The sequence below is a fragment of the Shewanella sp. LC6 genome, from assembly GCF_006385735.2.
Classification (GTDB): Bacteria; Pseudomonadota; Gammaproteobacteria; order Enterobacterales; family Shewanellaceae; genus Shewanella; species Shewanella xiamenensis.
In genome coordinates this window covers 3,184,535-3,299,877 of sequence record NZ_CP043902.1, presented here as the reverse complement: position 1 = coordinate 3,299,877, position 115,343 = coordinate 3,184,535, and the positions used below count along the sequence as shown (strand labels likewise).

Below are 115,343 nucleotides of genomic sequence, written 5' to 3'. Positions count from 1 at the left end.
GCTCTGATTCACCAGGCTGTAAATCGTGGCCGTTCACATCGGCAATACCATATTGATTGACTAAATGATGTGGTACGCCTTCAACCATGATTTGACCCACTTGGGTTTCATCAAACAGGCTTACCATTGCGGCAAGGTTATCGGTTTTTAAGTCGCAACTGGCGTCATCGATAATCACATCCGGCAGCAATACGGCAAAAGGCGCATCACCTACTACGGATTTAGCGCATAAAATAGCGTGACCTAAGCCTTTAGCTTGGGATTGACGTACGCTGATCACCGTCACGTCTTTCGGGCAAATGGATTGCACCGCTTCGAGTAATTGACGTTTTACGCGGCGCTCTAATTGCGCTTCTAATTCAAAACTGGTGTCGAAATGGTTTTCGATAGAGTTTTTACTGGCGTGGGTTACGAGCACAATTTCTTTGATACCCGCAGCAATAGCTTCACTAACGACATATTGGATCAGTGGCTTATCAACAACAGGGAGCATTTCCTTAGGGATAGCTTTGGTCGCAGGAAGCATACGAGTGCCAAGTCCGGCGACAGGAATAACGGCTTTACGAATTTGATGTTGTTTCATTGCGAACCTTCAGATTAAGGAGAGGCGATTATTGGGCAATATTGTAAATGACCTACGCAGAAAAGCCATTTGCAAACACCGAAATTTGTCGGTTTTTCTGCATATTATCAGCCTATCGTCGTCATTTTTGAGCGGCAGTGTCAAGGTTTGCTAGCAGTCAGGCTCAGATCCGATTTGGATCCACCAAGGGTTTTAAATGCTTTGTAATATTTGCTTTACGTTTGCGTCACATTATCGCGTAAACAATAAACTGTGAGGGAGTTAACAAAAATCGAGGCTTAGATCACTATGGAGGCATTAGCGTCAGCCATGAAGTGAATTTTATGACTAAAGAGATAGCGCACACCGCGCCCTATGTTGCGCGAAGTGCAGATGATTCAGGGTATATCCATTACCCGCAGGAAGAACATGATATTTGGAGCCAATTATATGCTCGCCAAGCGGTGAACCTACCGGGGCGTGCGTGTCAGGAATATCTCCAAGGGCTCGATGCCTTGGCGATGCCGAAGGACCGCATTCCACAATTGGCAGAGATAGACAAAGTATTGCAAGCAACCACGGGCTGGAAAACCGCTGCCGTGCCGGCCTTGATTTCCTTTGGCCGCTTCTTTGAGCTTTTGGCCAACAAGGAATTTCCGGTTGCGACCTTTATCCGCCGTAAGGAAGAGTTTGATTACCTGCAAGAGCCGGATATTTTCCATGAGATCTTTGGTCATTGCCCCTTGCTGACCAATCCTTCTTTCGCCCATTTTTCCCATATCTATGGTCAATTGGGCTTAAATGCCAGCAAGGAAGACCGTGTCTTTTTAGCGCGCCTGTATTGGTTTACCGTCGAGTTTGGCTTACTCAAGCCCCAAGATGGCGAATTGTGTATCTACGGCGGCGGTATTTTAAGTTCTCCCGGCGAAACCTTGTATGCCATGGAAAGCCAAGTGCCGGAGCGTAAGCCCTTCGATCTCTTAGATGTGCTGCGCACGCCTTATCGTATCGATATTATGCAGCCGATTTATTATGTGATTGAACATATTGATATGCTGGATGAAATTGCCAAGATGGACATCATGGCCTACGTGGCTAAGGCGCGTCAGCTAGGCTTGTTTGCCCCTAAGTATCCGCCTAAGGCCAAGAAAGCAAGCTAACTGATGACTGTTAAAAACGAATTAAATAAAGCGTAATAAGGGCAACGGATTGATCCCCTAATGTTGCCAAGAGGAGTATGTATGACAGCGTTAACCCAAATGAAATGTGAAGCTTGCCAAGCCGATGCACCGAAAGTGACCGATGCAGAATTGGCCGAACTTATCCGCATTATCCCCGATTGGGGCGTGCAAGTGCGTGATGGCATCATGCAATTGGAACGGGTTTACAAGTTTAAAAACTTTAAGTTAGCGATGGCGTTTACCAATAAGTTAGCGGATCTGGCCGAAGAAGAATTCCACCACCCAGGCATTTTAACCGAGTGGGGCAAGGTGACTGTGACTTGGTGGTCACACTCAATCAAGGGCCTGCATAAAAATGACTTCATTATGGCAGCCAAGACCGACCAGTTGTTAGATTAAAAAATTCAATTTTAAAATCAGCGCTTTAATTATATTTAGGCGCTGATTTTTTCTTCCTGTTACAAATACGCTGTAAACTAGACTTGCCACTTTGAGCGTAACCTTCTAACGTATACACGCCCAGCTATTTATCCTGCCTTTTACGTTTGCGTAAACTATGAAGGCTTAATCAAACGAATGTCTTACGAGGCCAAGCCTAAGGACTCGAACTCGAGATAATAGCTCTGCACGGTTTATCCCAAAATTCGAATCAAAATAGGGAATATCAGTCATTATGCGCTTGGAAGTTAGCTGTCAAGATCGCGTGGGTTTAGCGAAAGACATCTTAGTCGTGTTAGAACGTTATGGCATTAATCTCATTGCCATTGATGCCAGTAACCAAGGTTTTCTTTACCTGCAATTTGCTGAAGTCAGTTTTGAAACCTTAAGCGCCTTGATGCCGCAGATCCGCAAAGTGGAGAGCGTCCACGATGTACGAACGGTGTCATTTATGCCGTCGGAGCAAGAACACTACGCCTTAAAAACCCTACTTAAAACTCTCCCAGACTCTGTGTTTTCCATCGATGTGAAGGCACGTATTCGCATTGTGAACGAATCGGCGCTGCTCAATATGGGCATGGGTGAACACGAAGTGCTTGATGAATCCTTAAACCATTGGGTACAAGGGTTTAACTTCAGCCGCTGGCTGAGTGAGGGCCAAGTGCTGCCGCAGGCAGCGCGGGTTAATATCGGCCAAAACGAATATCTGGCTGAAATGTTACCGATTTATTTACCTGATGAGGACGAGAAAACTATCCTCGTCGGTGCGGTGGTGTCGCTTAAATCGCCTGCGCGGGTGGGTAAACAATTTAATGCGCTGCAAAATCAAACCACAGGCTTTGAAAATGTATTGGCCAGCAGTGACAAGATGAAAGAAGTGCTTAAACAAGCCCGCCGCATGGCGCAGCTCGATGCGCCATTACTGATCACGGGCGAAACTGGCACCGGTAAAGAATTAATGGCTAGAGCCAGCCATGATGCCAGCATGCGCCGCGAAAAGCCGTTTATTGCCATTAACTGTGCGGCATTGCCCGATAGCGCCGCCGAAGAAGAACTGTTTGGCTACGTTAGCCAAGGTAAAGTCATTAAACGTGGTTTTTTTGAAGAGGCGAAGGGCGGCACTGTATTTCTTGATGAAGTGGCTGAAATGTCCAAGGCGGCACAGGTTAAATTGCTGCGGTTATTACAGGATGGCACCTTTAGACGTATCGGCGGCGACGAAGAAGTCCGCGCCGATGTACGGATTATCTGCTCGACCCAGAAAAACTTAGCCGAGTTGTGCCAAACCGGTGAGTTTAGAGAAGATTTGTACTATCGCATCCATGTGCTTAGCTACCATATTCCGTCACTGCGCGAGCGCAAGGTCGATATCATTCCGCTGACGGAGATGTTCCTCGAGCACTACAGCCAGCAACTTTCTAGCCCTGTGAGACGGATTTCGGCTCAATGTCGCGATCATCTCTTAACCTATGCCTGGCCGGGTAACGTGCGTCAGCTTAAAAATGCAGTTTTTAGAGCCGTATCCATGTGGGATGGTTCAGGCGAGCTGACCGTTGAGCAACTTAAGTTACCATCCTACGCCGAAGGTTTTGGTTATTTCGATAATGCCTTCGAAGGTAATCTCGATGATGCGATGAAGCAATTTGAGGCTAGCTTACTGCGCCGCTTATATCCGGCTTACCCCAGTACTCGCCAATTGGCGAAGAAATTGGGCGTGTCTCATACGGCTATCGCCAATAAACTTAGGGAATATAAGATCGCCAAGCCAAAGTAATCTTGCTTTAAGCTTAGGATGTAACAGTATCGTTCCACTTTGTTGTCGACTTTTTCACCATATCGTTCAGCGAAATAGTGACAAGCGGCAACAGGGTAGGAAACGTAATGATTAGTTTACAAAATGTGAAAAAATAAGCTGAAATGTGATTTTGCTCACGCTATAGGAATCCGTCGTCGCTTCGGGTATTTCTACGCGCAGCAAACCCTAATACCGAGTCAATATAGGTTTTTATTCACCTATGTTCTCGTCAGCAAAAAATTCGCGTTAGCTGATATTGTCGGTTAACTATAACGAGATAAAAAGCGCAGTACGCCGAGCCGTAGAAGCACAGGAGCAGATATGAAACTTGCCAGTTATAACAATGGTCGCCGCGATGGTCAGTTAATGTTAGTGAGCCGCGATCTTACTCAAACGGTGGCTGTGCCAGCGATTGCCCATACGATGCAACAATTACTCGATGGTTGGGAATTGCTCAAACCGCAATTACAAGAATTGTATGATGCGCTCAACGAAGGCAAATTACCGAACGCGCAAGCCTTCGATGAAACCAAATGTTTATCACCCTTACCACGCGCTTATCAGTGGGCCGATGGTAGTGCCTATGTAAACCATGTGGAATTAGTGCGTAAGGCGCGCGGCGCTGAAATGCCAGAAACCTTCTGGACCGATCCGCTGTTTTACCAAGGCGGCTCTGACAGCTTTATCGCGCCCAAGGCGGATATCCCGCTGGCGAGCGAAGACTGGGGCATCGATTTCGAATCCGAAATCGCTGTGATCACTGATGATGTGCCCATGGGCGTGAGTGTTGAAAATGCAGCGAAACACATCAAACTGCTGATGTTAGTTAATGATGTGTCACTGCGTAATTTGATCCCTGCTGAACTCGCCAAAGGTTTTGGTTTCTTCCAATCTAAACCTTCGAGCAGCTTCTCGCCGGTAGCCATTACGCCAGATGAATTAGGCGCACGTTGGGAAGATTCAAAGGTGCACCTACCGCTTATCACATACCTAAACGGTGAGTTATTTGGCCGCCCGAATGCGGGTGTGGATATGACCTTTAACTTCAGTCAGTTAGTTTCTCATGTTGCTAAAACCCGTCCATTGGGTGCGGGCGCAATTATCGGTTCTGGTACGATTTCTAACTATGACCGCAGTGCCGGCTCAAGCTGCTTAGCTGAAAAACGTATGCTCGAAGTCATTGCCGATGGTAAAGCTAGCACACCGTTTATGCGTTTTGGCGACACAGTGCGTATTGAAATGCTTGATGACAAGGGAATGTCAATTTTTGGCTCTATCGATCAAAAAGTGGTTGAGTACAAGGCGTAAGGCTTTTTTATTTGAAAAGTGATAGATAATATCGACGGGGCTATTTAGCCCCGTTTTTCAGCATGACAAAAGGACAGCGTGAGATGAAACTATACGGTTATTGGCGCTCTAGCGCCGCCTATCGTGTGCGTATTGCCCTCAATCTTAAAGGTGTGAGCGCCGAGCAGTTATCGGTGCATTTAGTGCGTGATGGTGGTGAGCAGCACAAGGCGGACTATATCGCGCTAAACCCGCAGGAGCTAGTCCCCACTTTGGTGGTGGATGATGAGCAGGATGGGGATGCGTTATCCCAATCTTTAGCCATTATTGAGTATCTAGATGAACTCTATCCAAAGACACCGCTATTACCCGCATCAGCCCTTGAGCGTGCCCATGTTCGCGCCATGGCATTAACCATCGCCTGTGAAATTCATCCACTCAATAACCTGCGGGTATTGCAGTATTTAACTCAGAAGCTGAACGTTGACGAAGAAGCTAAAACCGCTTGGTATCACCATTGGGTGGCAACGGGATTTGCGGCACTTGAGACCCAACTGGCGCGCCATAGTGGCCGATATTGCTTTGGGGATAAGGTGACTATCGCAGATTTGTGTTTAGTGCCGCAGGTGTACAACGCGCAGCGTTTTAATGTGGATTTAACGCCGTACCCCAATATTATGCGAGTATGGGCTGAATGTAATTTATTGCCAGCCTTTGCGGATGCGGCGCCAGAGCGCCAAGCCGATGCAGTTTAACCTATCATTAACTGCTTATTAAGTGCGATGAAATCGATGATGAAGTGGCGTGAGTCGATGTCACTTCTGTGTTTCTAACTTATTAAAGCGGATATTGGCCATGACTGAAGCCGAATTAAATGCATTGTTATGCGCATGGCTAAGCCAAGATAAACAGCGGTTAAGGGCACTTGAATTAGCGCAGCAATGTGCCCAAGTGTATGATATTCCGCAGTGGTGCTTGGCGGCGGGGTTTGTCCGTAATCTGGTGTGGGACAAATTGCACGATATTAAGCCGCGTCCGTTAAACGATATCGATCTGATTTACTATTGTCCCTTGGATACTCTTCCTGAGCGAGATAGGGCGATAGAAGCCTACCTACAAACACTGGCGCCAGACTTACCTTGGTCAGTAAAAAATCAGGCGCGAATGCACCTTAAGCATCTCGACAATCCCTATCAATCGACACTGGATGCAATGTGTTATTGGCCCGAAATCGAAACTGCTGTCGGTGTGTCGCTTGAACAGACGCTTAAGTTTTCTGCTCCAGCCAATAAAGGCTTACATATTATCGCCCCCTTTGGCTTAGCCTCATTATTTGCCTTACAACTAACGCCCAATCCTCGGCGTCCTTTAGCGTTATTTCATCAACGGTTAGCCGCAAAGTCTTGGCTTAAACAATATCCGCGACTAGCTATAGCCTATTGAGCCATTTGGTTAAGATGAGTTTAGAGGCTTATTCTTTTATTCGCAGATGAGTGAGTGTAAACCGAAATAAGCACCTTCTAGGTCGATTCTTAATTCCTGTCTTTGCCTGCTTTTGGATTCTTTCGCGTTTTTTCTACTGAATATCGTCGAATTTCATCGGATTTTAATTTCAATTTATGTTGATTAAATGTAAATGGCGAAATTGGCAATTTTCCTCCTATTACCTCTTCGGGAGGTGATTAGTGATGGCTAATTAATGCGGTTGGTCACAAAAAATGAACCGGTATTGTCAATAAATGTTTAGATAACGTGACTTGTATCTCATGATTTATACCTCGAAATAAGTATCGCCGCCTAATCTTGATTTAGATCAATAAGGTGAATAATTTTATCTGGCAGTGTAGGCGTCAATTGTTAAGGATGTAATGTAAAACAAAAACCTATGTTGTACATATGGAGTATGATGATGAATAAAACTACTGTTTCTACACTGATCGCTGCCACCCTGTTAGCCGCTGGTTTCTCTGCTTCTGTTTCTGCCCATCAAGCGGGCGATATCATTGTTCGTGCCGGTGCTGTGGTTGTTGCGCCAAATGAATCGAGTGATGATGTTGCGGGCAATGGTGAATTCCAAATCAGCAATAACACTCAACTAGGCTTGAACTTTGGTTATATGCTGACCGATAACTTCGGGGTAGAGTTATTAGCTGCGACTCCATTTAGCCATGATGTCTCTTTAGGTGGTAATAAGATTGCTGAAACCAAACATTTGCCACCAACTCTAGTGGCACAGTACTATTTTGGTAATGCTCAATCTGCATTACGTCCATATGTAGGCGTGGGTGTGAACTACACTAACTTCTTCGACAATGAATTCACCAACGATTTAAATGGTGCCTTAACTGACTTAAGCATGAGCACCTCCTGGGGCCTAGCGGCGCAAGCGGGTATCGATTATCAAGTCAATAAAAACTGGTTAGTTAACGCCTCTGTGTGGTATGCGCAAATTAGCACCGATGTGAAGTTTAAGTTAGCGGGTGATACTAAAGTAATTGATACTGACATTAACCCATGGGTTTATATGGTCAGCGTGGGTTACACTTTCTAATCATCTGATTTTAAAGTAACAAAAAAAGGAGCCAGCGGCTCCTTTTTTGTTTTCGCAGTGTAATAAAGCTAAACGCGGAACAACACTACTTTTTAGCCTTTTTCGGCTTCCAGTGGCGAGTGTTATAGATAAACTCAGGCAGTAATTTAGTCAGCCAAGCCACTAAGCGCCAACGCTTGGTCACATAGACACGACGTTTACCCTGCTGCATGGCCTTAATGATCTGCGCCGCCACTTGCGGGAGCGGGGCAAGCCATAGGGTGCTTTGCTGCATGGCGGCCTTATCCAGTAAACCAAGTTGAATATCGGTAATAGTAATAGGCAACTTAAGCCGCTGGGCATGCATGCTTAAGCCTTCCAAATAGTTTTGCGCAAAGGCTTTAGAGGCATGATAAGCCACACTCGGGCCGCCGCGCAGACCAGCAATCGAGTTAATGGTGGCAAGCTGGCCGTAACCCTGTTCGCGAAATAATCTAAAAGCGGTATTACAGATAGCGGCAAAGCCCCGCACATTGACGTCGATAATGTCTTGCTCAGGTAACCATGGCAGCTCAGGGTCGTAGCTATTGAGTCCGGTATTCACCAAGACTAAATGAGCACCGCCGAGACTTTGCCAGACGTTTTCGAGTTGCTTGATGATGGCACTTGGCTGTTCAATTTGCAGTGAAAATACTTGTACTTTGGTAGGTAAGGTCGAGGCGAACTCGCGCAGCGATTCAACATCCTGTGCAAAAAGTGCTAATTCAACTTGCTGTTCGGCCAATTGTTTGGCAAGTTCGCGGCTTAAATGTGAGCTAGCGCCCACAATTATCGCAGTTGCTTGGGTCATAAATTTTTCGGCAACGAAATGGTGGCTTATCATAGGAAGATATGCCCAGCATGACAAGATTTATAGCTTGGGCGTATAGACATCCAGAAGTCTTTATGTATGATTAGGAGAAATGAAATGACACATGGGTTAAGGATTAGCGGACTGACATCTGCATGGCAAAAATGGGCGGCAATGGTATTACTCACTGTGACGACGATGATGACAGGTTGTGCCACACCAAATGCGGTTGTTGAGATTAAAGGTGAGGCCATGTATCGCGAACGTATCGCACTGCCTGCCGATGCCAAGTTGATTGTGCAGTTGCTTGATGTCTCTAAGATGGATGTACCTGCTGTGGTGATGGCAGAGCGTGAGAGTCAAGGCGCTAAAACCCCTACGCCATTTAGTTTTACTATAGGGCGCGATCAGTTTGAAGCAGGGCATACCTATGCCATTGGTGCAAGGATTATGCTCGGTGATAAGTTATTGTTTATTAATACTCAAGCCTATCATGTCGATCTCAATTCGACTGAGCCTATGACGATACTGCTTGAGAAAGTCGGCCGCTAATTTGTTTGCTCTTTGCTGAGTGGCATACGCGCGCCGGAACCCTTGATTGTTTGAACAGAAGAGGCGCGGTATGCCAGTTAAAATTCCAGATCATCTGCCAGCAGCAGGGATTTTAGAATCTGAAAATATTTTCGTAATGTCCGAAACTCGGGCCGCCAATCAGGATATCAGACCGATGAAGGTACTGATCCTGAACTTGATGCCCAATAAAATTGAGACCGAAACCCAGCTTCTACGCCTTTTAGGCAACACGCCCTTGCAGGTGGATGTGGATTTACTGCGTATTCACGATAAAGAGTCGAAGCACACTTCTATCGATCATATGAACACCTTCTACCGTGATTTTGAGGATGTGCGCCATAAAAACTACGACGGCCTAATCATCACTGGCGCGCCGTTAGGGCAAATTGATTTTGAAGATGTGACTTATTGGGACCATATCCGTGAAATTATCGATTGGTCACAGCAGCATGTTACCTCGGTGCTCTTCCTCTGCTGGGCGGCGCACGCTGGGCTTTACCATCTCTATGGATTAAATCGTAAAATCCTTGAGCAAAAGCGCTCAGGGGTGTTTGTCCATCGCCGCACCTGCCTGCATTTCCCGCTGCTGCGCGGATTTGATGATGAGTTCTTTGCACCGCATTCCCGCTTTGCCGAGATGGATATTGAGGAGCTTAAGCGACATCCTGAACTACAAGTGCTGGCAGAGTCCGAGGAAGCAGGAGCCTATTTGGTCCTCAGTCGCAATAATCGCAACCTGTTTGTCATGGGTCACCCTGAGTATCAAAAATCCACCCTAAACGATGAATATCATCGGGATTTGGCGCAGGGCTTAAACCCAAATGTGCCACAAAACTATTACCGTAACGATGATCCTAAGGCCGATGCCATTGCCCGTTGGCACAGCCATGGTAGCCTGCTAGTTAGCAACTGGCTTAACTATTACGTTTACCAATTAACGCCTTACGACCTGAGTGATATGACAGCGATGACACCATGGGAATCGCAGTAGGGACGTTGTTTTAGTTTGTCAGGCATTGACGGTTTCTTAAGCTCAATGCCTGTTGAATCACCTCGCTATGCTGTTTCTGTTTGCTTGAATTTTTTGAACTGACTAGGGCGTGTTGACGTTTCAGGGTTATTTTTGCAGCAATTAGGCTGGCTTTTATGCAAGGCAAAGTCCGTGCAGTGTAGTTATTCTACATAAACGGACGATAACGCAGCAGAAAAGCCAGCCAAATGCTGCCCGAAGGGTTCGTCTGGCAAGCCCTTGCTCTTTGTCGCTCGTCATTTGAGTAGAATAACTACACATCATTCCTCGTTTCGCGAGCACGAACTTGCCAGAACGAACAAAATCTAATCTCGAAACGTCAACACGCCCTAATAAATTTACCATTCGCTTAGCCACTGTTTGCTCGCCTGTTAACCTCATTTGTCTTTAGCGCTGTTCATCATCTGCTGGTAAGGTTTTGTTCCTGCTGCAAGGCAAGCGCTTTTATTGAGTCACTTCCTCCTTGTTACCATTTCAAATGCCGTTAAGGCCTCTCGACTGTAAATTCTGACTGACAATCTGACGTGGATAAAATCGATACATTAGACCAAGGAATACTTGCTTTACGTTCGCGTAAACGTCAGAGTGGTTTCATTGTTACTATTTATCCGCCGCTGGCGTGTGTTACCGCCAAGGCACATTTAGCTTGGAGTCCCCATGAGTACTGAACAATTTAACCAAGAGATCGTTATTGTTGCCGCTAAACGCACCCCAATGGGTGGCTTTCAAGGCAGTTTGTCTGGCGTAACGTCTCCGAGCTTAGCGGCCACCGCCATCAAAGCCCTGTTAGCTGATACCCAAGTTGCGGGTGATAAGGTTGATGAAGTGTTAATGGGCTGCGTATTGCCAGCGGGTCTGGGTCAAGCACCTGCGCGTCAGGCAACCTTAGGTGCAGGTTTACCCCTGTCTGTTGGCGCTACGACCGTAAACAAAGTCTGTGGCTCTGGGATGAAAACCGTGATGCTTGCCCACGATTTACTCAAAGCGGGCAGTGCTAAGTTGGTGGTTGCTGGTGGTATGGAAAGCATGAGCCAAGCTCCTTACTTGCTAGATAAAGCGCGCGCTGGCATGCGTATGGGCCATGGCAAGGTCTTAGATCATATGTTCCTCGACGGTTTAGAAGATGCCTACACTGGCGGCGCTATGGGCACATTCGCCCAGAAAACTGCCGATGAATACGGCTTAACCCGCGAGCAAATGGATGCCTTTGCCCTAAGCTCACTGGAAAAAGCCAATGCGGCTATTACTTCTGGCGCCTTCAAGGCGGAAATTGTACCTGTGACTGTGAGCGATCGCCGTGGTGATGTGACTATCGATACCGATGAGCAGCCTGGTAACGCTCGCCCTGAAAAAATCCCTGCACTGCGCCCAGCATTTGCCAAAGACGGCACTATTACGGCGGCAAACTCAAGCTCTATTTCCGATGGCGCGGCAGCGCTGATGCTAACCACCCGCGCCAATGCCGAGCAGTTAGGCTTAACTGTGCTGGCCACCATCAAGGGCCACACCACCCATGCCCAGGAGCCATCACTCTTTACCACTGCGCCCGTTGGCGCGATGGCAAAACTGTTGAGCAATGTCGGCTGGTCTAAGGACGAGGTTGACCTGTTCGAAATCAACGAAGCCTTTGCCATGGTGACTATGCTGGCCGTTTCTGAATTAGGTTTAGATATGGCCAAAGTGAACGTGAATGGCGGTGCCTGTGCCTTAGGTCATCCTATCGGTTGCTCGGGCGCACGTTTGCTGGTGACCTTAATTCATGCACTTAAAGCCCGTGGGCTTAAGCGCGGCGTAGCCTCACTCTGTATCGGTGGCGGTGAAGCGACCGCTATGGCAATCGAAGTCTAATCAAAGGCTTAATCGGGAATAACTGCTAAATCAACAAGACCAAGACTGAGCTGGCAAGGGCAAACATCCCACTGAGGATAAACATAATATCGCACCGCCAGCTCGACCCTAAACAAGGAAAAGGATTGCAACATGACCACACAAGTTAAGCATTACATCGATGGCGAATTCACCACAGGCACAGGAACATCACACGTGGTGACTAATCCTGCCAATAACGCGCCGATTGCCGTTATCAATAGCGCCACGACCGATGAAGTCCATGCGGCCATTGCTAGTGCTAAGGCGGCTTTTAAGACGTGGAAAGAAGTACCTGTGTCTGAGCGTGCCCGTGTCATGTTGCGCTACCAACACTTACTTAAAGAACACCACGACGAACTGGCGACTATCCTTGCCAAAGAAACCGGCAAAACCTTTGAAGATGCCAAGGGCGATGTGTGGCGTGGAATTGAAGTGGCCGAACATGCCTGCAACATTGCTTCATTACTGATGGGCGAAACCGTTGAGAATGTCGCGCGTTCAATCGATACCTACAGCTACACTCAGCCTCTGGGTGTGTGTGCGGGCATCACGCCGTTTAACTTCCCAGCAATGATCCCCCTGTGGATGTTCCCTCTGGCGATTGCCTGTGGTAACACTTTTATCCTTAAGCCATCAGAGCAAGACCCAATGACGCCGCAGCGCTTAGTTGAGCTGTTTGTCGAAGCGGGCGCGCCAAAGGGCGTATTGCAACTGATCCATGGTGATAAAACGGCGGTGGATATCCTGCTGGCCGATCCTGCGGTTAAGGCTATTTCCTTCGTCGGCTCTGTGGCTGTAGGTCAATACATCTACAAAACTGGTACCGATAACTTAAAACGCGTGCAAGCCTTTGCTGGGGCGAAAAACCACTGTGTGATTATGCCTGATGCGAATAAGCAGCAAGTGATCAACAACCTAGTGGGCGCATCGGTCGGCGCGGCGGGGCAGCGTTGTATGGCGATTTCTGTCGCGGTATTTGTCGGCGCGGCTAAAGAGTGGATCCCTGAACTCAAAGAAGCACTGGCGAAGGTTCGCCCAGGTTTATGGGACGATAAAGAAGCCGGCTACGGCCCGCTGATCAGCCCTGCCGCTAAAGCGCGCGTGCTCAAACTTATCGCCCAAGGTAAGCAAGAGGGCGCAGAGTGTTTACTCGATGGCAGCGATTTTACTGTGGCGGGCTATGAGTCAGGTAACTGGGTCGGGCCAACCATGTTCACTAAGGTCACGACCGATATGAGCATCTATAAAGAAGAAATCTTTGGCCCTGTACTGTGTTGCATGGAATCAGACTCCTTAGAAGCGGCCATCGAACTGGTTAACGCCAGCCCATACGGCAATGGTACCTCTATCTTTACCGCAAGTGGCGCCGCAGCCCGTAAATATCAACACGAAATCGAAGTTGGCCAAGTCGGTATTAACGTGCCTATCCCAGTGCCATTACCTTTCTTCTCGTTCACGGGTTGGAAGGGCAGTTTCTATGGTGACCAACACGCCTACGGTAAGCAAGCGGTACGTTTCTACACTGAAACTAAAACCATTACTTCCCGCTGGTTCGAGTCGGACATTGCGGTGGCAGCTGGCCCTAATATGAGCATTAACTTGCGCTAAGCGGTTTAAAAAACAGTTTAAACGCATTGTGAAACAGCAGGTGATTCAGTCTAAACGTGGCGCAGTTGGCGTCCATTGATGAAAGCCTGCTGATAAATTCACTGTGTATTACACAAAAGATATTGACGAAAGAAATGGCCAAAGAGTCATAGGAGAGCCAAATGGATTTTAATTTCAACGAAGACCAACGCCAATTTGCCGATCTAGCCCGCCAGTTCGCGGCGGATGAACTCGCCCCCTTTGCCGCCAAATGGGACGAAGAACATCATTTCCCGAAGGATGTGATCCAAAAAGCCGGTGAGCTGGGTTTCTGCTCCTTGTATTCCCCCGAGTCGGAAGGTGGCATGGGCTTATCACGCTTAGATGCCTCGATTATTTTTGAGGAGCTGGCAAAGGGCTGTACAGCCACAACGGCCATGCTGACGATTCACAATATGGCCACTTGGATGGTCACCACTTGGGGTACTGATACTCTGCGTCAAACTTGGTCTGAGCCTTTGACCACGGGTCAAATGCTCGCCTCTTACTGCTTAACAGAACCCGGCGCAGGCTCGGATGCGGCTTCACTGCAAACCAAAGCGGTGCGTGAGGGTGATGAATACGTGGTATCTGGCTCTAAGATGTTTATCTCGGGTGCAGGTTCAACTGAATTGCTGGTGGTGATGTGCCGCACGGGTCAAGCCGGGCCAAAGGGGATTTCGGCTATTGCCATTCCTGCTGACAGTGAAGGCATTATCTACGGTAAAGCTGAAGATAAAATGGGCTGGAACGCGCAGCCGACGCGCTTAGTCACCTTTGATAACGTGCGCGTGCCGGTTGCAAACCTACTCGGTGAAGAAGGCCAAGGTTTTACCTTTGCGATGAAAGGCTTAGACGGTGGCCGTATCAATATCGCTACTTGCTCTGTCGGTACGGCGCAGGCGGCTCTAGAGCGTGCAACCCAGTATATGAACGAGCGTCAGCAATTCGGTAAGCCGCTGGCAGCCTTCCAAGCGCTGCAATTTAAGCTTGCCGATATGGCGACCGAATTAGTGGCCGCGCGTCAAATGGTGCGTCTGGCCGCCTTTAAACTCGACAGTGGCGATCCAGAAGCGACCGCCTATTGTGCGATGGCGAAGCGCTTTGCTACTGATGTGGGTTTTCAAGTTTGCGATGCGGCGCTGCAAATTCATGGCGGATATGGTTATATCAGGGAGTATCCGTTAGAGCGTCACTTCCGTGATGTTCGTGTACACCAGATTTTAGAGGGCACTAACGAGATTATGCGCCTCATTATCGCCCGTCGTTTACTCGACGAAAATGCCGGACAAATCCTTTAAGCTGCCCTAATTGGACTGTAGGATTTGGCGATAACAGATTGGAAATATAAGGGAGCCGAAACAGATGGACTATTTAGTTGAGCGTATTGAAGGCCACACGGCCATTCTGACCATGAACAATCCGCCGGCCAATACTTGGACCGCCCAGAGTTTACAGGCGCTCAAGGCCAAAGTGCTGGAGCTTAATGCTAACAAGGACATTTACGCGCTGGTGTTAACTGGCGAGGGCAACAAGTTTTTCTCCGCGGGTGCCGATTTAAAACTGTTTAGCGACGGTGATAAGGGCAATGCGGCGAGCATGGCAAAACACTTTGGCGAAGCATTTGAAACCTTAAGCCAGTTCCGCGGCGTGTCGATTGCCGCCATTAACGGTTATGCCATGGGCGGCGGCTTAGAAGTCGCGCTGGCCTGTGATATTCGTATCGCCGAAACCCAAGCCGTGATGGCATTGCCTGAAGCGACCGTTGGCCTGCTGCCCTGTGCGGGCGGTACCCAAAACCTCACTGCTTTAGTGGGCGAAGGTTGGGCAAAACGCATGATCCTCTGCGGTGAGCGGGTGAATGCCGCCCAAGCGCTGAATTTGCGTTTAGTCGAGGAAGTGGTTGAAACGGGTGAGGCCTTAAATGCGGCGATTGCACTGGCCGCCAAAGTGGCGAATCAGAGCCCAAGCAGCGTCACCGCCTGTAAGACACTCATCCAAGCGGGGCGCCAAATGCCGCGTAGCCAAGCCTTACCGATAGAGCGTGAACTGTTTGTCGGTTTGTTCGATACTGAAGATCAGGCCGAAGGCGTGAACGCGTTTTTGGAAAAACGTAAAGCTGATTGGAAGAACCGCTAATGACAAATTTAGTAGATAAGGCTGCACACACGTCCACCACACAAAATGTGGTTTTTCAAACCTTAGCCACCGCCTCAGGTAAATTAGTTGGGGTGGTGACGCTCAATGTTGAAAAAGCCCTCAACGCCTTGGATCTCGATATGGTTCGAGCCATGACGGTGCAGCTCAATTTGTGGAAAAAAGATCCGTTAATCGCCTGTGTGGTACTCGATGGCAGCGGAGAAAAGGCGTTCTGTGCGGGTGGCGATGTGCGGGCGTTATATCACGCCTCAGTTGCTGCTAAGGGACAGGTGACTGAGGTCGCAAAAGTATTCTTTGAAGAAGAATATCGTCTCGATTATCTACTACATACCTTTGGCAAACCTGTGCTGGTATGGGGTGATGGCATAGTGATGGGCGGTGGTCTCGGCCTGATGGCGGGCGCGAGTCATAGAGTGGTGACAGAAACCTCTCGTATCGCTATGCCTGAAGTCACCATCGGGCTTTATCCCGATGTGGGCGGCAGTTATTTCCTCAACCGCATGCCGGGCAAAATGGGGCTGTTTTTAGGCTTAACGGCCTATCAAATGAACGCCGCCGATGCCTGTTACGTTGGCCTTGCCGATCATTATCTAAATCGTGACGACAAAGAGCTGATGTTCGATGCCATGGCGACTCTAGATTGGAGCGACACGCCAGCGCTGAACCATCAACGACTCGACTCGATGATCAACGAACTGTCGAACCAAGTTGATATTCCTAAAGGCGATAGTTTACTGGCCGAGAGCCAAGAGATTATCGATAGGCTGATGGCGGGCAGTTTAACCGATATCGTCAGCCGTATGTCGACCTTAAGCACCGATGAAGCATGGTTAAATAAAGCCTGCGCGACTATGTTGGCGGGCAGCCCTATCAGTTGGCATTTGGCGTATATTCAAACCCAACTCGGCACCAAACTGAGCCTAGCACAATGTTTTAAATGGGAATTAACCGTCAGCGTTAACACTTGTGCTAAGGGTGATTTCTGTGAAGGCGTGCGGGCACTGCTGATTGATAAAGACAGACAGCCCAAATGGCAATTTGCCGATGTGCAATCTGTGCCAAACAGCGTTATCGAGGACATTTTGACCTCACCTTGGGGAGAGGAACATCCCTTAAGCCAATTAAGCTAAGCCAATCGATGGCAGGTAAAGCTAGCACTTTGCCTGCCATTTTTATCTGGAATAACAACTATCTGGAATAATAAACACACCAGAACACAGGAGTGATGGCATGAGTACAGTAGCATTTATCGGTTTAGGTAATATGGGCGGCCCAATGGCGGCCAATTTATTAAAAGCGGGCATGACGGTACGTGTCTTCGACCTAGTGCCTGCCGCCATGCAAGCCTTGGCCGACCAAGGCGCTTTAGTATCGAGCACGGCATGCGGCGCCGCGGCGGGAGCTAATGTGGTGATCACTATGTTGCCCGCGGGCAAGCATGTCAGAAACTTATACTTAGGCAATGGTAGTGAGAAGGGGCTACTCGACGTAGTCGCTGGCGATACCTTGCTGATTGATTGCTCGACCATTGATGCCCAAAGCGCTCAATTGGTGGCAGCCGAAGCGGCTAAGAGTGGTATCGAATTTATCGATGCGCCAGTATCGGGCGGCACGGCGGGGGCTGCGGCGGGAACCTTAACCTTTATTTGTGGCGGTTCGGATATCGCCTTTGAGCGCGCGCAACCCGTACTCAATGCCATGGGCAAGAATATTTTCCATGCGGGCGGCGCAGGAGCCGGTCAGGTCGCTAAAATCTGCAACAACATGCTGTTATCTGTGTTGATGGTCGGTACTTCTGAGGCGTTGCAAATGGGGATTGACCATGGTCTCGACCCTAAAGTGCTGTCTGACATTATGAAGGTCAGCAGCGGTGGTAACTGGGCGCTTGAAAAGTACAATCCTTGTCCGGGCGTGATGGAGAATGTGCCTTCTTCTAAGGGCTATCAGGGCGGCTTTATGGTAGATTTGATGGTTAAAGATCTCGGCCTCTCCCAAGAAGCCGCATTATTGAGCAATTCGAGTACACCCATGGGCTCACTCGCGCGCAGCTTGTATGTGAATCATGCACGACAAGGTAATGGTCGCCGAGACTTCTCCAGTATTTTTGAACAATTTGCACCACTTAAAAAATAGATAAACAAGGGATAACCAGATGGATTTAAAAGATAAGGTTGTCGTCATCACTGGCGGCGCGGGTGGTTTAGGCTTAGCGATGGCGCACAATTTTGCGCAGGCGGGTGCTAAGTTGGCACTTATCGATGTGGATCAAGAAAAGTTAGAACGCGCCTGTGCCGATTTAGGCTCATCCACAGAAGTCCAAGGTTATGCGCTAGATATTACCGACGAAGAAGATGTGGTCGCAGGCTTTGCTTACATATTGGAAGATTTTGGCAAAATCAACGTATTAGTGAATAATGCCGGCATCCTGCGTGATGGTATGTTAGTCAAAGCCAAAGACGGCAAAGTGACTGACCGTATGTCATTCGATCAATTCCAATCGGTGATCAATGTTAACCTCACTGGCACCTTCCTTTGTGGCCGTGAGGCGGCTGCGGCGATGATCGAGTCGGGTCAAGCAGGGGTGATTGTGAACATTTCTAGCCTAGCTAAAGCGGGTAACGTAGGACAATCTAACTACGCGGCCTCTAAAGCGGGTGTCGCGGCGATGTCTGTGGGCTGGGCAAAAGAGCTGGCGCGTTACAATATTCGTAGCGCGGCGGTAGCACCCGGGGTGATTGCCACCGAAATGACAGCGGCAATGAAACCTGAAGCCTTAGAGCGTTTAGAGAAGCTTGTGCCCGTTGGCCGTTTAGGCCAAGCGGAGGAGATAGCCTCTACCGTACGCTTTATCATCGAAAACGATTATGTAAATGGTCGTGTCTTTGAAGTGGATGGCGGTATCCGTCTGTAACATGGTATCTTATTGATATTAAACAAAACCGAGCGTTTGCTCGGTTTTTTGTTGGCTAAAGTTAGCTCTCTTTTTTTAGTCTGTTCGCTTGGGTAAGAGTTGTTCGGAGGTTGACATTTACTGGCTATCCTTCAACAATCGCACGCTACTTTTTTACATAACTTTACAAATAGAGTTGACATTATCGTATTGGAGTTGATTATCTGAATGTCATGGCAGGATAAAGCCCTTTGGCTGGAAAAAATTACCAAGCGGATGATGCTGATTGTCGGTGCCTTAGGAGTCATAGTGATTTACGGAGGCTTCTTTTTTCTTCTCTTCAGTGGTCGTTCGTTCGCCGTGATCCCGTGGTTTTTTCTGTTATCACCTTGGATTTGTATTTACTTTGGTCTGACGCAAGTACAACAAGCTAGCGTACTGAAATGGTTTGTTAAAAAAGTCAAAAAATAAGCCCTTAAGGGGATTTGCATATTTACGGTTTGTTTTAGTTTGCAAACTTGGGGAACACAATGGGGTTAGGACGCTATTTTCCATTCTTGCTAAGTGCAGTGTTACTGCTACTCGGCGGGTGTGAGCGTACGGATACAAAAGATCAATCTGCCAAGGAAAGCGGCGACATTAAAGTTGCACCCTATGGCAGCTGGCAATCACCTTTGTCTGCTGCTGAGGTTTTTCAACGAACCGATGATATTGCTGAACTACAAAGTGTAGGTAATGCGATTTATTTTGCAGAATCGAGCGGACGTGCCCAAGGCAAAGTTGGTATCAAGCGTCTCGATGATCTTGGCAAGGTCACTGAAGTGGTTCCTCCTGATTTTAATGTTAAATCTACTGTGCATGAGTATGGCGGTGCGGCGTTTTTGGGCATAGGTCAGAGCCTATTTGCCACTAAATTGCAGGATCAGCTGTTTTACCGTTTTGCGCCTAATCAGCCACCATTGCCGTTAACTCCCAATGGTACCCGTCATGCCGTTTGTGTGGCATATCCTAAGGGCTCACGGATTATTTGCGTGCGTGAAGATCACCGTCAGGGCGGCGAACCGAAAGCGAGCCTGGTGACTATCAATCTTAACTTTGCCGGTGAAGGCGATACCTTTGTTACGGGTCATGATTTTATTTCTTCCCCGACTATTTCACCCGATAACACCCAACTGGCTTGGATTACTTGGGAACATCCCTATATGCCTTGGGATAAGAGTGTGCTCTGGCTTGTGGATCTTGACCGCAAAGGTCAATTAAAAAATATTCGCAAGGTGAGTACGCCAGAGGACTCTTCGGTGACTCAGCCGTTATTTGGCCCAGACGGTAAATTATATGTGGTGTCCGATCTCAGTAACTGGTGGAACATTTACCGCGTCACCCCTAGGGAAACCCTAGAGCCTGTTTTGAGTAAAAATGCCGAGTTTGCGGTGCCGGATTGGCGTTTAGGTAACCATAATTATGCCTTTGAAAATGCTTCGACTCTCATCGCGAGCTACGTTGAAGGTAATCGAGCCGCATTGCTGCGTATGCACTTAGATTCCGGATTGACCGAATCTCTTGCCGTTGATTTTGCTGAGATCACTCAGGTGGTAAAGGGCGAAGATGGTGTTTATTTTGTTGGCGCTAAGGCAACACCAGAGAAAGGTATTTATCGCGTTGTTGGGCGTGGCACTGAGCTTGTGTACGCCCCAGCGCTCGCGAATCTTGATCCCAACTATGTCTCGCGGGCGAAAAATATTGCCTTCGCTACCGGTAAAAATCAGCAGGCCTATGGTTATTTTTACAGCCCTGTGAACCCTAATTACGTGGCGCCCCACGACACAAGGCCGCCGCTTATCGTGATGCTACATGGCGGGCCGACGGCGCGGGCTTCCCTGGCCTATCGCAGTGAAATCCAGTTTTGGACCAGCCGCGGGTTTGCGGTGCTGGATTTAAACTTTCGCGGCAGCAGTGGTTTTGGCCGCGCCTATCGCCAAAGCCTTTATGGCAAATGGGGTGAAAGCGATGTAGAGGATGCGGTTAATGCTGCAAAGTATTTAGTGGCTAAGGGCTGGGTAGACGCCAATAAGTTAGCGATTCGCGGCATCAGCGCCGGTGGCTTAACTGTGATGTCTTCGCTAGCGTTTTATGATGTGTTTCAAGCGGGTGTGAGCTATGAGGGGATCAGCGATTTTGAGCAGCTCGCTAAGGGAACCCATAAGTTTGAGTCGGGTTATTTAGACCAACTTATCGGCCCCTATCCAGAGAAGAAGGAACGCTACCGCGAGTTATCGCCACTCAATCACTTAGATGGTTTGAATGAACCTTTGCTGATTTTCCAAGGCTTGAGAAACAAGATTGTACCGACGGCGCAGTCGCGACAAATCTATGATGCCCTTAAAGCCAAAGGTGTGCCGACGGCCTATATCGATTATGGCGATGACGCAAGTGATGGACGCACGCCAGAACATAAAGCGGCGGGATTGGAAACCGAGTTAGCCTTTTATGGGCAAGTGTTTTCATTTACACCAGCGGGTAAATTGCCAGCGTTGCAGCTAGATAATGTGGCTGCGCTAAAGCGCTAACACCTTGGTATGAGTGACAACCCCATAAACAAGCCTGCATCCAAGCAGGCTTTTTTATGGCTGGGTTAATGCTGGTGGTTAAGGCTATCAATAATGGCGCAGTGGGGCTGTTCGCCGCCTTGGCACTCGCTGACCATTTGCTGTAACTGGCTACGAAGATTCTGCAATTTACCAATTTGATCCTCAACATAGGCCAAATGGTTGCGGGTGAGTTGCTTCACATCTTCGGCATTGCGGCTATCGTTATTACGCAAACCAAGCAGGAGTTTGCAATCCTCAAGGCTAAAACCTAAGTCGCGGCACTGGTGGACAAATTTCAGCGATTCGATATCCCGATGGCGATACACCCTGTATCCCGCCTCGTTACGCTCGCCACAGACAAGACCGATATCGTGGTAATAGCGTATGCTTTTGACGCTTAACCCTGTGTGCTTCGCGACTTCACCAATTTTCATACTGACCTCGGTTCTTATCTGTTCTAAAGACTCGTGCAGACAAGTGTGATACTTGCCACAAAAACACCCTTGACTCTCCCGTGATGGGAGACTTTATCTTAATCCTATAGCGGTTAAGTTCAAGTGAGGGATCTTCCATGTCGCAGATAAAACTCTATGTCGCCACCATGAATTGTGCAGGGTGTGTGGCCAAAATTGAAAAGGCCTTTGCGGCCGAGCCGAATGTGAGTGCCCGTATCAATCTCGCCGATAAGCAAGTGACTGTCGATGGCAAGATGAGCAGTGATGCGGCGCTGGCTGTTATGGATAAGGCGGGTTATCCCGCTCAATTGATCGTGGACGCAAAGGCGGCCGCAGAGGAAAAGCGGGTCGAAGATGCGGTGGAGTATCGCCTGCGGATGCGTCAGGCTATCGCTGCGCTCGCGGTTGGTATCCCTATGATGTTATGGGGATTACTGGGCGGTGAAATGATGATTAATCGCCCTAGCATGCAGCTTGGCTGGGGCATTATGGGCTTACTCACTTTAGCACTTTTAGTCGGTACCGGGCGCCATTTCTATCAGGGAATGTGGCGCGCGCTTAAAGCCAAAACCACCAATATGGATACCTTAATCGTGTTAGGCACCAGCACGGCATGGATCTATTCCATGCTGGTGGTGCTTATCCCGAGTGCGTTTCCAATGGACACTCGCCACGTGTACTTTGAGGCTAGCGTGATGATCTTAGGCTTGATTAACTTAGGCCATGCCCTCGAACTCAAAGCTCGGGGCAAAACCAGCGAAGCGGTGCAGCGCTTGCTCGGCCTGCAATCCTCCACTGCGATTCGTATTGGCGACAATGGCGATGAAGAGGTGGAAATCGACCAGCTTAAACTGGGGGATAAACTCAGACTTCGCCCCGGCGACAGGGTCGCACTCGATGGCGTGGTGGAGTCCGGCCAGTCATTACTCGATGAGGCCATGCTAACGGGCGAACCTATTCCGGTGCCAAAGCATGTTGGGGATAATCTGAGCGCGGGAACTGTCAATGGTAACGGCAGTTTAGTCTACCGAGTGACCGCTGGGCAGCAGGATACGCGCCTTGCCAAAATCATCGCACTGGTGCAGGAGGCGCAAACCTCTAAGATGCCGATTGGTCGTCTGGCCGATAAAATTTCGGCGGTGTTTGTACCAACAGTTGTGGTTATCGCCTTACTCGCAGCGGCGATTTGGTATTTTGTTGGGCCAGAACCCGCGCTCAGTCATGCGCTTGTGGTGCTCACCAGCGTGCTGATCATCGCCTGTCCCTGTGCCTTAGGCTTAGCCACACCTATGTCTATCATGGTGTCCGTTGGCCGCGCCGCTCAAATGGGCGTATTGGTAAAAAATGGTGAAGCACTGCAAAGCGCCAGCAAGGTCGATTGTGTGGTGCTTGATAAAACTGGCACAGTGACTCAGGGTAAACCCCAAGTGACTGATATCCATTGGATTGAAGGTAATGACCAAGCTCCTAATGACCAAAAATTCAGTGATGAAGACAAGCGCGCACTGCTTGGCGCTATCGCCAGTCTTGAGCAGCATTCAGAGCATCCGCTGGCCAGCGCAATGGTCAGCTATGTTAAGCAAGCCTCGATTCCATTGCCCGCAACCGAGATTTTTACTAATCATCAAGGTAAGGGCATCGAAGGGCGAGTCGATGGCGCCGACTTTTTAGTGGGGAATCAAGCCTTAATGGCGGCATTTGATGTGCCTTCAGGGGAGGGGGTGGCAGGCCGCAGCTCAGGTATTACGGTAGAAGCCGCCGCGCAATTTGCCAAACAGGGTAAAACACCGATTTATGTCGCCAAGGCGGGTAAGTTAGTGGCCACTATCGCGATTGCCGACCCGATAAAAGCCGATGCGAAAGAAGCGATTAGTGCAATACGCTCACAGGGCATTCGAGTAGTGCTGCTGACTGGAGATAATCCACAAACGGCGCAGGCGGTGGCAGCTCAAGTAGGCATAGAGGAAGTGATTGCGGGTGTGTTACCCGAACAAAAGCAGCAGCATATTAAAGCCTTACAGCAGCAAGGCCATGTGGTTGCCATGGTAGGGGACGGTATCAACGATGCGCCCGCCTTGATGAGCGCCGATGTGGGGATCGCTATGGGATCGGGTACAGAGGTGGCGATCGAAAGCGCGGATATGACACTGTTGTCACATCAGCTGATAGTGATTGCTAACTTATTGGCACTTTCCCGCGCGACCATTAGCAACATTAAACAGAACCTGTTTGGGGCCTTTATCTACAACAGTTTAGGTATCCCAGTGGCGGCGGGCGTGCTTTATCCGCTCACAGGGATGCTGTTAAGCCCTGTGATTGCCGGGGCAGCGATGGCGCTGTCTTCTTTAACTGTGGTCACCAATGCGAACCGTTTAAGACAGCAAAAACTGTAACGTATTGGTATTGTTTATCGGCCCGCGAGTGAGCGGGGGCTTACAAATACCGCCCAGTTCAGTGGGCGGTATTTGGATTGTCTGGCTAAAAATGCAATGTTAATTCAGTTGTCATCCAATAGGATTATCTTGGGTTGTATTTGTAAAAATTCAGGTTAAATAAACAGTTATCTTTGGGTTACATGGCTCAGAATCGCTTAAGCATTCGCGGCTAACGGGGCCTTTTTAGTTGATAATTTAACCCAAACTGCTATAGTGCCACGTTTATTTTTACCCCCTCAGGCTGGTGGAAATTGGTTTATGCTTATATGCACTGCCAATAGTCTGGCCAATATTACTCGATTTGGAAGTTCATTTTGATCACAACAGCGAATATCACCATGCAGTTTGGCGCTAAGCCACTGTTTGAAAACATCTCAGTTAAATTCGGCGGCGGTAACCGTTACGGTCTTATCGGTGCGAACGGCTGCGGTAAATCAACCTTCATGAAGATCCTTTGCGGTGATCTAGAGCCGAGCAGCGGTAACGTATCTTTAGACGTCAATGAGCGTCTGGGTAAACTCAGCCAGAACCAATTCGGTTACGAGGAATACACGCTGATTGACACCGTTATCATGGGCCACCGTGAACTGTGGAAGGTCAAGCAAGAGCGTGACCGTATCTATTCTTTACCTGAAATGAGCGAAGAAGACGGCATTGCCGTGGCAAACCTTGAGATGGAATTTGCCGAAATGGACGGTTACACCGCCGAATCTCGCGCTGGTGAACTGCTACTTGGCGTAGGTATCGGTATCGAAAGCCATTTCGGTCTAATGTCTGAAATCGCCCCAGGTTTAAAACTGCGGGTATTATTGGCGCAGGCGCTGTTCTCCGATCCTGATGTACTGCTACTCGACGAACCTACCAACAACTTGGACATCGACACTATTCGCTGGTTACAGGACGTCTTGAACCAACGCGATAGCACCATGATCATCATTTCGCACGACCGTTACTTCTTAAACTCAGTCTGTACCCATATGGCAGACTTAGACTACGGTGAACTGCGTGTTTACCCAGGTAACTACGACGAATATATGCAAGCAGCGACTCAGGCCCGTGAGCGTTTGCTGGCTGACAACGCCAAGAAGAAAGCGCAAATTTCTGAGCTACAAACCTTCGTTGCGCGCTTCTCTGCTAACGCTTCTAAGGCAAAACAAGCGACTTCTCGTGCCCGTCAAATCGATAAGATCAAGCTGGATGAAGTTAAAGCCTCTAGCCGTGTTAACCCATTCATTCGTTTCGAGCAGGAAAAGAAACTGTTCCGTAATGCGTTAGTGGTTGAGAATTTGGCGAAAGGTTATGACACGCCACTGTTTAAAGACTTAAACCTGATTGTCGAAGTGGGTGAGCGTATCGCTATCCTCGGTGAGAACGGTGTGGGTAAAACTACCCTGCTGCGTACTTTAATCCATGATATTCCACAGGATGAAGGCCATATCCAATGGTCTGAAAACAGCAATATCGGTTATTACGCGCAGGATCATGAGTCTGATTTTGCTAACGACATGACGCTTTTTGAGTGGATGAGCCAGTGGCGTAAACCTGAAGATGACGACCAAGCGGTACGCGGTATTTTAGGTCGTATGCTGTTTAGCGCCGACGACATTAAAAAGTCTGTCAAAGTGCTCTCGGGTGGTGAAAAGGGCCGTATGTTATTTGGTAAGCTCATCATGCAAAAACCAAATATCCTGATGCTCGACGAACCGACCAACCACATGGATATGGAATCGATCGAATCCTTAAACAACGCCTTAGAGAAATACGAAGGCACCTTGTTATTTGTGAGTCACGACCGTGCATTCGTATCGTCACTGGCCAACCGTATCCTTGAAATTACTCCTAACGGCGTGAATGACTTCAAGGGCACCTATGATGAGTTCCTCGCGAGCAAGGGCATCGAAGGCTAATTACTTGTTTTAAATAGCCTTAAGTGATCAGATAAAAAACGCCGCTTATTGAGCGGCGTTTTTGTTTATGGTGTTTACCTTGAGTGTTAGCCTCGGCTTAGCGGTTATTGTTTTGCCTCGGCTTGTTGTTCGACATAAATCAAGCTGTCAGTGTCAAAGCCGCGGGCGCTCGCCATGTCGACAAATTGCTTAATCACCTCAGGGGACACGGTTGGAGTTCGGGCTAGTAGCCATAAATAATCCGTATCTGGCCCCGAGATAAAGGCGTATTGATAATTTTGTTGGTCGAGCCCAAAGACTACATACGAACCATAAAACGGCCCGAAAAAGGAGACTTTTAAGTAGGCTTCGTTCTCTCCATTCACAAAATAGGCTTTACCTTCGGCTTCTTTCCATTCCTGTTTGGCGGCAGAATAGCCCCGATTAATGACTTTAACGCCGCCATCGGGCTTAAGGCTGTATTCGGCAGAAACTTGGGTTAATCCGCGCTCGAAGGAGTGGTCAAGCCTCGCAATCTCGTACCATTTGCCTAAATAGCGGTCGAGTTTAAAATCTTTAACGGGTTCGACGTAGTTAACCTGAGCTTCGGATAAGAATTTAGCTCCCAAAAGGAACTAAATGCTCGTTCCCTGATCCGATCATTCGACCAAGAGTGATTAGAAAAAGGAACGAGCATGAACAAACTAGTTGAAACTTACTGTGATGTCGATGATTTCTGTCAGTTATTTATCCCACATTGGCAACGCTTATTGCTTGATAATGGTGAAATGAAGCGTAATAGACCTTGTCGCCTTTCTCCCGCAGAAGTGATGACCATTATCATTCATTTCCATCAATCACATTACCGAGATTTCAAAAATTATTATCTGCACTATGTTTGTCGCCAGCTAAAACCCTATTTTCCAGAGTTGTTGAGCTACACTCGTTTCCTTGCATTAATGCCTAGCGTCGTTGTCCCTATGTGTAGCTATCTGACTTCAAAGCTTGGAAAGCCAACGGGAATTCAGTTTGTCGACTCCACTAAAATTGAAGTCTGTCATATTATTCGAGCGAAGCGAAATAAGGTTTTTGAAGGCATTGCCGAACATGGAAAGGGAACTATGGGCTGGTCGTTTGGATTTAAACTGCATCTTATTATCAATCACTTGGGTGAAATTGTAGCGTTAAAACTGACGAAAGGTAATGTCGATGACAGGCAACCTGTCAGTGAAATGGCTGAGTCTCTTTTTGGTAAGCTTTATGGTGATAAAGGCTATATTAGCCAAGCCCTAACAGGTGAGCTTTTGGAAAAGGGCGTTGAGTTAATCACCACAGTTCGTAAGAACATGAAGAAAAAGTTTATTTCTCTATGGGATAGAGCAATCTTAAAAAAGCGATTCATCATTGAAACAGTGAATGACCAATTGAAGAACATTTCCTATATTGAACACTCAAGACACCGCAGCGAGCATGGGTTCATGCTCAATCTACTTGGTGGATTGATTGCATATTGTTTAAAAGAAGAAAAGCCATCGTTAAATCTAACAGCTCAGGAGCTTGAACTGTTAGATAGCTCTAATTTAGTGCTGGCTTAACCAGATCTGAGGTTAGTTAGGCATTCCTAGACAGCCTGTCAGGACCAAAGCACTGATCATTAAGAGTAGTTTTTTCAAGTGATGCTCCTATCAAAAAGATTTAGTTTATATTTTACTCATTTATTCATGGTGGCAAACAGAGGGATTTTCAGGGCTTTTTAGGGCTTTGTATTGGCTTAACCAACCTTGTGCTATACCCGCCAGCATTATCAGTGCCACACCTATCAATTGCTGTGCGGTTAATGTTTCATTAAATAACCACCACGCCAGAGTGACCACCACCACAGGCTCCACATAGGAGAGTGTGCCGTAGGTGATTGATGGCAATTGATTTAGAGCTTTTACTGCAAACAGAATAGCTAAAAATCCCGGAAAGAACCCAATTGCCAGCAGCCAAGCAAATTGATTCAGGCTGGGTACTAAGGGTGTGGTTAACACTAAGGGAAGTAGGCATAAAGCGCCAACACCTAACTGTACCAGCGTACTTTGATAGGGCGAGGCGACACTCGGTTTGCGGTTGATTAGGATAAAGCCACTATAGGTCAGTAACGACAGTAATGCATAAAAATATCCCAATATTTCAGAATCATATAGCGATTGGCTCGATGTCACGGGGAGCATTAATATAAAGCCTGCTAAGGCGAGTACCACACTTGCCATACTGAATCGGTTGAGTCTTTCATTAAACACAAAGTGCGCAAAGAGTGACGCTACCACAGGTGCGAGGTAGATGATCATAATCACGGTTGCCATTTGAGTGTATTGAATAGCCTCGATATAAAAAGCCATAAATCCGGCGAGCATAGCGCCATTTATCAAGGTGCGTTTGCTCGGTTTATGGCGAATTTGCTGTCTTTTTCCCGTTAACAACATATAGACCATTAAAAACAGCGCGCCGAGTAGCAGGCGGTAAAAGGTAATATGTTCGGCTGGCAGAGCTGCAAAGCGTGCGAATACGCCAATCGTGCCCATTAAGGTGGCAGCCAATAGGGCAAAGAGCAAGGCCAAAGTAGGAGGTGGATTCATGTGTCACCTTTAGCGTACAGTCCAGTACTGTAGAAACAGTCCAACGGGTAAGGACGCTGAGTTTGCCCTAAAATATCTAACTAGGCTAGCGAGGTATTCGACTGTACTTTGGGTATCGTGCAAACTAGCTGTTTCGAAGGGGGCTTTTCATGACCCAGGCTATAACGGGGATAGCTTCAGTCTTTAAGTGCTCATCCGCTTGTCGGAGCGAGCAACGATCAATCCTAGGATTTTAATAATCCTTAATAAAGCGCAGAGCGTGTTTGGCTAGCGTAAAATCGGTATTTTCACTGATACGAATTTCGGCGATTAATCGACTAGAAGTAGATTGACTGATAAAGCAATCAAATGTCAGTTCGTTGGTAAGCTGCAAATGAACACGGGAACGATTAGGTGTGAGAGATTTTAATATATCAAAATTTAACGCAATATCGGGATCCTCTTCGTAAAAATAATTAGCATGATAAATAAAGTGTGGCCAATTTTGATTATTTGATTCAATTATATAAGCACAACGATCATTGGCTGGAATAATATTAGATAGCTGTTTTTTGAAATTATTTGTGGTTAGATTGTTTTTAATGAATTTATATTTAGTATCATTAAAAATAACTAGCATCACATCTTGCCTTGTTGAGTTAAGTGGGTTTGAATGAATGTTTTTTAGGGAATGTTTATCTTGTGCAGTATAAATATTGTTTTCGGTGATAGATGACTGACTATCAGGTTGCAGATAATAATTTAGGATTTGATAGTCTGTTAAGTAGTGTTCAATTAAACTGATGTTAGTCATTTCTCCTTCAAAAGATAATGCGTTATTGGACATAGCCTTTAATACACGGTTATCTGTTAAAGGGATAATTTGCTGTTGAACTTCGATTTCATCGCCATCGATATAACATTTTAGCTTATGATATTGGTAGCTGATGGATAATAAATGCCAATAATCATCATTTAAACCACCTGACATCGAAGCCATTTCAATCGATAATAATCGGCTATTAACAACCGATTCAATATTGCCAAGTGCATTTATCTTCACAATAAAGCCCGTATGATTAAATTCACAACAATATTGAAATACTAGTCCTCCATGTTGGTTTTTTATCCAAGCTTGCCAAGTGAAAATATCGAGTGTTTTCGTGCCTAATAAAACGACTTTAGCCGTATTTTCTGATGTTTCTTGAGCGAGGTCTTGAACTAAGTTATTCGAGCTTAAACAAATGTTTTTTGAGGTTTTCATGGGTGACATCCTTGTGGTTATGTCATGCATAAACCTTTGGTTTTATTTCAGACAAATATCATCACAGCGAGGTATTAATTCTATCGCGACCATCGGCCTTGGCGCGGTAAAGCGCGGTATCGGCGGCGCATACCATGGCGAGTGAGGTACGGAACTGGCCATTGACTTCACTGGCAATCCCTTGGCTGGCACTTACCGAGACATAATCCCTGAGCCCTTGGTCAGTAAAACGAATATTATTAATCCCTTGCTGAATTTTTTGCGCTATGGTCAGCGCCATTTTGGCATTGTGATTAGGTAGGATCAGCGCAAACTCTTCGCCGCCGTAACGGGCCGCAAGACCGATGTCGATAGGCACAATAGTGGCGATCACTTTGGCAATTTTTCTAAGGCATTCATCACCTTGGATATGACCAAACTGATCATTAAACACCTTAAAATAATCCACATCGATAATGACTACGCTGATAGGACGCAGTTTGGCGGTGCATTCTTCCCAGTGTTGTTGCAGCATTTCATCAAAATAGCGACGGTTCGCCAGTTGGGTGAGGGAGTCGGTTGCGGCCAACTTGCGCAGCTTTTGGTTTTCCGCCTTATGCTGAGTTAAATCGTGCATCACCATCACAAACACAGGTTCATGGCTGGGAATATAAGAGATAGACAACTCCACATCTTTGGCCTTGCCAGAGGCGCAGATCAGTGTGGTTTCCTGCGCTGGGTGCTGCACGGGGTGACCACAGTTGGTGCCTAATTGCACATCGTGGCTCAGGAGATTGTCATAGCGCGCTTGATGATGTTCGGTCAAAAAATTGCGCCAGTCTTGGCCCTTTAAAGTCGCCTGCGGGCAATCGAGCAGCTCAGCACTGCGCTGATTGCACGAACGGATAAAGCCATTGGCATTCACTAAGATCACGGCTTCGGTTAAATGTTGAATAAAGAGCTCAATTGTCTCGAGGGAAGAATGCTCGAAAAAGTTCAGCGGTAGCTCGGCACTCTTTGCAGGTTGAGTTGCGGGCAATGCAGCATCATCGACAATAGATAAGGCGGGTTGTTGGCGAGCCAGTTTCGGTGAGTTTGTCATTGTTATCTTTCTCCGTGAACTTTAATCATCTGCGCTAGGCGCTTTTCTGAGGATGACTTTATTCTGGTGGAAGAAAAGATACCTTCTGCTTACCTTCTGGTGTAATTATTTGATTTTAAATGTTTTAAATTTTGCCTTCTGAGTCGTTTTGTCTGCAATTAGGATCATGGTTAGCTAGGCGCTTGTTTACATCTCGCAAAATTGAGACTAGATAGCCCCCAATCTTAAGCATTAAGATTGAGTCGAATATTTGTTATTGGGGCAATTTAACGCAGTGTAAGTCCATTAATTTGCTCGGGATGTAGTGCTTGGCTATGGGATTTTCCTCGGCACCATTTGCCACCTTGCTTGTGTTTAAATGCACACATTGCATCCCATCGACCGCTTACACCACTGTACTGGCGACGAAACTCCTTGGCTGAAAGTAACCAGGCATCGGATGCAATCCCTAACTCATTAAGCAACTTAGGTCGTAGGTTATCGATAAAGCCTTTTTTATCATGGCGGATGGCGCGGCCAGTCCAATCGATAAGCTCAAGATAATCGGCAAAATGAAAGGGGATGCCCGTTTGCTGATGGAGATGCGTTGCACCCTCAAATTTTGCAAGGGATTTGCGTGGTAATGGTTGAGTGTTATCTACAGGGGGTTGGGTTATCAGTGGTGTGACGCTGTTAGGGGAAAGTGCATTTAGACGTTCTTGAATCGATGTAAAATCAGAGGATTGCAAAGAATCGGCAATCCCTGCTCGAATGGGGTTTAAATCTACGTACATCATACACGCCAGTAAAGCTTGCTCATCTAGTAACGCTTGGGATTTGAAACGACCTTCCCAAAAGGCGCCTTTACACTCATCTTCTCGATTGGCTTTACGGGCGATCTCTTCATTTAAGCATCGCATAAACCAAGAGATACTACTTAATCGCTCTTGCCACTCGGCAATTAAGGCATCGAGTAACATGCGTTCGCCGTCGATTAATGCATCACCATTCATATACTTAGTGGCAATGGCATGGCCTTTAGTGATTTGGCACCAGCGGCTGATAATATCTTTTTGCGTTAACGATTTGGCCTTCTCGACATCAATTTTAAGCACTAAATGGTAATGGTTGTTCATCACTGCATAGGCGCAAATGTCGATACAAAAGATGGTGGATAATGCTTTGATTTTATAGACAATCCAGCCACGTCTATGCTCATAACTGCGGCCAGTGAGTTTATCCTCACCGCACAGAAAAGCCCTTCTGACACAGCGATTAATCACATGATAGAAGGGTGTTGTATTGGCATCGATAAGCATTCTTCTGGCCGAGGTCATTATCCGCTCCAAACAGACAAGGTGAAGATAATTTAAAGACTAGTAGAAGAGGGGACAAAGCACAAAAAGACATGGCTGTCCCCGCTTTTAAGGCTGTAGACCTCAGTTTTTAGGATGATTGATAACTTGCGGATCTGGGCTTAACACAAGTAAGGTATTTGTTGTATTACTCAACACAAATTGGAATTTAGTGGTGCCTGGGGTTCTATCTAGGTCAACAAGTTGCACTAACATACCATCGCTGCTGATGGTGACTGCATCAACAATTTCATCAAACGGGGTCACAAAACCTACACCGACAAATTTTAGCCCTTTACCGGTTTGGTCATTGAGCAGGTAAGTTACAGTACCCGCTTGAGTAATGGTCACATCACCTGGGCACTGCTGCCCGTTTGCATCGGTATAGATAAATACAGGTTCTCCATTTTCTAGGGTGACATTCACTTTAATAAATTGTGCAAAGCCTTGTGGTGCCGTCATGTTTATTTTCCTTCTGTGGTTAGAATCGAATATTTTTAATATCTTTTTTTTCTAAAAAAAGAATAAGTTCTTTATGTGTATCAAGTTCCCCTAAACAATCTAGCGATTTTGCATAGGAAATCATAAATATTGGGTCTTTGTTTTTTTCAGTAAAAGGCTTTATTTGTTGTTTTACCTTTTTACATAACTCGATGCTGTAAGGTGATTGGCCAAGTTTTTTATAGATGCTAGCTTGTAGTAACTCACTTATAGCAAGGTTTGCTATGTAGGTGATTTCTTGATTAAAATCGTTTACTAATTCTCTATATGATTCGGTTGCTAATTTTGCATGTCGCAAACTCTCATTTAAGTTCCCAATATTTAGCATGAGTTTTGCTTCGGATAAGAAGATTTTTGCAGAGATATCTTTGTATGTTGAGGACTTGACCAATAAAGATTTGTCATCAAAATTGATGTTAGTTGATTTTTCAATTTCCAAATATTGGCTTTTACTTGTGCTTAATTCAAGAAGTTGTGAATAAGAATAATATTTTAATCTTTTCCAACGCTCATTTTCAGGGTCTTGTTTAAATGCAAACTCAATAGTAGCAAGTCCCAAAGAGGCTTTATTCAACGCTTCTGTTAGGCGACCTTGATAACTTAAAAGTGTGGCGATGTTTTGATAACTTCCTGTGAGCCTATCGAGCAAATAAGGTTGTTTTTCAAGATTTTTGGTTGCCAAGGTTTTTTGTATTTCCTCATGGATTTGGATAGCCGTATTTATATCTCCTTGTGATACAGCTGCGCTGGCTAACCAAGAACGAGTATCGGCCACATCGGCAATCAGTTGGCTATCTTCGGGGGCTTTGGCCAGTGCCAATAGCTTTAATCGTAATGACTCCTCAAAATCTTGCTGCGCGTTAGCAAATTCCTGTTGGTTTATGGAAACAGAACCCAGCGAGTTATGGGCATAGGACAGCTCCATCAGCGCATCTTTATCCTCTGGCGCTAGGGCATACATGGTTTGGCTATAGGCTAAGTACTGCTCGAAGAACGGGCGCGATGCGGCCCAATCACTCACATCATATTTAAGCTGTCCCAACCAAAAGGCATTGGCACCTAAGGTTTTTAGTAGGGCTAAGTTGTCTGGCTGCAATTCGAGCAGCGGCAGCATTTTTTCCTGCGCGGCGAGTAGGGCGCTGCGGGCTTCATCGATTTTATTGCGTGAATAGGCGACTTCGCCCATGGCCTCTAAGGTCTGCCCATGTTGGAAGCGGGCATCGAAGCTTAAGTACTTCTCATCGTCTTGGCTGGAGAAATCCGTGAAATATTCCAATGCCTTATTACTGATGCCATCGAGTAAGTCCATCCGGCCGATGCCGCGCATCTTATCGGCGAAGTCACCCACCATAAACCCGAGTAGATCTTCGGCGGCGAGGCGTTTTTGCTGGGCCAGCTTTTCGGCTTCGATACTGCGAACACTCATAATGACCGAGGTTAAGGTGAGTACGCACAGCAGGGCGACTGTGATGCGTCTCGTCCAGCGCAGCATAGTGGCGCGTTTGCTGGAGGCGGCAATAAAGTCGGTTTCTCGCTCGTCTAAGTCAAATAAGGGATTTTGCCTAAGGCTTTGGGCCTCTTTTAAGGGTTTACCCTCGGCCAGCAAATAGGCGCTGTGTTTGGCTTCGCTTAGCCAGCGCTGGGATAAATGCTGTAGTCGGCTCTTAATACTGAGGCTGTCGTTATGTTCGCTGATCCACGCCGTCGCCCTTGGCCAGCGGCGCAGCAGGGCTTCGTGGGCGATGCTAAAACAGGGTTCACCATTTTGCAGATGGGACACAAATAAGCGGCTATCGACCATGGCTTGCACTAGGGCGGTTTCGGCCGCGCTTTGCAACTGCGACCAGCGGGCGGTGCGGCTGGTGATGGATTTTTCATCCTCACGCAGGGTGACTAACAGGGACAAAATCCGCGGCAGACTGGCTTTTTCGGCCTCAGTTAAATGGGAGATGGCCTGCTCGGCATTTTTACCGATAGCGCCTTCGATGCCGCCCAAGGTGCGATACACAGAGACCAATAGTTTGTCATCGTCACTGCGTTGTAAATACAGCGCCTGTAAGGTGTATTGCAGCATGGGCAGCGCATCTGGATTGCTGGCGGCATCGCTACAGAGCATTTCATCGAGCGGCATGGCGGTGTCGCTGTCAATGTCCCAAGTTAAATTGGCGGCAATCGCCGGCAGGCGGATCATTTGCAACAGCTCGGTGCGCGTGGGCGGCGCTAAGTCGAAATGGGCACCGCGGGCTTTGCCCGCCATCAGGCTGGGGTAATTGACCAGCAACGGATAAAAATCGTTGCGACAGGCACTTAGAATCAACACCGCATGGGAAGTGGCAAGACGCTCTAACAACTCGATAAAGGCACTGCGCTCGGCGTCGCTAAACAGCGGCGATGATAATAGCACCTCTAATCGATCGATAAATAAGCTAAAGCGTGGCGTCGCATAAGCATGATTTTTAAGGCTTTGTTTGCATATCTCGACAATGCTCTGCGGATCTTGCTCAAGCTTGGCTGCAAGCGTATCTGCGCTCATGCCCTCAAATACTGGGGTGTCGTTTAGTTCCCAGTCGAGCATGGCGCTAGCCAAATCGGTGAGCAGTTGTCCCTTGCTGACATCGGCAAAATCGAGGCTGCTATAGGCCACAACCCCAACGCCATTAAAGCCATTGGCGGCCATGAGGTTAGGCAATACGCCGGCATTAATTAAGGAGGATTTACCGCTACCACTGGGGCCTAAAATTAAGCAGAAGGCGCGGCCAAAATGGATTTGCTGGCTAATGCGATTCAGCAACGTGCTAATTTGTTCGCTACGGCCGAAGAACACGTCGGCATAGTTGGCGCTGTAGGCTTGCAGGCCTGGAAACGGCGAACCACCTTGCCAAGTTTGTGGCGTGGCGCTGGCCTCGTGGCCGACGGGAAAGCGCACCTCGGCTAAGGTGCGATAACCACGTTTGCGAATGGTCTCAATGTAACGGGATTCGGTGGCACTATCGCCTAAGGCGCGACGTAACTGGTTGATAATCTTATGCAGTGGATTGTCGCCCGTGTCGACCCCAGGCCAGCAATGGCTGACAATTTCGTCACTGCTGACCACTTCACCGGCGTTTTGGCAGAGAAATAACAACACATCCATTGCCTTAGGTTCAAGTTGTTTAACTTGTTTACCAAGGAGTAGGCTGTTGGCGCTGGGATTGACTTGCCATTCACCAAAAAAAAATGTGCTGTCACTCATAGGATTTCCATTGCTTGAGCATCGACTAAGGCGGAGGAATCGCGGTGCCGTTAGCCATTGTTATTTTTATATTCCATTTGCATATGTTGCTATGGGGTTTTGCGTCAAAACATTGGCATTATGCCTAGACTCCTTGTTATTTAAAAGAAGTAAGCTTTTATAATCAATGTAAATTTTATCTTGAAATTGTGACAGCATGTTGTGCTGATACCCATGTGTTGTCACAGGGTTGGGGGATTGCGCGATAATTGCACTTTCGCTTGGGTAAACGCTTGGCTTGGCAGCACAAACTCGGATGACGGGTAAAAAAAGAGTGCCCAAGGTGGGCACTCAAAGCGGTTGGGAAGGGAGAAATAGGTTAGGCTAAATTGAGTTAGCGCGTAAGCACCAGTGCGTTGGCCTGAAAACTTAACCGTGCCATTTGCCCTTGGTCTTGCAGCTCTAGCTCGTTGAGTTCAAAGGGCGGTTGTAGACCGGAGGCTTGGATAAGTTTGGGGTCAAACATCAGCTTGAGTTTGGGGGATTCGGGCGTTAACCAAGTCGCCGCTTGGGTGCGCATGATCGCGACCTTTTGGCCCTCGGCATTGGTGCCCGTGAGCACGCCACTCAAACCAAAGCGTCCCGCCTCGGCGACAGTTAGCTCAAAGTTGACTTGATTTGGCACGCCTTTATCCCAGATGGTCAATACTTCTGGTTTGATGCTGGCGGAATTGACATAGGACTTAAAGGCGGTTTTCACCGTGCGCAGCACTGGGCGGCCATCGACTTGAGTCTGGACTGTAACTTCGATTTCACTCAGCCCCGCATTGCTGCTGGCGAGGGGCAAGTCTGCGGGCACTAAAGCCTGCCATTCATCCCCCTGTTTCACCATGGCCAGCGCTTGCTCTGTACCATCGGCTTGTTTGAGTTTGGCCTTAGGCGCAAATTGATTATCGCTTTGGCTTAATACCAATTATATTAATTATGTGATCTAATTGGTCATCAGTTTTTAATCATACAAAATATGAATAATCCCCACATCGCAGCCTTAGTAAAATCGGAGAAAAGTGCACGCAAACGTATGCGCTATCTTGCCTTACTCCATTTCACTGAAGGTCATTCTCGTACCGCCATCGCAAGCATGCTTAAGGTCAGTAGAACCAGTGTCAATCGCTGGGTCACCGCCTATTTAACCCATGGGCTGACTGGCCTTGACGATGCGCCCAATCCGGGCCGTCCTGCGACACTGTCCATCGCACAACAAGCTAAGCTTAAAGCGTTCGTACAGCACAGAAGTCTATCTGAACAAGGTGGCAGGTTGATGGCCAAGGATGTCGGCCTATTTATTCAGTCTGAATTTGGTGTGACGTTCAAGCAAGCAAATATCTACCGCTTGCTGCATCAACTTGGCTTCTCATGGATTACCACTCGCTCTCGCCACCCGAAACAATCTGAGGCTATACAAGAGGCTTTTAAAAAACTTCCGGATGGCAACGATCCTTAACACACCTGGGCACGTTGCACTCGATCGCATTGACGTTTGGTTTCAAGATGAAGCCCGCTTTGGCCAACAGAATACCACCACCCGTATTTGGGCTGAGAAAGGGACCCGTCCACGGGCCGTCAAGCAGCAACAATTTGAATCAGCGTATCTATATGGCGCCGTGTGTCCGGCAACGGGGGCGACACAAGCGATTATTGCCCCGCATGCCAATAGCGAATATATGAACGAGCATTTAAAACTGATTTCAGCCGCCACCGCATTTGGGCGCCATGCGCTGGTCATCATGGACGGCGCAGGCTGGCATCAACAGGATTTGGCCGATGACTTTGATAATCTGACGCTTCTCAAGTTGCCACCTTATTCACCGGAGTTGAATCCAATAGAGCAGGTATGGCAATGGCTGCGTCAAAATGTGTTGGCCAATCGTTGTTTTAGTGGTTATGACGATATTGTCGAACAGTGCTCTATCGCATGGAATACCTTCATTGAGAAGAAAGCAAGAGTGATAGAATTGTGTACTAGACCATGGACAATTTTGACCAGTTAGTTAATGGAATTGGTATAAGGCGAGTTTTACCCCAACCGTTTGGGCATCGGCCGCAATTGCGCTGGGCGCCTTGATGCTTAGTTGATAGGGCGAGCCTTTTTCCTTCACGTTGACCAAATAGTTCGCCTTAGCGACCAAGGGCTGGCTGACTTGTAGGCGATATTCTCCGGCCGTGGCTTTTTCAGACATTTGCAGGGCGCTGGAGTCATCGGCTAAGCCTGCGCTTGCTAGGGCGTCGGCGCTCACCAGCGATTTAACCAAGGATTCCGTGGCTTGCGGACTGGCGTTTTTCCCCTGCGGCGTTTGGCCTATCCGCTGAATTTGCACCCGCTCGGGGGCAACGGCATCGGCATGCATTAAGGCGCCTGTGCTGACATCGCCACGGGGCGCAATCCGCACTAAGCTGCCCGCTTGGCTTAAGTTGAGCTGCACGCCAGCATTTAGCTCGGCGCCGGTGACATTTAGCCAATACTCATCACTTTGGCTTGCCTGCTCAAGCACGGGTTGACTGGCTTGGTATTCACCATAGAGCGGAGTGATAAAGCTGACGTAATCGGTACTGGTATTAATTGGCGCGAGAGTTGGCGAGGCGATATTAGTATCGACAAGGTCGCTCTGCGTCGGCGCGGCTAAGGTTAAGCCCTTGGCATACATTGGGCTGGCTTCTTTTTGTGGCTCAGGCGTGGGTGAATCATCCTGACAGGCACCGAGCAGGCTAGCAAAGATGACCAAGCTGACCGCTTTGCTTAAGGTGCGGAGTGTAAAAGGTGGCATAGTGAGCTCCTTAAATATGATTGCGGATCAGCGTGTCTAAGTTAAAGCAGGCACGGCGACTCTGCTGATGGCTTAACGGTTCTTGGCCTCGGGTCTTTTGTTTATCGGTGAACCAGACTGTGCCTGCGGCTTTTTGGGAGCTGCAATTTAAGAAGCCGTCGGAGCAGCTATCGAGCCAGTTTTGGGTGGTTTCGAGGGCGACCTGATATTGATAGCCAGCGCAGTAGCTGTCGCTGTCCCAAATGGCGGAATCCACATCCGAGCCGACAACCACCTCGAAGGGCTTACCTAAACTCGGGCGACCCGAGGTGCCATAGAGCCAAGTGTTGTTGTAGTTTGCCATCCAGCCGACTTGCTGCTGTTTGACTGCATTGCTGCCATAGCCTAAGAGCCAACCTAGAGTCGTTTCGAACACATTGCCTTGATTGACTGCATCGGCCAGCGGCGTGCCGCCACTCGATGGCGCGAGGGCGATGACTCTGGAGGTGGCTTTGATCACCGCAGGATAACGGCTGTCCCAGGTGGGGTTTGATAAAATCCAGCGCACCACATTACCGCCATTAGAGTGGGTGAGCAGGATTAAATCATCAATATTCTTCGCTTGAATAAAGCTATTGAGCTGAGTGGCGAGGCAACCCGCGGCGGCTTCTTCCCACATATATTGGTCGAAGTCACAGTTGATGACAGTGTAATTATTGGGGACGGGTATCCCTTGGCGCACTGAGTTAACAAATTCCGAAGTCCAATAGTCGGCTAACGCATTGGTTTGTTTTCCGGTTCCGTGAACAAAGGCGATACCTGTTGCGGCAAAAACCGCGGGGCTGACAGCTAACAGACCCAAGAGCATTAAGGTGTTTTTTATCTTCATGGGTGTTTCTCATCTCTAGTGATTGAGCGCGGCCTTACAGTGCATTGCAATCGTGAACATTAATCAGGTGTCTGTGTCGATTGACATCGCTGCACTCTGGTGCAAGGCAATCTTAGGCTGGTTTTAAGGAATGCTGCGCAGTAAAACCACTGGGAGTAAAAGTTTACAAGCTGAGTGACCTTGCTATGGTGGACAGGGTAGACTCTTACTCTGGCTTATTAACCTAGTCGCAACATTTGGGGCTGGCAAGCAAAAATTCGCTATACAATTTAATGACATAGCGACAATCTTTTGACTTTGTTTTAATATGACCTAACCGACAGCTAATTGCTTGATCAGTAAACGCTAATAAAACGTATAGCGTATTTAGCCGTTTGAATTGGCTGGGATGGCTCAAAAATTATTTTTACTTTAACGTTTTGGATCGTTATTGGTTCTATAGCGTTTTCACACTTATTGGGAGGCACCTTTGGCCATCACACAACAGGAAATGAGCCGCTGTTTAACCGAACTCAATTGCCGTAGCAATTTTTCGGTGAAGAGCATTACCGAATATATGTTGCCAGGTACTAAGGAAGCCTTTTACCTGCATATGGATGGCAAAACACCGCAACTGATTATTCGCCCCGCGTTTGAGATATTTTCGGGTGAATTTACCACCTTAGCAGGCGTGCATGCTAAATATGACTATTACCACAGCGCGGAAATGACGCGATTTCCCAAACGTTTACATAAAAGTCTGACTGAAACCCACTATGGATTGGCCTTTAGTTTTGATTCCATTGAGGCGGTGCAGCAATTTATTGAGCGTTTAAGCGCTATCGTCAAAGGGGCTTAGGATTTCATCAAAGATAAATACAAGCCTTAAGAGTGGTTTTAAACCTCTGATATTTTAGGCTTAAGCTTTTAGGTTAAATTCCTCAATTTTAACCAAAATGAGGAATTTAACTGCTGCCTTTTCCAGCAGCTTTTCAGTATATTCATCAATAGATGAATTCTGCCGGAGAGGCTTATGTCGCTTATCCCTCGTCGCCCAAGAGGTGTGGTTCCCTTTGCCGCCCAATCTGGGCTGTCTATGGCTGCGGGTCGTCCGAAGGGCAACTCTGATGCACGTCAACGGCTGATCACCGCCGCGGTGACGCTCTTTAGTGAACGCAGTTATCCCACTGTTTCTACCCGTGAAATAGCCCGTGAGGCCGAGGTGGATGCGGCGCTTATTCGTTATTACTTTGGCTCTAAGGCTGGGCTATTCGAGCAGATGGTGCGTGAAACCCTCGAGCCTGTGATTGCGCGTTTGCGTGAAATCTCCTGCGCTCAAGCACCTAATGATATTGGCGAACTGATGCAGATCTATTATCGGGTGATGGCACCTAATCCCGGATTACCCCGATTAATCGTGCGTGTGTTGCAGGAAGGCGATGGCACCGAGGCCTATCGGATCATGTTGTCGGTGTTTGAGCAAATTCTGTCCCTCTCGCGCCAATGGGTTGAGTCGGCATTAGTGAATGCTGGATTACTCAAAGCAGGGTTAGACCCCAATTTAGTGCGCCTGAGTTTTATCAGTTTGATGGTGTTTCCGCTGATTGCTCCCCCGGTTTTAATGCGTCAGTTTGGCCTGTTTAGTAGCAATGCCGAGGACTTACAACGTTTGGCACTGCACAATATGCAGGTGTTTACCCAGGGCGTTTTGCGTGAACCTAGGAGTGAATGATGAGTGTATCTAATGGGTTAGCTGTGATGTCGGTTAAGGCGCGACGACTATATCCCCAAAGATGGGGCAAGCTGGTGACGAGTCTATTGGTCGCGGCGCTGTTGCTGCAATTGACGGCCTGCGGCGATGAATCCCCCCGAGTGCTGGGTACGGTTGAGCGCGATAGGTTAACCCTCACCGCCCCTGTGGGGGAGTTGATCAAGCGGATAAATGTGGTCGAAGGCCAGCAAGTGCAGGCGGGGGAAGTGTTACTTGAGCTTGACAGCACCGCCGCTCAGGCGCGCCTTAGCCAGCGTCAGGCCGAGCTTAAGCAAGCCAAGGCAAAGCTGGCGGAAGCGGTAACGGGGGCTCGCTCGGAAGACATAGATAAAGCCCGCGCCGCCCTTGATGGCGCCAATGCCAGTGTTAAAGAGGCGCAGCAGAGTTTTGAGCGTACGCAGCGGTTATTTAAGACTAAGGTGCTCAGTCAAGCAGATTTAGATGCTGCGCGCGCGGCGCGTGATACCAGCCTTGCCAAGCAAGCCGAAGCCGAGCAGAGCCTAAGACTGCTGCAAAACGGCACCCGCAGCGAGCAACTCGAGCAAGCCAGAGCCGCAGTCGAGGCGGCCATGGCTGGCGTGGCGCAGGAGCAAAAAGCCCTCAAGGATTTAAGCCTAGTGGTGGCGAGAGCCGCAATGGTGGATACCTTGCCTTGGCGGGTGGGTGACAGGGTGGCCGCAGGTAGCCAACTTATTGGTTTATTGGCAATTGAGCATCCCTATGTGCGGGTATATCTACCTGCGACTTGGCTCGATAGGGTCAAGGCGGGTAGCCAAGTGAAGATCCTTGTCGATGGCCGCACGCAGCCTATTGCAGGCACTGTGCGTAATATTCGCAGTCAACCGGCTTACACTCCTTTTTATGCCTTAAATGAACGCGATAGGGCACGACTGATGTATCTGACCGATATTGATATTGCGCTAGAGGGGCAGGATTTACCCACGGGAATGGCCCTTGAGGTACAACTGCCATGAGTGCACAACAGGCTTCAGCAGGGGGAACAGTCGCTGGGACATCAGCGGCTGAAACATCAACCGCGGCATCTGAGTTTGCTATCGAAACCCGTGGTATGACCCGCGCCTTTGGCGGCATCAATGCGGTAGAAAATCTCGATTTGGCGATCCCTAAGGGCACAATTTATGGTTTTTTAGGCCCCAATGGTTGTGGTAAATCGACCTCTATTCGGATGTTGACTGGGCTGCTTAGTCCGACCTCGGGGGATATTCGGGTGCTGGGCGAAACCTTGCCCGGCGCCGAGGAAAAACTGCGCCGCCGCATTGGCTATATGACGCAAAAATTCTCCCTCTACGACAACCTGTCGGTGCGGGAAAATCTCGAGTTTGTGGCGCAAATTTATGGGCTGAATCGTCGCCAAACTAAGGCGCGTTTGGCCGAGTTATTAAGCTTGTACGATTTGGCGGGGCGCGAGAAGCAAATGGCGGGCTCCATGAGTGGCGGGCAAAAACAGCGTTTAGCCTTGGCCGCCGCGACCTTACATCACCCCGAGCTGTTATTTCTCGATGAGCCGACGTCGGCGGTCGACCCTGAAAATCGCCGCGAGTTTTGGGAGCGGCTGTTCGACCTCTGCGCCCAAGGCACCACGATTTTAGTCTCAACCCACTATATGGATGAGGCCGAGCGTTGCCATGGTCTGGCGATTTTAGAGCGTGGGATAAAACGCGCCGATGGCTCGCCGCAACAACTCATGGCGGCCATGGGCGCGCGGGTCATTGAAGTGTCGGGGGAGGATTTACGCAAGCTTAAACAGTCGCTTATCAGCGATGCCAATGTGTTATCGGCGGCGCAGATTGGCAGTCGTTTACGGGTATTAGTGCAAAGTTCGATTGCAGATCCGCTGGCTTGGTTAAGCCCAAGGGTTGCTGGGCGGGCACTGACCGAGGTGCGCCCAAGCCTTGAGGATGTGTTTGTGACTTGCACGGGCGGACGTGCCCAACTGGCGCCGCCAAACGGCAGTCAGGCCACGATAGTGGAGACTCAAGATGCTAGGTAGAATTTGGGCCGTGGTGGTCAAAGAACTCAGACAGTTATCGCGGGATCGCATGACCTTCGGCATGATAGTGATGATCCCCTTAGTGCAGTTGATGCTGTTTGGGTATGCTATCAATACCGATGCGCGTCATTTGCCCGCAGGTTTAGTCAATTTAAGTGACTCCGCCTATAGCCGTGCTTTAGTCAAGGCGGTAGAAGCGACCCAAGTCGTTGATTTTAAAAATCGCTATTTGAGTGTCAACGAGGCGGAAGCAGCGATCACCCGCGGCGAAGTGAAAGCCGTGCTGTATTTAGGTGCCGATCTTGACGAGCGTTTAGTACGGCATCCGGCGTTTGCAGGGCAGACCTATTTTGCCGAGCCTGTCGGTCAATGGTTGGTGGATGGCTCGGATACTGTGGTCGCCTCCACCATTCGCAGTTTAAGACAAATGCCGCTGGATGAAATTGCGGGCAGGGCGGTCAAATCCAATCCCCCCAGTTTTGAGGTGGTGCAGTATTTTAACCCTGAGCAGCGATCTGTGGTGAATATCGTCCCCGGCCTCTTAGGGGTCATTTTGACTATGACCATGGTGATGTTTACCTCGGCCGCGATTGTGCGCGAACGCGAGCAGGGCAATATGGAGTTTTTAATCACCACACCTGTGAGGCCGCTTGAGCTAATGCTAGGAAAAATCACGCCTTATGTGTTAGTCGGCTTTGTACAATTGGCGATTATTCTTAGCGCTGGGCATTTGCTGTTTGCCGTGCCGATTCGCGGTGGTTTGGACTCGATTGCGCTGGCGGCCATGTTGTTTATCTGCGCCAGTTTGACCTTAGGCCTAGTGATTTCGACCATAGCGAAAACCCAGTTACAGTCGATGCAAATGACGGTATTTATCCTGCTGCCATCGATTTTGTTGTCGGGTTTTATGTTCCCCTACGAGGCCATGCCCGTAGCGGCGCAGTGGATTGCCGAGGCGTTACCCGCGACTCACTTTATGCGCATGTCCCGCGCGATTGTGCTTCGGGATGCCGAGGTGAGTGACTTGCAATTTGATGCCTTGTGGATGATTGGTTTTACCTGCTTGGGGCTGCTGGTGGCAAGCCTGCGCTTTTCTAAACGTTTGGATTAAGGGGCTGACTCACGCTTTAGGCGCGAGTTTTGATTTAACGCAAATTATGCGTAAAGATTTGGACTAAGTAGTTGAAATGGATGTTAGTTACTTTAGAACTCGCTTACACTGCTGCTAACAAAATGTTCCTTTTATGTGATGGCTTAGTGTGTCCCTTCGCGCGATTTATGCAGACCGATTTGTGTAAATCGATACCTGAGGTTATCAGCTCAGTGAATGTGAAGGCCTATTCGGCTGAGCAGCGCGATGCGCATCAACGTTGCATCATACACAAAAGGAATAGAGATTTAGCTTAGCGAAGGAATTCTGTATGCCTGCGATTGTGTGTCAAAGTGCCCTCGAAGCGGTTTCACTGATCCAAAGTGGCGAAACCCTGTGGACCCATTCCATGGGCGCAACTCCAAAAGTCCTATTAGATGCGCTGGCAAAACATGCGCTCACCCTTGAAAATCTCACCTTATTACAGTTACATACCGAAGGTGCTGAATCCTTAAGTCATCCCGATTTACGTGGGCATTTGCGCCATCGCTGTTTTTTCGGTGGGGTGCCTACAAGGCCGTTATTACAAAGTGGCGATGCCGATTATGTGCCGATTTTCCTCTCTGAAGTGCCTAAACTATTCCGCTCCGGCGAGCAAAAAATCGATACCGCGATTATCCAAGTGTCGCCGCCGGATAAACATGGCATGTGTTCCTTAGGAATTTCGGTGGAGGCCACTTTAGCCGCCTGCCAAGTGGCGGGTAAAATCATTGCCCATATTAATCCACAAATGCCCCGCACCCACGGCGATGGTTTTATTCATATCGACCGTTTTGCCGCCGTGTATGAGCAAAGCGCCAGTTTACCCATTCATTCGTTTGCCACTGGCGATGCTGTGAGTCTGGCGATAGGGAAAAATGTGGCTGAATTAGTCCGCGATGGTGATTGTTTGCAGATGGGTATTGGCGCGATTCCCGATGCGGTATTGTCCTGCCTGACCGAGCACAAAGACTTAGGCGTGCATACCGAATTGTTTTCCGACGGGATTTTGCAATTAGTTGAAAAGGGCGTGATTAACAATAGTAAAAAGCGCTTTTACCCCGGAAAACTGGTTACCGGTTTTGCCTTAGGTAGCCAGAAGTTATATGACTATGTGGATGATAATCCTGCGGTTATCTTTATGGATATCGAGCAAGTTAACGACACGTCTATTATCCGTAAAAACCCCAATGTAATGGCGATTAACTCGGCGCTGCAGGTCGATCTCACAGGGCAAGTGTGTGCCGATTCCATTGGCACTAAGATCTATTCGGGCGTGGGTGGCCAGATGGACTTTATCCGCGGCGCAGGGCTGTCCGAAGGTGGCCGCTCTGTGATTGCGCTGCCAAGTACGGCCTCTGGAGGTCGGGTTTCTCGCATCGCTAGCGTGTTATCTCCTGGGGCGGGGGTGGTAACTACCCGCGCCCATGTTCATTACATAGTGACCGAATATGGCGCGGCTAATCTTCGTGGCCGCTCGCTACGTGAACGGGCACAGGCCTTGATTAATATCGCCCATCCGGATTTTCGTGAGCAACTTTGCCGCGACGCCTTTGAAGTGTGGGGATTAAGTCTCTAGCCTTGTAAATCATGGCGTTATTACTTAATGCCTATTGCTGTGTTGTTATGCCTTTCAATGCTGAGATGAAGAAGCGTAAAGCGAGAATTTATTCAAGGAGGCTTTTGAACTGAGTTTAGCTTGTATTCTTGCTTCATATACCAACAGCCTTCAACTCACTCTTAATGTAAAAAATCAGCACAAGTGCTGATTTTTTACATTGAAATAAGCTTTGTTAAGCTTATTTGCCTGAGCAACCATAGGTGGTGAGGTAAGTATCGGCCGCTTTAGCATTGACGATACCATAACCAAAGTAGATATCTTTACCTGCTGCGCCCGCATCCATTGCGGTTGCTTTTAACGCTTTGCGAATTTGGGCTCCAGTACATTGAGAATGGTTAGACCACACGAGTGCTGCAATACCCGATACCGCAGGGGTTGCCATCGATGTTCCGCTCATAAAACCATAGTCAACTGCGCCAATCGAGATCGTCGCATTTTGTGCGGCAACAAGGCGAGCTCTATCTTCAAGCGCTGCACCTACTGCCGGAATACTGGTGGCATTAGTATCTCCCAAAGTGCCGTAGAGCATACCGGCGGTGTTATTGATCAGAATTGCACCCACGCCACCAGAGTTTTCGCAGTTAAGTACTTTATCATGGAAGGAGATCACACCGCGGTCGATCACACAGATCTTACCGTTAGCGCTAGAGTCTACTGCTTGAGCTGTTCCCATAAAGTAAGTATTGCCCGTGGCTGAACCAGCGTTTTCCATCGCTGAGGAGACTACATTCGCGCCATCGACGCTTAAGGTTGATGCCGTTGCCATCCCAGCTGGGTAGGTTGAGAGTGTATCGACACCGCCTGCGGTGACTTCGACACAGATACCGTCATCATTGACAGCTTTTTTACCGCGACCACTTAAACAGCTGGGATATTGAGAGAAATCGGCAATCTTATTGTTCGCATCGTTAGCGCCGATCATCATGACGGATGGATATCCCGCAGGGTAAGATCGTACTGAATTACCGTCATTACCAGCAGCGGCTACCACTAAGCCTCCGGCAGCAGTAAAGGCATCAAAGGCATTCTTTTCGGTATTGTTTGCCGCACCACCACCTAAGCTCATGCTGATAATCTTAGCGCCCGCATTGCTACATTTGTTGGCTGCATAGGCTAAATCAGATGAATAGCCCCAACCCGATGCATTGAATACTTTTACGATGTGCATAGGTACGCCAGGTGCCATACCGACGACACCAATATTATTGTTGGCGGCGCCAATGGTGCCCGCAACGTGCGTGCCATGTGGGCCACCATTTTGGAACCAATTTCCTGTACCTGAATCGTTATCGCCAGTAATGTTGTTCCAGTTAAAATCGGGGTTTGAGCTATCTAATCCTGAGTCAATAATACAAACCTTCATGCCTGCATTTGGGTTAAAAGTCACTTGGTTTGCACGGGATTGATATACCGCATATGGCGTGACTTGTTGGGTCATAGGATTACCCGCATCATCGTTATACTGCGCCATAGGATGACGACGAACGTCTTCTTCAATCAGGGTAATATGAGGATTATTTAATAGGCCTTTGACTTGGGCGAGATCTTTACCTGTAAAAGTTGCAGCAATAAATTCATCCCCTTCAAGATTTATTTCACCACCAAGCTTTTTAGCGAGTGCTTTAACAATACCTTTATGGCCTTCTTCGACTTGAATGACATAACGATTGTCATCCGCATGGGCTTGGGTAATAACGCCTACAGATACGGCAATAACGGCACTGGCTATTTTGGTTAATTTCATTGTGCTTGCTCCATTTGTTATCAAGGTTATAAGACCTAAGTGACACGGAGCATCTACTTGCGCTCCTATGCGCAGACGAGAGTCTGCTGACTTAAGCGAATTCAACCTAACACAGGAAATTGTTTTTAACAAACAAATTACAAATGTAGCAATTTGTAAACATTTGAGCGGTAAGCAAAGGGTGACAATGAGCGCAGCGTTAATAACTAAGCCATGCAGGGGTAATATATTGGCTAATTTTCTTTAAGTTATTTAAATATATTTATTTTTTGTTGATAAGGCCTTGGGGTTAGGGTTTGTGACTGCTTGGTTTGCACTGCTCGCCAAGCAAATCTCACTTCATGATTTGATGGGTTTTATACCAATAATTACCAACTTTAGTGCGGTAAAGGTCGTAACTTCTGGGGTTTTCTTGCAAAGTTTAATGGCTGTGATCATTCTCTTTGAGTTGCAAATCAACTTTAACAATAAGAGCAGAGCCGAAGTTTATATCCACAGCAGTAATGTTGAAGATGAGTATCTGTTTGCGCTAAAAAAGCCTATGAATGGCGTATCAATAGCGATAAAAATCGCCGCTATGGCAATAAGAAATGGAGCATACAAATCCTTTGATTGGGCTCAACTCGACACTAAAAGTAAACAAATGCTAAAAACCATCGGGCTGGATAAGGTCGACTTAAAGTCAGCGATACAACGAAATTTGAAATAATGTTGTGCCGTTAGAAAATCTCTATGCCATTAGATAACACGCTTGTTACTCCGTTCAAAGCCACACTAACACATTGAATTTGAATAGTATTTCTTAAATCATCCACATAAAACCTTTTATGTCTTTTCATTTGATGTCTATGCCGGATAAGCTGAATTAACTCTGTTTTAATACCGAATCGGATTGCCAGTATTGCTGAGCCCATTCCCCGTCGGGAGAATAGTCTGCGTCATACCAAAGCCCTGATACCATCTAAAAGCTTCGTTGATACGATATGTTGGATATTTTGCAGCCATTACACTGATGGTGTTGATTTAACTTTTTGTTTTTATTTTATAAATTCCGTTTAATTACTTGCCGTGCTTTCTCCTGCCTCTGACTTCCACAATATACTGTTGATTTAAATGTTATACATATAATGTATTTTACTGATTGGTTAACTAGGTCAATAAACGGTCATGGGAAAATTATTACAATTGCACTGGATTTGTTTACTCATCTTTAAAATTGATACGGGGTATTTAAATGGAAGGTTTGCGCCGCTTGCTAGGAAACATGACAGTAACCAATAAGTTAAGGCTTGGTTTTGGGATCTTGTTATTGCTGATATTTATTGTAGCAGCGGCTGGATACAGGGGACTTACCTCAATCGATATCAGTAGTCGTCGGTTAGAGTTTATTGCCAATGTCGATAAAACCTTGCTTGCGGCCAAGGCCGTGCGATTAGAATTTATCGCAAATGGCGATTTAACAAAATTAGATGAACTCCAGAGCTTAATTGAAAATACAAAAAGTGGTTTACAGCAACAATTGTCAGAGTATAGCGATGCCTACGATAGACAGTATCTTCAAGAATCATTAGTGGCGATGGAACGATATCATCAATCAATAAATCAGTTTAGTGATGTGTTTAAGCATAAACAGGCATTAAAAGTCACAGGTGCCCAAGTGGGAGCAAAGTTGGTTGCCACTTATGCGGAATTGGTAGATAGAATGACCAACAAGGCTCAAGCGACCCAAAATACTGAATTATTAAAAGATGCCTTAAGTGTTAGCCAGCAAATGACCATGTTACGTTATCACATTCGAGGCTATGTCTATGATGCTAGTGATCTTAATTTAAAAACGGCAAAAGATGCGATTGCCAGATTATCTCAGACTATTGCCACTCTTAAGGGGGAAGATACTGCGCAAGCCATACAGATACTGGATCGGTATGACCAAGATATTGATGCGTTGGTCAATGTTAACCGTGATATGGCTAACCTAACACAGTCAATGGGCGAGGCTGCACAAACATTGATGGTGAATATTCGTGAATTAGTTGACATCCAAAAGCATCAGCGGGCAGACGCGGATGCTCAAGCCAAGGAGGTGGTACTCGGTACATTAATTGTTGCCTTGGTCGTCGGTCCCTTACTGGCTTGGTTAATCAGTGGACAAATTGTTGGGCCACTTAAACAAACCCTTGTTACAGCGAGAAAAATTGCCGAAGGTGATTTAAGTAGCACTATTCACTCAGAGCGTCAGGATGAGATGGGAGAACTATTGCGTGCTATGGATGAAATGAATAGCACCCTTAGGCAAATGTTGGCACAAATAGGTGATAGCGTGGTGCAGTTGGCTTCATCGGCTGAGGTGCTTTCTTCGGTCACAGTACAAAATAGTGTGGGGATGCAAAATCAGCGTAGTGAAACTGACCAAGTCGCTACCGCGATTAATGAAATGGCTGCGACAGTACAAGAGGTCTCAACGAGTGCTGAAAATGTTGCATTAGCCGCTAAAGAGGCGGATCACACCACTGCGGTAGGTAATAAAAAAGTTATCGAAGCGGTTAGCCAAATCGAACTTTTAGCCAAGGAAATAGCGACCACTGCACATGCAATGGAGCGCTTACAATCGGAAAGTGTCAGTATTGGTGCCGTCCTTGATGTGATCAAATCGGTTGCACAGCAGACTAATTTACTCGCACTAAATGCGGCCATTGAAGCTGCAAGGGCTGGTGAGGCGGGACGGGGATTTGCAGTGGTGGCCGATGAAGTGCGAAGCCTTGCGAGCCGCACACAATCCTCTACCGAAGAAATTGAAAATATGATTGTTAACTTGCAAAAAGGGACATCGGAGTCGGTACAAATGATGACCAAAAGCCGAACATTGAGTGATGGCGCAGTGTCATTATCCCGCGAAGCCGGTGAGATGTTAGTGGATATTGCCGTTGCGGTTAGCCGTATTCAGGATATGACACATCAAATCGCTGCAGCCTCGGAAGAACAAAGCGCTGTGGCAGAAGATATTAATAAAAGTATCGTGAGAGTGAGGGATATTGCCGAACAAACCGCTGATGGCGCAGCAGAAACAGCAAGCTCCGCCGATAATCTTGCTAGCCTTGGCGTTACGCTAAAAGGATTAGTAACACGTTTTCAGTTATAGGTTCGACTGATCTTATTCGTGAGTATTACTGACTATGACAAACAGGCCGTAGATATCCTTAATGTGATGATTTATAGCATTTAAATTTCTACGGCCTACTTCTTATGTTAGTAGGCCATAATTTCTAGTTGCTCGACGATCTGGTTGCCTTGCTCAAGCCCTACATGATTCACAATCTTCGCTTTAATTAACTCAACATAGTTTGGCTGGATATTGTCGTCATCATCAAAAAGAGCGTCGCCTGCGTCGGAGATTAGTGCTGCTAACGCATTAAAACAGCGAGACATTTGGGCTAAATCGGTAAAAAGAAGGTTGGGCTTCCAACCACATGCGCCATGGCGAGCGAAAAGAATGTGTTCATCCTTTAAATGATAAATTAAGGGATCGCCATAGGAGCTTGCCAGTACTAGCCAATTATCATCCCAAGTAAGCTCCCGCGCTTGGGTGATACCATGCCAGCGATAACCCATTTGAAAATCGATGAGGTCTTCAAATCTTGGAAATTCAAATAGGGCAAAACCGATGTCGAGTTGGCGTGAGTCTGGTATCTCTGTGCTAAAAAAGGGCTTTAATGCTGATGGGATAATCAAGTCCATCGTGATTACATTCCGTTGTCGTAAGCAATGAGCAGATTGCGATGCGGCGCATGTGCTATTCGCCGTGATTAAGCTATTTCCCCATGCACTCTGCGAGTAATTTAATAAAAAACTCGCTACCTTTACGTTCACAAAACTGAATATTGCGCTCGGGGATGGATTCAGGGTCGTTATAGTTAGCCAGGGCTAACTCCATACTGGCTTCGCGAATAATATGCAGGGTTGGGTAGGGCGCGCGGTTGGTAAAATTGGCGGCCGAGTCCTGTGGTTCATCCTCAAAACAATAGTCGGGATGAAAATGCGCGAGCTGATAAATCCCTTCATAGTCGTTGTCGAATAAGGCGTCGTTCGCCATATCGACAAGATCGAGGTAAGTGTAAAAGCCCTCAAAACCCCGCGGCAGAATAAACAGCGAGGTTTCGTGCTCTGGGTGGGCATCCAGGTATTGGCATTCTTCAATCAATGCCTTAAGCACTAGCTTGACTTTGGTTTGTTCAACAACAAGATAGCGAATACTGCCGCGCTCGACCTCACGTCTGGCGAAGGGGCAAATATTGTATTTCATGATCACTTTTTTCACCCAGTTATCGGTTTGTTCAATGATCAGTTCTATCTCATTCATGCTAGTGCTTAACTCTTACGGCCAAAATTAGGGGGCGATCATAGGGATGATAGACGCCACAAGCAAGATGGCCATAGTGATATTAAAGATCTTCTGCTGGCGTTCGTTTTTCAAAATACGTTTAAGTGCTACACCAAACCCAAGCCAGACCACGGCACAGGGAAAAGCCACACATAAAAACACTGTGGCAATAGTAACCACTTGAGGTGTGAGATCCTGTTGTACCGAGGTAAAAGTGGCAATCGCGCCTACGGCCATAATCCAGCCTTTAGGATTAACCCATTGAAATGCCGCGGCTTGCAGAAAACTAAAAGGTTTAGCGATGCTCTTGCCCTCCATCTTGCTACTGCTATTGGCTATCAACCATGACAGGTACAGAAGGTAGACAATCCCAATGACTTTAATCACTTGGTGGATAATCGGGTAGGCTTGAAATAGGGCGCTTAAGCCTAGGCCGATGGCGAGGATCATGGTAGGAAAGCCAAGGCTAATCCCCATCAGATGCGGAATACTGCGTCTAACGCCAAAGTTGACCCCTGAGGTCATCAGCATAATATTGTTAGGCCCTGGAGTGATCCCCGATGAAAAGGCAAACAATGCGATAGCCAGTATTAACTCCATAGATAAATTCCACACCTTTTATTTATTGTCATTTTTAGCATTGTAATAGGGATATTACTCTCGAATTTAAGCGTCGAGGTATTACTATCACTGACGTTGAGCGAGGCATTCTAGCGGGTAAATTGAATCGCGCCTATACGCTGTACGGGCTTTATAAAGTAACAAATCATAACTATGTGGTGCACACTAAGGTTTCTGAGCAATATAAGTGCAGCGGTTGCCGAACGTTGCAATTTAACACTATGATGAATATCGACTTTCAGTCTGAGAAATAGCAACTATCCTTAAGCTGTAAAAATTGCCATAAGGGAAAGAGCATGTATTTACCACAAAAAATAAGACGTGTACTGACAATTGTAAGCTTGAGTTTGCTAGGTCTTACCGCCTGTGTAAGTGTGAACGATGATTCGCAAGCGCTACGAACTACTGTCGTAACTTCGGGGGATTTGAGTCAATTATCGCCGAGCGCCATGACCTATAGTTGGCATCCCACACTACAGAAGATCTTTGTTGACCGCAGGCTCGATCAGCAACAAGTCTTACAACATATGCAGGACACCCTTAAAAAAGTGCTGCTGACAAAAGGTTATCGCTGGGTTGAAGACCCGCAACTGGCGGACTTTCAAGTGGGGTTCGGCATCGCCATGGGCACACAAATGTCGGATGAGCAGATACTTGCCGCCGCAGGCTTAGTGCCGGGGCTGTCGAATCAAGGTGTTGATCTTAAAAAATACGATAAAGGCTCAGTGTTGATTAGCTTTTTTAAGCCAACGGGTATTGCGGGTCAGCCTTATGAGATGGTATGGCGAGTTCTTGGCCAAGGCTTTGCCAATATTAAGGATATGGATGAAGTCAAAGCCCGCTTCGATGGCTCAATCGAGGAAATGCTGCTATCGCTGCCCGCCACCCATGCGGTGCAATAGGGCGGATATCTTGGCGCAGTAATCAGTAAAGTCTTAAGGTGAGTCAGATGCTCGCCTAAAGAGCTCGCTGGAGCACGAGTTTAGGATGTTGCAATGATTGACTAGACAATTCAGTTAGCTATTTACTTACCTATCTACAGATTAGAGGTATTTTTACCGGACTAGGATGTACGTCCGCAGAGGACTTATAAAGGGAGATTATGATGGCACAAAGTATCTTTGTTAATTTGGCGGTTGAAAGTGTTCAACAATCAAGGGCTTTTTACGCTGGTCTAGGGTTTGGCATCAATGAGCAATACAGCAATGAGCAGGCTGCTTGCGTGGTGATCGCGGGCAATATTTATGTGATGCTGCTGGCGAAGCCTTTTTTTGCTGGTTTTACCGATAAGGTGATTGCTGATGCCCATGCCACGACAGAGGTACTCAATTGCCTAGACTGTGACAGTCGAGAACGTGTCGACCAATTGGTAAAACTTGCTGAACTGCATGGTGGCAAAGCCTATCGTCAAGCACAAGATCAAGGGTTTATGTACGGCCATGCGTTCGAAGATCTCGATGGACATATTTGGGAACTTGTCTATATGGAAGCGCAAGTTAGTTAGTACATTGCCTTTTAAGCCAAGCGTTGCTAAGCCAAGAATAGCGCGCGTTGTGTAGGGCTTAGCCTTAGCACAACGCGGCGCAAGCTAGTTGCTTAAGGATACACTCACTTCATAGGCCGTAAATTTGCGGATATTAATCACGCCCGTATCGAACAGTAAATATTGGCCTTTGATGCCCTGTAAAATTCCGCTGACCACGGCGTCTTTATCAAAATTGTGTGAGCTGATTTTTTTGGGGAAAACTTCAATCGGATAATGAATGGTTTGAATGTCTTCCTGCAATCGCTCGATGCTGTAATCGCCTTTTTGCATAGCGATTTCATGCAGTTTAGCTTCGATGTGAGGGATCAGTTCCGCAGCCTTAGCGTTCAAATCGATATCATCGGCATGGCCCTTTAACATGGCTTGCCAGTGCGTTTTATCGTTGATGAGCTTGGCTAATTCCACTTCTACTAAACCCGAGATTTGTCGTGTCGACACTTTGAAAATCGGTAAACCTTGGGTGGCGCCTTGATCTATCCAGCGGGTGGGCAATTGTGTGTGGCGGGTGATGCCGACCTTAATGCCTGAAGTATTGGATAGATAAACATAATGCGGCACAAAACAATGGCTTTGCGCCCACTCTGGCTCCCGGCAAGTACCTTGGTCAAAGTGACAGGTTTCGGGCTTCATGATGCACATATCGCAACTGGCGAGCTTTTGCATACACACAAAGCAATGGCCTTGCGAATAGCTTTTTTTGGTCTTTTTGCCACAGTTACAGCAGAAGATGTTACCCGTGTGGGTAAGTGTCAGTGGCTTGCCAATTAAGGGATTCAGTGGCAGCAACTCGTCGCCAACAACCAGTTGATACTGTACTTGTTGCGCCTCATCTAAGTGTGCGCGCAGCTTTTTTAGCGTTCCTAACATAGGTGTTCCTAGTTTTTATTGTGTCACTGGGTTGGGCAAGGCTTCCCAGCGCACTTATGCATTCGTCATTGCTTGGTGTGCAGTATACAAGATTATCTAGTCGAGTTTAGATAGGAATTTTCGATTGATACCCCAACTTGATTTAAATGTACGGCGGTTAACGGGGGTCAATGAACTGTCAATTAACTTGTGGTGAGTGCGTCAGTTTGTTATTCACTTGTAGGTTATTTTGGACAAGCGTCCAGCATCTCGGTAATCTTGTCATCCTTTTTAATCATTGAGACAGTATCTTGCCTGCCAATTTTTTACTCTTGTTAGCCGCTGCCATTTGGGGCTTTGGTTTTGTCGCGCAAACCTTAGGAATGGAGCATTTATCGCCCTTTGCATTCAACGGGCTACGTTTCTTAATCGGTACGCTGTCACTCGTTCCACTGGTGTGGTACTTGGCTCGGCAAGGTAAAATTCATCTCGGTACACCTAAAGATTTTGCCATTGGCTGCGTGGCGGTAGGCGGATTGCTGTTTGCTGGCGCCTCATTGCAACAGGTGGGGCTGCTGTATACCACCGCGGCCAATGCGGGCTTTATCACTGGGCTTTATATCGTGTTAGTGCCGATTTTGGGGCTGGCGCTGAAACATGCTACTGGCGCAAATACATGGTTGGGGTGTGCCGTTGCATTAGTGGGGCTGTATTTTTTAAGTATTAAAGACGGCTTTCATATTGGTTATGGCGATATGCTGCAATTGATTGGCGCGCTGTTTTGGGCGATGCACATTTTGGCGGTAGATCATTTTGCCAAGCGGATTTCGCCAGTGTTACTCGCCATGATGCAATTTTTGGTGTGCGGCGTATTAAGCCTGCTGGTGTCTGCGGCCATTGAGGTTACGACAGTCGATAAGGTGGTTGCAGCCTGGGGCTCACTGGCCTATGCGGGGCTGATTTCAGTGGGTATTGCCTACACTTTGCAGGTGCTAGCGCAAAAGCATGCGCATCCTGCCCACGCGGCAATTATTTTGAGTTTAGAAACTGTGTTTGCGGCCATCGGCGGTATTTTATTCCTTGGGGAGAGCTTAGGGCTGCGCGCCTTGGTTGGCTGCGGTTTGATGCTGCTCGGTATGCTTATTTCACAAGTGCCGCTGCGTTATTTGATTAAGTCTCGGCACCAGAACGTTAGCTAAGTCTCTATAAAAAAACGCCGCTGGCAGTGCCCGCGGCGTTTTTTGTTAAAAGTGTTGAAACCTAACGGCTGAGTTTATCCAGCACTAAGTCATCACCGAGGGCATAGAGGGATTGCATCAGTTGCTCCTCTTGAGCAAGGTCGGTCAAGCCTAAACCTATAGTGGCGCGAAAGAGCGCGATGCCAGTATGGCCAGCGGTTTCAAATTGACTGCTAAATTGCTCGATATTGATACCAAGCGCAGTGATCCGATTGGAGATATCCAGCACTAATCCGGGTCTGTCGTAGGACACTAAACTGTAGGTCAGTCGCTTAATGGGTTTGAGGGCGACTGAGGTTTTAGCATAGGTGAGGGTGAGCCCGTCGATACACTCTAAGGCTTCAATCAGCTCGTCCATTTTCAGGGAAGGCACTTCGAGTAACAAAATGGCGGCAAAAATCCCGTCGATATGGCGCAATTCTGAGTCGAGCCAATTGCCGCCATGGCGACTCACGGCGTGGGCGATTTGCTCTACTAATCCTTTTCTATCAGGTGCTTGAAGCGTGATTAAATATCGTAGCATGGCGACTGACTCCTATTTTTTGTAAAAGGCACCTGTTTTACAACGGGGTGTAACACAACTGTCATCTTTGCGTCATATAATTCAACGCACTTAGAATGAAGGGTGTTGTTATTGCTCAGTTTATGCTCAAACAGTGTAAGCATAGCATTTCGCAATTCCTAGCGAAAAAACTCACAGGCTTTAATAATAGAGGTTCTTAATGGAAAGTCAGGTCATTCAACCTGGTTCTGCGCCGCACAGTATGCTGAAAGGCGGACGTTCAAGTCGCAGGGCATTTAAGGATAAAGCGGCTCAAATTGGGGTCACGATTGGCGGCACTATGGTGTTTGTCGCCTTATTGTTGATCTTCTTCTATTTGTTATACGTGATTAAACCCATTTTCGACAGCGCGGATGTGACTCCAGTAAAAAGCGTGAGTTATCAACATGCTGAAGTCGCGACCCTGATGGTCGGTGCTGATGAGCAAAATGAGGTAATGTATCGCGTAGCCGCCGATGGCCAAGTGGATTTCTACACTGTTGCCGATGGCAGCTTACTCTCCAGTTTTACCCCGCCATTACCTGCTGGTGTGAGCGTGACCAGCGCCGCCATTGCCGCGCCGAGTGAGCAACGTTTTGCCCTAGGTTTGAGTAACGGCCAAGCCTTAATCGTGGGCATTGAGTTTGGGTTAAGCTATCCCAATAATAAACGTCTTATCACGCCAAAACTGCGTTATAGCGCAGGTGAAACGCCGATCACGATTGATGAATCTGGTAGTGCTATCAACCATTTAGCCTTTAGTTTCAGTAGCGATAAAATCACCTTTGCCTACCAAGATAATAATGGCATTTGGCGTTTAAGCCGTCTTGAAGGTCAAGAAAACATGATGACCGAAGAGATTGAGTGGACAACGACGAGTGCACTGCTCCCAGATGCCCCTAAAAAGGCGGCGCACCAATTAATGACCCCTGATCAACGCCAACTGATGTTGCAGATGGGCAATAAGGTGTTTGTTTACAATATTCGTGACATTGAAAATATCGATTTAATTCAAGTTATTGATGCCGAAAAGGACAAGTCTAAGGTTAATAATATTGCCTTGCTTGCAGGTGCTAGCTCGATTTTAGTGAGTTATGACAGCGGTGTGGTGACCCAGTACTTCCAAGTAAATGGTCCAAAAGGCCGTTTATATAAAGAAATTCGTGAGTTTTCGGGCTTACCACCTGTTGCCTCTATGGCTTCTGAGTTTTACCGTAAAAGTTTTGCTGTGGTGAGCCCCGAAGGTGAGCTATCGCTGCTTTACACCACCAGTGAGCGTGAACTGTTTGATAAAACCTTTGAGCTTAAAAATCCGGGAGCCATGGGCTTTAGCCCACGTTCAAATGGCTTAGTCGTCGAAGCGAACATGCAACTAAATATCTTCCACGTCGAAAACGCTCATCCCGAGGTATCTTGGAGCGCGTTGTGGAATAAGGTGTGGTACGAAGGTTACCCTGAGCCAAAATTTGTGTGGCAATCTACCTCGGGCAGTGATGACTTTGAAGCCAAGCTGAGCTTAATGCCATTGGCCTTTGGCACCATGAAGGCCGCATTTTACGCCATGTTATTTGCTGTACCATTAGCGATTGCAGGCGCGATTTATACCGCTTACTTTATGTCGCCTAAGGTGCGTGGCATTGTTAAGCCAACCATCGAAATCATGGAAGCTTTACCGACGGTTATCTTAGGTTTCCTCGCAGGACTTTGGTTAGCTCCGCTGATTGAAGAACACTTGCCGGGCATCTTAGTGCTGCTGATCTTGCTGCCGACCTCGATTTTGCTTTCAGCCTATTCTTGGAGCAAGTTACCCGGTAAATGGAAACAACGTTTACCTGAAGTCTATCAGGAGCTGATGCTGATCCCGGTTATCTGCTTTGTGGGTTGGTTCTCCTTTGCCATCAGTCCGATGATTGAAGTGGCATTGTTTGATGGTAATACTCGCCAATTTATCACTAACGAATTAGGCATCACCTTCGACCAACGTAACGCGCTGGTTGTGGGGATCGCCATGGGCTTTGCAGTTATTCCAACCATTTTCTCGATTGCCGAAGATGCGATTTTCTCTGTGCCTCGCCACCTGTCTAACGGCAGTTTGGCCTTGGGCGCAACGCCTTGGCAGACACTGACTCGGGTGGTCTTACTCACCGCAAGTCCGGGGATTTTCTCGGCGGTGATGATGGGCCTTGGCCGCGCGGTGGGTGAAACCATGATCGTACTAATGGCAACGGGTAACACCGCCATTATGGAATGGAGCGTGTTTGAAGGTATGCGGACATTAGCGGCTAACATTGCGGTAGAAATGCCTGAATCGGCAATTGGTAGCTCACATTATCGTGTGCTGTTCCTCGCAGCTTTTGTACTGTTCGTATTCACCTTCTTCTTTAACACCATTGCCGAAGTGGTAAGACAGCGTCTGCGTGACCGCTATAGCTCGCTGTAATGGAGATAAGATAATGATACTAAATACTATTTCGCCAATGACCTTGAGAGGTTTGTGCAATGGGTAAGTGGGTAAAATCAGGCTCGCCATGGATTTGGATGACAGGTGGCGCGGTGAGCATCAGTTTGATTGCAGTATTAGGTTTGTTACTGCTGATTGCATGGCGCGGATTAAGCTTTTTTTGGCCTGCGACGATTTATCAATGGGAACTTGAAGATAGCTCGGGTGTACGGTCAACCTTAATCGGTGAAATCTACGATAGGGAAGAAGTGCCGACCGAGCGCTTAACCGCCGCAGGCCATGTGTTTAAACTGCCACCCGGTGAGTTTGTGACCCGTTATTTAGTCAAGACCGGTAACCGTGAATTTGTGGGCCTAGATTTCCGCTGGATTTTAGCGACTGACATTATTAGCCGTAGTGAGCCAGCTGATGTCGCAATGCTTGAGCGGACGAAAAACGGTAACTTTTACGGTTACCCAGTGGCCGTGATTGAAAACGGTAAACGCTTAGAACTTAAAAACGATGCGCTTGAATCCTCCTTAATGGAGCATATTGAGCGCGCAGTCGAACTGTCTGACAAAGCCTTATCACTGCAAAAACAAGATATTGGCTCGATTAACTACAACATCGAAAAACTGCGTCTAAAAGAGCGCCGTTACGAGTTAGATGGTGAGCTGACCGATAGTCGCAAGCAGGAGTTAGCCGCGGCGAAACATTCGCTCGAACAAGACTATAAAGTACTCGAAAAACAGCTGTTTGCCCTGCGTGATGAAGCGGCTCGCGACGCTGTGATTGTACGTGATATGCGCGGTGTTGAGGTGGAACTTAAATTAGACACTGTGCTAGATGTTACCTACGTCAACCACTTAGGCTTGATGGGAAAAATCGGTAAATGGTTTGTCGGGGTTGGCCGTTTCCTGCTGGATGACCCACGCGAAGCCAACACTGAAGGGGGGGTATTCCCTGCAATTTTCGGCACAGTATTTATGGTGATCTTAATGGCCATTATTGTTACGCCATTTGGGGTGATTGCCGCGATTTACCTGCACGAATATGCCAAAAAAGGCCCAATTACTAAGATGATCCGCATTGCGGTAATCAACTTAGCGGGTGTGCCATCGATTGTGTACGGGGTGTTTGGTCTCGGGTTCTTCGTATACATGATGGGCGGCTCGATTGACCAACTGTTTTACGCCGAAGCCTTACCATCACCGACCTTTGGTTCGCCAGGGGTGATTTGGTCGGCGCTGACATTAGCGATTCTGACCCTGCCAGTGGTGATTGTATCGACCGAAGAAGGCTTAAGCCGTATTCCGAGTGCGGTGCGTCAAGGTAGTTTGGCACTGGGCGCGACTAAGGCCGAAACCCTGTGGCGGATTGTGATCCCGATGGCAAGCCCTGCGATCATGACGGGTCTGATTTTAGCCGTGGCCCGTGCTGCGGGTGAGGTAGCACCGTTAATGCTGGTGGGTGTAGTGAAATTAGCGCCGACATTGCCACTGGACTTAAACTTCCCGTTCGTGCATTTAGAACGTAAATTCATGCACTTAGGGTTCCATATTTATGATGTGGGCTTCCAGAGTCCTAACGTTGAAGCAGCACGTCCTCTGGTATACGCCACCTCCTTCTTGCTGGTTACAGTGATTGTGGCACTGAACTTAACCGCGATTAGTGTGCGTAACCACTTACGTGAAAAATATCGTTCGCTTGAGCATTAATCAGCGATTATCCTGAAAGTATTAGGACTGAATATGATTTCTATAGATTCGACAGCCATGAAAACCAATAACTTTGACTTAGCCAACTTGAGCCAAAACGATACCGCACTGGAGATCCGCAACTTAGACCTGCGCTATGGCAATAAGCAAGCGCTATTCAATGTGTCGATGAAGATCCCCAAAAAGCAAGTCACGGCGTTTATCGGCCCCAGCGGTTGTGGTAAATCCACTTTATTGCGCTGCATTAACCGCATGAACGATCTGGTGGACAACTGCCATATCGACGGCGAGATTTTGCTGCACGGTCAAAATATTTATGACAAAAAGATCGACGTTGCCGCACTGCGCCGCAACGTAGGTATGGTGTTCCAGCGTCCTAACCCATTCCCTAAGTCGATTTACGAAAACGTGGTTTATGGTCTGCGTCTGCAGGGCATTAACAACCGCCGTGAACTCGACGAAGCGGCCGAGCGTTCGCTACGCGGCGCGGCGATTTGGGATGAAGTGAAAGACCGCCTGCACGATAACGCCTTTGGCTTATCCGGTGGTCAGCAGCAACGTTTGGTGATTGCCCGTGCTATTGCCATTGAGCCAGAAGTATTACTGCTCGACGAACCTACTTCGGCACTCGACCCGATTTCAACCTTAACCATCGAAGAGCTGATAACCGAGCTTAAGACTAAGTACACAGTGGTTATCGTTACCCACAACATGCAACAGGCGGCGCGGGTATCGGACCAAACGGCCTTTATGTATATGGGCGAATTGGTGGAATACGCCGATACCAACACCATTTTCACTACACCGAAAAAACGTAAGACCGAAGATTACATTACCGGCCGTTACGGTTAATCACCTTGCCCTTGGCAGTGGTTATGTGAGTGATAAGCGATTAACGAAATAAGCCACCGCCTAGAACAGAGTTAAGCATTGCAAACTCCATCTAGGCGTTGATACAGTTGAGTAAAAGGTTGGCAAAATGGAAAATATGAATTTAAACAAACATATCTCTGGGCAATTTAACGCCGAGCTAGAAGATATTCGTAACCGTGTACTCGCTATGGGTGGCTTGGTTGAGCGTCAATTAGAGCAAGCCATCGACGCCTTAAGCACCTTAGATGCCGAATTAGCGCAAAAGGTGATCTTAGGTGACCATAAAGTCAACGGGATGGAAGTCTCGATTGACGAAGAATGCACCCGTATTATCGCCAAGCGCCAGCCCGCAGCGAGCGACTTGCGGATGATCATCGCAATTTCAAAATCCATCGCTGATCTTGAGCGTATCGGTGACGCCTGTGTGCGTATTGCCAAGGCAGCATTAGATAAGCGATTGAATAATCAGCAGCCGTTATTAGTCAGTATTGAAAATATGGGCCGCCATGCGACTCGTATGCTCCACGCCACTTTAGATGCATTAGCCCGTATGGATGCAGAGTCTGCATTGGAACTGCACAAGGAAGACGCTAAACTCGACCGTGAATATGAAGGTATTATCCGTCAATTAATGACCTACATGATGGAAGATCCACGCTCAATCCCCGATGTATTAGACGTACTCTGGGCAGCGCGCGCCGTTGAGCGTGTCGGCGATCGTTGTAAAAATATCTGCGAATACATTATTTACTACGTGAAAGGTAAAGACGTCCGCCATACTTCCTACGAAGATATGGAAAAGGATATGAAGGACTAAACGCCTTTTATCACAAGGCGTTATCCACAAACGCTCTGCCTAATCCGCAGAGCGTTTTTGTTTAGATGTTTAACTTGAAGAGGGCACTTGATAGTCGTTGCTGATTCTGATTGGTAGGTGAGACATAGCATTTGTTTAACGATACGGTGAATAGAAACCTAGGGTTTCTAAGATTATGAATGAGAGCAATGGTTGTTCTCATGCATCCCTGCATTGCACGACATTCAGGCGTCATGCCTATCAGATGGCGAGCTGACAGTTATGGAAGTTGTTCAAGCAGTCCTTGGATGCTCGCCCAGTCTGATGTCAATGGATTCACAAATGCCGCAATGGCATGGATGTCCTTGCTCTAGTTGTTCAAACCATTTGAGCTAGAACGGGTTGTAGGTAACCTAAAAGTGCATTATGTTTTTGATTTAAAATTGGTGGCCGATTTATTTGGTTTACTGGTACAGGTGATGAAATATTGGGTAGCCTTGCTAAGTCAACGATAGATATGGCTGCTACACAAGCAACACTAAATGAGAATACGGAAAAACTTGAAGATGCAATTAAAGAAATTAAAGACTAAATCAAATATTGCAGGTTTATTTTTAATAATATCCATAACGGCATTTTTTTGGTTTTCATTTATTAATTCTATTTTAATTTCAAATGAAAAAATTGAAGGGGTTCTGTTTGGATATGACTGCAAAATAAATTCTAGGTTTAATAAAAAGTATGATTATGATATTTATATTGAAAATGGAGGACGTTATAGTAGTTTGAACAGTATTGACTGTAAGTCTCTCGATGGTGTGATTGTTGGAGAAAAAGTATCTTTGATAGTCAGAGGAAAGGAAGTTTTATCCGTATCACAAAATGAAATAGAATTAGTTAGCTATTCAAGTTTGAGTAAAAATCATATGAATAGACTAGCAAGTACTTTGATTGCAGCGCTACTTCTTACAATGTTTTCAATTTGGAGATTCAAAAGCATTTTCGATAACAAAAGCTAAACAGTACAGGCATACTGTTCTGGTCAACCCAAACTGGACACTTTTACTTGAGAATTTTCAAACTCTACAGCTGACAGATCGTCATTAGCAGAATGCAGCCGCTCCAAGTTGTAATATTTCATGTAAGCAGTAACATCTTGCTTCATAAACTCCCTTGTTGGTTGATTAACTTTAAAAATCCAATCGTGTTTTAAGCTGTCAAAGAATCGCTCAACAACGGCATTATCCCACAACTGCATGGATGTAGGAGGTAGAGCAACGCAGTAGCAGTTGCCGAACACGCACCCACATCACCCATGCTGGCTCGGATACCATAGCTCGATAGCAGCCTACTGAATTGCTTACTGGTATATTGCGAGCCTCGGTCACTGTGAAATACCAACCCTCGCGCTGGTTGTCGCAGGTTGTAGGCTTTTATTAATGCCTTAGATATACTCGGGGAGCCCATGTCTGTCATAACCTGTCAATTCACCTGCGTTAGATTTTTTTGCGATATAACTACAGTGACTATGTGCTTTTAGTAAGTCGAGTACAATTTCATGGTTTATTTCGAACCACTCCCCAATTACGCGTTGATCTTTGTACTTCTGGTGTAGTTGTGTTTCAAGCTCACGATCAGTACCACTGTCAATCCAGCCCATTAAGGCAAGTCTTCTCGAATTCCCCGTTTGTAAAGCTTTTAGACGTTTAACTGGATCTTTGCTGATTCCGATTTTAATCCGCTGATTAATTAGGTCTTCGTTTTCGATAAAAAAATAAAGTGCCATAATTTCCTTGTAGCCCTAACGCCGCAAGCGGCGAGCGTTAGCGAGTCCAGCACCGAAGGTGCGATGCTGGCTTGCTTTGTTATGCCTTTTAGTCATGATAGAAAGCCTCAGTAACATAGAAGTCACAGAAGGACTCAATATCTTCTTTTTTACCAGACTCAAGTGCTTTGGATCTTAAGGTGTAACCACGTATAACGCGTCTATTATTTTCGATAGCAAACTTAACACTAAATCATTACTATTAGATTCGAGCTTCTCTAACGCAGCTTTTGCTGATTCTGCATTAAATTTTGTAAATACGTTTTCCTCAATTTGCATATCTGGCTCAATGCGCAATTCCCTGTGTTCGCATAACGATTTATTCTCTGTAGCTTGCACATTAAGGGAGCATAGAATGGCTATAGCAACTAAAAGCTTCATGATACGTCCGCAGGCGTGATATTTTATTCGTGCGCATGCGCGTTTATCTCGTTGGATCAGTGAAAACGCGCACGGTTAACTATCTGTATGCAAAGAACTTATCAGCTTTCTGCCCAATACACCATCTGGAAAAACGCGCATGCGCGTTTTCAAAACCTATTAACTAAAAGCCAGCTACCATAGTCGATTGATTTTATAAAGTTTTACTTATTAAAAATGGAATTAGTGCGCAATGCTATTGTCTTCAAATCATACAAAAACACCTAAATTTAAATACGACTGTATACCCATAAATTGTTAGTCGATTTCTGGTAAGGCCAAACATAGGCAAATAGATAAGAATTTGTATGGCAGCAGGAGTGGGAATTTTCGGTTGAGCTAATGAGCCAAAACAAGGAATGGGGCAAAAAGTTTTTAGCTAGATGAACAGTTCAATGGTCGTAAAGATTGTCATTGTTGCAACTGTGACCGTTGGCGGCATGGATGCCGCCGTCGAGCCCTCAGGGATGAGTTTATGGCGTGTCACTGGGGAAGCAACAGTGAAATAGCTTGCCGAACTCGATAGTCAGTTTAAGCCAATTGTCATGGGTTATAAATCCGTCCATATATTTTTTAATAAATATGACTATCGACTTGTTTTAGACTCGCTAAGCAGGAAAAACAGCTATAGCACTGAGCACCAAAGCGAGCGGTATGAGCGTGATCATGGCAAGGGTACCTAGACAACCAGACAGCTGCTTCTGTCGTGCTAAATTTTCGGCTTCACTCATTTGTTTAGCGGCCTGTTCTACATCTGCTTTTCGTTTTTCGAGTAACTGTGCAGAGGCGATAACCAGTTCTTGAGAGTCAGCAGGAACTTTCTCGGTTACTAGGGCGAGTTCACCTTTGAAGGCGTGTACCGTATAGCGATAATTTCCTTTCGAGAAAGTGTCTTTCTCAAAATTGACATTGAGTACGGCATTGCATCCACAATGCTTTGCAAGCTGTTCTAAATGACGTCTTCCCTCGCTGGGATCCTTAAAAAAACGGGTAGCAATGGGAAAACTGGCTATGACTGTGCCATTTTTGGGGCAACTGTCTCTAGTGGTAAAAAAGTTAACTAATCGCTCCCTGATAAAGACTTCAGGCAAACTGATTGCTTTGGCGGCTAGGCCTTTAGGTGTGGGCGTGGGATCAAAATCGACAATACTGCCTTTGACTAACTTGCCTTCATCTTTCCTGTTTAAAAGCTCGGAAAAATGCAAAAAATAACTCTCACCATCATCGCCTTGGATAAACCCATACTTTTTAGTCGCAAGATATGAGACAACTTTTCCTTTCAAAACATTAGCCTATATAAATTGATGCTCAGCCGAGTATTATGTTACTTGCCTAGCGTTATAAATGAAAAATATTATAAATCAGATAGATAATCAGATAAACGATCTGATAAACGATCTGAATTTATCTGCAACACGGCACATAGACCATGTCTTCGAATCTAGGATCGTCATAGGCATCTGCGTGGGAAAGGTGTCCATCAAAAGCCCCAATTTTATTGATGGTTGATCCTTGTTTAAACACGATTTGTAAACCGTGCTCGGGCTCCCAATCGCAGTGGCAAGTAAGGGAGATATACACGGCGTTATCCCCATGGGCGCGGCGTGACACCATTAATTCGTCGCCAAACTCAATATGGCGCCATACTTGGTTTGGGTTAGGAATATCAATATATTCTTCGCTCGCAGGCGTAATGTATGTGCAGCAATCTTGATAATATTGGTAAATCGCGTCCTGAGCTTGCTCGAGTGCGGTATGGTCTAGGGCGAGAAAATGTTGTACCGCAGTATGAAAATCCTCCACCTGTGGGTCGGTTTCGTACTCTTCTAAGATAAACTCAAATTTACCGCTTAGCGCATTGATCTCAATGGGTTGGCTTTTAAGCCAGCCATCATAGGGATCAACTTCAAGCAAACCTAGGATGGGTATTGTTATCATCTTATCATTCCGTTTATTGTTGACTTCATTGGCTAGCTGTTACTGATTATTATCGTTGCAAAACAATAATCTATAGTATCCGCATTCTGAAATAAGGTTATTTGTGCCGATTAAAAATGATTGGATTAGGCGCTACTGCGTGCAGGCCGGCAGATATTCGGATAGTTCTAATAAATTCAAATCGGGGTCGCGGATATAGACGGAGTTGATGCGGCCTGTGGCGCCGGTGCGCAGAACTGGGCCTTCAATAATCTCAACTTCAAGGCTGTTTAAGTGGTTGATCACTTCTTCGATATTGTGGCTGACCACAAAGCAAAGATCGGCGCTGCCGGGCGTAGCAAGGTTTGCCTTCGGTTCAAATTCGGCGCCTGCTTGGTGAAGATTGATTTTTTGATCGCCAAAGCTTAATGCGATACGGCCCTGACCAAATACGGACTTTTTCATCCCTAACACGCGTTGATAAAAGGCGACGCTGGCCTCGATATCTTTCACAGTTAACACTAAATGGTCTAGGCGGGTCACGCGCATATTCTTTCCCTCGATGCCGTAGCGGTTTGTTATTAGTTTTCTCTGCGCCTTACCTTACATCAAGTGCTGGTGCAAAAGTGACTCTGTGGTAGCATTTAACGCGCTTTTTAGCGTAAATAATTTATGCCTTTTTTTATCCCATTGGATTTGATGAGATTGTAATGAAGAAAACCTTAGCCCGTGGCTTGATGAACCTGCTGCCGATGGCTTTAAGCCTGTGGTTGTTTTGGTCATTGTTTGTATCGTTAGATGGTTTAGGGATTTTTATTTTAGAGTTGGTAGGGATTAACCAACATTTTGTCGGTGCGGGCTTTATCTTAGTCGTGGCCATAGTGTTTGCGGTGGGCCTGTTGTTTTCGGTGAGTCCCATTGTGTGGCTCTATGGCTGGATTGAACGTCAGCTGATGCGTTTTCCGCTGTTTAAATCTGTCTATGGCAGTATCCGTGATATCGCTTCCTTAATGAACCGTGAGGGTAAACCCAATACTCAGCAAACCGTGTTGGTTAAACAGGCCAATGGCGGGTTTGTGGTGGGCTTTATTATGACGGATACACCGCCGCAGCCGTTGCTCGATGCGCTGCCTGAGGGAGATTGGGTGCCTGTGTTATTTCAACTCAGTTACCAAATGGCGGGGGTGACTAGCCTCGTCAAACGTGAAGATTTGATTTTAGTCGACTGGTCTTTTGAAGAGGCGATGCGCTTTAATTTAACGGCGGGTATCTCACAAACGCCGGGCGCGGCAACGGTAAAAACTAAAGCTGAATAGAGCTGTTTTGGTTTTTTACGTCAAATAAGTGCATTTTTGTGATACAATCTGGTGGCGACTTAATAGGTCGCCATTTTTTATGCTGATTCAGCAGCTGCTGTTTAGCATTATCTTTGTCTCTATTGAGTCAGTTTTCGACAGCATGTGGTCTCTGTTCGAAGGCACTCCAGTAGAGCTTAAGCAAGGCCGAGTCGATATTTGCTACTGGTTAACCGTTAGCTGCTAATCGCGCTTTGTATTCCTCATCCTCGATATCACCGATATCGAACCGCTTATATGCATTATGTCGCCATAGAGGTTGAACCCTGCGATTCGGTCGCATGGTGTTGATGCTCGCTGTCTTTGAGAGGGCGGCTGGTTCTAAAAGGGCATTAGCAGCGGTTTAGCTGTTTATCGAGTCAACAGTTTGCCGACTTTACTATTAAGCAAAAGCGTCGAGCAAACGGGGAAGTGGGGAAACGTTTTCAATATGAGTATGACATCACAAGGTATTGTTGACCGCGAGCCCTTGTCATGGATTATTTATGCCTATTTCATCCTGACCACATACTGCTGAGGCTAGGGTTACCTATTATTGCGCTATCTCTTCAACATCGAAGGGATGTTAATAGGGAACTGGCTAGAACAAGGGAGTTTTATGTCTATCAAGTCGAGTATTAATCCACCGGTTTTTTATTCGTCGGTCTTTTTTATCACATTAATGGTGATGATCTGCGCCATTTGGCCGACCGAGGCCAATCACTTTTTCAAATCCATGCAGTCGTGGATAGAGGCGAAAGCGGGCTGGTTGTATATCCTTGGTGTAGCGATTTTTCTGATTTTTATCATCTTTGTTATGGTCAGTCGCTTTGGCGATATTAAGCTAGGCCCCGATCATGCCGTGCCCGACTATAGCTATAAGAGCTGGATTGCCATGCTGTTTTCGGCGGGGATGGGGATTGGGCTGATGTTCTTCGGCGTTGCCGAGCCTGTGATGCATTATCTCGCGCCGCCCGATGCAACGCCTGAGAGTTTGGCAGCTGCCAAAGAGGCCATGAAGATCACTTTCTTCCACTGGGGCATACATGCTTGGGCCATATATGGCGTAGTTGCCCTGAGTTTGGCTTATTTTGCTTATCGGCATAAGTTGCCCTTGTTACCTCGCAGCGCACTCTATCCCTTAATCGGTGAGCGCATTCATGGCCCGATTGGCCACTGCGTCGATACCTTTGCGGTATTAGGGACTATGTTCGGGGTGGCGACTTCCCTCGGGTTTGGGGTGTTGCAGGTTAACTCGGGCCTAAGCTATTTATTCGAGCAACTGCCTAATAACACCACGGTGCAAGTGTCGCTGATTATTGGCATTACCTTACTCGCTACTCTGTCGGTTTTTTCAGGGCTCGATAAAGGGGTGAAGCGCTTAAGTGAGCTTAACTTAGGCTTGGCCCTTATTCTGCTGCTGATTGTGTTAATTCTTGGCCCAACGGTAATGTTGCTACAGGCCTTTGTGCAAAATACCGGTAGTTATCTCAGTGATATCGTTAATAAAACCTTTAATCTGTATGCCTATCAGCATAAGGAAGACTGGCTTGGCGGTTGGACGCTACTCTACTGGGGCTGGTGGATTTCGTGGTCACCTTTTGTCGGCACCTTCATTGCGCGGGTGAGTCGCGGCCGTACCATACGTGAGTTTTTAGTCGGCATTTTATTTGTGCCTTCGGCGCTGACCTTTTTGTGGATGACGGTATTTGGTAACTCGGCCATCGACGCCATTATGAATCAAGGCGCGACCTACCTAAGCGAAGCGGTGAATACCAATGTGCCCGTGGCGCTGTTTGTGTTTTTTGAACATATGCCGTACCCGCACCTGTTATCGGGCATTGGGATTTGTTTAGTGGTGACCTTTTTTGTGACTTCATCTGACTCGGGATCCTTAGTAATCGACAACCTAACTTCGGGGGGCGATAACAATGCACCCGTTTGGCAACGGGTGTTCTGGGCATTACTCCAGGGTGTGGTGGCCTCAGTGCTGCTGCTTGCGGGTGGCTTACAGGCACTCCAAACCGCTGCCATTGCGAGTGCGATGCCATTTTTATGCGTGATGCTGCTGATGTGTTTAGGGCTGTATAAGGCGCTGAAGGACGATTGGCTTAAGATCAACAGCGTGCAGCTCCATACCACCAGTGTGCAATATGCTAAGACCAATATCAGCTGGGAGGAGCGTATCGAAGTCTTAGTGTCGCATCCCACCGAAGATGAGGCGCGTGTCTTCCTCAATAATGTCGCGACACCAGCGTTATCTAAGGTGTGTCAGCAATTTATGAGTAAGGGCTTAACGGCGGATCTTGAGTATCTCGACGGCAAAGTGCGATTGGTGATCAGCAACGAAGCCTATCAACCCTTCGTTTACGGTGTGCGGATGCGCTGCTTTGAAATCGTTAATCCGGTCGGTGAAGAGTTAGAGCAGGGCAACAATTGGTATTATCGCGCCGAAGTGTACTTAGAGCAGGGCGGCCAGCACTATGATGTGATGGGCTATACCGAAGAGCAGCTATTGGCGGATGTGGTCACCCAATACGAGAAATACCTGCACTATTTGCACTTGTCCAATGCTGACCAAGGACATGTCGCCTAAACGCTTTGCGTGTTAGAAATATTGCCCCAAGGAATAACTCGGATTATCCTTGGGGCACTTTTTAGGAGTCATCAGTTAGGTGTGAGCATGTCAGCAAATCCAGGCCAGAGTAAGTTAGATCAAGTCTTAGCCCAAGAGCGGGAATACCGTGCAAAGCGTGAGGGCGGTTACCGCGAGCAAGCGCTCAAATTGTATCCTTGGATCTGTGGCCGCTGCACCCGTGAATTTACCTCAAAAAATTTAAGCGAGTTGACGGTTCACCATAGAGATCACAACCACGATAACAACCCATCCGACGGCTCGAATTGGGAATTATTGTGCCTCTATTGCCACGATAACGAACATTCACGCTTCGAAGAACTGATCCGCTACGGCAGTACCACAGAAACCAAGCAAGCGGCGGCGACCTATAATCCCTTTGCCGATTTAAAAGCGATGATGAAAAAGTAGCGATAAAAGTAAAAAGCCTGAAATGTCAGGCTTTTTTCGCAAGTCGTGCCTCGGCTTCCAGCCATTTAGCGCGGCTTAGCACCTGTTGATTTTCGTCGCCTTCGAAATGGGCTTTGCGGGCAGGGAGCTGCGCAATAATCGCAGTGTGTTCAGCATCGCTGGCATTGCGCCAAGCGACAATCTCATCGATATGGCGAAAACAGCCCATGCAATAATCTTCATCATTTAAGCCGCAGCGAGCGACGCAGGGGGAGAGCATACTTTTCCTCTAAAACTCTTCTCTTTAACTGGCTTTTTTGTGTATACACACACATGGATTGCCAACTGGTATAGCAAGTTGGCCAAAACTGCGGCGATACTAGCAGCTTTAGGCGCCATTTGGGCAGCGAAATTAAGTCAAATGTGCCTTGATATTCGTAAAGGCTTAATGACGGCATAGTTTTCAAACTGACGGCAAAGTTTTCAAAATAGTTTTCAAACTGGTTTTAAAAACAGTGCTGTTGTGAAGGCTTGACGGCTAAGGCCAATAAGAGAGTCAAATGGAACACATCAGAGTAAAGCAAATTCAGCATGGCAATTAAGCGCGATAATCATAAGCAGGCAAGGGCCGAGCGTCAGGACAGGCTCAAGGCGCACTTTATCCAGTTGAATAAGCTACTTGAGCAGAGCCGCGCCCTATGGCAAGTGCGTGCCTTTGAGGCAAAAGCACTGCCTTGGGCGGCGCAATTCCCAAGACTAGCAACCACCCTTTGGGCGCTTGATGATGCCGTGCTCGATACCTTGGATGCCGAGCAATCGGCGTTAGTCGATGCCTTATCTCCCGCACTTAAGCAGGATCTTGCCGCGTTAGGCTTAGACTGGGATCTGTCTTTACTCACATTGTCCTTTGCCGAACTTTTGCTGGGCTCGGATATTGACTCCGATATAGGCTTTGATATTGGCTCTGACGATATTGAAACTGCTACTTCACCTAACATTGAAGTTGCCGAATTGGCTCACTTTAGCGCCCATATTAAAGGCCGTAAGTGGGAGCAAATTACCGCCTTTGTGCAGCATTTGCCCGATGCGGGATTACCCGTGCTGGAGTGGTGTGCGGGCAAAGGCCATTTAGGCCGCTTAATAGCCAAAGCACGTGGTGTGGATGTGTTAAGCCTCGAGTGGCAGGCGATGCTCTGTGAAGAGGGCCAAGCCTTTGCCGATAAATGGCAATTATCACAGCGCTTTATCTGTGCCGATGCCTTCGCTATCGAAGATAATGCTTGCGAAAATACCGCTCATCAAACTAATCCTTTTCGCGCCAAGCAACAGGCGGTGGCGCTGCATGCCTGTGGCGATTTGCATGTGCGTTTACTGCAATTGGCCGCAGCGGCGGGCACCCAGGCTCTGGCGATTTCACCTTGCTGCTATCATTTAATTCAAGCTAATCAATATCAAGGCTTATCGACACTCGCCAAACACAGCGCGCTGCGTTTAAGTCGTCATGACTTGCAATTGCCCTTGCAGCAGAGTGTGATCGCCAATCCGAAACAACAGGCGCTGCGGCATCAGGAAATCGCCTGGCGGCTCGGTTTTGATGCGTTGCAGCGAAGCTATCGTGGCATAGATGCTTATTTACCTTTACCCGCAATAAAGCAAAGTCAGCTGAGTAGTGAGTTTGCCGAGTTTTGCCATTGGGCGGCGGCGCAAAAGGCGGTTACCTTAGATGCAGATTGTGATTTTGACGCTTGGCTCGAGATAGGAAAGCAGCGACAAAGGTTAACCCGACGCATCGATTTGGCGGCGCATTTATTCCGCCGTGCGCTGGAGCTGTGGTTAATTCTCGATCGTTGCTGCTTTTTGCTGGAAAGTGGCTATCGGGTGACTCTGAGGGAATTTTGTGCAAACAGTGTGACACCCAGAAATGCGCTGATTTTGGCGCAAAAATTGAGCGAGTAAAAAACAATCTACTATTTAATGTTATACCTGACTGTTTTTTATAAAGTATTTCTTTATTAGTTCATTTTGAATTAACGGATTGGCGGCATGATCGTCACAAGGGTTTATAAACCCTGTGAGACAAGTCTAAGGCGAAAGATGGTTTTTTATTGAATCATCGGGCTTTTCTTGTTCAAATGTCGCCTTAATGACACATAACAACTAAAAACTGACCTAAAAGATCAGTGATCCTAGTGAGCGAATAAAACAGTTTCATGAAATATTCCCGCGTATTTATTAATAGCCTTGCCTATGAACTGGCACCTGTGGTGGTTTCCAGTAGTGAGCTAGAATCTCGCCTCGCGCCTCTATATCAAAAATTTCGCATTCCCATGGGGCAACTTGCGGCCTTAACGGGTATTACCGAACGCCGTTGGTGGCCTAAAGGGCATCAATTATCTGATGGAGCGATTAAAGCGGCGCACAAGGCGATAGCAGAAACGGGAATAGAAGTCGCCGAACTGGGCGCTGTGGTGTACACCGGCGTTTGCCGTGACCAGCACGAACCCGCCACCGCCTGTCGGATTGCGGCGGCCTTAGGGGTGTCGAAGGACACGGCGATTTACGATATCAGCAATGCCTGTCTTGGGGTGTTGTCGGGCATTTTAGACATTGCCAACCGTATCGAGCTTGGTCAAATTAAGGCGGGCATGGTGGTGTCTTGTGAATCGGCGCGGGATATTGTCGATGTGACCATTGATAATATGTTGGCCGATCCGACCATGCAGAATTTTGCCCAGTCGCTGGCGACCTTAACTGGCGGCTCTGGCGCGGTGGCGGTGATCCTGACCGATGGCAGTTTGCCGCTGACGAATGTGCGTAAGCATCAGTTACTTGGCGCCTCCCATTTATCTGCGCCGCAGCACCATCAACTGTGTCAGTGGGGTTTGCAGGAAGTAGGTCACAATATTTACCGTGAGTTTATGCGTACCGATGCGGTGACCTTACTCAAAGAAGGGGTCGAGCTGGCAAAGCACACGTGGGAGCATTTCCTCGCTCAGCGGAATTGGTTGGTCGAGCAGGTCGACAAAGTAATCTGTCATCAGGTCGGCGCTTCAAACCGTAAACAGGTCTTGAGTGCATTAAATATTCCACCTGAAAAAGAATTTCCAACATATCAACTGCTTGGCAATATGGGCACAGTCTCTTTACCCGTCACAGCGGCCATGGCACACGATCAAGGCTTTTTACGCCCAGGGGATCAGGTGAGCTTTTTAGGTATCGGCAGTGGTTTGAACTGCATGATGCTGGGCATTAAGTGGTAGTTTTTCAAGGATTGTTATTTGCCTTAGCCGACGCTTGAGAGCAAGGTTTGCTAGGGCATTTTTATGCTTATTGGTTTAGCGATGGGCATTAGCACTGAGCATAGGTAAAGGCGAATTTACCTGCACAGGCTACCAATACAAAATAATTAAAACAAAAGATAGGAAGCGTCATGTTAGACACTCTGTTGCCGTTTAAACGTCATTTTCTTAGCCGTAATGGCAACAAGCTGCATTACATCAATGAAGGCCAAGGTGAGCCTGTGGTCATGGTGCACGGTAATCCAAGTTGGAGTTTTTATTACCGTAATCTCGTGAGTGCCCTTAAGGATACTCACCAGTGTATCGTGCCCGACCATATTGGTTGTGGCCTGTCGGATAAGCCGGATGACAGCGGTTACGATTACACCTTAAAGAATCGCATTGACGATTTAGAGGCGCTGCTCGATAGCCTAAAGGTAAACGAAAACATTACCTTAGTCGTCCACGATTGGGGCGGTATGATCGGCATGGGCTATGCTGCGCGTTACCCTGAACGAATTAAACGTCTGGTGATTTTAAATACCGGCGCCTTCCATTTACCCGAAACTAAACCCTTACCGCTGGCGCTGTGGATCTGCCGTAATACACTGCTTGGCACCGTATTAGTGCGTGGTTTTAATGCGTTTTCATCGATAGCCTCCTATGTTGGGGTAAAGCGTCAGCCGATGTCAAAGTACATCCGAGAGGCCTATGTCGCGCCGTTTAACTCATGGGCAAATCGGATTTCGACCTTGCGTTTTGTGCAGGATATTCCGCTAAAACTGGGTGACAGAAACTATCAGCTAGTGTCGGATATTGCCGCCAGTCTGCCAAAGTTTGCCAAGGTACCGACACTGATTTGCTGGGGTTTACAGGACTTTGTGTTCGATAAGCACTTTTTAGCCAAATGGCGCGAACATATGCCCCATGCACAGGTGCATGAATTTGCCGATTGTGGTCACTATATCCTCGAAGATGCGAGCGATGAGGTGATTACCCATATCAAACACTTTATGGCTGAGGCGCAAACGCCAGCGGCAGAAGTGCAGCACGTTGAAATGGTGCCGGTCACAGAGCCTGAGGAAGAGACTCAAGCGCCACAGGCCGCACATTAATGGCTAGAGTGGAGGATGCGCAGCTCGGCCATGGGACATCTACCGCCGAGCAAGCAAGCGATGCCAATATCTGTCGGCATTTAAAGCAAGCCGCCCATCACATTCCCCATCATCTTGCGGTTGCGGTGCAACAGGGCAAGGGTAAATCCCTTGCCAATCTGACTTACCAAGAACTCGATTTTATTAGCCTCGATAAACAAAGCGATGCCATCGCCTTCGCGCTCAATGCCCATGGGTTGACACGGGGGATGAAGGCGGTGCTGATGGTCACCCCGAGTCTGGATTTTTTTGCGTTAACGTTTGCGCTGTTTAAGGCGGGGATTATCCCCGTGCTGGTTGACCCGGGTATGGGAATTAAAAACCTTAAGCAATGTTTTATTGAAGCCGCGCCCGATGCCTTTATCGGAATCCCTAAAGCTCATATCGCCAGACGCTTATTAGGCTGGGGTAAGGGCAGTGTGCAGCATCTTATCAATGTGGATGGCAATCCCAGCGGGCTTGCTGGCACACTATCGCGCTTACTTACGGGCGCGCCAAGTCTAGCGTCGATACTCTTATCAACAGCTAAGTCGTCTACAGCTAAGTCATCTGTGGCTAAATTGTCGGAACAGGGCGAGTACCCGATGGCGCTGCTTAGGCATGACGAGATGGCGGCGATTCTCTTTACCAGTGGCAGCACGGGGACGCCAAAGGGCGTTGTCTATAGCCATGGCATGTTTGAGGCGCAAATTCAGGCGCTAAAACAGGATTATGGCATTGCACATGGCGAGCGTGATTTAGCGACATTTCCGCTATTCTCCCTCTTTGGTCCGGCGCTCGGTATGGCATCGATTGTGCCTGAGATGGATGCCAGTAAACCGATTACGGCCAATCCTGAATTTTTATTTGCCGCCATTGAGAAATACCAATGCAGCAATATCTTTGTTAATCCAGCCTTGCTTGAACGTTTAGGCCGCGCCGGTGAGCAAACCGAGTCGAAAAAGCAGCACAAACTCAGCAGTGTGAAACGCGTAATTTCCGCTGGCGCGCCCGCGACTATTGCCTCGATTGCACGCTTTAGCAAAATGCTCAGTGACGGCGTGCCTGTACTCAATTCCTACGGCGCTACCGAATCCTTACCCATCAGCATGATCGCCAGCGATGAGCTATTGACCACGACTCAAAACACGGACAATGGCGGTGGGATTTGTGTCGGTCGCGCCATCGATGGTGTCAGCATCGAGATTATCGCCATCACTGAGGATAACATCCCTGAGTGGGATAATGGCCTGCGTCTTAACGCGGGGGAAATTGGCGAAATAGTGGTAACAGGCCCTATGGTGAGCCAGTCCTATTATCGCCGCGAAACGGCAACGACGGCGGCTAAAATCTGGGACCGCGAGCAGCAAACCTTTAGGCACAGAATGGGCGACCTTGGCTATTTAGATGACAGCGGCCGCTTGTGGATGTGTGGCCGCAAAGCCCATAGAGTCGATGCCACCCAAGGTGGGCAGTTTGTTAAACGGTACTATTCGATTCCGAGTGAGCGTATTTTTAATACCCATCCGAATGTGAAGCGCTCGGCGTTAGTGGGGATCAAAGTGAAGGGGCAAGGCGGCGCGAGTGAGATTGAACCACTCATCTGCATCGAGCTTGACCAATCTTTGGTCTGCAATAAGAGCGCGCAGCTCTATCAAGAGCTGATGGCGATTGCCGAGCAGTATAGCCACACTCAGGGGATTAGACGTTTTCTCATTCATCCCGATTTCCCCGTGGATGTGCGCCACAATGCCAAAATATTTAGAGAAAAATTAGCCGTTTGGGCGCAATCGCAAACCAAAGGCTGATGTTCATTTAAGGGACTTTTAACCTTACTCGTCTAGATTTTCTGTTGCTTTTTAGTGGCATGGGAATGAAATATTATTCCATTGCATATAAGCGCTGAACTTAATACTGTAAACGACACTGTGTGTCTCGGAATAGCAAGATGACCGATAATTGTTCCATTTCTCTCGCCCCTACGGACTTAGAATGTACGCCGTCGCAACCAACAGGCCTAAACCAAGTGGGCGGTGACCAAGCATGTAGCAAACTAAGTCTCGATAAGCGTGAGCAAGCCGCGCTTTATGCCTTGGCGGCTAAGGTCAACCATGCCTTTGTGACTGGCGCGGGCGGATTTTTGGGTAAGGCCATTTGCCTACGTTTGGTTGCGGCTGGGATTAAGGTGACAGGGTTTGCCCGTGGCCATTACCCTGAGCTTGAAGCCCTTGGCGTGACTATGGTACAGGGGGATTTAGCCAATCCTGAGCAAGTCAAACAGGCGATGCTGGGCTGCGATATCGTGTTCCATGTGGCCTCAAAAGCGGGGGTATGGGGCGACAGGGACAGCTATTTTTGCCCCAATGTGAAGGGCGCAGCTAATGTGATTGCCGCTTGTAAAACGCTTAAAATCAGCAAATTAGTTTATACCAGCACCCCTAGCGTGACCTTTGCGGGCGAGGATGAAGCGGGTATTGATGAATCGACGCCCTACGCCAGCCGTTTTTTAAATTTTTATGCTCACTCCAAGGCGATTGCCGAGAAGATGATGCTCGATGCTAATCAAATCTCTTCAACTGCATCGGCGTATGCGTTAAAGACCGTTGCCCTGCGGCCGCATTTGATTTGGGGGCCCAATGATCCGCATCTGGTGCCTCGGGTGCTCGCCCGCGGTCGTTTAGGTAAACTTAAGCTGGTGGGGCGCGAGGATAAACTGGTCGATACCATTTATATCGATAACGCCGCTTATGCCCACATTCTGGCGGCCGTTGAGCTTTGCCAAGTCTCGCCTAAGTGCCAAGGGAAAGCCTATTTTGTCAGTAACGACGAGCCTGTGACTATGGCCAAGATGCTGAACCTCATCCTAGCCTGTGATGGGTTGCCGCCTGTGACCGCGCGCGTGCCACAGACCCTAGCTTATGTGGTGGGCGCTGTGTTAGAAACGGCGTATCGACTGCTGAATAAGCAAGAAGAGCCGATCATGACGCGCTTTGTCGCTAAACAGCTTTCCTGTAGCCATTATTTCGATATCAGCGCGGCAAAACAGGACTTTGGCTATCATGCCTTAGTGTCGATAGAAGAGGGAATGAAGCGCCTCAAGGCATCGCTCAAGTGCGGTATTTAGCACAGGACAAACTTGGTGATATCTTATGCCGTTACGGTAAGCTAATGGATTAAAACGTTAATGGCGTGCGACGATTGTAATACTTCGATTTTTCGGCAAAAGATTGGCCGCTGCAAACGCTGCATGTGGCAATTGACGTTGCTGTCGCTTATCGGTTGGCCGTTGTGGTGGTATCTCTACAGTGACACTCCACGTGAGGTCAACTCCATCGCCTTACTGTTTTTCTGCTCAGCTTTTACTGGCCTGTTGTTACTGCATCTTGTGGTATTAGTCACGCGTCGTCTGCTCGGTCGCGAATAGTTTTTTCGCTTCCCATCGAATCTCCTTTTTATCCTTTGTGGTGAGCGATCACACACGCCATTTACGCTATTACAAGCAGCCATTCTTGCCCGCGGATTTTTCATTTTCGCTTAATGCTCAAGTGGTACACAGTGCGCTGAAACAGCTCGCTTTTTATCGTCTTAGCGAAAAATACTGTCGATTGGTGCTGAGGCGTGATGAGTGATGAGCTCACGCGATTATTTTACTCCGTGATCCCGTGAGTGTTAGGGCTAGGCTTAAATCTGAACTGAGTACCATAAATACTCTGATGATAAGGGTTCGTGTAACGAGTTTTTTTGGCTGATAAGTATGGATTTAAACAAATTTTAATCTGACATTTTAAGGTTTTTACCCTGTTTCACTGTTTTTGGTATCGCCAAGTACTAAGATCGAATGTGGCGATGGAGCCGAGAAAACTCGGTATTTTTTAGGTTTTAGGGAGTGTTATGGAGTTTTTAACCACGCTATTTGTGGGTTACCCAATATGGGTTTGGTTAATGTTTTTTGGCTTTGTGTTGGCATTGTTAGCCTTCGACTTAGGTGTGCTACACAAAGAGCAGCACGAAATTACCGTGGCAGAGAGCCTTAAATTATCGGCCTTTTATATTTGTATGGGTCTGTTGTTCGGCGCCTGGTTATGGTGGTACAAGGGCTCGACTGCGGGGATGGAATACCTCACGGGTTACCTTATTGAAAAGTCCTTATCTATGGATAACGTCTTCGTTATCGCGCTTATTTTCAGTAGCTTAGGCATTCCCCGTTTGTATCAACACCGAGTGTTATTCTGGGGGATCATGGGCGTTATCGTGCTGCGTGCCATTATGATTGGCTTAGGCGCGGCGCTGGTAGCGCAATACCAAGGCGTGTTGGTGTTATTCGGCCTGTTCTTGATTTTCACCGGTATTAAGATGCTCTTTTCCGATGATGAGCATGGTGATATCCAAGATAATAAGTTTTACAAATGGTTGCGCTCTAAAATGCGTTTTACGCCAAGCCTTCATCAAGAGAAGTTTTGGGTAAGGGGAGAGGATCATCAACTCAGCAAAGGCTGGTGGGCAACGCCTCTGTTTTTGGCGTTGATCTTAGTCGAAACCGCGGATCTGGTGTTTGCGGTGGACAGTATTCCGGCGATTTTTGCGATTACCCAAGATCCCTTTATCGTCTATACCTCTAATATCTTTGCGATTTTAGGTCTGCGGGCATTGTATTTCGCCCTCGCGGCCATGGTGCATCGTTTCGAGTACCTCAAATATGCGCTATCGGTGGTATTGGTGTTTATCGGTGTAAAAGTCGGACTGGTGTACTTTAATCATGAAGGCATTGTGGACTTTAAAATCCCAACGGCCTTATCCCTTGGTGTCACCTTCGGCCTCTTGCTGGCGGGGGTATTATTCTCCCTGTGGAAGACGCGCGAGCAGAAGTAAGCTAATGTTTTTCTACCTAAAACTGGCGCCATAGTGCGCCAGTTTTTTATTCGGTCATCTCAAAGATAGGTTGTGATTGCCTGGGTTATTGACCGATGAAATAACTTCTATTTGCGGTTTTTAGGTTTGGTAAAAGTGTGCAAACTGTTCTATTTTTCGTATAGACAGTCGTTTGGCTCGGGCTTTCTTTCTACTTGGGTAATCGTTCGCCTTACAGCGCACTGAGCCAAATATAGATAGTCTGTTTTCATCAATTTTGCACTAATAACAATAAATTATTAGCACCATCAAATTTGTGGCTTAGCTCTTTATCTGCCGGAATGGGACGACAGTTTGGCTCATTCTGAGATGTTGGCCATTACGCCACGCCATCATTACAAATAATCGAACAGATGACCGCGAACCAGGCCGTTAATGCCGAGGATCGTACGAGGAGAAAGATCATGTCTATGGTGAGTGCGAAGGAATTTGCTCATTGGCTAAAGAAACGCTTCGAGGGTGTTGAAAAGGGCGTGAGTTTAACTCGAGAAGATATCAATCAGCTGACCGGACGCCAAAATTTTTCATTGGTGTTTGTCCATGATATTCACTACGAGTTGATGCGTTTTGGCATCGCCTTTGTGACAGACACGGGGCGCGATACATATTATCTTGTGCGGGTTTTCGATAAACCTTGGCGAAATCAATTGGAGCAGGACTCTGAAAAGGAGCTGTTCTCTAACGTAGTGTCGATTAATTTACTGCGTTAAGACGTCAATTCGTGGCATTTATCAGTGCAATTTTGCTTGAGGTGGTGAGTGCTTTCGAAGCACCTCGGCGCGCTGCTGCGCAAGCACGACAGCCCCTGTTACATGAGGATTAACAGGGTTAATAAATCGCGTCTTTACGTGACTTAACTTCTCCTAATTTCGTTACACACTCTCTCTTTACACTTAAATCCGCCGCGAAAAGTGCAAATTTGCTTGTTCTTCGGCATGGATTTTCCTAAGGTAATTGAAAATGATTTTCACTGAGGCTCCTATGAATACTCATCTGCAATTACAGGTTAAGCATTGGCTCGAAAATGATCCCGATCCCCGCACTCAGGCACAACTGCAAGCCTTAATCGACACAGGCAATGACGCCGAACTCGAGGCACGTTTTGCGGGACGGTTAGAGTTTGGTACCGCCGGATTACGCGGTGTGGTGGGCGCAGGTCCTATGGGCATGAATCGCTTGGTTATCCGCCAAACATCTGCTGGGCTTGGTGCCTATTTGCTCGAACAAATTAAAGATGCCGCCGAGCGCGGGGTTGTGATTGGTTACGATGGCCGCCACGATTCACGCACTTTCGCCCATGATACCGCCAGTGTACTCACCGCGATGGGGATTAAAGTGCGTCTCACCGCCAAAGTGGCGCCAACGCCGCTGGTGGCCTTTGGGGTTAAGCATTTTAATGCCGCTGCGGGCATTGTGGTGACCGCCAGCCATAACCCACCACAATACAATGGCTACAAAGTGTATTGGGAAAACGGCGCGCAGATTATCCCGCCCCATGACTCAGGTATCGCCGCTAAGATTGAGCAGGCTGCAACCCAAGCAATTCCGTTTATGGATCAGGCTGATGCCATCAAGCACGGTAAATTGATTTGGCTTAATGACGATTATTACGAAACCTATCGCCGCGGCGTGATGCACGCCAAGGTGCTGCAAAATCACACTGCGCCCGAAAAAGTCAGCCTTGCCTATACCGCTATGCATGGTGTGGGCGCTGAAATGGCTGAAACTGTGCTTAAGGATGCGGGTTTTACCCAAGTCTACTCGGTGGCGGCGCAGCGCGAGCCCGATGGGGATTTCCCAACGGTTAATTTCCCGAATCCGGAAGAAAAGGGCGCGATGGACTTAGTCATCGCCGAAGCGAAAAAGCATGCCGCCATGCTTGCTTGCGCCAATGATCCCGATGCTGACAGATTTGCGGTTGCAGTACGTAAGGATGATGGAGAGTATCAAATGCTAACAGGCGACCAAGTGGGCGTGCTCTTTGGTCATTATCTGTTAAGCCATGCCGCGAAAGACCAACGTCTAGTGGGCACGACTATTGTGTCCTCCAGTCTATTATCTAAAATCGCCAAAGGCTTTGGCGTTGAAAGTTATACCACGCTCACCGGTTTTAAATGGCTGATGAATGTGGGGATTGCGCAGAGTCAGCCTGACAATCAATTCCTGTTTGCCTACGAAGAGGCACTGGGTTACACCGTCGGTAGCATGGTGTGGGATAAGGACGGCCTGTCGGCCTTAGTCGCCTTCGCCCAATTAACCGCCGAGCTTGCCGCCAAAGGGCAAACCATTTGGGATAGACTCGAGCAGATTTACCGCGAGCAGGGTTTCCATCTCAATGCCCAAGTTAGCATTGCCTTAAAACCCGACACGCCTAATATCGGCGCCTATCTGCGTGAACATCCGCCGTTGGCAATTGGTGAGCATGCCGTGGTGTCGACTGATGATCTCAAGGCGTTAGAGCGCCGTTTTGCCGATGGCAAGGTCGAGAAAATCAATCTGCCCGCCAGTGATGTATTAACTTACCGCTTAGCCAATGGCGCGCGGGTGATAGTACGGCCGTCGGGCACTGAGCCTAAAATCAAGTGCTATTACGAGGTGGTTGAACCTATGACGGCGCAAGACACCTTGGTCAGCGCCCAAGCACGGGCAACTCAGGCGATGGAGGCGTTTATTTCAGCCCATCAGGCGAGCCTACCTAAATAAGCGCTTTTAGCGCACTCAATAAAATCAGCTTCACTCAAAGGCTACTGACATGATGTTGTCAGTAGCCTTGTTTTATTCTTGTTGTCGTCCGCTGGTGATTTACTCTTATAACATGATGAATCATTGGCATTTTTCAACAAGGAGAAAGTGAAAATGTTATCAATTGCACCGTTAGTCTGGGGTGAAATTCCTGTCAGTGATATGGATCGTGCCATCGCTTTTTATCAACAACATTTCGGGGTTGAATTTAAGCGTGACGATATGGAAGACATGCAATACGCCACGATTGAAACAGAGGATGAAGGCGCACCAAGCATTGGCCTCGTTAAATGCAGCATGAGCAAACCGTCGATGGACGGTAGCACTGTATACTTGCATTTCAGCGCTCAATTGCAACCTTTAGTGGATAAACTCGTGGCCGCTAATGTGACTATGCTATTGCCTGTGACACCTATCAAGGATGGTGGTTGTGGCTATATCGCCCTGTTTGTGGATAGCGAAGGCAATAAGGTCGGCCTTTGGTCGCAAAATCAGTAATGAATATCCTAATGAGTCGTGCCTTGGCACGGCTCTTTGTACTGACTTTTTACGCAGCTCCTTAATTCAAGTGGATACAGTCAGTTTTGGGGATAAAGCGCGACGAGCAATAACGTCTAGCGATAGCCTTAAACAAGCAACAGCAAATTTCAGTGATGAAGGTGAAAGGATAATGGAACAGGTTTTTATGGCGGCTCAACCTATGCTTGGGCTGAGTACGCGCACCAATAATAACGCCGAAATGGCGGCTGAGGGCGGCAAGATTGCAGCGCTATGGCAGGCTTTTTTTGAATCTTCACAGCTGACATCTATGCTCGATTCTCCCATGTATGGGGTTTACTACGACTATGAATCCGATATGACGGGAGACTATTCGGTTTTAGTGGGTAAAAGCGTTGAGTCTGTCAGCGAGACCGGCCCATTTACTGCGTTGCAGCTGCGAGAAGGAAACTACCTTAAGTTCAGTGCGCAAGGGGAAATGCCCCACTGTGTGGTGGGACTTTGGGGACAGATTTGGCGCTACTTTACCGAGCCTGATTGCTCGCACCAGCGCTGCTACCAAACGGACTTTGAAGTCTATCTAAGTGCTGATAAAGTCGAGATTTATATTGGGATTGTATAGTTTTAAACGATAAAGCAGGCAGATGCACTATCGCTTGGGCGGCTAAGCTTTAGCGGTTAAGATCCCTAAACTTTCGCAGCGAAGCCAATTTGAGGTGTGATTACTGTCCATGCGCCGTGCCGACCGCCTATTTCAAATAGTGCAAATTCTTAAACATCGACGACTGACGACCGCCCAAGAGCTGGCGGATCGTTTAGAAGTCTCGACTCGCACGGTTTACCGCGATGTGCAGGATTTGTGTTTGAGCGGCATTCCCATTGAAGGGGAGGCGGGCGTGGGTTATCTATTGCGCCACGAAGTGAATGTGCCGCCACTGATGTTTAACGAGGCCGAATTAGAGGCGATTCAAGTCGGCATGCGCATGGTGCAAACATGGGGCGGCAAAGAGCTTGGCAGTGCGGCGCGTCAGGCGATGATAAAAGTGGAAGCCGTGCTACCTAAGCGTTTGCAAGCCTATCAATCCTTGATGTTCTCGCCGGATTTTTATCTAGATTCCAACGAGTTTCAGTTTCTCGATCCGCTGCGTAATGCGGCCCAGCGCCGTGAATACGTCAAACTATTCTATCAAGATGTGAATAAAACCCTGACAGAGCGCGAAGTGCGGCCGCTCGCCATCTATTTTTGGCGCGGCACTTGGACCTTGCTGACCTGGTGCGAATTACGCCAAGATTTTCGCAACTTTCGGGTCGATCGAATCACAGGATTGTTAAGGCTTAACCGCCATTTTGAACCGACGCCGGGACAGGAATTAGAGGATTATATTTGTCTGATGGAAAGCCAGTCTTAACATTTGCGGTGATGGTGGTGTTGATAGAAAGCGATGGAATACCTCATTGAGTGAGGAAAGCATTGTTTATATCGTTAACCATTCAAAGGAACTATGGTTCTAACCCAATGGTTTTAGTCAATGTTGACTAACTCAACGCTTTGATTGGTAAGGTTATTATAGATTTTTAATTTATGTTTAATGGCGTAAAAGCCATCTCAGCAGATCCAGCGTTTAGCATATATGTACAATGTGGTATTTGGATATTTTACCCTGCACGGCTTATAAGGGCATGTTTGCTTGGTTTGACTCACAAAACGCATAAATGTTGTGCTGTACATACCTACGAGATCTATCCTTTCTGCTAAAATTTAGCGGGAAGGATAGCTTTGATATAGCGTAATGAGCATTTATGATGACATTTCAGCGTTTTAGTCTGTTCACTTTGCTGTTTTCTATTGGAATATGGACATATATACCAAACTCATATGCTGTTGATACTTTTATTATTAATCCTCCAGAATCAAATAATGACCATAGATACCAATATACTTATGATCTGTTGACATTAATTATTGAAGCAACAAACAATGATTTTGGTGTTGGAACAATACAGATTTCTGATGTTGTCATGAGTCGTAACCGTATTTTTAGAGGATTATTAGAAGGTAAAACAGTCAACGTTATTGCTGAAGCATCCAATTCTCAGTGGGATGAACAGTTAATTCCAATAAAAATACCAATCCGGAAAGGTATTCAGGGTTTTAGAGTATTTATTATCAAGAAACAAAATTTACCCATTATGGCCAATATAAATACATTGGCGCAGTTAATGGCGTTAGATACCGGTTCTGGTAGCCAATGGTCAAGTAAAGCGGCCATGCAAAATGCTGGATTTAACGTTATTGAAAGTATTCAATATGATAATTTGTTTAATATGTTATCTATGGGGAGATTTATTACTTTCGGACGTGGTACTGAAGGATCCCCTCATAAATCAGCCATAGCATAGCCATATTTGAGCAACTGATTGGCGAATAATACCCAGGCCGCCAGCAATTCTTTCTCCGTGATTTGATAATCAGGCCGCCTGAGTACCTCCAATCCCAAGCGAATCGTTGAGAGTACCGTTCGATGCCCAATGGTATTGGCCTGAAAATGCTTATCCCAGCCCTGTTGCTGTGCGTGTAAACCAACTAGCCACAACAGGCATTGAACCATCAACGCTATCAGTAGGATGATGTCGAATCGCTCTGGACTGTTGGTACGACTTTGGCGTAAGCCAAAGCCGTATGCCGGGCTTTTGAGGTCACGAAAGGTTTCCTCTATTTGCATACGTTTGGCGTACAGGTTTACCAGCTGCTTTGGGCTCCGAGATTCTGGTGGTAAATTGCTGGCTAACACCCAAGGCTCTTTCGCCGATGTTGAGTACGTTTTTGCCGATGGATGGTGGCAATTAGTCCTCGTTGAACGCTGATTTGTACGCCCCTTAGGTTTGCTACGATAAAGCGTGAGATGGCAATTGATAGGGTTAGTTTTGGTCAAGGTCTTACAACCCAGGCTCTTCGCTTGACCGTTGGCCAAGTCATGTGTACTGCGAACTGCACGCCAATTTTCAGCGCCAATATCTGCAAATTGAACTGTACCGCGAATACGGCTTAGCCAAAACCAACCATGCGCCTCAACCTCTTTGTACCAAGGCACTTTGAACCCCGCGTCAGTCACGATGAGAGGGGTAACATGCAAAGGTAAAATCTTGGCTAAGTCCGCTAAAAAACCGTTGTGGGAGGCCTTAGAGCATTGTTCTGATAGGGGATAGGACTTCTCATACAGGGTAATAGAGCGGCCGTTGAAGGCTATTGAGGCGCGCAGAGCCATGATGCGTTTATGCTCTCGGATGTCTGACCAATCGACGAGCACAATCGGCATAGGGTTACCAGAACAGATGAGGCTGGCATGCCATTGGTAGACAGCTAACCGTTCTTGATGCAGATGCGTGTTGCCGAGCAAACGATCAATGCGCTTGATGTTGTGCTTGGTTCGGGCCGTGGTTGGTAAATTTCGACCTAACTCAGTCAAGGTCAGTGTCTTACATTCAATCAGCGCCTTAGAGGCCAGCATCAAGCTGTTTAATCGTTTTAGGTGAAGTTCTGGGCAGTATTGGTGTAAAGAATGTAGTAGGATATTGGCTTCGCGCATCTTGTTGTCCAAGTGTAGTTTTTGGCGAAACCATTTGATCATGCAACAAGATGCGCTTCCACCCTAATTTGATGATTTATTTGTAAATCATCAGGGGATTCTTCAGGACGTGGTATTAATGAGGCTTTTCAAGAGGTTGAACAGTTTAAGCGACAGTATCCCGATCTCGTTGTTGATGATAATATTTTACTGCATATACCACTTGCAACTTATTATTATGTTGCACCAAATCAGCCGCGTTTAGCCACAAGAATACAAGAGGGACTTAAACGAATAATTGCTAATGGAAAGTTTGATGAATTATTTTATCGGCGGCATTGCGAATTTTTGTTAAAAAGTAATATTAATCATAGACGAGTTTTTAAAATTAATAACCCACTCACTACTGAAGCAGAAATGACATCAATTGTTGGTAAGGACTTTTTGCTCGAACCAAGTAGTGATTTTTCGGCGCTATGTGAGAAGTACCATTAATCCCATATTTAATGGGAATATTAAGTTTTTATTGTCAAAAAAGTTAAATGGTTGTTAGCTGAACTGTGTGTGCTATTGATGGTTTACTTTCTTTAAAGAGGATTGGATTCTGTAACCAGATTAATACTGTTAACTGTATAGTAGATAAAAATTTTTCTTTAACCTCATTGCTAGCTATTGCTGTTTTGTTGGAGCATCATTATGCTAATTTCTGTTGTATTTTCACTGATTTGCACTATGAAGTAGTTGCTAGAGGAAATGATACGTAAGGTGTCGAGACAGTTGTTGAGCTCCTCGACGCTGCATTTGCAGTGATGTGTCGGTGAGCAACCAATCGATCCTCTTAAATAGCAGTGAATTAGGTCGTGTCTGTTGGGATATCGATAGCGATATTTAGGGGGGAATCGTTGTTACTACAATCATTGGCAATCGCTAATGAAGATGGTTAAACAGTAATCGTAAGTCGTATTAATGAAAAACGCTGCGGAGGCGCTATGTTGAAAATTAGTTCTAGCTTATTGATGTGTTTGGTGTTGTTTGCTTGTAGTTCTATGCCGAAAGATTGGTCTGGAATGTCCGCCGATGAAATATCTGCTTGGAAGTCGGCAGGTTTTAGTTCTGAAGTTGCTCAAAAGTGGCATCTTAGTGGATTTGATGCAGCGCAAGCGTCTGACTGGAACAAGGCTGGATTTAATCTAAAGGATGCGATGGCGTGGGGAGCACAGAAATTTGCCCCAGAAGAAGCTAAAAATTGGCGCGATTCAGGCTTTGACTTAGACGATGCTATTGAGAGTCGTAATAAAGGTTTGACCCCAATTAAACGTAATTAACCGTCTAATCTTACTGCAAATGGACGCATCATTTTGCGTCCATTTTTTAGCCCAATATCCTAATCAGGATGATTAATGATTACTTGTTTATCATTGGGTTTACGGGAGTTAAGCACTAGCTATACTGCCAACAGTCATTCCTTTGATATTGACAAAGGTTTCACCTTTTCACTTGGAACTCGTTTTGTGGGTGTCGCTTGCTTAATCTGCCAGCTGCAACTTAGTGAGTTCTGCGCCAGCGATAGCACTTAAGTGCTGAGTGATTTTCTCAATCGGCCAATCCCACCACGCAATAGCAACGAGCTTATCTATCACAGTTTGCTCGAATCTTAGCTTAATAATGGTGGCAGGATTACCACCCACAACAGCATAGGGCGGTACATCTTTTGTGACGACAGATTGGCTCGCGATAATCGCGCCATGGCCAATCTTCACCCCAGGCATGATTGTGGTGTTATAACCAATCCAAACATCGTGACCGACACAGGTATCGCCCTTAAAAGGAAAGTCTTCTGGCTTAGGTGTTGCCTTCTCCCAGCCATTACCGAAGATATAAAAGGGATAAGTGGAAAAGCCAGACACTGAATGATTGGCGCCATTCATGATGAACTTAACGTCCCTTGCAATGGCACAAAATTTACCAATAATCAGTTTATCGCCAATAAAGTCAAAGTGATAAAGCACGTTAGACTCGAAGCGCTCAGGCCCTGCCGGGTCGTCATAATAGGTGTAATCGCCGACGATAATGTTGTCGCGGCTAATGAAGTTCTTCAGAAAACCCACCTGAGGAAATCCTTTTAAGGGGGATTTGTCATTCGGGTTAGGTCCCTGTTGGGATGGGGAATGCGTCGGCATGTTTGCCTCCCTTATTATTTAATAGCTAAGAATTCAGTTAAGAGCATGAAAGCCTGTCAAACCTCTGTTTAATGGTTTTACTCACAATAGGCCGCTTCCCTTGCCAATATGGCATGTTTACGGGTTTCACCCCAGCGATAGCCGCCAAGTTCACCACTTTGACGTAGCACTCGATGGCAGGGGATAAGTAATGCCACCGGATTAGCGCCAATCGCCGTACCGACCGCGCGTGAGGCCTTAGGCTTACCAATGGCCTTGGCAATATCACCGTAGGAGGCGACTTCTCCCTTAGGTAAATTCAGTAGGGCGCGCCACACATTAAGCTGAAAATTGGTGCCTTTTACCCAGAGTGAGAGCGGGGAAGGCTCACCTTGGTGAATAGCCTGAGTGCTGGATGCTATTGAACTAAGCTTTTTGGCACTCGTGTCAGCAAAGTACTGGCTAAAGAGGTGATCAATTAAGCTTGCTGTTTGCGCTGTGTCTTCATAAATGGTGGCCTGACTCCAGCTCTGCTTTAAACGTTCTAATGGCAATTGAATTTGCAGCATATCGACAAAATCAAACTGGCAAATGCCCCGGGCCGTTTGGGCGATAAAGGCCAACCCGAAGGGCGTAGGATGATAGCCATAGGCAATGCTGATCCCTAAACCCTGCTGGCGATATTCAAAGGGGGTGACCGCCTCGAGTTGCACAAAATGATCGTATAAACGCGAGCCACTGCTCAGGCCTAACTCATAACTGGCACTCAAGGTCGAGTGGGACGGCTGCCGCAATAACTGTTTTGCCCGTTCTAGGGTTAAGGCCTGCAAGTAACGTTTGGGAGTGATCCCCGCCCAGCGACTAAAGAGCCGCTGGAAATGGAATTCACTTAAATGGACGTGCGCCGCAATCTCTGCCAGTGAGGGTTGATGACCCACATGCTGACGAATAAAGTCAATGGCACGTGCAATTCGCTCGTAATCTTGGGTCATCGTTATCCATTCCCTAGGTTTTACAGATGGACACACCACCATCGACCAATAAGGCGATCCCTGTGGTAAAACTGGCCGCATCGGAGGCTAGATATAGCGCCGATTGGGCGATTTCCGCGGGATCTGCGAGGCGCTTGAGGGCATGGAGGTTCTTCACAAAGGCCATGGCCTCTGGGGTATTGGCAAACTCCCGTCCCATTGGCGTATCTGTGCCGCCTGGCAAGAGCGCATTGACCCTAATCCCGCGCGCGCCGTACTCAACGGCCAAGGCTTGGGTTAAGCCAATCATCCCCGCTTTACTTGCCGCATAGGCCGCCGTTTGCGGAAAACCTATGGTATAGCCAACAAAGGAAGATGTAAAAATAATCGACCCTGCGCCACGTTTAAGCATTTGTGGTAATTGATATTTTGCCGCTAAAAATGCACTGGTAAGGTTGGTTGTTAGGGTGTTTTCCCATTCGGCTCGGCTAAGTGCATCCGAATCCACACCTAATTCGCCATTAATGCCAGCATTGTTAAAGGCGATATCCAATCCACCATACTGCTCAACGGCAAGTGCCACTAAATCACTGGCATACACTTCGTCGGTTACATCGCCCGCCAGATAAACCGCTTCACCGCCTTGGGTGATTATCTCATCCACCAATGAGGCCAATATGGCGCCGCGGCGCGCGCCCAGCACCAGTTTTGCGCCTTCACGGGCAAAGCGTTTTGCGGTGGCATAGCCAATCCCCGAACTTGCCCCAGTAATGATTGCGACCTTTCCCTGTAACACTGCCATAGATATGTCTCCATTGATTGCCTCGGCCAATATGCGCCGATAGAGACATAGTGAAGGGTTAAGGCATACTACTCGACCCGAATCTTGCGCTTTTACACTTGGTTGCTAAAGTCGTGAAAGTTGGGTGGATTGTCACTGAGTTTTAGGCGATGCCAGCAGCATAAATCAGCAGCAAAGACAGCGGGACGGAAACAACACCGATTAAGCGGAATTGATTTTTAAACGCTTGGGCTGACCATCGGGCAAATTTGCGATGCTGACTTGGCGGCGTGCATGCCAAGCCGATTCCCACACAGAGTAAGACAATGCCTATCGCCAAAAAGATCTGTGGAAATCGGGTATCGGCGTAATATTGGATAAAAATCATACCCGCAATAATTCGGCTGACGACTTCAACAATATGGAAGTAGGGCTGCTCGCTAAATGCAATGATACCGTTAGCGAACGCCGCAGGCCTGATGACCATCACAAGGCTGAATAACAGCATTAATAGGCCAAAAGCCGCAATAAAATACATCGTCATTCCTTGTATTGGTTCTTATCTATTTGTCATGGGAAGCGTGAGTGGCTGTGTTTGTTCTACTTTAACTTGAGTCGTAATTGTTCTATCTGCCTATCGATAGACGCAACCTGTGTATCTGCTTGCTGCGCCACTGCCGACATTTCTTGCGCTAAGCTTTGCTCCCAAGTCGCTCCGGCAAGATTGTTATTGGCGTAACTTCTATCGTTTCTCAGTTCAACAATACGTTTATCCCTTTGGTCGATAATGAGTTTACGGTCGTTTTCTAGTTTAGTGATTTCACGGCTAATGCGTTGTTTATCAATAAAATCGCTAATTTCTTGTTTTTTATCCGAGTGAGTAACAGCGTTTGCATGGGCAATGTCAGGGCCTTTAACCACGCTACCGACGCCGCTAAGATCCACGGGTTGGCTATTTTCATCACAGGGATCGGCCTGATATTTTCCATCGGCACATTGGTATACGGCGGCATTGGCCGAAAAAGGCAGGGTAAGTGTAACTAGCAATAATGATTTTCTGTCCATAGAACACCCCATTGTTGATTTGGTTAGATTACTCTGTCGTGGTGTAAAAACCAACAGAGAGGTGGCGGGGCTTCATCATGCACCCGAATTCCGCTAAGCCGTTGGTATGGCAGCTGGTCTGTTACTTACAATTAGGACATTTTAACAATGAGAGTCTTGTTTAACTGTTGTTGAATCTGTCTTCGTTAAATTATTTAAAAGCAAAGTCAAAGTCGTGGGGCTTCACCCCACACCCGACCAAGAGGGGATCAACAGCAATTCCCTCTTGCCTCTTTTTAACAAGAGTCCTTGCCGTCCCAACGGAGTTGAAAACCCCTTGTGCTCATTGTCAAATTTGCTATCGCTTCCGAAGGATGGGCTTTACATCCATGTAAAGCGCCCAGTTCGGCAGTCCCTACCTCTCGCTCATAAGCGCGAAAATCACCGATTTTCATTCGCCCCTGCACCTGCGAAAGCTAGCTCGGCATCTGATAGGCAGGATGCCTGAATGTTGTGAAGTGCAAGGATGCACGCGAACGACCATGGCAAGACTCACGCAATTTGTCTATTCGCCCTGCGGCAACTCCGAGGGGGGGGAGGTGAACTCCTTTCGCGTTTGTGTTATTTGCAAGTCATGCAAAGCAAACTGAGTAATGCTTACAACCACTTTTAGCAATTTAACAATGGGTGTCTCGTTAAATTTGTCTCGTTAAATTTCAGGTGCCACTGGATTATGTAATGAAGGATATGAACACGAATCAAGTGGTGAAGGGGAATATTAAAACCACATATTCAGTTTTAATCCCATTGATTTCGTGAACCACGTTACAATACAATCAATCTACTAACATTCTATTTCTGGAATCGTAACTGTGGTGATTAATAAATTTTTCAAGGGTTTCATTTCCTTTTCGCTCATGTTATTAGTTGGAGCTTTGGGTTCAGGATTGTGGGAAGTTGCAGTAAAAGACTTGCTTTACTGGTTAGGTGGTATTTTTGTTCGTCTAGCTACTTCAATACATTCAGGGTATATTGATAGACTATATGCGCAAGTAGGTTCTGGCGCGGATTCCCTTTACTTTATTCCTTCACTTTTCATTTTGTTATTTATTATATCCTCACCATTTATTGTCTTTTATATTCTCAGAAATAATTGGAGAAAACTTGAACTCGCAGAAAGAAAACTTACAAAACTATCGACAGCCAGTACAGATATCATTAAAGAAAAAGAACCCTTAACAGTAAATTCTAATGTTAGCTCTATAAATGAAAATATTAATTCTTTCATTCAAAGTGCAACATTAAAAAACGTAAATATGGTCAATATATTGTCATCATGATGGTGGTTTATTTTTTCATCTCAGTTGTATACACAGATTTATTAATTGCTTCATTGGTGAATTTAAAGGCTGTCAAAGGCATTGAACGCCGCTTAGAAATAATTAGACCTTATACTTCCGATAGGGATTATATGCTCTTGGTTAGCGAGTTTAGGCAAATAGATGACAGAGAGAAAACTCAGGTTTTAATATCAAAAATCAACTCGGTAGCTACTGAAAGCCATGTAATTTTGCCAAAGTTAGACCTTTACGGGATTAATTAATTTTAGAGGAAGTATAGTTTATAAAGCGTACCCGTTAACGGATACGCTTTTCTCCTGCCCATCCCCATATACCTATAAGCGCACTTAGCCAACGCTGTGAAGCGTTGGCACGTTAATCCACCGTGAGGCAGCGTATCCCAAGGGGAAAACCATGCTTAAAATACCTGTCTTTAGTGGTGATTGCTGTCGGTGTTGTCTATGTCGCTAATCGCGTCATGTCTGTTCGCCGTTTAATTGGTTAAGGGTTGAACATGCGTACCACAGTTAAATTCCTATATTTTCAAACGTTGCCGCAGATTACACCGAGATTTGCTAAGCCGAATTCGATTGTGGACGTGACCTTCGATGATATGGATATCATCGCAGAGCCGCCATGGATGGCTTCACGGCGTGTCACGGAAGCAATGGAATTCGGCGTATCCGCAACGAGATCAGAAGTGCTTGGATAAAGCCTTATATTTTCAACCTAACCTTCTTTCATCCCAGCTCTGCAAACAAAAACAGCCACAAATATTTGCGGCTGTTTGTGATTAACATTCTGTTTTTAAATAGATTTAACGCTTACACTAAATCACTCGCTATTCATTGACCATAGCTAATAGCGCAGGTAAGAACTCGTTATCCAATGCGGCAATTTCACCTTGCTCGATAAGCACTTGATTAAGGATCTCATGGCTAGTCAAGGGATTAGCTAATACGACGCGAAACACCACTGTGGGTTGTCTAAAGTAGCGCGCGGGTTGAATGCGGGTGCGGGAGACAAAGGATTTACCCTGTTCGCGTTGGTGTTTTTGAATAAATTGGGTCAGGCCATCGAGCAGCTCATTAAAGCGAGCGAGTTTGGTCTTATCGCCTTGGTCTATCGCCACTTGCATCGCTGCCTGCACATTCGCTGGCACATAACGATAGGTGAGCAGGCACAGCTCTGGCGCGGTGACCAGCTCAAAGTCAGGGTGTGCGTCGATTTGTTCGGCAAAATAACGCGCTTTTTCAAGGCTGTTATTAATCAGGATTTCGTAACCATCGCGGCCGATAATCTGTAAACAGGCATGCACTAACATCGCCATGCCTGGGCGTGAGCCTTCTAGCGTTTGGCTGCCTAAATCCTTAGAGCCTCGGCGCAGAATATATTCGGCATGGTGGGCAATGGCATGGGCAAACTCAGGATTTTTAAATAACACCATACCCGCGCCCATGGGGACATACATTTGCTTATGGGCATCGATGGTGACTGAATCTGCGAGTTCAATACCATCGAGTAAGTGACGGTATTTATTGGATAATAAGCTTGCGCCGCCCCAAGCCGCATCCACATGGAAGTGGCAGTTTAGCTCACTTGCTAAGGCGGCAAGTTCGCGCAGTGGGTCGATATTGCCCGTCTCGGTGGTGCCAGCCACACCCACGATCGCCATGACTTTGATGCGTTTGTTTGCTAGTTCGGCTGCAACTTCGCGCATTTTGGCTACATCGACTTTATTATTGCCATCGGTTGGGATGCTGATGATATTGTCGCGACCGATACCGAGCAGATCGACGGCCTTACCTAAAGAGTAGTGGCCGCGCTCGGAGACCAGAATCGCTAAATCATCGAGGCCATAGTGGCGCAGCGCCTTGATTAAGCCTTCGCGGGTCACGCCTTTAAAGTCGCCATCGGCCTTGAGTAATTGGTTGCGGGCAATCCACAGGGCAGTGATGTTAGCCACAGTGCCACCGGAGCAAAATGCGCCGAGGGAATGGTTGGCGCTGTGCATCCAATTACGATAAAAATCATCATTTTGAGCGTAAATCAAATGGTGCATCATGCCGAGCACTTGGCGCTCAAGCGGCGTAAAGGCTTTGGATGTTTCGATTTTGACTAAGTTTTGATTCAGCCCCACCATCATCTTCGACAGTGGCAACACGAAATAGGGCAGTGCCGAGGTCATATGGCCGATAAAACTGGGCGCCGCCGTATGCACCGAATGCGCCACCAGATTCTGCATGATTTCGTCGGTGTAGTCGGAGACAAAACGCGGCTGGCTTGGAATTTCAAAGGCTTGAAAATCGGTTTCGATTTCGGAAAGCGGCTTTTCCAGTGCGGCAATGCTGTCACCCAAAAAACCGGCTAAGTCCTCGGAAAGCTTCTGCTCAATAATGCTTAAGGTGGATTCCGCATCTTCGGGCACAGTGAAAATCCGCATCAGGCTTTCTTCAGATGCGATGGCTTGGCGAGGGAGTTTTTGGGTCATGGGGCTTGCCGTCTATTAATTCTTATAGTGAAACCGCAAAGGTGATTAAGAGTATAACCAAATACATGGCGCTTAAACCCGTTTACGGATTACCAAAAAGGGAGCTCACTTTACTGCAAGGCCTTTTAGGCATCAAGCAATAAAACACCGCCTAAGTCTGTGCTTGGGTTATAGAATAAACAAAGGCGCTATAAATAGCGCCTTGGGTGTGTGTTGTTGGTTATCTAAACATTGTCTGTACGCTAAGGTAAAGTTAACACTTGCCCAGCATCAAGACGGCGCCAATATTACGGGCGGTATTGATTAGATTGGTTTTGGCGTTAGCCAGCACATCGTCCAGCGGACTTAAATGTGGAATGATGGGGAAAATCGCCGCCATACCTTGCTCAAGTACCGCATTAGCATTGTCGCCAAGGCAACCCGCAATCCCAATGGTCGGAATATTTTGCAGCTGCGCTTGCTTTAATACACCCATCGGGGTCTTGCCAAATATGGTCTGGCCATCGATTCGGCCTTCACCCGTGATGACAAGATCTGCGCCGCGAATTTTGTCTGCCAGTCCCACCGTTTGCATCACAATCTCGACACCGGGTTTAAGCTCGGCGCCTAAAAACGCCATCACGCCAAGCCCCATTCCGCCTGCCGCGCCCGCGCCAGCTTGATTGCGGTGATCGGTTACACCACTTTGGGCTATCACATCGGCATAGTGACTCAGTGCGGCGTCTAAAATGTTCACCATCTCGGGTGTTGCGCCTTTTTGCGGGCCAAAGATGGCCGAAGCGCCACGCTCACCGCACAGCGGATTATCGACATCGCAGGCCACTTCAAAGGTACATTCTTTCAGTAGCGGATGGGCGTTGCTCATATCGATATTGGCAAGCTGAGATAGCGCTGCGCCGCCCGCACTTAGGGTTTTACCTTGTTTATCCAGCAGTAAAATATCCAGCGCTTGGGCCATACCTGCGCCGCCATCGTTGGTTGCACTGCCGCCTAAGCCTAAAATAATGTGTTTTATCCCGCGATTGAGCGCATCACAAATCAGCTCGCCCGTACCATAACTGGTGGTGATCAGCGGGTTACGCTGATCCCTTGGTACATGGTGCAAACCCGAGGCGGAGGCCATTTCAATCACCGCAATCGTGCCTTTGGCTTGCTGGCCTAAAATGCCGTAATGGGCTTTGACTTTATGGCCGAGTGGCCCCATGACCTCTAAATTGACAATGCTGCCGCCAGTGGCATCGACCATAGATTGCACTGTGCCTTCGCCGCCATCGGCGACGGGGATTTTGACAATCTCACAGTCTGGGATCACTTGTGTTAAGCCTTGTTCGATTGCGTTAGCCACATCGAGTGCGCTTAAGCTCTCTTTAAAGGAATCGGGGGCAATAACTATCTTCATTCAAAATCCTACAGCTTTTTGGGCGCTTGGTTGCGCCCAAGGACAAGATAACAGCGGCTTAGAGCAGCACTAAGCTTAGTACATACACGGCCAGCATGGAGGTTACACCTTGGATAAGGGTCGCCATGGTTTGGGCTTTATAGGCTTGTTTAACGCTCATGCGGCTAAATTGAGTCACCACCCAGAAGAAACTGTCGTTGGCGTGGGAGACTGTCATGGCGCCGGCACCAATTGCCATTACGGTTAACACGCGGCCCATTTCGCTGCCAAGACCGATATCGCCCAGCATTGGGGCGACTAAGGCTGAGGTTGCCACTAAGGCAACGGTGGATGAACCTTGAGCAGATTTTAATGCTGCGGCGACGATAAAGGGCATGAAAATCCCAACGCCGAGTGCTGATAATGAGCTGCCTAAAAAGTCACCAATAGGTGTGGCTTTTAACACGGCACCGAAGGCACCACCGGCACCTGTGATCAAAATAATCGGTGCTGCGGCGACTAAACCTTGGCTGATGCGCTCGCTAAACTCGGCAATCTTGTTATCGCTTTTCAGTAACAGCAGTGACAGGAATAGACCAATCAGCAGGGCGTTAACGGGTTGGCCGAGGAAGACTAATAGGCTGAATAGGCCTTCTTTGCCCAGTGGTGCAGAAGGGAAGTTAGCGATAGAACCTAAACAAATTAATAGGATAGGCACAAAAATCGGTGCAAATGCCTTTAATGGGCTAGGGAGTGTGCCGTAGCTTTGTTTTAAGGATTCAAAATCAGCGGCTTGAGCTTTGAGTTCTTCCGCGCCTTCGCCATCAGGTTCAACCCCTGCAAAGCGGTTCGCCCATAGCATGCCCGCAAGTGAGGCAACGGCAGCAACAAATAAACCAACACCAATCACTAGGCCCAAGTTGGACTCTAGCCCTAAGTTACCCGCCGCGGCGATAGGGCCAGGTGTGGGCGGTACAAAGGTGTGAGTCGCATAAAGACCTGTCGCTAACGCCACACTCATCGACACGCTAGAGACCTTCATGCGGTTGGCCATGGATTGTTTCAGCGAGTTTAAGATCACGAAACCCGAGTCACAAAACACCGGAATCGACACTAAGTAGCCGATAATCGACATCGTGAGTGTTGGGAAGCGTTTACCCAAGACTTTAATCACCACGTCTGCCATGGTGATGGCGGCGCCGCTCTTTTCGAGGATGATACCGATAATGGTCCCGAGCACGATCACCAGACCGATATAGCCGAGGATATTGCCAAAGCCAGTGGTGATGGTTTTAGCAATATCGCCACTCGGTAAACCATAGGCGAAGGCGCCAATAAAGGCGGCCAGAATTAAGGTTAAAAACGGATGGAGCTTAAATTTTGAGGTCGCGATAACAATAAATGCAATCACGCCGATGAGGATGAGCACTAAGTTCATAGATTGTCCCGTTCAGTCTTGGCTGAAGTTCTTAAGTGGTTCTGGCTGTTTTTGTAGGGCGCGGCTGTTATCTGATCCTAAGTTCAAATAAAGGCTGCTTTAAGGTCAGCCTATTATTGAATACTGCGAATTGAATAGCTTTGGTTAAACTGACGGAATTACGGTATAAACAGGCCATTATTTTGTGCGTGTGCACAAAATAATGCGTGTGACTTCGAATGTAATAGCAGAAATATTGTTGCGAGGGGTTGGTAAACCTGCGGTTTACCAACCTTAAAAGTGTAGCGTTTAATATCTTGAGTTATTGACGACGAATAAAAGACTCAACATAAGCCGCCGTTCTAGCATTAAGTATCGGATCGGCTGAGGGGGCAATGCCCTTAGGTAATAACAGTGGGTTAAAAATGCCTTTATCACACTGTTGCACTTGGGGATCGCTATCGCGGTCCCCGTTAATCACCACTTGGCCGACCAGTAATCGCTTACGAGTCTCAGGCCAAATCACCGTTGGATTATTAATGTCATCACCCGATTCAGCCAGTTGAATATAGAGGTTCCATTGTGCTGGCTGGGTATTAATGCGCTGGAGTAATTCCGCCTTTAAAAAATCATCACCCAGATTAGCCAGTTCGCTGGCAGAAAGGGCTGCTGTGCCGGCGACGGGTTCAAAAATCCATTTACCCGCAACGCTGTTATTTTGCTTGTCGGTAAACAAAAAGCTGTTTACGCCAAAGTAGCGGCTATTGGCAAAACTGGGGCTGGGTGGCAGTTGTTTTACATACTCGAAAAAAGCTTTGGCATCGGGCTTATTATCGATAAGCCATTGTTTACCTTCGGCGCCTTGTTTCACTTTGGTCTGAAAGGTAAAAAAATCATCCAGATTACTAGCAAAGAACACTGGCACATTGGTGGTGACAAAGTTCAGGTTTTCTTTATCGCCATCAATTTTGAGTGACATAAAGCGCCCAGGCGTTTTGTCGGATATTTGAGGATTGGTGCGGCTTTGTTTCCTAAATCGATTCAGCGAGCAAAGCTCCTCATAATCGTTTGAATATTAAACTACACGGTAAGTTTCAGGCATGCCTAGCCCAGTGAGTTTGTTCAACGCCTTTATCATCGCGTAAGTTTCTCCTACCTGACCGTTATAATTTCGCAGGCTCAATCTGCCACCAAGTAGTTGCTTCACTCTGTACATTGCTGTTTCTGAGATTGACCGCCGATGATAACCATACCGTTTTTTCCACTGTTTATTTGAACCATGAAGCTGTTGCCAACTGACCGCTAAGTTACGCGGATGACCTTGTTCCCAGAGCGCGGCACCTTCCCTCGGTGGAATGAGTACTAAAGCCCGTTTTCTACGAACGGCATCGTGACAGGCTCTTGTGTCGTAAGCACCATCACCTGAGATATTGCGGATTTTGCGATGGGTTTGCTTGAGCAAATTCGGCATAACTTCAGCGTCAGTGACACCGGATAAACTCAGTTCCGCTGCAATAATTTCATGGCTATGGGTATCGACAGCGATATGCAGCTTACGCCACACGCGGCGCTTGCCATCTGTGCCATGTTTCTTCACTTTCCACTCACCTTCGCCATAAACCTTCAAGCCTGTCGAGTCGATAGCCAAGTGCTCAATGGTGCCACGCGTCTTGGTTTTAAAAGCAATCTTGACGGTTTTAGCGCGTTTGCTGATGCAAGTGTAATGTGGGCACGAAAGCGGAATATCAGCCAGTTTAAACACCGAGTTGATAAAGCCTTGTAACGCTCGTAGTGGCATCGAGAAAACACGTTTAACCATCAGCGCGGTGGTAATGGCTAAGTCGCTAAATACGCGTGGTCGACCTTTCCTTGGTTGCTCGGCCTTAGCTTTCCACTGGGCGATAGCGTCCTCATCAATCCAGAAGGTAAGTGAGCCACGATTGATCAGGGCTTGATTGTATTGCTTCCAGTTGATTGTTTTATATTGAGGTTTTGACACGATTGATGGGCGAGTTGATGGGCTATGTCGATCAGATCACCAGCTATGGTTTTAGTTCAACTGATTTAGGAAACAAAGCCGATTGGTGCCACCAAGGGAAAAACGAGCAGTAACCTTAATTTGGCTTTGATTAAAGAACGGAATTGATAATGAATCTTGTAACTCTGGGTTGGGCGCAAAATAGCCCGAAGTGCAAAATCCCTTTGTGTGATTACGCAGTTTCACTTTTTTGCCGGCTTCGCGACTCGCCGCATCCGGCGTGCCATTGACGGCATCAACCAGTTCGGGAATGGTTTTTTCAGCGGCGATTAATGTGGGTGAAGTTAGTGCTAAGCCTGTGATGATGCAGGCTTTGGCAAGTAAAGTCAGTTTGAATAGGGTCATTGTTATTCCTTCAATGGACTGTAACGAGCGTTCGAAATGTCGACGCGAGAGAGTTATCCAGAAATATAGGACAGGAGATACGGTATAAATCTTTCACCGAATGTATTGCTTACTCAATAGTGGAGTAATAGTGCAGTAAATGAGGTTAGCTTGAGACATGATTGCGATATCCATTGATTGCTTAAGCCACGAGAGTTAAATACTCAGTCGTTGAATTCGTCGGCTAAAGGAGCGTCTGGTTAAACAGAGGCTGCTACTTTGGGCTTGCTTAAGTATCAAGCAGTTGTCCCAGATACAGACTTAATAAGCCGTGTAAGGATTGAATATCAGTTTTGGTTAATTGCTGAATTTTATCTAGACGATATCTTAAGGTATTTCGGTGGATAAACAGGGCATTGGCGCATTGCTGCGCATCACCAAAGTGGGTGATGTAGGCGGCTAAAGTTTTACGTAATTGGCCATTTTTATCGGCCTGCGTTAGTTGCTGATAGGGACTTGCTAGCGCTTGGCCGCGCCAGTCATGCTTGAGTCCTGAGAGCAGCACTTGTAAGGAATAATCCTCAAATAGGTATTTTGTGCCTTCAGGGTTGAGCTGTTTACCTAAGCTCAACGTTTCTTGCGCGGTTTGATAGGAGCGTGCAATCCCACCTTTTACGGGAAAAAAGTGACCCAAGGCAATTTTAAAATTTAAGTCCATCTGCGCAGGTAATCGTTGCAATAACTTATCAATACGTTGGTTTTCAAGCTCGGGATCCCATTGTTTTCCATCTAGAAAAGCGGGTTTTAGGATCACCAGCTGTGACATGGAGGTCATGGCAATTAGGTTGCCGCGGTCGGGATTTTGCAGTAGATGCAATACTTGCTTGAGGGTTTCGCTGACTCTGGGATTGCGCTCATCACTACCGCTTAGCTCGTTATTTGTTGATGTGTTTACCTGCGATATCATTTTGTGGATGGCGGAGGGTTGTTTTTCACTGACTTCAATAATGGCGGCCACTCGTGGTAGCGTGATATCAATATCGAGCTGCTTGGCCCAGCGATGCAATTGCTCATCGTCATCGGTTTGTGCCTTGATAAGTTGCAGAATAAATTCTTCACGCTGGCGGTTTTCCCATTGCAATTTATCCTGTTGATTGGCTTGCTCGACAATCATCTCGGCGGTCATTTTTAGTAGCTCGCCGTAGTGGGTTAGTTCTGCCGGGTCGCCAGTAATGCCAATCACACCAATAATTTGCCCTTGGTAATGCAAAGGTAAGTTGATGCCTGGTTTTACGCCATGAAGACCGGAGGCGACTTCTTCGCTCAATTCCACATTGCGATTTTGCGCAATCGCGAGTAAAGCGCCCTCATGGGTTGCACCGATACGTTTAGGGTCTCCTGAGCCTAAGATCACGCCTTGACCATTCATCACATTGATATTGTGTCCAATGATTTTCATTGTGCGACTCACAATTTTTTTGGCGATGTGTTGATCCAAAACGTACATAACTCACCTTATTTTTCAATCTATTTATAAACCACTGACGCAAACAGCAACGCAGTTAGGGTAATGGCAAACGACAGAAAAGGGCAGGTGTTTTTTTATCTTCTATACTGATTATTGAACTCAATCGGTTTTAACGTAATTTTAACAAATTGGGTGGGTAAAATGATGGCCGTATTTATTCCCTTTAGTGTCGTTTGTCCCTTAATGGGCTAAGGCAAAGGATATCACGATGAAAGTTTATCTCTTACCGTCAGCACTGGCGATGTGTATAGCGGCGAGTATTCAGGCACAAGCTGTTGAAATTAAATTTAATCACGGGCAATCCTTATCCGCTGCTGTAGGATTGAGCCAAAAACACAGTTTTAAAGAAGTTAAAACGATAACGCTTAACAAAAGCCAAAGTAAAACCAAAGCGTTGCAGTATTTCGATGGGGTGCTGGTGTATGGCCACCATTTGGTTGTTAGCACGGATGATACTCAACTGAGTGCTGAAGGAGATGTGGCACAAATTGCGGATGATTTTTCCGTGGAAGCTGGGATTTCTCAAGGGCAGGCGATTGCGGCCTTGAATAGACTATATCCGGGTTCGGCGGCAACGGGGAAAAAGGACGTACAGCTTATTATCCTGATGACGGGTGATACTCCAAGGTTAGCGTATCGGGTTTCCTATTTAAGCGACCAAACCGATGCATTGTCTCGACCAACGGGCTTTGTAGACGCTCAAACAGGGATGGTGCTCGAGCATTGGAATGAAATCATGACCGCAAAAAGTACCGCAGGTAAACCTGGCGGTGGTGGTTCCGGTGGCGGTAGCACAGCCTTAGATGCCACTGGACCTGGAGGAAATGCCAAAATCGGTGGTTATTACTACGGCAGTGATTATGGTTATCTCAAGGTGAGCGAGTCTAATGGTACATGCACCATGACCAACACCAATGTGAAAACTGTCAACATGGCGAACTCGACTCGCCGTGGTTCGGTGTTCACTTTTACTTGTCCAGAGAACACTTATTTGGCGGTAAATGGTGCTTATTCTCCTTTAAATGATGCGCACTATTTCGGCGGCGTTATTTTTAATATGTACAAGGATTGGTACAACACTGCACCGTTAACATTCCAGCTGGAGATGCGGGTGCATTATGGCCGCAATTATGAAAATGCCTTCTGGGATGGTACGGCTATGTCCTTTGGGGATGGCGCAAGCTATTTCTATCCACTTGTGAGCTTAGATGTTTCCGCCCATGAGGTCAGCCACGGCTTTACCGAGCAAAACTCTGGGTTAAATTACAGCGGCCAGTCCGGGGGTATCAATGAGGCATTTTCGGATATAGCTGGTGAAGCGGCCGAGTACTACATGCGTGGTAGTAACGATTGGAAAGTCGGCTACGATATAGTCAAAGGCGCTGGGGCGCTGCGTTATATGGATACCCCAACAAAGGATGGACGTTCAATTGACAATGCAGCCAATTATACCAATTCCATTAACTAACTGGTCAAAATTGTCCATGGTCTAGTACACAATTCTATCACTCTTGCTTTCTTCTCAATGAAGGTATTCCATGCGATAGAGCACTGTTCGACAATATCGTCATAACCACTAAAACAACGATTGGCCAACACATTTTGACGCAGCCATTGCCATACCTGCTCTATTGGATTCAACTCCGGTGAATAAGGTGGCAACTTGAGAAGCGTCAGATTATCAAAGTCATCGGCCAAATCCTGTTGATGCCAGCCTGCGCCGTCCATGATGACCAGCGCATGGCGCCCAAATGCGGTGGCGGCTGAAATCAGTTTTAAATGCTCGTTCATATATTCGCTATTGGCATGCGGGGCAATAATCGCTTGTGTCGCCCCCGTTGCCGGACACACGGCGCCATATAGATACGCTGATTCAAATTGTTGCTGCTTGACGGCCCGTGGACGGGTCCCTTTCTCAGCCCAAATACGGGTGGTGGTATTCTGTTGGCCAAAGCGGGCTTCATCTTGAAACCAAACGTCAATGCGATCGAGTGCAACGTGCCCAGGTGTGTTAAGGATCGTTGCCATCCGGAAGTTTTTTAAAAGCCTCTTGTATAGCCTCAGATTGTTTCGGGTGGCGAGAGCGAGTGGTAATCCATGAGAAGCCAAGTTGATGCAGCAAGCGGTAGATATTTGCTTGCTTGAACGTCACACCAAATTCAGACTGAATAAATAGGCCGACATCCTTGGCCATCAACCTGCCACCTTGTTCAGATAGACTTCTGTGCTGTACGAACGCTTTAAGCTTAGCTTGTTGTGCGATGGACAGTGTCGCAGGACGGCCCGGATTGGGCGCATCGTCAAGGCCAGTCAGCCCATGGGTTAAATAGGCGGTGACCCAGCGATTGACACTGGTTCTACTGACCTTAAGCATGCTTGCGATGGCGGTACGAGAATGACCTTCAGTGAAATGGAGTAAGGCAAGATAGCGCATACGTTTGCGTGCACTTTTCTCCGATTTTACTAAGGCTGCGATGTGGGGATTATTCATATTTTGTATGATTAAAAACTGATGACCAATTAGATCACATAATTAATATAATTGGTATTATACCAGTTCTATGGATGTGCATTATTCCTCTGGTGTTTTTAATAAAGCCTTTTACACACTGGCGACTAAAAGTGGTTGGAATACGCGTAAGGCGTTCGATGTGTTTGTGCTAGCAAACCAGTTGTATTGGACTCCGACATCGACGTTTAATCAAGCAGCCTGTGGGGTTCAGCAGGCCGCGAGTGCTAAAGGCTCAGGCTATCCTGTGGCGGATGTGACAGCGGCATTTTCGGCAGTTGGTGTGAGTTGCCAATAAGCTTATTTTAAACGCAATGCATAAAGTGCTGTGTTGTAGATATTAAGTCGGTCGTTCAAGATCTTATTCTAAGCCCCTAAATGGGGCTTTTTAATTGGATTTATATTGCCCTCACAAGGCTATCCTGTTGATGATGGTTTTTTATTTCGGTTCTGGAGAGCTTGCCAGTAGGCTAGCAACCCTCTCTTGAAGCGTGGGAAGTCGTTCGCGTTCAAATTCGGGATGCTGTTTTAGCCAAAGGTTGTTTCGAGGGCTAGGGTGGGGCATGACCATCAATTGCGGCCAATACAAGGACCATTGCTCAATCGCTTGGGTTACTGTGACTTTTGGGGGCGGCAATGGCGTCGATAACGTTAAGTCCGGTGAGGTTAACTCCCTGCATGCTGTACTAAGACGAGCCTTAGCACGTGGCAGATGGTAATCAATTGCATATTGGCCAAGGACGAGCACTAACTCTACCTGTGGCATCAAGGCTAATAACTTTTCATGCCAGGTCGTGGCGCACTCTGGGCGCGGCGGCTTATCACCTTGCTTTTTACCGTTTCGCTCAATGGTTCCCGGAAAACAAAACCCCATCGGTACTATGGCGAACAGGGCGGGATCATAGAATTGTTCTCTGCTGACATTAAGCCAAGTGCGCAGACGCTCGCCACTGGCATCATCGAAGGGAATGCCCTTGTGGTGAGTTTTTACACCGGGGGCTTGGCCCGCAATTAAGATCCGTGCTTGGCTACTGGCTTGCAAGATAGGTTTTGCTGGCAGTGGAAGCTCGGCCTGACACAGTTGGCAGGCGCGAATTTGCTTGAGCAGTAAATTGAGTTCGGTTGAGTAAGCGGGCTCGATACTTGGGTGTGGGGCGGTTGTCATCGTTAAGCCCCTAGTTTGCTCAATAGATGATAGAGCCAATAACCAAAGAGTGCATATGAGGCGGCTAATACAAGATAACTCAATGGCTTAGCACCCAAGGATTTAGTGGGAGTTTTGGCATGAGAGGCTAAAGCAATATGGGCCAAGATGATGGCAAATAGAGCGCAGGGCGGCAGTAGATAACTGATGCCGAGAATCAATAAGGCGCCAAGACTCAGTAGCCAGCCCGCATGTTGATTGCTGGGCTGATGAAGTTGGCGTAACTGCAGCGGCAATAAAATCAGCCCAACGCCTACAATGATCATCCCAAGATTGAGTGCAAAGTCGCTCCAAGTGCGGTGTTCATAAAGGGTAAAGGTAAAAGCGAGCAATGGTACTATCAGTGCGGTTAGTACGTGGCGTTTGGCAAAGATGGGATTACGATACTGACCCGCAAAAAAGAACAGCCCTTGCATTAAGCTATTGATCAGGGTAAATCCACCCAGACCGACAATGATAAATAAGCTTGCTGTGCCACCGCTGGCATCAAATGCCATGGCAGGGGTAGAGAACAAACTTAAACCTATCAAGGCGGGTACAGGCGATAAACGCCAAAAAGAACAAGTGAAGGACGACATCTGATATCCACTGATAATTAACGGGCTGAATTAACATCCGCTAAAGTGCTTGTAAACTCAAGGAATACCTTATTTTGAGTGCGAGTTTTGCCCCAGATTCTGATCTTATTCAAGATTTTGTGGGTTGGAATAGCGAGATGTTGTAACAAAAGTGCGGTGAGTTTTCGTATAGTTTCGCGAGCACGAGCTTGCCGGAACGAATAATATTTACTCTCGAAACTTCAACACGCTCTCATAAAAAAGCCCGCAGAGCGGGCTTTTGACCATCAATAAACGCAGATTAGAGCTTGTAGCTCATGCTCAGCATTAGCATTTGTGCGGTGTAGTCATGGTTATTAGTACCAAAACCTACGACGTTCCAAATGCCATCAACGGCGATATCATTTGCGGCGTCATTGTCCTTATAGTTCTCAACTTTGTAATCGAAGCGCAGCGCGAGTTTTTCGGTGGCTTGATATTGAGCATATAAGTTAATGTTATGTGCTTTGGCAAAATAATCGCCATAGTCGCCAGTGATACCTTGTCTGACTTGAGTGTTACTGTCGGAGTTGGAATAGGTGTAATCCAATCCTAGGCGTAACTTGTTCTCCAGCAGGTTGTTGTAGCTAATACCTGCACCGACCACATCCACTTTATCTTCAATAAAGCCAGTCCACGTCGGGGTGCTGTAATTACTGCTACCCGCCTGTTCAGACTCAATGATCTGGTAGTTGTAGAAGGCGGTTGCCAGTAAGTCTGCGGTGATCATATAGCTGATATTGGCATCATAACTGGTGTCTTTTGACTCAGTTAAGCCAATCACAGTATCGGTATAATCATCCAACGCGTAACGGGCACCAACATCGATGGTCAGGCTTTCAAGCGGCGAATGGGTGATGCGCGCTTCGACTTGAGTTCTGTCACGGTCAGCCAGATTGTACTTACGTAACAGGTTGTTGGTTTCAGAAGAAGTCCATTCAGACGCTTGGTATTGTGAGCCGTCACGTTTTCCGTAACTGCCTTTTACCCACATGTCCCACATATCGAAGCTATTGACGCGTAAACGAGCCCAAACGGTATTTTCATCCGTGGTTTCACGGTCTTGATAATCACGTTGGTCACGTTTGAAGTCATAACCACCATCAAGTTTAATATCGCGGGTAATACGATAATCTGCCGCGACTTTAAAGCGTTGCGTACGATTATCATAAGGCGTGTTATAAGCCACCTTACCGTTGACATTGTTGATGCTGATCTGGGTCCATTCTTCAACTTGGGTATTATTGTCACGGTCGTAATAATCGTAACTACCTGTCAAGCGAAGATCTTTACTGACTTTGCTAACGACTTTAAGGTTCATGCCCAATAGATCGACTTTTGCATCAACCGCATCACTTGTTAGCTGGCTGGAATAACGATAGTTATCCGTTACTAACGCCTGATCTTGGCTCATTTGTCCAGTAAGAATACGACCCGATAGGGCGTTACTGCCATCGTTGTACTGTCCCATCAATGACACTGTGTGTGCCTGATTATCGGGATCAAGCGCCAACGTACCTTGGGTTTGGGCACCAAAGGTAGGATTGAATGCACTATCAAAGTCCAATTGGTTGTATTCGTTTTTGAATATAGACCCACTGTAACTGAGCGCTGTGAACCAACGATCACCCTTGAGTTTGACACCCGCTTCAATGGTGTCAGTAGTGTAATCCACTGGCTCTGCTAACATCATCGATTGGTTGAAGAAGCTACCAGAGGCTTGTTTTAAGCCAGTTTTTTCTTCACGCATGTAGTTAACATAGGTGCTCCACAGGGATTCGCCTTGATATTCAAATCCCAATCCCGTGCGTTCACGTTTAAGTGATAATTCAAGGGCATTGAGGCTATCCATCAACAATGGCATTTGGCTGCTTGAACCAGCAGTTACCCAGTTATCGGGTAACGTCAGGTTATTGCCACCAATACCCGCGTAGGGCGATAGGGCGCTATTGCTGTCGTAGGTCGCAATTTGGCGATAGTTTACATTGACGTTGTACTGGCCTTGTTTGCCTGCATTCACATCTAAACGACCGCCATCCATACCGAGTTGATAAGCTTCAACACTGGCACGGTAACCTTTTTCACCTTTAAAGCTTAAATCGGCATCAAATTTGCCCGCGACTTCATTGGATGTCCCAAAGGCATTGGCTGAGCGAATATCCTCTTCGCTGTTATAACCGACACCGACACCCACAGTGCCAGATGTGCCTGTTTCAACCACGCAACCTTTGCAGCTCCATGCGGATAATTTCACTTTATCAGTATTGGCATTAGCAAGACCATAACCATCAGCGGCTACGGCAAAGCCAGTGTTGGCTAATAACGCTAGAGTGATCAAATTGAGTTTAAATTTCATTTTCTCGTCTCCTTAGCGCTGTAATAGCTTGCCAGATGGATGGTTAGAACCATGGACCTGACTATGGCAATTTAAGCAGCTTCTTCCACCCGTAAAGGCATTGTCACCGACATTAGAACCTAAACCAGTGTTACCTAAGTAAGGATTGCTGGCGTGGCCATCGCTAGCATGACATTGCTGACACAGCTGCGGCGCGCGGGTTTTCAGCATGGCATCATTCACACTACCGTGAGGATTGTGGCAAGTGACACAATTCTCAGTGACGGGTGCATGCTCCCAAAGTTTTGGGCCGCGTTTCTCGGCATGACAGGAATAACAGGTATCATTAACACTAGGCTTGTTAAGATCGGAATCTGTCATGCTCCCATGGGGATTGTGGCAGTCGCTACAGGTCATTTGGGCCCATTTGAGTGGATGACTTGAGCGTTTATTCATATCCGCTTTTTGCTTAGTGTGGCAGCTAGTACAGACTTCCATCTCAGTGTTTTTAGATAACACAGGATCTTTAGCTACGTGTACTTGGTGACAAGAAGCACAAGCAACATCGGCGTTGTCATGGTGACCGCCATTCCAAGACATACGTTTATCATCTTGGTGACAGCTCATACATACGCTGTTTTGCTTATCGGCACTTAAGGTTGATTGCTTACCAAAAGTGATCATCGGCTCGTTGCCGCCTTTGTTGTGCTGACCCATTGGGCCGTGGCACGCCTCACATTGCAGGCCAGCCATGGGGCTTTTTGACGAATCAATCGCGCCGTGGACACCTTTGAAAAGGTCCATCACTTTTTCAGATTTTTTATGGCACATGATGCAAGAGTCTGCACCTTTAGGGGAGTAGTTGCCTTCGGCAAACTTCTTATCCAAGGTCGCTTCGACTTGCTCAGGGGTCATTTTTTCATCCCACTTCGACGCGTAAGCGTTTGGTGTGATGCATAAAGACATAACTGCTGACATTGCCATTGTGATGACAAATGCCGGCAGTAGATTTTTCATTTTGTGACTGTTCTTCATAATAGGCTTCCCAATTTGTCCCAACAAAATTCAAGAAAGGGGGAGCTAGCTCCCCCTGCTTGGGCAAATTACATTTTCACTTGAGTGTGATCTGCAACTGTTGGGGTATGGCAGTAGAAACAGGTTTCTGACTGTGCCGCTTGGTTGGCTTGAGTATAATCGCCATTCACAATCGCACCCATATTTTCTAAACCGTGGCCGATAGATTCTGGCGCGTGGCATGAAGTACAAGTTGCTGTGATTGGGGTGGTGTATTTACCTGCAGAAGTAGCCAGTGCACCTTTCACTTTAAATGCATCTAAGTTGAAGTCGTTGTGGCACTGAGTACATTCTTTGATCACGCCTTGCTCACCGTGAACCACGTGTAGTTTCATTTCGAAACCACCTTTGTTAGCACCGTTTGCATAGGTACCATCTGGTGTGTGACAGGCAACACAAGCATCAACACCCACGATAGGCTTACCGTTTGCGTCTTTGGCATGTGAAACTTGTTCAGACATCACAAAGCCTGCATGGTGACCTTTGTGGATTTCAAAGGTGTCACTGTGACAGCCTTGGCAAGTGCTGAAGTTCACTGAGTTAACATGACGTGTACTAGGCGCTTTACCAGATTTAGTACCAAAGGCTAACTCGGCTTTCATACTGGTGGTTGTGCTATTAGCAGTACAAGCCGTTAATGTGGTACCAGTGTTACACATTTCTAAGCCAATAAAGGTAAAGGCGGTATCAGTATCGCCCGCACCAAATGGCAGTGCAGGAGTAGTGAACACCAGTTTACCATCAGCGATGGTAACATCAGCTTGTAATGCACCATCTTTGACTAGATCTTTGGCCACTTTAGCTGTACCGCTACCTGGGCTCTTGTTATAGCCCATGATGGGGAAGTTAGGTCCAACGTTAGTGATAGTTTCTAAACGTTTAATCTTATTTTGTACACTCGCCGCATCAATGGCATTGCCGTTTTTATCTAAGATAGACACGGTTAATACCGCAGTATTGTCTGCTTGAGCAGCTAATGTTGCAGACATACCTAATTGAGCGATAACGGCTTTTTTGTCAGCGGTTTTAGCTGTATGTAACTCGGCTGTCCAAGTGCTGTTATGGCAGGCGATACAGTTAGAGTTATCGAGTTGTTGAGAGTGGCCTTTACCCGCAGCAAAATCCACAGTGCTATGACAGCTTCCACAGGTTGCGGCAGTTGGAATACGTGACCAGTTGCCCCAATCAGGTGTTGCTTCATTTTCAGTGTGACAGCTTTGGCAGCTTTCTAATGAGCCTAAGGTCAGGTCTTTATGCTTGGCGTGAACTAGAGCATTAAACTCTTTACCTACGCCCACTTTGCCTGCGGTGTGGCACGTTGCGCAGTAGTTAACATCTGAATACGCACCACCATGTTTAACCTGTGCTAAGTCTTGGTGACAAGTATTACAGCTTTCAGTGGCAACGATTTTACGGCTATAACCAGGCTCGGCACCTGTGTCAGCGGTGAAATCTACAAAAGCGTTGCTGTTAGGCACTAAGGTGCCATCTGGTAGTGGCGTATTGTAAGCGCGGATTAGCACACGTTGAGCCAACTGGTCGTTGTAGGTGATCTTAGCATTGGCAGTTAAGTTCATCTTGAAGGTATAGCTGTAGTGGCCGTTCTTCTTGTCAACAAAAGTACCTGGGCAAGTTGAAGCGAGATCACAGGTTTCATCACCAAAGTATTGCCACTGAGAGGCATTACCGGCACCTGTAGCGCCTTGAGGAAGTAATTGAGCTGCTGCAAAACGCATTTTTTGCAGACCCACGACCGGTAAATCGTCTTCGTTGGTGACAGTGAATTCAACACTAGGTACACCGTTAGTCACAACAGATTTGTTGAATGTAAAATTGAGCTTTTGAATAGCGGGAGCTGGCTCTCCACCAGGTTCACCGGGTTTACCATCGTTACCATCGCTACCACCACAGCCTGTTAAGGCCATAGTGACGGCACTTGCTGCAAGCAGCAGTGCGAATTTTGATTTTTTTGCGTTCATCATTTTTTTCCCTGCATAGGTTTGGCATTACTTAAGTGCTTGTCTTCTTCACCCGACAGATTCTTTGTCTGTGCTTTGGTCTTGAAGGCAACCTAAGTGGATGCTGGAAATAGAATTCCCCAAGGAAAGGCTAACCTAACATGCCTCTAAAATCTTCTAAGCCTTTGCTAATGTGTGACTTGGATCTTTCTATTTCTAAAGAGGTAGTTAAACCACAGGGGAAAAACAAATTTAGATCAAAAAAACGGCGGATTGTGAAGCTAAAATAAAAAAGAGAGAGGGGATACCTCTCTCTTTTTGTTCTTACTCTCTATTGAGAGAATTACGTCGGCTTAGTTACCGTGAGCTTCCATCAATTGTGATGGAGTATGGCAAGTCGCACAGCTTTCAGAGGCACGAGTTTGAACATCTGCTGCACTTGAGCCATTTAAGATACCGCCATTAGTCTCGATGTGCGATTTGGCAGCGTCAGACAGATATTTCTGGTGACAACTTAAGCATGCACCAGCATCGGAAGATACCCAAATATCAGCACCATTATTTGTGATATCACCGTAGCGCCATACACGTTCTGGTGATCTGCCTAAAGCAATACCCGTTACAACGTTTGATTTATCTGCAGTATGACATGTTGCACAATCGGTTTTTAATACAGTACCAGATTGTACGCCTGCATATTTCAGATAATGTCCTTCACGCTCGTGCGCTTTCCAAGCAAAGCTGGTTGGTATCTTACCGCCTGGATAGGCCGCATCATTTTTCAGGGTTTTGTCCGATGTATGACAAGTTTGGCAGTTTACACCGTTGTCATAGTGGTGGATTTCCTGATTGTGACAGCCTTGACACTTAGTTGGGTCGATGATTTCACGACGTGCTTTAGCTTTTGCAGTGCTATCCACACCACCATCTTTCCAAACGAAGTGATATGGTGCTTCTTTAACTGGTACTTTACGGACGTTAGGTACAGTACAGTCTGTCATCACAACATCAGCAACGCCATAGCCGCCATTGTTGAAGCAAACCTCTAATGTAGACCAGAGTTCAAATGTTTTACCGTTAGCATCCGCTGGTAAGCTGAACTTAGTACCTGTTAGTGAATAGGTTTTGGTCGCTTCATTATAGGTACCTTCGTTCAGGGCGATACGACGGTTGCTATAAGAAGCTGCTGCTGAGCTTGGGTAATCTTTGTCAGAATCCCAAGCCACAACAACGCGTGAGGTTTGGTTTACATAGGCTTTATCGATTGCATTGCCATCTTTATCAATCACTTGTACATCGAAAGTGATTTTTCCTGTTGCATTTACACCCACATTGCTGAACTTAATACCCATCGCTTTGGTGTCAGAATAGGCTTTCAGTACATCGCCATGACGTTTGGCTGCGCTGCCAGTACCGCCATAAGGCTCTGTCGCATTGTGGCAAGAGGTACAGTCAGTGCTGCTATGGTGAGCAGATGGTTTTTCAGTATGGCAACCAATACAAGCTTGATTGCTTAAGTCTGCTTTGAATAGGTCTGCATTGGCAGGTGCACCGGCACCTTCAACGTGACAAGCTGAACAATCAGCAGCAGGTTTTAATGGGAAGCCTACTTTGCCGTAGTCGATCACTTTACCACCGTAACCGACAATCTTATAAGGAGCAGGTACTTCTGCGCCTGTCTCATCGAAGGTATGACGCTCACCACCTTTGTGGATAGCGTGGATCATGTAAGTAAATTCAATGCTATTGCCTGATTCTGGATCGCCAGAGGTCGCAGTATGGCAAGAGGCACAGTTTTCAATATCGATACGACGACCACCATGAAGCTCTAAGCTTTCAGGTTGGTGACAGGTATAACAAGCTTGAATAGAAACCACGTTACGGGTTTGAATACCTTCCGTCTTACCAGTAGAAGGTTGCCAGTCGAAATGGGCGTTGGCTGTGAGTTGTGGTAATTCAAGCTCCATCGTCGCGCGTTGAGTCGCGTCAGCGCTGTAAGTGACGGTTAATGGCTGAGTTACATTGGCAATGTTGGCTTGGTAGGTGTAGCTATAGCTACCATCACCATGGTCAACTAAGCAAGTATCACATTTACTTGCTGCTTCAACGTTTGCTTGGTATTGGGCTGATGGCTTGAGGTTATCAACGCCGGATGGAATAGTACCTGGCTCTTTTTTGGCATTAATATAAGCTTGCCATTGATAACCACGGTTAGCTTCAGTTTCACCCACTTTTTCTTTAACTGGAGTTAATTGCGCAATACCAAACCGTAAATCGTGATCTTTAGTTAAGCCTAATACGGCAACGCCATTAGCATTTTCCAACGTAAAATCAACGGTGACTTTGCCTGCATCAACAGTGGCATTTGTGAATTTTGCTTTTAAGGTTGAGGTGGAGTTGATATTGACACCAACAACGCCTGGTTTACCGTCTTCACCATCTTTACCGTCACTGCCACC

101 protein-coding genes and 6 pseudogenes (2 of these 107 running past the window's edge) are annotated in these 115,343 nt (G+C 47.1%); 61 read left to right on the top strand and 46 right to left on the bottom strand.

Annotated elements, in window-relative coordinates:
* Positions 1-583: the 5' portion of a UTP--glucose-1-phosphate uridylyltransferase GalU gene (gene galU / locus FJD32_RS14905; RefSeq protein ID WP_037416817.1), read on the bottom strand. Its footprint begins 326 nt before the window's first position; 583 of the gene's 909 nt are visible here — the first part of the coding sequence; the start codon lies at positions 581-583; the stop codon falls past the left edge of the window.
* Positions 584-906: 323 nt separating this feature from the next.
* On the opposite strand from galU, the gene phhA reads away from it, so the two are divergent.
* The 7 genes from phhA (at position 907) to ompW (ending at position 7,814) form a co-directional block, all read left to right on the top strand.
* Positions 907-1,722: a phenylalanine 4-monooxygenase gene (gene phhA, locus FJD32_RS14900; RefSeq protein WP_088585809.1), complete on the top strand. Its 816-nt coding sequence runs from the start codon at positions 907-909 to the stop codon at positions 1,720-1,722.
* Between the two features lie 81 nt (positions 1,723-1,803).
* On the top strand, positions 1,804-2,142 hold the full coding sequence (locus FJD32_RS14895; protein WP_088585808.1) for a 4a-hydroxytetrahydrobiopterin dehydratase: 339 nt from the start codon (positions 1,804-1,806) through the stop codon (positions 2,140-2,142).
* Between the two features lie 274 nt (positions 2,143-2,416).
* Positions 2,417-3,955: a transcriptional regulator TyrR gene (gene tyrR, locus FJD32_RS14890; protein WP_011071819.1), complete on the top strand. Its 1,539-nt coding sequence runs from the start codon at positions 2,417-2,419 to the stop codon at positions 3,953-3,955.
* 342 nt (positions 3,956-4,297) lie between these two features.
* Positions 4,298-5,284: a fumarylacetoacetate hydrolase family protein gene (locus FJD32_RS14885; protein WP_047539177.1), complete on the top strand. Its 987-nt coding sequence runs from the start codon at positions 4,298-4,300 to the stop codon at positions 5,282-5,284.
* A gap of 83 nt (positions 5,285-5,367) precedes the next feature.
* Complete coding sequence (maiA, locus tag FJD32_RS14880) at positions 5,368-6,018, top strand: maleylacetoacetate isomerase (protein ID WP_037416829.1); 651 nt, start codon at positions 5,368-5,370, stop codon at positions 6,016-6,018.
* A 100-nt stretch (positions 6,019-6,118) separates the two neighbouring features.
* On the top strand, positions 6,119-6,706 hold the full coding sequence (locus FJD32_RS14875) for a nucleotidyltransferase family protein (protein WP_088585807.1): 588 nt from the start codon (positions 6,119-6,121) through the stop codon (positions 6,704-6,706).
* A gap of 463 nt (positions 6,707-7,169) precedes the next feature.
* On the top strand, positions 7,170-7,814 hold the full coding sequence (gene ompW, locus FJD32_RS14870; protein WP_037416836.1) for an outer membrane protein OmpW: 645 nt from the start codon (positions 7,170-7,172) through the stop codon (positions 7,812-7,814).
* A gap of 85 nt (positions 7,815-7,899) precedes the next feature.
* Here the strand turns inward: ompW and FJD32_RS14865 are convergent, their stop codons facing one another.
* Positions 7,900-8,643: an SDR family NAD(P)-dependent oxidoreductase gene (locus FJD32_RS14865; protein WP_088586961.1), complete on the bottom strand. Its 744-nt coding sequence runs from the start codon at positions 8,641-8,643 to the stop codon at positions 7,900-7,902.
* Positions 8,644-8,760: 117 nt separating this feature from the next.
* Between FJD32_RS14865 and FJD32_RS14860 the strand changes: the two genes are divergently transcribed.
* The 11 genes from FJD32_RS14860 to FJD32_RS14810 all read left to right on the top strand — a co-directional run bounded on the left by FJD32_RS14860 (position 8,761) and on the right by FJD32_RS14810 (position 21,358).
* Positions 8,761-9,195, top strand: coding sequence for a YbaY family lipoprotein (locus tag FJD32_RS14860; RefSeq protein ID WP_037429152.1), 435 nt, complete (start codon positions 8,761-8,763; stop codon positions 9,193-9,195).
* A gap of 70 nt (positions 9,196-9,265) precedes the next feature.
* Positions 9,266-10,207 (top strand): homoserine O-succinyltransferase, encoded by a 942-nt coding sequence (metA, locus tag FJD32_RS14855; protein WP_037429149.1) that lies wholly within the window; start codon positions 9,266-9,268, stop codon positions 10,205-10,207.
* A gap of 696 nt (positions 10,208-10,903) precedes the next feature.
* Positions 10,904-12,094, top strand: coding sequence for an acetyl-CoA C-acyltransferase (locus tag FJD32_RS14850; protein WP_055647771.1), 1,191 nt, complete (start codon positions 10,904-10,906; stop codon positions 12,092-12,094).
* A 132-nt stretch (positions 12,095-12,226) separates the two neighbouring features.
* On the top strand, positions 12,227-13,723 hold the full coding sequence (locus FJD32_RS14845; RefSeq protein WP_055647772.1) for a CoA-acylating methylmalonate-semialdehyde dehydrogenase: 1,497 nt from the start codon (positions 12,227-12,229) through the stop codon (positions 13,721-13,723).
* Positions 13,724-13,884: 161 nt separating this feature from the next.
* Entirely contained in the window at positions 13,885-15,042 is a 1,158-nt protein-coding gene (locus FJD32_RS14840) for an acyl-CoA dehydrogenase family protein (RefSeq protein ID WP_055647773.1), read from the top strand.
* Between the two features lie 64 nt (positions 15,043-15,106).
* Positions 15,107-15,880 (top strand): enoyl-CoA hydratase, encoded by a 774-nt coding sequence (locus FJD32_RS14835; protein ID WP_037416854.1) that lies wholly within the window; start codon positions 15,107-15,109, stop codon positions 15,878-15,880.
* The gene (locus FJD32_RS14830; RefSeq protein ID WP_037416857.1) at positions 15,880-17,031 is read left to right on the top strand and encodes an enoyl-CoA hydratase/isomerase family protein; all 1,152 of its coding nucleotides are present in this window, start codon (positions 15,880-15,882) and stop codon (positions 17,029-17,031) included. The genes FJD32_RS14835 and FJD32_RS14830 overlap by 1 nt, the downstream gene beginning before the upstream one ends.
* 100 nt (positions 17,032-17,131) lie before the next feature.
* Positions 17,132-18,034 (top strand): 3-hydroxyisobutyrate dehydrogenase, encoded by a 903-nt coding sequence (gene mmsB / locus FJD32_RS14825; protein WP_055647774.1) that lies wholly within the window; start codon positions 17,132-17,134, stop codon positions 18,032-18,034.
* A 19-nt stretch (positions 18,035-18,053) separates the two neighbouring features.
* Complete coding sequence (locus FJD32_RS14820; protein ID WP_055647775.1) at positions 18,054-18,812, top strand: SDR family oxidoreductase; 759 nt, start codon at positions 18,054-18,056, stop codon at positions 18,810-18,812.
* Between the two features lie 207 nt (positions 18,813-19,019).
* Positions 19,020-19,262, top strand: a complete 243-nt coding sequence (locus FJD32_RS14815) for a hypothetical protein (RefSeq protein WP_055647776.1) — start codon at positions 19,020-19,022, stop codon at positions 19,260-19,262.
* Between the two features lie 59 nt (positions 19,263-19,321).
* Positions 19,322-21,358: a prolyl oligopeptidase family serine peptidase gene (locus tag FJD32_RS14810; RefSeq protein WP_140907342.1), complete on the top strand. Its 2,037-nt coding sequence runs from the start codon at positions 19,322-19,324 to the stop codon at positions 21,356-21,358.
* Positions 21,359-21,423: 65 nt separating this feature from the next.
* On the opposite strand, the gene FJD32_RS14805 is transcribed toward FJD32_RS14810, so the two are convergent.
* The gene (locus FJD32_RS14805) at positions 21,424-21,813 is read right to left on the bottom strand and encodes a MerR family transcriptional regulator (protein WP_055647778.1); all 390 of its coding nucleotides are present in this window, start codon (positions 21,811-21,813) and stop codon (positions 21,424-21,426) included.
* A gap of 137 nt (positions 21,814-21,950) precedes the next feature.
* Between FJD32_RS14805 and FJD32_RS14800 the strand changes: the two genes are divergently transcribed.
* Positions 21,951-24,227 carry a heavy metal translocating P-type ATPase gene (locus FJD32_RS14800; RefSeq protein ID WP_088585805.1) on the top strand — a complete coding sequence of 759 codons (2,277 nt, stop codon included), beginning with the start codon at positions 21,951-21,953 and terminating at the stop codon, positions 24,225-24,227.
* 356 nt (positions 24,228-24,583) lie between these two features.
* The gene (locus tag FJD32_RS14795; RefSeq protein ID WP_080612461.1) at positions 24,584-26,176 is read left to right on the top strand and encodes an ABC-F family ATPase; all 1,593 of its coding nucleotides are present in this window, start codon (positions 24,584-24,586) and stop codon (positions 26,174-26,176) included.
* A 104-nt stretch (positions 26,177-26,280) separates the two neighbouring features.
* Here FJD32_RS14795 and FJD32_RS14790 read toward each other — a convergent pair whose 3' ends face one another.
* Complete coding sequence (locus FJD32_RS14790; protein WP_140907341.1) at positions 26,281-26,784, bottom strand: lipocalin family protein; 504 nt, start codon at positions 26,782-26,784, stop codon at positions 26,281-26,283.
* A gap of 66 nt (positions 26,785-26,850) precedes the next feature.
* Between FJD32_RS14790 and FJD32_RS14785 the strand changes: the two genes are divergently transcribed.
* Positions 26,851-27,750: an IS982 family transposase gene (locus FJD32_RS14785; protein WP_088585327.1), complete on the top strand. Its 900-nt coding sequence runs from the start codon at positions 26,851-26,853 to the stop codon at positions 27,748-27,750.
* A 120-nt stretch (positions 27,751-27,870) separates the two neighbouring features.
* On the opposite strand, the gene FJD32_RS14780 is transcribed toward FJD32_RS14785, so the two are convergent.
* The 7 genes and pseudogenes from FJD32_RS14780 to FJD32_RS14750 all read right to left on the bottom strand — a co-directional run.
* Positions 27,871-28,776 (bottom strand): EamA family transporter, encoded by a 906-nt coding sequence (locus FJD32_RS14780; RefSeq protein WP_088585803.1) that lies wholly within the window; start codon positions 28,774-28,776, stop codon positions 27,871-27,873.
* Positions 28,777-29,008: 232 nt separating this feature from the next.
* The gene (locus FJD32_RS14775) at positions 29,009-30,019 is read right to left on the bottom strand and encodes a hypothetical protein (protein WP_088585802.1); all 1,011 of its coding nucleotides are present in this window, start codon (positions 30,017-30,019) and stop codon (positions 29,009-29,011) included.
* Positions 30,020-30,080: 61 nt separating this feature from the next.
* Complete coding sequence (locus FJD32_RS14770) at positions 30,081-31,100, bottom strand: diguanylate cyclase (RefSeq protein WP_047539132.1); 1,020 nt, start codon at positions 31,098-31,100, stop codon at positions 30,081-30,083.
* 266 nt (positions 31,101-31,366) lie between these two features.
* Positions 31,367-32,416, bottom strand: coding sequence for a transposase (locus FJD32_RS14765; RefSeq protein ID WP_088585801.1), 1,050 nt, complete (start codon positions 32,414-32,416; stop codon positions 31,367-31,369).
* A 102-nt stretch (positions 32,417-32,518) separates the two neighbouring features.
* The gene (locus FJD32_RS14760) at positions 32,519-32,896 is read right to left on the bottom strand and encodes a DP-EP family protein (protein WP_055646971.1); all 378 of its coding nucleotides are present in this window, start codon (positions 32,894-32,896) and stop codon (positions 32,519-32,521) included.
* 19 nt (positions 32,897-32,915) lie between these two features.
* The gene (locus FJD32_RS14755) at positions 32,916-36,167 is read right to left on the bottom strand and encodes a winged helix-turn-helix domain-containing protein (RefSeq protein ID WP_055646970.1); all 3,252 of its coding nucleotides are present in this window, start codon (positions 36,165-36,167) and stop codon (positions 32,916-32,918) included.
* A gap of 373 nt (positions 36,168-36,540) precedes the next feature.
* Positions 36,541-37,125: pseudogene (locus FJD32_RS14750) on the bottom strand (DUF4785 domain-containing protein); the annotation flags it as partial.
* A 45-nt stretch (positions 37,126-37,170) separates the two neighbouring features.
* On the opposite strand from FJD32_RS14750, the gene FJD32_RS14745 reads away from it, so the two are divergent.
* Positions 37,171-38,197, top strand: a protein-coding gene (locus FJD32_RS14745) for an IS630-like element ISSpu8 family transposase (RefSeq protein ID WP_088585529.1) whose coding sequence is annotated in 2 segments (ribosomal slippage) — positions 37,171-37,620 and positions 37,622-38,197 — 1,026 coding nt in all. Because the reading frame shifts where the segments join, the coding sequence is not laid out codon by codon here.
* Positions 38,198-38,212: 15 nt separating this feature from the next.
* Here the strand turns inward: FJD32_RS14745 and FJD32_RS14740 are convergent.
* Positions 38,213-38,971 (bottom strand): annotated as a pseudogene (locus FJD32_RS14740) (DUF4785 domain-containing protein); the annotation flags it as partial.
* A 10-nt stretch (positions 38,972-38,981) separates the two neighbouring features.
* Positions 38,982-39,839, bottom strand: a complete 858-nt coding sequence (locus FJD32_RS14735) for a hypothetical protein (RefSeq protein WP_037431013.1) — start codon at positions 39,837-39,839, stop codon at positions 38,982-38,984.
* Positions 39,840-40,329: 490 nt separating this feature from the next.
* Between FJD32_RS14735 and FJD32_RS14730 the strand changes: the two genes are divergently transcribed.
* The 6 genes from FJD32_RS14730 to FJD32_RS14705 all read left to right on the top strand — a co-directional run bounded on the left by FJD32_RS14730 (position 40,330) and on the right by FJD32_RS14705 (position 46,308).
* A complete protein-coding gene (locus FJD32_RS14730; protein ID WP_037416982.1) occupies positions 40,330-40,677 on the top strand; it encodes a hypothetical protein in 348 nt (115 codons plus the stop codon).
* A 174-nt stretch (positions 40,678-40,851) separates the two neighbouring features.
* A complete protein-coding gene (locus FJD32_RS14725) occupies positions 40,852-41,550 on the top strand; it encodes a TetR/AcrR family transcriptional regulator (RefSeq protein ID WP_088585800.1) in 699 nt (232 codons plus the stop codon).
* Positions 41,550-42,563: an HlyD family efflux transporter periplasmic adaptor subunit gene (locus FJD32_RS14720; protein ID WP_122040750.1), complete on the top strand. Its 1,014-nt coding sequence runs from the start codon at positions 41,550-41,552 to the stop codon at positions 42,561-42,563. The genes FJD32_RS14725 and FJD32_RS14720 overlap by 1 nt, the downstream gene beginning before the upstream one ends.
* 95 nt (positions 42,564-42,658) lie before the next feature.
* A complete protein-coding gene (locus FJD32_RS14715; RefSeq protein WP_088586960.1) occupies positions 42,659-43,600 on the top strand; it encodes an ABC transporter ATP-binding protein in 942 nt (313 codons plus the stop codon).
* Entirely contained in the window at positions 43,590-44,711 is a 1,122-nt protein-coding gene (locus FJD32_RS14710; RefSeq protein ID WP_122040749.1) for an ABC transporter permease, read from the top strand. Before FJD32_RS14715 ends, FJD32_RS14710 begins: the two co-directional genes overlap by 11 nt.
* 310 nt (positions 44,712-45,021) lie before the next feature.
* Entirely contained in the window at positions 45,022-46,308 is a 1,287-nt protein-coding gene (locus tag FJD32_RS14705; RefSeq protein WP_047538971.1) for an acetyl-CoA hydrolase/transferase C-terminal domain-containing protein, read from the top strand.
* Between the two features lie 220 nt (positions 46,309-46,528).
* Here FJD32_RS14705 and FJD32_RS14700 read toward each other — a convergent pair whose 3' ends face one another.
* Complete coding sequence (locus tag FJD32_RS14700) at positions 46,529-48,094, bottom strand: S8 family serine peptidase (RefSeq protein ID WP_088585798.1); 1,566 nt, start codon at positions 48,092-48,094, stop codon at positions 46,529-46,531.
* Positions 48,095-48,392: 298 nt separating this feature from the next.
* Between FJD32_RS14700 and FJD32_RS14695 the strand changes: the two genes are divergently transcribed.
* Both FJD32_RS14695 and FJD32_RS14690 read left to right on the top strand, forming a co-directional pair.
* Complete coding sequence (locus tag FJD32_RS14695; RefSeq protein WP_088585797.1) at positions 48,393-48,803, top strand: hypothetical protein; 411 nt, start codon at positions 48,393-48,395, stop codon at positions 48,801-48,803.
* A 555-nt stretch (positions 48,804-49,358) separates the two neighbouring features.
* Positions 49,359-51,233 (top strand): methyl-accepting chemotaxis protein, encoded by a 1,875-nt coding sequence (locus tag FJD32_RS14690; RefSeq protein WP_231640349.1) that lies wholly within the window; start codon positions 49,359-49,361, stop codon positions 51,231-51,233.
* A gap of 107 nt (positions 51,234-51,340) precedes the next feature.
* Here FJD32_RS14690 and FJD32_RS14685 read toward each other — a convergent pair whose 3' ends face one another.
* The 3 genes from FJD32_RS14685 to FJD32_RS14675 all read right to left on the bottom strand — a co-directional run bounded on the left by FJD32_RS14685 (position 51,341) and on the right by FJD32_RS14675 (position 53,072).
* Positions 51,341-51,829 (bottom strand): hypothetical protein, encoded by a 489-nt coding sequence (locus FJD32_RS14685; protein WP_047538977.1) that lies wholly within the window; start codon positions 51,827-51,829, stop codon positions 51,341-51,343.
* Between the two features lie 73 nt (positions 51,830-51,902).
* Positions 51,903-52,451 (bottom strand): DUF1415 domain-containing protein, encoded by a 549-nt coding sequence (locus FJD32_RS14680; protein ID WP_088585795.1) that lies wholly within the window; start codon positions 52,449-52,451, stop codon positions 51,903-51,905.
* A gap of 27 nt (positions 52,452-52,478) precedes the next feature.
* The gene (locus tag FJD32_RS14675; RefSeq protein ID WP_055646962.1) at positions 52,479-53,072 is read right to left on the bottom strand and encodes a LysE family translocator; all 594 of its coding nucleotides are present in this window, start codon (positions 53,070-53,072) and stop codon (positions 52,479-52,481) included.
* A gap of 317 nt (positions 53,073-53,389) precedes the next feature.
* Between FJD32_RS14675 and FJD32_RS14670 the strand changes: the two genes are divergently transcribed.
* Positions 53,390-53,995, top strand: coding sequence for a DUF4136 domain-containing protein (locus tag FJD32_RS14670; protein ID WP_088585794.1), 606 nt, complete (start codon positions 53,390-53,392; stop codon positions 53,993-53,995).
* A 203-nt stretch (positions 53,996-54,198) separates the two neighbouring features.
* Complete coding sequence (locus FJD32_RS14665) at positions 54,199-54,597, top strand: glyoxalase/bleomycin resistance/extradiol dioxygenase family protein (protein WP_088585793.1); 399 nt, start codon at positions 54,199-54,201, stop codon at positions 54,595-54,597.
* Positions 54,598-54,681: 84 nt separating this feature from the next.
* Here FJD32_RS14665 and FJD32_RS14660 read toward each other — a convergent pair whose 3' ends face one another.
* Positions 54,682-55,506: a DUF2797 domain-containing protein gene (locus FJD32_RS14660; RefSeq protein WP_088585792.1), complete on the bottom strand. Its 825-nt coding sequence runs from the start codon at positions 55,504-55,506 to the stop codon at positions 54,682-54,684.
* A gap of 290 nt (positions 55,507-55,796) precedes the next feature.
* Here FJD32_RS14660 and FJD32_RS14655 point away from each other — a divergent pair, with 290 nt between their 5' ends.
* Entirely contained in the window at positions 55,797-56,684 is an 888-nt protein-coding gene (locus FJD32_RS14655; RefSeq protein WP_037416935.1) for a DMT family transporter, read from the top strand.
* Between the two features lie 61 nt (positions 56,685-56,745).
* Here the strand turns inward: FJD32_RS14655 and FJD32_RS14650 are convergent, their stop codons facing one another.
* Positions 56,746-57,246 (bottom strand): ACT domain-containing protein, encoded by a 501-nt coding sequence (locus tag FJD32_RS14650; RefSeq protein ID WP_037416937.1) that lies wholly within the window; start codon positions 57,244-57,246, stop codon positions 56,746-56,748.
* Between the two features lie 199 nt (positions 57,247-57,445).
* Here FJD32_RS14650 and FJD32_RS14645 point away from each other — a divergent pair, with 199 nt between their 5' ends.
* From FJD32_RS14645 to FJD32_RS14625, 5 genes are all read left to right on the top strand, one after another.
* Positions 57,446-59,704 (top strand): ABC transporter permease subunit, encoded by a 2,259-nt coding sequence (locus FJD32_RS14645; RefSeq protein ID WP_037429878.1) that lies wholly within the window; start codon positions 57,446-57,448, stop codon positions 59,702-59,704.
* A gap of 59 nt (positions 59,705-59,763) precedes the next feature.
* Positions 59,764-61,422 carry a phosphate ABC transporter permease PstA gene (pstA, locus tag FJD32_RS14640; RefSeq protein ID WP_122040748.1) on the top strand — a complete coding sequence of 553 codons (1,659 nt, stop codon included), beginning with the start codon at positions 59,764-59,766 and terminating at the stop codon, positions 61,420-61,422.
* 33 nt (positions 61,423-61,455) lie between these two features.
* Complete coding sequence (gene pstB / locus FJD32_RS14635) at positions 61,456-62,274, top strand: phosphate ABC transporter ATP-binding protein PstB (protein WP_037416943.1); 819 nt, start codon at positions 61,456-61,458, stop codon at positions 62,272-62,274.
* Between the two features lie 127 nt (positions 62,275-62,401).
* Positions 62,402-63,112, top strand: coding sequence for a phosphate signaling complex protein PhoU (phoU, locus tag FJD32_RS14630; RefSeq protein WP_069454650.1), 711 nt, complete (start codon positions 62,402-62,404; stop codon positions 63,110-63,112).
* Between the two features lie 545 nt (positions 63,113-63,657).
* On the top strand, positions 63,658-64,110 hold the full coding sequence (locus FJD32_RS14625; protein ID WP_140907652.1) for a hypothetical protein: 453 nt from the start codon (positions 63,658-63,660) through the stop codon (positions 64,108-64,110).
* Positions 64,111-64,133: 23 nt separating this feature from the next.
* On the opposite strand, the pseudogene FJD32_RS14620 reads toward FJD32_RS14625, so the two are convergent.
* The 6 genes and pseudogenes from FJD32_RS14620 to FJD32_RS14595 all read right to left on the bottom strand — a co-directional run.
* A pseudogene (locus FJD32_RS14620) lies at positions 64,134-64,543 on the bottom strand (DDE-type integrase/transposase/recombinase); the annotation flags it as partial.
* On the bottom strand, positions 64,536-64,877 hold the full coding sequence (locus FJD32_RS14615) for a GIY-YIG nuclease family protein (protein ID WP_200923580.1): 342 nt from the start codon (positions 64,875-64,877) through the stop codon (positions 64,536-64,538). The pseudogene FJD32_RS14620 and the gene FJD32_RS14615, both read right to left, overlap by 8 nt.
* Before the next feature lie 174 nt (positions 64,878-65,051).
* The gene (locus tag FJD32_RS14610) at positions 65,052-65,297 is read right to left on the bottom strand and encodes a hypothetical protein (protein ID WP_088585789.1); all 246 of its coding nucleotides are present in this window, start codon (positions 65,295-65,297) and stop codon (positions 65,052-65,054) included.
* A gap of 647 nt (positions 65,298-65,944) precedes the next feature.
* Positions 65,945-66,619 carry a cold shock domain-containing protein gene (locus FJD32_RS14605; protein ID WP_088585788.1) on the bottom strand — a complete coding sequence of 225 codons (675 nt, stop codon included), beginning with the start codon at positions 66,617-66,619 and terminating at the stop codon, positions 65,945-65,947.
* Between the two features lie 121 nt (positions 66,620-66,740).
* Positions 66,741-67,274 carry a hypothetical protein gene (locus tag FJD32_RS14600; protein WP_050991394.1) on the bottom strand — a complete coding sequence of 178 codons (534 nt, stop codon included), beginning with the start codon at positions 67,272-67,274 and terminating at the stop codon, positions 66,741-66,743.
* Positions 67,275-67,406: 132 nt separating this feature from the next.
* Positions 67,407-67,802 carry a VOC family protein gene (locus tag FJD32_RS14595; protein WP_088585787.1) on the bottom strand — a complete coding sequence of 132 codons (396 nt, stop codon included), beginning with the start codon at positions 67,800-67,802 and terminating at the stop codon, positions 67,407-67,409.
* A gap of 161 nt (positions 67,803-67,963) precedes the next feature.
* On the opposite strand from FJD32_RS14595, the gene FJD32_RS14590 reads away from it, so the two are divergent.
* The 4 genes from FJD32_RS14590 (at position 67,964) to FJD32_RS14575 (ending at position 71,633) form a co-directional block, all read left to right on the top strand.
* Complete coding sequence (locus FJD32_RS14590) at positions 67,964-68,569, top strand: DUF502 domain-containing protein (RefSeq protein WP_011717603.1); 606 nt, start codon at positions 67,964-67,966, stop codon at positions 68,567-68,569.
* Between the two features lie 79 nt (positions 68,570-68,648).
* Entirely contained in the window at positions 68,649-68,795 is a 147-nt protein-coding gene (locus FJD32_RS14585; protein WP_169546608.1) for a hypothetical protein, read from the top strand.
* Between the two features lie 411 nt (positions 68,796-69,206).
* A complete protein-coding gene (locus FJD32_RS14580; RefSeq protein ID WP_088585786.1) occupies positions 69,207-71,183 on the top strand; it encodes a BCCT family transporter in 1,977 nt (658 codons plus the stop codon).
* Between the two features lie 87 nt (positions 71,184-71,270).
* Positions 71,271-71,633: a YajD family HNH nuclease gene (locus FJD32_RS14575; protein WP_011717601.1), complete on the top strand. Its 363-nt coding sequence runs from the start codon at positions 71,271-71,273 to the stop codon at positions 71,631-71,633.
* A gap of 25 nt (positions 71,634-71,658) precedes the next feature.
* Here the strand turns inward: FJD32_RS14575 and FJD32_RS14570 are convergent, their stop codons facing one another.
* Positions 71,659-71,892 carry a DUF1289 domain-containing protein gene (locus tag FJD32_RS14570; protein ID WP_047538543.1) on the bottom strand — a complete coding sequence of 78 codons (234 nt, stop codon included), beginning with the start codon at positions 71,890-71,892 and terminating at the stop codon, positions 71,659-71,661.
* A 311-nt stretch (positions 71,893-72,203) separates the two neighbouring features.
* Between FJD32_RS14570 and FJD32_RS14565 the strand changes: the two genes are divergently transcribed.
* From FJD32_RS14565 to FJD32_RS14505, 13 genes are all read left to right on the top strand, one after another.
* Entirely contained in the window at positions 72,204-73,568 is a 1,365-nt protein-coding gene (locus tag FJD32_RS14565) for a methyltransferase (RefSeq protein ID WP_088585785.1), read from the top strand.
* 254 nt (positions 73,569-73,822) lie between these two features.
* Complete coding sequence (locus tag FJD32_RS14560; RefSeq protein ID WP_011717598.1) at positions 73,823-74,872, top strand: 3-oxoacyl-ACP synthase III; 1,050 nt, start codon at positions 73,823-73,825, stop codon at positions 74,870-74,872.
* A 170-nt stretch (positions 74,873-75,042) separates the two neighbouring features.
* Positions 75,043-76,005, top strand: coding sequence for an alpha/beta fold hydrolase (locus tag FJD32_RS14555; RefSeq protein WP_088585784.1), 963 nt, complete (start codon positions 75,043-75,045; stop codon positions 76,003-76,005).
* On the top strand, positions 76,005-77,831 hold the full coding sequence (oleC, locus tag FJD32_RS14550) for an olefin beta-lactone synthetase (protein ID WP_088585783.1): 1,827 nt from the start codon (positions 76,005-76,007) through the stop codon (positions 77,829-77,831). Before FJD32_RS14555 ends, oleC begins: the two co-directional genes overlap by 1 nt.
* A 140-nt stretch (positions 77,832-77,971) precedes the next feature.
* Positions 77,972-79,147 (top strand): 2-alkyl-3-oxoalkanoate reductase, encoded by a 1,176-nt coding sequence (gene oleD, locus FJD32_RS14545; protein ID WP_088585782.1) that lies wholly within the window; start codon positions 77,972-77,974, stop codon positions 79,145-79,147.
* A 60-nt stretch (positions 79,148-79,207) separates the two neighbouring features.
* Entirely contained in the window at positions 79,208-79,447 is a 240-nt protein-coding gene (locus FJD32_RS14540) for a DUF3624 domain-containing protein (RefSeq protein ID WP_088585781.1), read from the top strand.
* 467 nt (positions 79,448-79,914) lie between these two features.
* Positions 79,915-80,892, top strand: coding sequence for a TerC family protein (locus FJD32_RS14535; RefSeq protein ID WP_037427880.1), 978 nt, complete (start codon positions 79,915-79,917; stop codon positions 80,890-80,892).
* 443 nt (positions 80,893-81,335) lie between these two features.
* Positions 81,336-81,641 (top strand): hypothetical protein, encoded by a 306-nt coding sequence (locus FJD32_RS14530; RefSeq protein WP_055646780.1) that lies wholly within the window; start codon positions 81,336-81,338, stop codon positions 81,639-81,641.
* 271 nt (positions 81,642-81,912) lie between these two features.
* The gene (locus tag FJD32_RS14525; RefSeq protein ID WP_069455425.1) at positions 81,913-83,634 is read left to right on the top strand and encodes a phospho-sugar mutase; all 1,722 of its coding nucleotides are present in this window, start codon (positions 81,913-81,915) and stop codon (positions 83,632-83,634) included.
* Positions 83,635-83,787: 153 nt separating this feature from the next.
* A complete protein-coding gene (locus FJD32_RS14520) occupies positions 83,788-84,171 on the top strand; it encodes a VOC family protein (RefSeq protein WP_037417091.1) in 384 nt (127 codons plus the stop codon).
* A gap of 172 nt (positions 84,172-84,343) precedes the next feature.
* The gene (locus tag FJD32_RS14515; protein ID WP_069454658.1) at positions 84,344-84,793 is read left to right on the top strand and encodes a GyrI-like domain-containing protein; all 450 of its coding nucleotides are present in this window, start codon (positions 84,344-84,346) and stop codon (positions 84,791-84,793) included.
* Between the two features lie 109 nt (positions 84,794-84,902).
* Positions 84,903-85,580, top strand: coding sequence for a YafY family protein (locus FJD32_RS14510; protein ID WP_069454659.1), 678 nt, complete (start codon positions 84,903-84,905; stop codon positions 85,578-85,580).
* A 391-nt stretch (positions 85,581-85,971) separates the two neighbouring features.
* Positions 85,972-86,571, top strand: coding sequence for a hypothetical protein (locus FJD32_RS14505; RefSeq protein WP_226871887.1), 600 nt, complete (start codon positions 85,972-85,974; stop codon positions 86,569-86,571).
* Here FJD32_RS14505 and FJD32_RS14500 read toward each other — a convergent pair.
* Positions 86,550-87,758, bottom strand: coding sequence for an IS4-like element IS10A family transposase (locus FJD32_RS14500; protein ID WP_088585542.1), 1,209 nt, complete (start codon positions 87,756-87,758; stop codon positions 86,550-86,552). The two genes, FJD32_RS14505 and FJD32_RS14500, sit on opposite strands and share 22 nt — an antisense overlap.
* A gap of 968 nt (positions 87,759-88,726) precedes the next feature.
* On the opposite strand from FJD32_RS14500, the gene FJD32_RS14495 reads away from it, so the two are divergent.
* Positions 88,727-89,062, top strand: coding sequence for a hypothetical protein (locus FJD32_RS14495; protein WP_037417103.1), 336 nt, complete (start codon positions 88,727-88,729; stop codon positions 89,060-89,062).
* 201 nt (positions 89,063-89,263) lie between these two features.
* Here FJD32_RS14495 and FJD32_RS14490 read toward each other — a convergent pair whose 3' ends face one another.
* From FJD32_RS14490 to FJD32_RS14470, 5 genes are all read right to left on the bottom strand, one after another.
* Positions 89,264-89,917: a Vat family streptogramin A O-acetyltransferase gene (locus tag FJD32_RS14490; RefSeq protein WP_069454660.1), complete on the bottom strand. Its 654-nt coding sequence runs from the start codon at positions 89,915-89,917 to the stop codon at positions 89,264-89,266.
* 77 nt (positions 89,918-89,994) lie between these two features.
* Positions 89,995-90,888 (bottom strand): methylated-DNA--[protein]-cysteine S-methyltransferase, encoded by an 894-nt coding sequence (locus tag FJD32_RS14485; RefSeq protein ID WP_088585780.1) that lies wholly within the window; start codon positions 90,886-90,888, stop codon positions 89,995-89,997.
* A gap of 13 nt (positions 90,889-90,901) precedes the next feature.
* Positions 90,902-91,669 (bottom strand): SDR family oxidoreductase, encoded by a 768-nt coding sequence (locus FJD32_RS14480; protein ID WP_037427895.1) that lies wholly within the window; start codon positions 91,667-91,669, stop codon positions 90,902-90,904.
* A 142-nt stretch (positions 91,670-91,811) separates the two neighbouring features.
* Positions 91,812-92,186, bottom strand: a complete 375-nt coding sequence (locus tag FJD32_RS14475; RefSeq protein ID WP_088585779.1) for a hypothetical protein — start codon at positions 92,184-92,186, stop codon at positions 91,812-91,814.
* A gap of 62 nt (positions 92,187-92,248) precedes the next feature.
* A complete protein-coding gene (locus tag FJD32_RS14470) occupies positions 92,249-92,713 on the bottom strand; it encodes a hypothetical protein (RefSeq protein WP_088585778.1) in 465 nt (154 codons plus the stop codon).
* Positions 92,714-93,564: 851 nt separating this feature from the next.
* Here FJD32_RS14470 and FJD32_RS14465 point away from each other — a divergent pair.
* From FJD32_RS14465 to FJD32_RS14455, 3 genes are all read left to right on the top strand, one after another.
* Positions 93,565-94,032 carry a hypothetical protein gene (locus FJD32_RS14465; RefSeq protein ID WP_088585777.1) on the top strand — a complete coding sequence of 156 codons (468 nt, stop codon included), beginning with the start codon at positions 93,565-93,567 and terminating at the stop codon, positions 94,030-94,032.
* On the top strand, positions 94,029-94,295 hold the full coding sequence (locus FJD32_RS14460; RefSeq protein ID WP_088585776.1) for a hypothetical protein: 267 nt from the start codon (positions 94,029-94,031) through the stop codon (positions 94,293-94,295). The genes FJD32_RS14465 and FJD32_RS14460 overlap by 4 nt, the downstream gene beginning before the upstream one ends.
* A gap of 251 nt (positions 94,296-94,546) precedes the next feature.
* The gene (locus FJD32_RS14455; RefSeq protein WP_088585775.1) at positions 94,547-94,744 is read left to right on the top strand and encodes a hypothetical protein; all 198 of its coding nucleotides are present in this window, start codon (positions 94,547-94,549) and stop codon (positions 94,742-94,744) included.
* A gap of 129 nt (positions 94,745-94,873) precedes the next feature.
* On the opposite strand, the gene panP is transcribed toward FJD32_RS14455, so the two are convergent.
* The 7 genes and pseudogenes from panP to FJD32_RS14420 all read right to left on the bottom strand — a co-directional run bounded on the left by panP (position 94,874) and on the right by FJD32_RS14420 (position 103,187).
* On the bottom strand, positions 94,874-96,523 hold the full coding sequence (gene panP, locus FJD32_RS14450; protein WP_088585774.1) for a pyridoxal-dependent aspartate 1-decarboxylase PanP: 1,650 nt from the start codon (positions 96,521-96,523) through the stop codon (positions 94,874-94,876).
* Positions 96,524-96,776: 253 nt separating this feature from the next.
* Positions 96,777-97,922, bottom strand: coding sequence for a glycerate kinase (locus FJD32_RS14445; RefSeq protein ID WP_088585773.1), 1,146 nt, complete (start codon positions 97,920-97,922; stop codon positions 96,777-96,779).
* A gap of 58 nt (positions 97,923-97,980) precedes the next feature.
* On the bottom strand, positions 97,981-99,339 hold the full coding sequence (locus FJD32_RS14440) for a GntP family permease (protein ID WP_037427906.1): 1,359 nt from the start codon (positions 99,337-99,339) through the stop codon (positions 97,981-97,983).
* A gap of 301 nt (positions 99,340-99,640) precedes the next feature.
* Positions 99,641-100,336 (bottom strand): annotated as a pseudogene (locus tag FJD32_RS14435) (catalase); the annotation flags it as partial.
* Between the two features lie 57 nt (positions 100,337-100,393).
* Positions 100,394-101,317 carry an IS5-like element ISSpu11 family transposase gene (locus FJD32_RS14430; RefSeq protein ID WP_069455281.1) on the bottom strand — a complete coding sequence of 308 codons (924 nt, stop codon included), beginning with the start codon at positions 101,315-101,317 and terminating at the stop codon, positions 100,394-100,396.
* Positions 101,318-101,398: 81 nt separating this feature from the next.
* Positions 101,399-101,701, bottom strand: a pseudogene (locus tag FJD32_RS14425) (catalase); the annotation flags it as partial.
* Between the two features lie 268 nt (positions 101,702-101,969).
* Entirely contained in the window at positions 101,970-103,187 is a 1,218-nt protein-coding gene (locus FJD32_RS14420) for a sugar diacid recognition domain-containing protein (protein WP_037427908.1), read from the bottom strand.
* Positions 103,188-103,416: 229 nt separating this feature from the next.
* Here FJD32_RS14420 and FJD32_RS14415 point away from each other — a divergent pair, with 229 nt between their 5' ends.
* Positions 103,417-104,676, top strand: a complete 1,260-nt coding sequence (locus FJD32_RS14415; RefSeq protein WP_275892362.1) for a M4 family metallopeptidase — start codon at positions 103,417-103,419, stop codon at positions 104,674-104,676.
* Here the strand turns inward: FJD32_RS14415 and FJD32_RS14410 are convergent.
* A protein-coding gene (locus FJD32_RS14410; RefSeq protein WP_088585529.1) for an IS630-like element ISSpu8 family transposase occupies positions 104,673-105,699 on the bottom strand; the annotation gives its coding sequence in 2 pieces (ribosomal slippage) (positions 104,673-105,248 and positions 105,250-105,699; 1,026 coding nt in all). The genes FJD32_RS14415 and FJD32_RS14410 overlap by 4 nt on opposite strands.
* A 58-nt stretch (positions 105,700-105,757) precedes the next feature.
* Between FJD32_RS14410 and FJD32_RS14405 the strand changes: the two are divergent.
* A pseudogene (locus tag FJD32_RS14405) lies at positions 105,758-106,015 on the top strand (M4 family metallopeptidase); the annotation flags it as partial.
* 141 nt (positions 106,016-106,156) lie between these two features.
* On the opposite strand, the gene FJD32_RS14400 reads toward FJD32_RS14405, so the two are convergent.
* From FJD32_RS14400 to FJD32_RS14375, 6 genes are all read right to left on the bottom strand, one after another.
* Positions 106,157-106,882 (bottom strand): uracil-DNA glycosylase family protein, encoded by a 726-nt coding sequence (locus tag FJD32_RS14400; RefSeq protein ID WP_088585771.1) that lies wholly within the window; start codon positions 106,880-106,882, stop codon positions 106,157-106,159.
* Positions 106,883-106,884: 2 nt separating this feature from the next.
* On the bottom strand, positions 106,885-107,499 hold the full coding sequence (locus tag FJD32_RS14395) for a hypothetical protein (RefSeq protein WP_088585770.1): 615 nt from the start codon (positions 107,497-107,499) through the stop codon (positions 106,885-106,887).
* 280 nt (positions 107,500-107,779) lie between these two features.
* Positions 107,780-109,873: an MtrB/PioB family decaheme-associated outer membrane protein gene (locus FJD32_RS14390; RefSeq protein WP_088585769.1), complete on the bottom strand. Its 2,094-nt coding sequence runs from the start codon at positions 109,871-109,873 to the stop codon at positions 107,780-107,782.
* Between the two features lie 12 nt (positions 109,874-109,885).
* Positions 109,886-110,887 (bottom strand): decaheme c-type cytochrome MtrA, encoded by a 1,002-nt coding sequence (gene mtrA, locus FJD32_RS14385; RefSeq protein ID WP_088585768.1) that lies wholly within the window; start codon positions 110,885-110,887, stop codon positions 109,886-109,888.
* A gap of 68 nt (positions 110,888-110,955) precedes the next feature.
* Positions 110,956-112,908, bottom strand: a complete 1,953-nt coding sequence (locus FJD32_RS14380) for an OmcA/MtrC family decaheme c-type cytochrome (protein WP_037427913.1) — start codon at positions 112,906-112,908, stop codon at positions 110,956-110,958.
* Between the two features lie 329 nt (positions 112,909-113,237).
* Positions 113,238-115,343, bottom strand: partial view of an OmcA/MtrC family decaheme c-type cytochrome gene (locus FJD32_RS14375; protein WP_037427914.1) — the 3' portion only. Its footprint extends 81 nt past the window's final position; 2,106 of the gene's 2,187 nt are visible here — the last part of the coding sequence; the start codon falls outside the window, past its right edge; it ends in the stop codon at positions 113,238-113,240.

Bases quoted from the DNA above. Each gene is read 5' to 3' on its own strand.
- FJD32_RS14720 (WP_122040750.1), top strand. From the start codon at position 41,550: ATGAGTGTATCTAATGGGTTAGCTGTGATGTCGGTTAAGGCGCGACGA.
- phhA (WP_088585809.1), top strand. From the start codon at position 907: ATGACTAAAGAGATAGCGCACACCGCGCCCTATGTTGCGCGAAGTGCA.
- FJD32_RS14505 (WP_226871887.1), top strand. From the start codon at position 85,972: ATGATGACATTTCAGCGTTTTAGTCTGTTCACTTTGCTGTTTTCTATT.
- FJD32_RS14765 (WP_088585801.1), bottom strand. From the start codon at position 32,416: ATGACCTCGGCCAGAAGAATGCTTATCGATGCCAATACAACACCCTTC.
- FJD32_RS14780 (WP_088585803.1), bottom strand. From the start codon at position 28,776: ATGAATCCACCTCCTACTTTGGCCTTGCTCTTTGCCCTATTGGCTGCC.
- mmsB (WP_055647774.1), top strand. From the start codon at position 17,132: ATGAGTACAGTAGCATTTATCGGTTTAGGTAATATGGGCGGCCCAATG.
- FJD32_RS14570 (WP_047538543.1), bottom strand. From the start codon at position 71,892: ATGCTCTCCCCCTGCGTCGCTCGCTGCGGCTTAAATGATGAAGATTAT.
- FJD32_RS14475 (WP_088585779.1), bottom strand. From the start codon at position 92,186: ATGTATTTTATTGCGGCTTTTGGCCTATTAATGCTGTTATTCAGCCTT.
- FJD32_RS14415 (WP_275892362.1), top strand. From the start codon at position 103,417: ATGAAAGTTTATCTCTTACCGTCAGCACTGGCGATGTGTATAGCGGCG.
- FJD32_RS14510 (WP_069454659.1), top strand. From the start codon at position 84,903: ATGCGCCGTGCCGACCGCCTATTTCAAATAGTGCAAATTCTTAAACAT.
- pstA (WP_122040748.1), top strand. From the start codon at position 59,764: ATGGGTAAGTGGGTAAAATCAGGCTCGCCATGGATTTGGATGACAGGT.
- FJD32_RS14775 (WP_088585802.1), bottom strand. From the start codon at position 30,019: ATGAAAACCTCAAAAAACATTTGTTTAAGCTCGAATAACTTAGTTCAA.
- FJD32_RS14490 (WP_069454660.1), bottom strand. From the start codon at position 89,917: ATGCCGACGCATTCCCCATCCCAACAGGGACCTAACCCGAATGACAAA.
- panP (WP_088585774.1), bottom strand. From the start codon at position 96,523: ATGACCCAAAAACTCCCTCGCCAAGCCATCGCATCTGAAGAAAGCCTG.
- FJD32_RS14735 (WP_037431013.1), bottom strand. From the start codon at position 39,839: ATGAAGATAAAAAACACCTTAATGCTCTTGGGTCTGTTAGCTGTCAGC.
- FJD32_RS14520 (WP_037417091.1), top strand. From the start codon at position 83,788: ATGTTATCAATTGCACCGTTAGTCTGGGGTGAAATTCCTGTCAGTGAT.
- FJD32_RS14705 (WP_047538971.1), top strand. From the start codon at position 45,022: ATGCCTGCGATTGTGTGTCAAAGTGCCCTCGAAGCGGTTTCACTGATC.
- FJD32_RS14835 (WP_037416854.1), top strand. From the start codon at position 15,107: ATGGACTATTTAGTTGAGCGTATTGAAGGCCACACGGCCATTCTGACC.
- FJD32_RS14650 (WP_037416937.1), bottom strand. From the start codon at position 57,246: ATGCTACGATATTTAATCACGCTTCAAGCACCTGATAGAAAAGGATTA.
- FJD32_RS14730 (WP_037416982.1), top strand. From the start codon at position 40,330: ATGAGCCGCTGTTTAACCGAACTCAATTGCCGTAGCAATTTTTCGGTG.
- FJD32_RS14560 (WP_011717598.1), top strand. From the start codon at position 73,823: ATGAAATATTCCCGCGTATTTATTAATAGCCTTGCCTATGAACTGGCA.
- FJD32_RS14875 (WP_088585807.1), top strand. From the start codon at position 6,119: ATGACTGAAGCCGAATTAAATGCATTGTTATGCGCATGGCTAAGCCAA.
- pstB (WP_037416943.1), top strand. From the start codon at position 61,456: ATGATTTCTATAGATTCGACAGCCATGAAAACCAATAACTTTGACTTA.
- FJD32_RS14390 (WP_088585769.1), bottom strand. From the start codon at position 109,873: ATGAAATTTAAACTCAATTTGATCACTCTAGCGTTATTAGCCAACACT.
- FJD32_RS14850 (WP_055647771.1), top strand. From the start codon at position 10,904: ATGAGTACTGAACAATTTAACCAAGAGATCGTTATTGTTGCCGCTAAA.
- FJD32_RS14625 (WP_140907652.1), top strand. From the start codon at position 63,658: ATGCAATTAAAGAAATTAAAGACTAAATCAAATATTGCAGGTTTATTT.
- FJD32_RS14885 (WP_047539177.1), top strand. From the start codon at position 4,298: ATGAAACTTGCCAGTTATAACAATGGTCGCCGCGATGGTCAGTTAATG.
- FJD32_RS14755 (WP_055646970.1), bottom strand. From the start codon at position 36,167: ATGAGTGACAGCACATTTTTTTTTGGTGAATGGCAAGTCAATCCCAGC.
- FJD32_RS14800 (WP_088585805.1), top strand. From the start codon at position 21,951: ATGTCGCAGATAAAACTCTATGTCGCCACCATGAATTGTGCAGGGTGT.
- FJD32_RS14710 (WP_122040749.1), top strand. From the start codon at position 43,590: ATGCTAGGTAGAATTTGGGCCGTGGTGGTCAAAGAACTCAGACAGTTA.
- FJD32_RS14530 (WP_055646780.1), top strand. From the start codon at position 81,336: ATGTCTATGGTGAGTGCGAAGGAATTTGCTCATTGGCTAAAGAAACGC.
- FJD32_RS14845 (WP_055647772.1), top strand. From the start codon at position 12,227: ATGACCACACAAGTTAAGCATTACATCGATGGCGAATTCACCACAGGC.
- maiA (WP_037416829.1), top strand. From the start codon at position 5,368: ATGAAACTATACGGTTATTGGCGCTCTAGCGCCGCCTATCGTGTGCGT.
- FJD32_RS14580 (WP_088585786.1), top strand. From the start codon at position 69,207: ATGTCTATCAAGTCGAGTATTAATCCACCGGTTTTTTATTCGTCGGTC.
- FJD32_RS14395 (WP_088585770.1), bottom strand. From the start codon at position 107,499: ATGTCGTCCTTCACTTGTTCTTTTTGGCGTTTATCGCCTGTACCCGCC.
- FJD32_RS14470 (WP_088585778.1), bottom strand. From the start codon at position 92,713: ATGGACAGAAAATCATTATTGCTAGTTACACTTACCCTGCCTTTTTCG.
- FJD32_RS14495 (WP_037417103.1), top strand. From the start codon at position 88,727: ATGTTGAAAATTAGTTCTAGCTTATTGATGTGTTTGGTGTTGTTTGCT.
- FJD32_RS14500 (WP_088585542.1), bottom strand. From the start codon at position 87,758: ATGCGCGAAGCCAATATCCTACTACATTCTTTACACCAATACTGCCCA.
- FJD32_RS14815 (WP_055647776.1), top strand. From the start codon at position 19,020: ATGTCATGGCAGGATAAAGCCCTTTGGCTGGAAAAAATTACCAAGCGG.
- FJD32_RS14820 (WP_055647775.1), top strand. From the start codon at position 18,054: ATGGATTTAAAAGATAAGGTTGTCGTCATCACTGGCGGCGCGGGTGGT.
- FJD32_RS14665 (WP_088585793.1), top strand. From the start codon at position 54,199: ATGGCACAAAGTATCTTTGTTAATTTGGCGGTTGAAAGTGTTCAACAA.
- FJD32_RS14575 (WP_011717601.1), top strand. From the start codon at position 71,271: ATGTCAGCAAATCCAGGCCAGAGTAAGTTAGATCAAGTCTTAGCCCAA.
- FJD32_RS14725 (WP_088585800.1), top strand. From the start codon at position 40,852: ATGTCGCTTATCCCTCGTCGCCCAAGAGGTGTGGTTCCCTTTGCCGCC.
- FJD32_RS14895 (WP_088585808.1), top strand. From the start codon at position 1,804: ATGACAGCGTTAACCCAAATGAAATGTGAAGCTTGCCAAGCCGATGCA.
- FJD32_RS14810 (WP_140907342.1), top strand. From the start codon at position 19,322: ATGGGGTTAGGACGCTATTTTCCATTCTTGCTAAGTGCAGTGTTACTG.
- FJD32_RS14535 (WP_037427880.1), top strand. From the start codon at position 79,915: ATGGAGTTTTTAACCACGCTATTTGTGGGTTACCCAATATGGGTTTGG.
- FJD32_RS14460 (WP_088585776.1), top strand. From the start codon at position 94,029: ATGATGGTGGTTTATTTTTTCATCTCAGTTGTATACACAGATTTATTA.
- FJD32_RS14685 (WP_047538977.1), bottom strand. From the start codon at position 51,829: ATGGACTTGATTATCCCATCAGCATTAAAGCCCTTTTTTAGCACAGAG.
- FJD32_RS14770 (WP_047539132.1), bottom strand. From the start codon at position 31,100: ATGACAAACTCACCGAAACTGGCTCGCCAACAACCCGCCTTATCTATT.
- FJD32_RS14645 (WP_037429878.1), top strand. From the start codon at position 57,446: ATGGAAAGTCAGGTCATTCAACCTGGTTCTGCGCCGCACAGTATGCTG.
- FJD32_RS14675 (WP_055646962.1), bottom strand. From the start codon at position 53,072: ATGGAGTTAATACTGGCTATCGCATTGTTTGCCTTTTCATCGGGGATC.
- FJD32_RS14840 (WP_055647773.1), top strand. From the start codon at position 13,885: ATGGATTTTAATTTCAACGAAGACCAACGCCAATTTGCCGATCTAGCC.
- FJD32_RS14525 (WP_069455425.1), top strand. From the start codon at position 81,913: ATGAATACTCATCTGCAATTACAGGTTAAGCATTGGCTCGAAAATGAT.
- phoU (WP_069454650.1), top strand. From the start codon at position 62,402: ATGGAAAATATGAATTTAAACAAACATATCTCTGGGCAATTTAACGCC.
- FJD32_RS14865 (WP_088586961.1), bottom strand. From the start codon at position 8,643: ATGACCCAAGCAACTGCGATAATTGTGGGCGCTAGCTCACATTTAAGC.
- mtrA (WP_088585768.1), bottom strand. From the start codon at position 110,887: ATGAAGAACAGTCACAAAATGAAAAATCTACTGCCGGCATTTGTCATC.
- FJD32_RS14400 (WP_088585771.1), bottom strand. From the start codon at position 106,882: ATGACAACCGCCCCACACCCAAGTATCGAGCCCGCTTACTCAACCGAA.
- FJD32_RS14380 (WP_037427913.1), bottom strand. From the start codon at position 112,908: ATGATGAACGCAAAAAAATCAAAATTCGCACTGCTGCTTGCAGCAAGT.
- FJD32_RS14830 (WP_037416857.1), top strand. From the start codon at position 15,880: ATGACAAATTTAGTAGATAAGGCTGCACACACGTCCACCACACAAAAT.
- FJD32_RS14670 (WP_088585794.1), top strand. From the start codon at position 53,390: ATGTATTTACCACAAAAAATAAGACGTGTACTGACAATTGTAAGCTTG.
- oleD (WP_088585782.1), top strand. From the start codon at position 77,972: ATGACCGATAATTGTTCCATTTCTCTCGCCCCTACGGACTTAGAATGT.
- ompW (WP_037416836.1), top strand. From the start codon at position 7,170: ATGATGAATAAAACTACTGTTTCTACACTGATCGCTGCCACCCTGTTA.
- FJD32_RS14480 (WP_037427895.1), bottom strand. From the start codon at position 91,669: ATGGCAGTGTTACAGGGAAAGGTCGCAATCATTACTGGGGCAAGTTCG.
- FJD32_RS14860 (WP_037429152.1), top strand. From the start codon at position 8,761: ATGACACATGGGTTAAGGATTAGCGGACTGACATCTGCATGGCAAAAA.
- FJD32_RS14440 (WP_037427906.1), bottom strand. From the start codon at position 99,339: ATGAACTTAGTGCTCATCCTCATCGGCGTGATTGCATTTATTGTTATC.
- FJD32_RS14610 (WP_088585789.1), bottom strand. From the start codon at position 65,297: ATGAAGCTTTTAGTTGCTATAGCCATTCTATGCTCCCTTAATGTGCAA.
- FJD32_RS14485 (WP_088585780.1), bottom strand. From the start codon at position 90,888: ATGACCCAAGATTACGAGCGAATTGCACGTGCCATTGACTTTATTCGT.
- FJD32_RS14420 (WP_037427908.1), bottom strand. From the start codon at position 103,187: ATGTACGTTTTGGATCAACACATCGCCAAAAAAATTGTGAGTCGCACA.
- FJD32_RS14700 (WP_088585798.1), bottom strand. From the start codon at position 48,094: ATGAAATTAACCAAAATAGCCAGTGCCGTTATTGCCGTATCTGTAGGC.
- FJD32_RS14595 (WP_088585787.1), bottom strand. From the start codon at position 67,802: ATGCGCGTGACCCGCCTAGACCATTTAGTGTTAACTGTGAAAGATATC.
- FJD32_RS14615 (WP_200923580.1), bottom strand. From the start codon at position 64,877: ATGGCACTTTATTTTTTTATCGAAAACGAAGACCTAATTAATCAGCGG.
- metA (WP_037429149.1), top strand. From the start codon at position 9,266: ATGCCAGTTAAAATTCCAGATCATCTGCCAGCAGCAGGGATTTTAGAA.
- FJD32_RS14590 (WP_011717603.1), top strand. From the start codon at position 67,964: ATGAAGAAAACCTTAGCCCGTGGCTTGATGAACCTGCTGCCGATGGCT.
- FJD32_RS14540 (WP_088585781.1), top strand. From the start codon at position 79,208: ATGGCGTGCGACGATTGTAATACTTCGATTTTTCGGCAAAAGATTGGC.
- FJD32_RS14565 (WP_088585785.1), top strand. From the start codon at position 72,204: ATGGCAATTAAGCGCGATAATCATAAGCAGGCAAGGGCCGAGCGTCAG.
- oleC (WP_088585783.1), top strand. From the start codon at position 76,005: ATGGCTAGAGTGGAGGATGCGCAGCTCGGCCATGGGACATCTACCGCC.
- FJD32_RS14600 (WP_050991394.1), bottom strand. From the start codon at position 67,274: ATGATAACAATACCCATCCTAGGTTTGCTTGAAGTTGATCCCTATGAT.
- FJD32_RS14445 (WP_088585773.1), bottom strand. From the start codon at position 97,922: ATGAAGATAGTTATTGCCCCCGATTCCTTTAAAGAGAGCTTAAGCGCA.
- FJD32_RS14805 (WP_055647778.1), bottom strand. From the start codon at position 21,813: ATGAAAATTGGTGAAGTCGCGAAGCACACAGGGTTAAGCGTCAAAAGC.
- FJD32_RS14660 (WP_088585792.1), bottom strand. From the start codon at position 55,506: ATGTTAGGAACGCTAAAAAAGCTGCGCGCACACTTAGATGAGGCGCAA.
- FJD32_RS14715 (WP_088586960.1), top strand. From the start codon at position 42,659: ATGACCCGCGCCTTTGGCGGCATCAATGCGGTAGAAAATCTCGATTTG.
- FJD32_RS14690 (WP_231640349.1), top strand. From the start codon at position 49,359: ATGACAGTAACCAATAAGTTAAGGCTTGGTTTTGGGATCTTGTTATTG.
- FJD32_RS14760 (WP_055646971.1), bottom strand. From the start codon at position 32,896: ATGACGGCACCACAAGGCTTTGCACAATTTATTAAAGTGAATGTCACC.
- FJD32_RS14455 (WP_088585775.1), top strand. From the start codon at position 94,547: ATGCGTACCACAGTTAAATTCCTATATTTTCAAACGTTGCCGCAGATT.
- FJD32_RS14680 (WP_088585795.1), bottom strand. From the start codon at position 52,451: ATGAATGAGATAGAACTGATCATTGAACAAACCGATAACTGGGTGAAA.
- FJD32_RS14555 (WP_088585784.1), top strand. From the start codon at position 75,043: ATGTTAGACACTCTGTTGCCGTTTAAACGTCATTTTCTTAGCCGTAAT.
- FJD32_RS14515 (WP_069454658.1), top strand. From the start codon at position 84,344: ATGGAACAGGTTTTTATGGCGGCTCAACCTATGCTTGGGCTGAGTACG.
- FJD32_RS14585 (WP_169546608.1), top strand. From the start codon at position 68,649: ATGCTGATTCAGCAGCTGCTGTTTAGCATTATCTTTGTCTCTATTGAG.
- FJD32_RS14785 (WP_088585327.1), top strand. From the start codon at position 26,851: ATGAACAAACTAGTTGAAACTTACTGTGATGTCGATGATTTCTGTCAG.
- tyrR (WP_011071819.1), top strand. From the start codon at position 2,417: ATGCGCTTGGAAGTTAGCTGTCAAGATCGCGTGGGTTTAGCGAAAGAC.